This window comes from Micropruina sonneratiae (genome assembly GCF_025972045.1).
Classification (GTDB): domain Bacteria; phylum Actinomycetota; class Actinomycetes; order Propionibacteriales; family Propionibacteriaceae; genus Micropruina; species Micropruina sonneratiae.
Genome location: NZ_JAPDHX010000001.1, coordinates 141,920 through 255,046 on the forward strand (window position 1 = coordinate 141,920; position 113,127 = coordinate 255,046).

Genomic DNA, 113,127 nt, shown 5'->3' on the forward strand with positions numbered 1-113,127 from the left:
GGAACCGGAACTGCCGGGCCAGCTCGCACAGGGCCAGCGGATAGATCACCCCGCTCGTGGTGCCGCCCTTCATCGTCACGTCGAGGCTGCGGCGGCAGTACTCACGCTGGGCAGCGGTGAACGCCTCGCCGGAGCCTGAGCCGGCGTCGATGGTCGTGGCGGGCGGTGCGTGCAGGTCGGGCTCGACGGCGAGGGCGTCGGCCAGCCGGTAGGCGTCTGGATCGAGCAGCGGTGGTTGCTGCTGCGGTTCCTGCCACAGCCAGCCGTCCGGTTCGTGAAGCTCGTACCCAGTGTAGTCGGAGAGTTCGTCGGGGCGGTCGTGGTGCCCCTCGTGCAGCACCCGGTTCAGGGTGGTGACGGCGGCGTCGTTGCGGGGTACGGGCATGGCTCCTCCAGCTTCCGGCCGGGACGGACGAACTGAGGAGTCGCCGTCCGGCTGAGGAAATACTGCGCCCGAACCGGTGTGCGACAGTAGAGCAATGGTCACGATCATGGAGATTCCACCGCTGAGCGACGTGGACGACGCCAACGGCTGGGCGGTGCTGGCCGAGAACGCGCTGTGGAACGACGAACTGGTGTCGATGCTGGGCTACGACGACCTGAACGACAGTGACACCGCCGCGCTGCGGTTGGCGGTGCCGTCCTCGCGGACGGTGCGGCGGCGCTGGGTTGCTCTGCTCGACCCCGACGACCGCGGCATCGTCGTCGGCGCGGCGAACGCAACCCTGCCCGTCCGGGACAACGCCGACCTGGCAGGTGTCGAGGTGATCGTGGCGCCCGAGCATCGCCGGCGGGGGATCGGCTCGGCGTTGCTGGAGCGTGCGGAGCAGTGGGCGGGGGCCGAGGGCCGGCACACCCTGCAGTCGTGGGCGACGGTGCCCGGAATGGTCGCCGAGGACGCCCCGTCCGCACTGCGGCCGACGCTGGGCAGCGGGGCGGTCGACCTGGCGGCGGCGTCCACCCTGTTCATGCAGGCGCGGGGGTACAGCCTCGAGCAGGTCGAGGTGCATTCGATGCTGCGGCTGCCCGTCCCGCCCGAGGTGATCGACCCGCTCGAGGCGGACGCCGCGGCGCACGCCGGCGGGTACCGGCTGGTCAGCTGGCAGGGCGAGTGCCCCGCGGAGTACGTCGACGACTACGCCACACTGCGGATCGCGATGGTGGACGCCCCCCTCGCCGGCCTGACCTTCGAGGCCGAGACGTGGGACGCCGACTCGATCCGCGAGGTAGAGCAGCGGGTGCGGCAGGGGGGCTATCTCACCCTCACCACCGCCGCCCAGCACGAGGCGTCCGGCGCGCTGGTGGGGTTCACCCAGTTGCAACGGCTGGCCGAGCGCGACGGGTCGGCCATTCAGGAGGACACGGTGGTGATCGCCGGTCACCGCGGCCACCGCCTGGGCATGCTGCTGAAGACCGCGAACCTGCGCCTGCTGGCCAGCACCTGGCCCGCGGTGCGTCGCATCCACACCTGGAACGCCGACGAGAACGACTACATGCGTTCCATCAACATCGCCCTGGGCTTCCGGCCCGAGTCGTCCGAAGGGGCCTGGCAGAAGCGCCGCTGAGCGCTGAACCGTCCCCCCGGTCCACCTCAGTCTTCGTGTCCGCCGGCTCCCCAGTGCAGGACGTCGTTGGCCGACCGCAGGTGGGCCTCCACCGTGTCCGCGGCGCCGGGCTGGTCGCCGACGGCGATCGCCGAGTAGATGGCCCGGTGCTGGCCGCGCAGCGTGGCGGCCAACTCGGGCCAGTCGCCGTGCTCGCGGAACGAGGCCAGCACCATCGACCGCATCGAATGCCGGATGGCGGTGGTCATCTCGGTGATCAGCGTGTTGTGCGCCGCCTCTGCCATTGCCACGTGGAAGTCGGTGTCGAGTTCGTTGAACACGGCCAGGTCGCCGGTCTCGGCGTCCATCTCGTCGAGCAGTCGAGACATGGTCGCCAGGTCGCTCGCGGACGCCTGGCGCGCGGCCAACCGGGCGCTGCGCCGTTCGAGCATGATCCGGGTCTCGAGCACGTCGTCGATCGGGAAGTTCGCCAGCGCCATGTGCAGCCGCAGGAACTGGGTCAGCGCCTTGCTCGGCATCGAGGTGAGGAAGGTGCCCGAATCGGGCCCGACGCCCGCCCCGGAGCGAACCACCCCCTGCGCCTCCATCGCCCGCATCGCCTCGCGGACGGCGGCCCGGCTCACGCCCAGGGCCGCGGCCAGGTCGCGTTCGGCGGGCAACTGATCGCCCACCGACAAGACCCCGGACGTGATCTGTTCCTCGATCCGCTTGATCACCAGTTCGTAGGCGCGAGTTCGGGGAATAGGCTGCCACTTCACGGCGGCGGGGCCACGCTTGGGGGGTACCACGCGGCCAGTGTGGCATCCGTGCTTGACAGTTGGCCACCAACCGTCTTACTTTTCTTTGGTCTGACCTTTACAAGGGAGTAGCAATGGTCGCGACTTCACTCACCCAGGCCCTGCGCCAGGCGGTCGGCGACGATCCCGTCACCGACCGGCCGATCGACGTCGCCCGGTTCTCCCACGACGCGTCCCACTACCTGCTGCGGCCGCAGGCCGTCGTGCTGGCCAGGGACGCCGCCGACGTCTCCCGGGCCGTCGCCGTCGCCCGTGCCCACCACGTCGGGGTGACCTTCCGTTCCGGTGGCACCTCGCTGTCCGGCCAGGGCGTCTGTGACGGCGTCCTGATCGACACCCGCCGCGGCTTCCGCGACGTCGAGGTGCTCGACGGCGGCGCCCGGGTGCGCTGTCAGCCCGGCGCCACGGTGCGGGCGGTGAACGCCCGGCTGGCCGCCTACGGCCGCATCCTCGGCCCCGACCCCGCCTCGGAGATCGCCTGCACGATCGGCGGCGTGGTCGCCGACAACTCCTCCGGCATGGCCTGCGGCACCACCACCAACACCTACCGCACCCTGGCCGGCCTCGAACTCGTACTGCTCAGCGGCACCGTCATCGATACCGCCGCCCCGGACGCCGACGCGCACCTGAAGGCGGTCGAGCCCGAGCTGTGGGAGGGGCTGGCCCGGCTGCGCGACCGGGTCCGCGGCAACCCCGAATCGGTGCGCACCATCGAGCACCAGTTCTCGATGAAGAACACCATGGGCTACGGCATCAACAGCTACCTCGACTTCGAAGAGCCGGTGCAGATCCTCGCCCACCTGATGGTCGGCTCCGAGGGCACCCTCGGGTTCATCGCCTCGGCCACCTTCCACACTGTGCCGCTGTTGCCGAAGGCGGCCACCGCGCTGCTGATCTTCGACTCGATCGGACGAGCCACCGACGCGCTGCCCGCCCTGGTCGGGGCGGGTGCGCGCACCGCCGAACTGATGGACGCCGCCTCGCTCAAGGTGGCCAAGGCGCTGCCCAACCCGCTGGACGCCCTGGTCACCCTCGACATCGACGCCCACACCGCACTGCTGGTCGAGGCGCAGGGCGCGGACGCCGACGAACTCGCCGCCCGGGTCGCCGACCTGGACGCCGTGGTCGGCCGCCTCGGCGGCCTGACCGACCTGGGTCACCCGGCCGCCTTCTCCGCCGACCCGCTCGCCCGGGCCCGGGCCTGGCAGGTCCGCAAGGGCCTGTACACGGCGGTGGCCGGCGCCCGGCGTCCCGGCACGACGGCGCTGCTGGAGGACATCGTGGTGCCGATGCCGGCGCTCACCGGCACGGTGGCCCACCTGGCGCAGCTGTGCACCAGCCACGGTTACCGCGACTCGGTGATCTTCGGCCACGCCAAGGACGGCAACCTGCACTTCATGATCGACCCCGACCTGCGCGACCCCGCACAGGTCGAGGCGCTGGCGGTGTTCACCGAGGAGTTGGTCGACCTGGTGCTCGGCGTCGACGGTTCACTCAAGGCCGAGCACGGCACCGGACGCGCCATGGCGCCGTTCGTCGAGCGGCAGTACGGCCCCGAGTTGTACGACGTGATGGTGGCCACCAAGCGGCTGCTCGATCCGGACGGCGTGCTCAACCCGGGGGTGATCATCGGCACCGACCCCAAGGCCCACCTAGTCGATCTGAAGAAGCCCGAACTGGTCGACGGCCAGGTCGACCGCTGCGTCGAGTGCGGCTACTGCGAGCCCAGCTGCCCCAGCAAGGACGTCACCACCACCCCTCGCCAGCGGATCGCCCTGCTGCGCGACGAGAAGGCCGGCTTCGCCGGTATCGAGGCCGACTACTCCTACGAGGCGGTGCAGACCTGCGCGGCCGACTCGCTGTGCCTGCTGGCCTGCCCGGTCAGCATCGACACGGGTGTGTTCATGAAGGACCACCGGCGGGAGGCCCAGCCGGCGCTGGCGCAGAAGATCGGCGTCGGCCTGGCCGACCATTGGAAGCCGACCCTGGCCACCCTGCGGGCCGGGCTCACGGTCACCGACAAGGTGCCCGGGGGCGTGCTGGCCGCGGTGACCGACACCGTCCGAAAGGTGCTGCCGACCGACCTGGTGCCCCGGGTCGGAGACGACCTGCCCGGCCCCGGCCGGGCCCGGTCGAAGCTGTCCCCGGCCGGCCCTGCCGAGCCCGAGGTGGTGTTCTTCGCCTCCTGCATGGGTGAGCTGTTCGAGCCCGCCGACGGGCCGGACGCCCCGGGCCCGGCCCACGCCTTCCTGGCCCTGTGCGAGCGGGCCGGGGTCGGTGTGACGTTGCCCAAGGACCTGCCCAGCCTGTGCTGCGGCACGGTGTGGCGCTCCAAGGGCCTGGTCGACGGCGCCGCCGCGATGGCGGTGCGCACCGCCACGTCGCTGCTCGAGGCGTCCGACGAGGGCAGGCTGCCGGTGGTCTGCGAGGCCAGCTCGTGCACCCACGGCCTGCACACCCTGGCCCACGACCTCGAAGTCGGCGGCGAGGACGCCTTGGCCCAGCGGGTGAAGGCGCTGACCGTGATCGACTCCACCCGATTCGTGGACGAGCGGGTGCTGCCCGCGCTGACCGTGGCCGACAAGCTCGGCCGGGTCGTGCTGCACCCGACCTGCTCCGACCGCCACGCCGGCGACGTGGCGCACCTCACCAACGTGGCCGCGGCCTGTGCCGACGAGGTGGTCGTGCCGTTCGACGCCGGCTGTTGCGCCTTCGCCGGCGACCGCGGCCTGCTGCACCCCGAACTTACGGCGTCCGCGACCGCCCGCGAGGCCGCCGAGGTCGGCTCGGGTACCTTCGACGACCACCTGTCCTCCAACCGGACCTGCGAACTGGGCATGTCCCGGGCCACAGGCCATCGCTACCGCCACGCGATCGAGCTCTTGGAGGAGCTCACGCGCCCTGTTTCCCGCTAGTACCTCAACGACCTTCTCGGAGACCTCATGACCTACACACCGCAGATCTCGCCGCTCGGGCCGCTGTGGCTCTCGGCGATCGTGGCGCTGTTACCCCTGCTCACGATCTTCATCACGCTGGGCTGGCTGCGCTGGAAGGCGCACTGGGCCGGCCTGACCGCGGTCGCCGTCGCGATCCTGGTCGCCATCTTCGCCTGGCAGATGCCGCCGGTACTGGCGCTGCTGTCGGCGACCCAGGGTGGCGTCTTCGGCCTGTTCCCGATCATGTGGATCGTGTTCACGGCCATCCTGCTCTATCAGATCACCGTCGTCAGTGGTCGCTTCGAGGACCTGCGTGCGGTGTTCGCCCTGGTGAGCGACGATCCCCGGATCCAGGCCATGCTGATCGCCTTCTGCTTCGGCGGCCTGCTCGAGGCGCTGGCCGGTTTCGGCGCCCCGGTGGCAATCACCGGTGTGATGCTGATGGCGATCGGCTTCTCGGCGCTGCGCGCCGCGGTGGTCGTCCTGGTCGCCAACACCGCCCCGGTCGCCTTCGGCGCCATCGCGATCCCGATCATCACCGCCGGCAACCTGACCAAGATCCCCTACCAGCAGATCGGCGCCTACGTCGGACACCAGACCCCGCTGCTGGCCTTCCTGGTGCCGCTGATCCTGGTCTTCCTGGCCGACGGCAAGCGCGGCTTCAGGCAGTTGTGGCCGGTGGCGCTGGTCACCGGTGTCGCCTTCGCCATCGCCCAGTGGGTGTCGGCGACCTGGCTGTCGGTCGAGCTGACCGACATCATCGCCTCGCTGGTCGGCCTGGCTGCCGCGGTGGTCTTCATGCGGTTCTGGAAGCCCGAGGGCGGCGCGGACGCCCTCGCTTCGCTGCACGCCGACCGGGACGCCGAGCTGGCGTCCATGAGCGAGAAGGAGCGGGCGGCGCTGCCGAAGCTGCACGACGAGCAGATCGACCCCAAGAGCCTGACCGGTGGCCGCATCTTCATGGCACTGTTCCCCTACCTGCTGGTGATCGCGGTGTTCTCCGTGACCAAGCTGATCCCGTCGGTGAGTGCCTGGCTGGCGTCCACCGACATCAAGATCCACTGGCCGGGCCTGGACGGGAACATCCTGAAGGCGGACGGCACCGCCAGCGCGTCCACGATCTACAACTTCCAGTGGCTGTCGTCGCCGGGCACCTCGCTGCTCATCTCCATGGTGATCGTGGCGATCGTCTACCGGGTGGCCGCGGGGGACGTGTTCAAGGAGATCTGGGCCACGTTGGTCAAGCTGCGGTTCTCCATCCTCACCGTGGCCTCGGTGCTGGCGCTGGCGTACGTGATGAACCTGTCGGGCCAGACCATCACCATCGGCACCTGGATCGCCGGCACGGGTGCAGCGTTCGCCTTCTTCTCGCCCGTCCTGGGCTGGATCGGCACCGCGGTGACCGGCTCGGACACCTCCGCCAACGCGCTGTTCTCCACCCTTCAGCAGACCGCCGCCAACCACGCCGGCATCGACCCGACCCTGCTGGTCGCGGCCAACACCTCCGGTGGCGTGGTCGGCAAGATGATCAGCCCGCAGAACCTGACCATCGCGGCCACCGCGGTCGGCCTGCTCGGACGCGAGTCCGACATCCTGCGCAAGGTGCTGTGGTGGAGCATCGGCATGCTGGTCGCGCTGTGCCTGCTGGTCGGCCTGCAGTCCACTCCGGTGCTGTCCTGGATGCTGCCGGTGTTCTGACCCGATCACAACGGCCGGGCGCCCCCCAACCTGCCCGGCCCGTCCCACTGATCGGCGGGTGCCCCCCACCCGTCCCGGTCCCCAGTGAAGAAGAGCGCCCCGGTCCCACCGGGGCGCTCGTCACTTCCGGGGGTTGGTGACGGGGTCGCGCCCGACATACCGCGTCGATAGTGCGCTCCTGTGGTTGTCCGGTCGGGCAGGATGGGCACATGGTGACCTCAGTCCTCCCCGACGGTGCCCGGCGGGTCCAGGCCCGGCTGGCCGAGCTGGGCCATCCGCACGAGCCGGTCATGCTCGCCGACAGTGCCCGCACCGCCCAGGACGCCGCCGACGCGCTGGGCGTCGAACTGGGCCAGATCGTGAAGAGCATCATCTTCCGGCGACGGGTGGACGACGCGGCCGTCCTGGTCATGACGTCGGGCGACCGGCGCGTCGACGAGGAAAAGGTCGCCATGAAGGTCGGTGAACTGTCCCGCGCCGACGCCGCCTTCGTGAAGAAGTCGACGGGCTTCTCGATCGGCGGCGTTTCGCCGGTCGCGCACGCCAACCCGAGCGTGGAACTGATCGACACCGAACTGTTCCGTTTCGACGTGATCTGGGCCGCCGCCGGCCACCCCCACGCTGTGTTCAAGTTGACCCCCGACGACCTGATCCGCCTCACCGGGGCCCCGGTCGCCGACGTCACCGCCTGAACCGTCACCCCGGGCGGACCGTCATCCCGGGCCCGACCCGGATCCCCGCGCCGTGCTCAGGCCTCCATCCACAGGCAGAACGGGTGCCCGGCCGGGTCGAGGCAGACCCGGACGTCGGCCTGGGGCTGGAAGGGTGCCATCCGGGCGCCGCACTGCAGGGCGTGCCGCAGGCCGGACTGCAGGTCGTCCACCTGGATCTCCAGGTGCACCTGCATCTGCTGCTCGCCGGGCTTGGCCGGCCAGGCCGGCCGGGCGTGCTTCTTCTCCAGCTGGCAGGCGATGCCGACCCCGCCGTCGGGGTTGCGGACGCCCACCCAGGTGGGGTCGTCGGTGGGACCGAGTTGCCAGCCGAGCAGCCGCGCGTAGAACCGCGCCAGCGACGCCGGGTCGGGCGCATCCAGGGTCACGGTGCTCAATCGGATGCCCTGCATGCGCCCAGCCTCCCACCCCACGCCCGGCGGGTCGAGCCGCTCAGGCCCTGATCAGCAGCTCGCCGTGCAGCAGCGTGAACCAGCCGTCCTCAGCGGCCGCCCAGGTGCGCCAGGCGTCCGCGATCTTCTCCAGCTCGGATGCCTCGGCGAGCCCCGCGGCCAGCAACTGTTCGGCCACCGCCGAATGCAGGATGCGCTCGGCCAGCCCACCCCCCAGGCGGCCCGGGACTCCTCGTCGGCGTAGCACCACACCGAGGCGGTGGCCGTCACCCGCGTGGGGTCGGCGCCGGCCGCCAACGCCCAGCCCAACAGCCGTCGTCCGGCCTCCGGCTCGCCACCGTTGCGCCTGGCCAGGTCACGGTACAGGGCCAGCCAGCGATCGATCCCGTCGGCCTCGGGGAACCAGGTGAAGGCCGCATAGTCGGCGTCCCGGACCGCCACGACGCCGCCGGGCCGGCAGACCCGCAGCATCTCGCCCAGGGCTGCGACCGGATCGGCCAGGTGCTGCAGCACCTGATGCGCGTGCACCACGTCGAAGCTGTCGTCGGGCACGTCCAGGGCGTGGATGTCGCCGGCCAGGTACTCCACCCCGTCCACCCCGGACGCCTCCACGCCGGCCCGGGTGTGGACCAGCACCTCCTCGGACGTCTCCAGGGCCACAACCCGACCGGGGGCCACCAGCCGCGCCAGGTCGGCCGTGATGCTGCCCGGGCCGGCTCCGACGTCCAGCACCGACAACCCCGGCCGCAGCGCCGGCAGCAGGTACGCGGCCGAGTTGGCGGCGGTGCGGGTGCGGTGCGAACGCAGCACGCTCTCGGCGTGGCCATGGGTGTAGCTGGGGGGCATGCCCGCACGCTATCCAGCCGGTCGGCGTCGGTGGCTCGAAGCGGGCCGCGGTGGATGCTCGATGCCGCGCGTGGACGGGGGAGAGGCTGATCCGCATCGTCCTGCCACTACCAAGCTATAGCCCACCCGGGGGCTTGCCGCAAGGCCCCCCACCGGCCCCACAATCGTGCGCTATGCCCTCTGTGAACCACGCCTTCGACCTTCCGCCACGGCTGTCCGGCAAGGCCGATGCCCGGCTGATCGGAGCCGACGAACAGCACTTCGCCGCCATCGCGGCCACCCTGGCCGAGCAGGTCCGCAGGCTGAGCGACGACCTGGCCGAGTTGCGGCTCGCTCCGGCCGGCAGGGGTCGCGGGGCACTCGACCGCGACCTCGAGATCCACCGGCTCAGTGCCCGGCTGCGGCTGCTGCGTCGCTACGGGCTGGATGCCTGCCTGGGCCGGCTCAGCTTCGCCGACGGTTCCGCCGAGGCGTACGTGGGGCGCCTCGGGCTGACCGACGCGGCCGGAGGGCACCTGCTGGTGGATTGGCGCACGCCGGCCGCCGAGCCGTTCTTCGCCGCCACCCAGGCCCACCCGCAGGGGGTGACCGTGCGGCGCCGCTACCGGTGGTCGGCCGGCCGGGTCACCGACTACCACGACGAGGTGCTCGACCCCGGCGAGCTGCGGACGCCGGTCGCACCCGACGACGACTCGGCCCTGCTCGCCGACCTCGCCGCCAGCCGTTCCCCCCGGATGCGCGACGTGCTCTCCACCATCGCCGCCGATCAGGACGCCGTGATCCGCGCCGGCTCGCGTGGTGCGCTGGTGGTCGACGGGGGACCGGGCACGGGCAAGACGGTGGTCGCCCTGCACCGCGCCGCCTACCTGACCTACGCCGACCCCCGGCTGGGTGCCGGCCGGGGCGGCGTGCTGGTGGTCGGTCCGCACGAGCGGTACCTCGCCTACGTCAGCGACGTCCTGCCCAGCCTGGGTGAGGAGGGCGTCCGCACCTGCACGATGCGTGAACTGGTGCCCGAGGGTGCCGAGGCGGTCGACGAGGCCGACCCGGAGGTGGCCCGGCTCAAGGCGTCCGGCCGGCTGGTCGAGGCGGTCGAGCCTGCCGTGGCGCTGTACGAGGAGCCGCCGACGCAGACGTTCCTGGTCGAGACCTACTGGGCCGACCTGCCGGTGGCGGCGGCGGACTGGACGGAGGCGTTCGCCGCGGTGGACGCCGGGACGCCGCACAACGAGGCCCGCGACCAGGTCTGGGAGGCGTTGCTGGAGATCCTGCTCGACCGGCGCCCCGACGATGTCGAGCCGGACACCCTGCGCCGCGCACTGGAGACGCACGCGGAGCTGCACCGGGCGTTCAGCCGGGCCTGGCCGATCCTGGAACCCACCGACCTGGTCGCCGACCTGTGGGCGGTGCCGGCCTACCTGCGGCGCTGCGCCCCCTGGCTGGACGCCGATCAGCGCCGCGCGCTGAAACGACCCGAGGGATCGCCGTGGACCACGGCCGACCTGCCGTTGCTGGACACGATGCGGAGCCGGTTGGGCGACCCGGGGGCGTCGGCGAGGAATCGTCGCCGGCGCGCGCAGGAGGCCGCCGACCGTGCCTACATGGACGACGTGGTGCAGCGCATCCTGGAGGCCGACGACGACCCGGAGTCCGGCCTGAAACTGCTCAACCGCGGCAGCATCCGCGACACGCTGGTGCACGACGACGCCTTCGAGGATCTGGCCGCCGACCCGCTGGCCGGGCCGTTCGGGCACGTCATCGTCGACGAGGCCCAGGAGCTCACCGATGCCGAATGGCAGCTGCTGCTGCGACGCTGCCCGTCGCGCAGCTTCACCGTCGTCGGCGACCGGGCGCAGGCCCGGCGCGGGTTCACCGAGTCGTGGGCGGACCGGCTGACCCGGGTGGGCTTCACCGACGTGCGGGTGGCGAGGCTCAGCATCAACTACCGCACGCCGGTGCAGGTGATGGCCGCCGCCGAGCCGGTGCTGCACGCCATCCTGCCCGACGCCGAGTTGCCGACGTCGATCCGCAGCGACGGGCGGGAGGTGCTGCGCATCTCCCGCGCCGAGCTGCCGGCGCTGCTCACCCGCTGGCTGGCCACCGAGGACGGCATCGGCTGCCTGATCGGCGTCCCGGCGCCCAACGAGGTGGCGCCCTCGGAGCGGCTGGCGGTGCTCACCCCGACCACCGCCAAGGGCCTCGAGTTCGACCTGGTCGTGCTGCTCGAGCCGGACGGCTGGGGTGGCCGGCTCGAAGCGGCCGTCGACACCTACGTGGCGATGACCCGGGCCACCCAGCAGCTGGTGATCGTGCAGGGGTAGGGCGCGCTGCCGCTAGCGTGCCTGGCATGACCGCCGACCTGCTGATCACCGACGTCCGGCCCTGGGGCGGCCCCGCCTGCGATCTCGTCGTCACCGACGGCGTGATCGCCTCGACGCGGCCGGCCACGACGCACGCCGCCTCCGGGCCGCCGGCCGTCGATCCGTCCGCAACGGTGGTCGAGGGCCGCGGCCGGTTGGCGCTGCCCAGCTTCGCCGACGTGCACGTGCACCTCGATTCCACCCGGCTCGGGCTGCCGTTCCGGCCGCACACGGGGGCGCCGGGGGTGTGGGCGATGATGCTGAACGACCGTCGGAACTGGCGCGACGCCGAGGCGTCCATCACCGAGCGCACCACCTCGACGCTGGCGATGATGATCGCGCGCGGCACCACCGCCGTCCGCAGCTATGCGCAGGTCGACGTCAACTGCCGGCTCGAGCGGTTGGACGCCGTGCTGGCCGCCCGTGAGGCGCACGCCGGTCGCGCCGAGGTGCAGGTCATCGCCTTCCCGCAGGCCGGGCTGCTGCGCGAGGCCGGCTCGACCGAGGTGCTGGCCGATGCGCTCGCCTCGGGCGCCGACGTGGTGGGCGGCATCGACCCGTGCGCGCTGGATCGCGACCCGGTGCGGCACCTCGACCTCGTCTTCGGCCTGGCCGATCGCTTCCAGGTGCCGATCGACATTCACCTGCACGAGCCCGACCAGCTGGCGAAGTTCTCCACCGAATTGATCCTGGAGCGCATCCGGGCCCTGGACCTGCGCGGCCGGGTGACGATCTCGCACGGCTACGGGCTGGCCAAGCTGCCCGAGCCGGAGCTGCGGTCGCTGCTCGAGCAGTTCCGCGAGTGGGACGTCGCGATGGCGACGGTCGCCCCGCCGAGCGCGTTGCCGACGCTGCTGCTGGCCGAGTACGGCGTCCGGCTCGGCCTGGGCGAGGACGGCCAGCGCGACTACTGGTCGCCCTACGGCAACGCCGACATGCTGGATCGCACCTGGCAGCTGGCGTTCACCAACGGCTTCCGGCAGGACCGGCTGATCGAACACTGCGTCGCGATCGCCACCCGCGGCGGACGGGCCGTGCTCGGAACCGACGCCCCGCTCGCCTCGCTCGACGACCGGCCGGGCGTGGCTGTGGGGGACCGGGCCGACCTGCTGCTGGTGCCGGGCGACACCGTCACCGCCGCCGTGATGGACCGCAGCCCCGACCGGACCGTGCTGCACCGCGGCGTCGTGGTCGCCGACGGCCTGCAACTTCTCTGAGTGGACCGTGGGAACGGTCCGCTACAGCTCGTCGGTCGGCTCGTAGTTCTCCGGGTCGGGCGGACAGCCCGGCTCGATCGCCGTCATCGTCAGGTGCCGCCGCCACAGCAGGTACCCGATCAGGGTGAGCAGCAGCGAGGTGGCCGCAAGCGACGGCAGCGAGAACGCCACCGCCGGTGCCAGTGCGCCGGCAATGGCGGCGTTGGCCACCAGCGACACGAAACTCTGCACCGAGGACGCGGCCCCGCGGTTGGCCGGGAACAGGTCGAGCATCGCCAGGGTCAACACCGGGAACGCCAGCGCCACGCCGAAGGTGACCACCGGCAGCAGCGCCACGGCCCAGGGCAGTCGTTGGGCCGACGGCAGCAGCATCAGCGCCAGATTGACGGTGCCGCCGGCCAGGCTGATCAGGTAGCCGGCGGTGGCCATCCGGCGTCCGGTGACCCGGCCGGCGAGGCGTCCGGACACCCACGAGCCGAGCACCATGCCCGAGATCAACGGCACGAACAGCACCCAGAAGTCCTGCTCTCCCATGCCCAGCAGGGTGACCACCACCATCGGCGCCGCCGAGATGTAGACGAACATGCCGCCGAAGTTGACCATGCCGGCCAGCGCCAGCCGGCGTCCGTCCCGGTTGGTCCACACCGCCCACAGCGACGCGAACAGGGGGCCGACCCGCAGCGGCGTGCGGGCCTGCGCCGGATGCGTCTCGGGCAGGAACAGCCACACCAGCCCGACCAGCACCACCCCCAGCCCGGTCAGGAACCAGAAGATGCCGCGCCAGTCGCCGTGCGCCAGCAGCCACCCGCCGACGATCGGGGCGAGCGCCGGGGCCAGGCCGAAGATCATCGCGATCTGCGACATCACCCGCTGCGCCACGTCGCCGCTGAAGATGTCGCGCACCATCGCCCGGCTGATGATCTGGCCGGCGCCGGCGCTCAGGCCCTGGACGGCCCGGCCGACCAGCAACCAGCCGACGCTGGGTGCCACCGCGCAGGCCAGCGACGCCAGCACGAACAGGGCGCCGCCGGCCAGGATCACCGGCTTGCGGCCCACGGCGTCCGACAACGGACCGTGGAAGAGGCTCATCACCGCGAACGACAGCAGGTAGACGCTGATCAGCTGCTGCAGCACCAGCGGCGAGGTCTGAAGGTCGGCAGCCATCTGGGTGAAGGCGGGAAAGATGGTGTCGATCGAGAACGGGCCCACCATGCCCAGCCCGGCGAGAATGGTCAGCAGCAGCGGCTGCGGGGGCAGGGTCTGGTGGGTGGCCTTCAACACCGGGACATTGTGTCAGCCCCGGCCCGGGCTACCCGCTCCACCTCACGCCCGTGCGCAGCTGCAGCGGCTCGCGCTGGCCACCGACGTGAATGACGTCGCGGCCGTCCACCGTGAACTGGGACGCGTGGGCGTGCAGGGCCGGCAGTAGCTCGTCGTAGTGGTCGGCCAGGTCGAACCACTGCACGTTCGCCGACGTGGGCGCGCTGCCGTCGCGATGGATCGACACCACCTCGGCGAACGCCACCGAGGCCACCGCGGCGGCGGCCCGCGCGACGTGGTGCGCATGCACGTGGTCGGGGTGGCCGTAGCCGCCGTCGGCTTCGTAGCTGATCACCAGGTCGGCGTCCCAGGCGGCCAGGAAGGCGGCCAGGTCGTCGGCGGCGTCGGCAACGGCGGCGCTGGTGAACGCGTCCGGTCCGGCGTCCGAACCAGGTCCGGCGACCGTCTCGGTGACCCAGCGCATGCCCGAATCGAGGTAGCGCCGCGGGGGCAGTCCCGGCGCCCGGGCCGGTGCCAGGCCGAGGAAGAACGGTCCGTCCGCGCCGAGCACGGCCAGGGCGGCGGCCAGCTCGCCCTCGCGGTGGGCGTCCAGTTCACGGCTGCCGGCCAGGTGGGACAGCGGCCCGGGGACCACCTCGCCGCGCTCGCCCCGGGTGGCGGTGACGACCGCGACGGCCACCCCCGAGCGGGTCAGATGCTGGATGAGCGCCCCGGTCGCCAGGGTTTCGTCGTCGGGGTGGGCGTGGAAGAACACCACCCGGGAGCGTCCCTCGAACACGTCGGTCACCACAGCAGCCTCCGGTAGTTCAGGTCGAGCAGCAGGGCGGTCACGTCCCACGAGAACCGCCGCGCGTGGATCTGGGCGACAGTCCCCATCCGCTGCAGCAGGGCGGGCCGGCCCAGCAGCCGGGTGATGGCGGTGCCCCAGTCCTGCGGCTGCCGGGAATCCATCAACTGCCCGGTCTCGCCGTGCACCACGGCCTCGCGCAGCCCGCCCGCCGCCGACGCGATGACCGGGGTGCCGCACGACTCGGCTTCGAGCGCGATCAGCCCGAAGGTCTCCGAATGCGACGGCACCAGCACGATGGATGCGCCGCGCATCAGCTCGGCGAGCTGCTCGCGCGGCTGCGGACCGATGAAGCGCACCTTGTCCTGCAACCCGTGCGTAGCCACCAGGGCGTGCAGGTCGGCCTCGTAGGCGGCGAAGTCGGCGGACACGTCGCCGGCGATCAGCAGGTCGGGACGCAGCGCGGCGGGCACCTCGGCCAGCGCCCCGATCGCCAGGTCGGGGCCCTTCAGCGGCTGCAGCCGGGCCGCGTACAACAGGTACCCGCCCGAGGCGGTCGGGTCGGACGCCCCGGCGTGGAACACCGTACGGTCGACCCCGGGTGGCACGATCACCACCCGGTCCGCCTCGGCGCCGCAGCGCTCCACCACGGTCCGCGCCTCGGCGGCGCTGATCGCGATCACCAGGTCGGACGCCGTGGCGACCAGTGCCTCGCCCGGCACCCGGGCCGGCGACTCGGGCGGTTCGCCCTCGGACAGCGCCGAGCCGGGCAGGGCCGCCACCGAATGGAAACTCTGCACGTGCGGGACGCCCCACGCGCGCGCCACCGGCAACGCCGCCACCCCCGACATCCAGTGGTGCGAATGCAGCACGTCGTAACGCTCGAGACGGGCGAGCCCTTCGGAGAACTCGTCGATGTGGGCGTCGATCAGCGACTTGGCGAGTTTGGTGGCGGGGCCGGCGGGCAGGTGCCGCAGCCGCACGGCGTCCGACAGGTCGACGACGTCGGGCTGGTCGGGGTCGCTGCGCCGGGTGATCAGGTCGACCCGGTGCCCGAGTTCGGCCAGCGCGAACGCCTGGTGGTACTCGACCACGTTCATGCCGCCGGCGTCGCCCGAGCCGGGCAGGTCGGCCGGTGAAGTGTGCATCGAGACGAAGCCGATGCGTAGCGGGCCTGGCACCCCCTCACCCTAGTGGCCGGACCGTCACCAGCCGAGTGCCGTCAGGTCGGCGTCCAGGGCGGGCAGGGCGCGGTCGCCGAAGTGCCGCACGTGCAGCAGCCGGTGATGCAGGCCGAGCACCAGCGCCCGGCGCTCGAAGTCGACCGGCAGCGGCAGGTCGGCGGTGTAGCCGGTCCAGAACTCCGCCGGCAACGGGTAGCGGCTCGGGCCCAGCATGTAGGCGAGGTCGAGTTCCCGGTCGGCGAAGCTGACCTCGGGGTCGACCACCCAGCGCCCGTCGACGATGTTGCCCGTCCACAGGTCGCCGTGGGTCAGCACCGGGATCGCCTCATCCGGGAGTTCGGCGGGCAGCGGCCCGTCGCAGGCGCGTTCCAGCCGGTGCCGGAAGTCGTCCGGCAGCCGCGGGTCGCTCAGATGCACCCGCACTCGGTGTTCGGTGAAGAACTCCGGCCATCGCGCACTGAACGGGTTGTGCTGCGGAAACCGGCCGGAGTAGTTGTCGCGGTGCCACCCGAACGCCTCGCCGGTCACCCGGTGCAGGCGGGCGATCGCGGCGCCCAGGGCGGGCCAGTCCGGCTCGCCGTGGACGTGCTCCAGCACCAGGACCCGGCTGCTCACCGCCAGCACGGACGGGGTGGGGACGCCCGCCGCGGCCAGCGCGGCCAACCCGTCGACCTCGCCGGCGACCGGGTACGGGCAGCGCTTCACCACCACGACCCGCCCGTCGGTCAGCACCGCCCGGCTGGTGCGGCCGACCAGGCCGCCGCCGATGGGTTGCTCGGTCACCGGCGCGGGCAGGTCGGCCGGCCAGTCGGTGTCGTCGTCGCGCTGGGGTGCGTCCACGGCCCAAGCATGGCCCCGGATGGCCCGTGGGGAGGCCTGGACGTCGCCGGTCGGGGTTCACGGTCGGTATCAGCACCGCCGGCCCCTTCTCCTGCTGGGCATGGCTCTCATCACCGATGTCACCGACGGTCTGGCCCTCTGCGTTCTCGGCGACGGCAGCGTTGCGCACCTCGACCGGCGCGGCCCGCGCACCTGGACGCTCGTCCACACCGCGGCCGACGGCACCACGCTCGCCGTTCTCGACCAGCGCCGCCGGATGGCCGACCTGCTGCCGCACCCGGCCGAGCCCGCTCTGCTCATCGCCACCCCGAGCCGCGGCATCGAGCGCGTGGAGGTCGGTGCGGGCGTGCTTGCGATCCAACCGCTGGCCGCGCTGCCGTCGGCCCTCACCCTGGGTGCCGCGAACGACGGCACGGCCATCGCCGCCACCGGCGGAGCGGGCCGTAGCCGCTATCTGCTCGACCCCACCACGGGCGCGCTCACCTCCGCCGGGAAGGCTCCGGCGGCGCTGCGCGACCTCTCCGCCCACCCCGACGATCCGGGCGCATTGCTGGCGTTGGCCGGTTCGGCCGCGCGCGTGCGGCTGTACACGCTGCGCCCTGGGGCGCCCCCCGAGCCCGGGCCGCTGCTGCCCCGGGCCACTCGGATCGCCGCGGTCGGCGCGGGTGAGCCGGGGCTGCTGGTCGGTTACGACGACGGCCGGACCGAACTGACCACGGCGACGGCCGGTGCCGCCGCTGTCGTGCTGGACGCCGGGGCCGGGCCGGTCTGGGGGCTCGCCGTCCACGGAGGCGTCGCCCACATCGGCACCGGGCCCGAGGTGCGCACGGTGCCGCTGGCCGCCCCGCCCGAATCCCCGGGTGTCGACCTGGCGCTCGACCCAACGCACTACCTCGGCTCGTGGACGCGGGTGCGGCTCACCTGCCACGGCGGCGTCGACGCCGACCAGCTGACCTTCCTGGTCGACCCACCCGAGGGCGGCCTGGTGTCGGCCTCCCGCGACGCCAGCTACGACCCCGCCTCCCCCGACGTGCTGCTTGCGCTCGGCGGCCTGGTCGGCGACTACAAGCTGGTGGCCCTGGACGCCGCCACCGGCGACGTGCTCGGCGCCACCGGCTTCGCCGTGGTCGACGTCCACCCGGGACCGGACGGGCCGCCGGTCGCCCTGATCGGTCCGGCCGACGGTGCCGCTCCCGACGCCGCCTGGGGCGGCGGCGACCCGTACGTGCCGCAGAACACCGACGTCCGGCCCCGGCGCGGTGATTGGCGGGTCGCCGTCGTCGTGGTCGAGACGGCCGACCAGCCCACCCTGTCGGCGGCGGACGCGACCGCCCTGGAGACCGAGCTGCGAGACGAGATCTTCAGCGGCGTGAACCGCGGCGGGGTGGTCGAGTCGACCCGGCTGTACTACCGGGAGGTGTCAGACAACCAGTTGAACCTGGTCGAGACGGGCATCGTGGTGCCCGTCCGGCTACCGAACAACTGGGACAGCTACGTCACCCCCGAAGCAACCGGCCGCACCCAGGGTGACGGGCTGTCGAACTTCTCCGTGGCGGCAGTTGCCCAACTGGTGGCGCAGAACGTGGCCCGGGCGGCAATGGGGCAGGCTCCGGTGCTCGACCTGGAAGCCGTCGACTCGCTCGTGCTGGTGCTGCGGTCCATTCCCGCCGACCCGACCACCTCGTATCCCGGGCGTCACCAGTGGCCCTACGCCACCCGGCCCGGCGGGTACCAGCAGGACTTCATCGTCGGCTACAACTACCTGCCGGCCCCGCTGGGGTCGATCGGCATCCCGCGACTGCGCCGCCTGCAGGCACTCACCATGCCCACCACCTGGACGACGATCTCTAGCGGCCGGACGATAGCGGAGACCGTCGGCCACGAACTGGGGCACAACTTCGGCCTGCACGACGCCTACTGGAAGAGCACCCACGAGGCGCAGTACCAGACTCGGGAGCTGGGCGGCTGGGACCTGATGGGCACCGAGAACGGCGCGCCCCAACCGTCCGCGGTCGAACGGATGATGCTGGGCTGGGTGCCCGCGGCACAGGTCCTCACGCTGTCGGTCGGGGTGGCCGGCTACGTCGACGAGGAGGTCACCCTGCACCCGGCCAGCGCCGGCGTCCCGGTGCCGCCCAGACGCCGACAGGCCGTCGAGCTGCGGATCGCCGACGGTCGCAACTACTACTTCGAATACCGCCGCGACCGGACCGCCGCGCTCAGCGACCAGACCATCCCCGAGGATTTCGTGGTGGTCGGCACCGACTACATCTCGGGCGACACCCCGCCGACGCAGCGGCGTCCGCTGGTGCTGCTGCGCGACGATCCGGACGCCGACGGCGCGACCTTCGGCCTGGGTGACGACTACCGGGAATCGGACACCACCGACCCGTCGTACCCCAACGACTTCGCGATGACGGTGCTCGAGACGGCGGCCGACTTCGCCCGGGTGCGGCTGCGGTACGCCGATGCCAAGCCCGACCCGTCGATCCTGCCCTGGTCGCAGAGCTCGAACTGGAAGAGCCCCGACCTGCGGGTGGAGAACCACCGCAACCGGCAGAACGCCGACCCGCAGCTGCGCGACGTGCCCTGGGAGGATCACGACAACTGGATCGTGGCCAAGGTGCGAAACACCGGACGCGACGTCGCCCGGGACGTCGAGGTGTCGTTCGCAGTGAAGGACTTCACGCTGGGCGCCGGTGCGGAGAAGCCGCTGGGGTCGGTGGTCATCCCGCTGCTCAACGCGGGTCAGGAGGTCGAGGTCACCTCACCCGACGTGTGGAAGCCGCCGCCGCTGTCGTCGCTGCAGCCGTGGCTGACGATCCGTCCGCACTACTGCGTGCTGGCCCGGATCACCGCCCAGCCGGACGAGATCACCCGCGACAACAACGAGGCGCAGTCCAACCACACCCGGCTGATCTCGGCGTCCGCCTCGCCCTCGACCCGGGAGACCGGCGTCGTGCGGGTCACCAACCCGCACCCCGTCCCGGCCCGCTGCCGAGTGGTCGTGCAGCAGAGCGACCCGCTGTCCCGCAGCTACCTGGAGCACGCCTGGGTGCTGCTCGAGGCGGGCGGGGAACGCGAGGTGCGGTTCTGGACCGAGTCGATGATCGGCGACACCAGCCTGGACGCACTCACCCGGGAGCGCCGCAGCGCCGCGTGGGAGCTGCCCAACAGCCTGCGGCTGACCGGGGTGGCCGACACCGGCGAGGGGTGTCACGGCGACACCACCGGTGGTGCCCATGTGACGGTGGCGGCCGGGCGCCGGACCCGATTCGTCGATCTCGAGATCGGCAGGGGTTACGCGCGCGGCCGCATCGAGGTCGAGGAGGACGGCAGCGGGGTGTGGGGCCGGGTGGTGATCAGCCTGCGCGACGACCCTCGCGGGGACGACGTGGGGGTGTTCACCGGCGAGGTGCGCGACGGCGACTTCGGTGTCGAGTTCGGCGACCGTGAACGGTGGCCGCGCATCGACGAAGCGCGGGTGGGGCAGGGCGAGTTCGCCGGCGGCTACTCGGTGGCGCCCTGCCTGAGCGACTGGGTCGAGGTGCGCTGAGGCCGGGTCGGTCGGCGTCGCTAGCCGGGCGAGGAGTAGCCGACGATCGTGGTCTCCAGCTCGAATCCGAGCCGTCGGTACAGGGCGGTGGCCGCATCGCGTTGAGGCGTGGCCTGCACGGTCAGGTTCACGTTGCGTTGCGGCGCCGCCGCCATGATCGCCCGGCACACGGTGACCAGCAGGCCCAGTCCGCAGCCGGCGCCCCGGCCCTCGGGGGCAATTGCGAGGTAGTCGAGATAGCCCGCCCCGTCGGCCTGCACCCGACCGGAGGCGTAGCCCAGGAAGCGGTCGTCCTGCGCGGCCACCAGCGTGAGCAGGTCACCGCCCGGCCGGCTCTCGTGGACCAATTGCGTGGCGGTCGCGTAGGTGTCGGGGAACTCCGCAGCGTGCAGAGGCTCGATCGCGGCCAGGTCACCGGGCAGCGGCGTCCGCACCCGCGGGTCGTCGGCCGGCCAGGACGCGGCGGCGTCGGCCCCGACGACGAAGACGTGGTTCGGCACCGAGGCCGTCCAACCGAGTTGCGCGGCCAGGGCGGCCATACCCGTGTTGGCGACGTCGCCGGAGAACTCGTGCCGGGTGACGCCTGGCGGGCAGGCGCCGACCGCCGCCTCGAGCAGCGGACGCGCCAGGGCGTCCCAGCGCCCCGGAGCGACCCAGGGCCCGAGGATCCAGCTGCGCCCCAGCTCGGTGTCGCTGTCGGTCACGGTCGCACCCGCGATGAGGCCGCAGGCGTCGGTGACGATCAGCGCGGAGGCAGGCCACGCGTCGCCGAGTTCCTCCAGTTCGGCGAGCAGGCCGTCGCGTTCGGCGCCGATGTAGCAGGTGGCGTTGGCCGGCTCGGCCTGGCGCTGGGTGATGAAGTCGACCAGGGCGTCCAGTTCGTGCTCGCGCAGCGGCCGGGGCGTGACCATGTGCTCAGTCTGGCAGGCCCATCAGGTTGCCGCCGATCTCCCAGGCGACGGCCCGCGCAACTTCGACCGCCAGCGGTTCGTCGTACCTGATGACGCTCAGCTCGGTGCGCCACAGCCGCCCCCGCGGCAGTGTCGTCGCCGGCTGCGCGGCCCCGTCGTCCCCGTCCAGCTTCACCGAGGGCGTCGCCCGCAGGAGTGGCTGGTCGCAATGCAGCACCTCCAGCGCCCCGCCCGCGTCGGTGACCCGCCATGGCCTCCCCTGATGCACTGCCGAGATGCGCGCGGCGAGCGCGTCGGCAGTGAGCGCGCGCTCGCTCACGATCGTCAGATCGCGTGTCATATTAAGTTCCCCCGTTGCTCCAGGTCCGTCACTCGTGGCCCTGCCCGGCACAGTGTGCCAAGCCATGGGGTCGGCCGGGAAGTTCCCATGTGGGGGACACGGCCGTGCGCCCGGCTGCCACAATGGCGCGATGGCCGAATCCGACATCGCCTGCGCCATCATCGAGGGCCGCCTGGCGGCCGAGGTGGTGCTGCGGACCGACGAGGTGATCGGCTTCCTCGATCACCGTCCGGTGTTCAAGGGTCACGTCCTGGTCTGCCCGACGCGGCACGTCGACACCCTGCTCGACCTGCCCGACGAACTCGTCCTGCCGCTGATCGGAGCCTGCCGCCGGATCGCCGCCGCGATGGGCCCCGCGCTGGGCGCCCAGGGCACCTTCGTCGCCATCAACAACGTGGTCAGCCAGTCGGTGCCGCACCTGCACGTCCATGTCGTGCCGCGCTCGAAGGGGGACGGGCTACGCGGGTTCTTCTGGCCCCGCACGAAATACGCCGACGACGAGGCGGCGACGTACGCCACCCTGCTGCGTGAGGCGCTGGCGGCAGCCGGCTGAGCGGCCTGAAATGGGGACTGTCCCCATTTCAGGTCAGGCGTGCACCGCGTCCGTCACCTCGGGGGCGGCGGCGCGGGCCTGGGCAGCGGACGCGTCGTCCGGCTGCTCGGCGGCGGCCCGCTCGGCCTCGACCCGGTCGCCGTAGGCGTCGAGTTCGGCCTGCCGGCGGGCGTCGTCCCAGCCCAGCCGCTCGGCCGCCAGGGCGGCGATCTCGGGCAGCGCGGCAAGCCCCGAATCGGCGATCTCGTAGGTGAGCCTGGTCCGGTTGACCAGCAGGTCCTCCAGGTGCAGCGCGCCCTCGTGACTGCAGCCGTAGGCGATCTCGACCCGCAGATAGTCGGGGGCGTACTCCAGCGGCCGGGCCAGGTCGGCCTGCTCGCGGCACAGCGCCATCAGGGTGTGCAGCTCGCTGCCGTAGCGGTCGAGCAGGTGCAGCACCCGGGCCTCGTCCCAGCCGAACTCGGCACCCAGCGCGGCCGCCCGCGGCACCAACGCCCGGTAGCCGGACCCCCCCAGCAGCGGGGTGCTCGCGGTCCGCGACGGGGACGTCCGCGCAGCCTCGCCCAAGGCGAAGTCGACGGCGTCCTGCGCCATCACCCGGTAGGTGGTCAGCTTGCCGCCGGCGATGGTGACCAGTCCCGGCGCCGCCTCGGTGACGGTGTGCTCGCGCGACACCTTGGTGGACGCCGTCCCGTCGCCCTTGGTGGCCGGCTGCAGCAGCGGGCGCAGGCCCGCCCAGGTGCCGATCACGTCGTCGCGGGTCAACGGACGTGACAGCACCACGTTGGCGTGCTCGAGCACGTAGTCGATGTCGGACGCCGAGGCGACCGGGTGGGTGAAGTCCTGGTGGTAGGGCGTGTCGGTGGTGCCGATCACCCAGTAGCGCTGCCACGGAATGATGAACAGCACCGACTTCTCGGTCTGCAGGATGAACCCGACCTCGCCGTCGAGGCGGTCCTTCGGCACCACGATGTGGATGCCCTTGGACGCCAGCACCTTCAGCCCGCCCTCGGCCTCGGCGAGATCCTGGGTGGTCTCGGTCCACACCCCCGCGGCCGCGATCACGTGCCGGGCCCGGACGGTGAACTGCTCACCGCTCTCCAGGTCGGTGACCAGCGCCCCGCTGACCCGCCCGCCCGTCTTCACGAAGTCGGTCACCTTCGTGCGGCTGGCGGCCAACGCGCCGTTCTGGACGGCGGTGCGCACCAGGGTCAGGGTGAGCCGCGAGTCGTCCACCCGGCCGTCCCAGTACTGGATCGCACCCACCATCACGTCGGGCCGGACGTCGGGGAACAGTCGCCGCACGCCGGCCAGGGTGTGGTGCCGGTGGAACGGCGACGTCGCCTTCGCGCCGAGCCGCGCCAGCAGGTCGTACAGCGTGATGCCGGCGGCGACGTAGGGGCGCTCGACGAACCGCTTGGTCAGCGGGTACAGGAACGACACCGGCTTGACCAGGTGCGGGGCGATCGTGTCGAGCAGCAACTCGCGCTCGTGCAACGCCTCGTTAACCAGCTTGAAGTCGAGTGCCTGCAGGTAGCGCAACCCGCCGTGCACCAGCTTGCTCGAGCGTGAGGAGGTGCCGCTGGCCCAGTCCTGGGCCTCGACGATGCCGGTGCGCAGGCCTCGGGTGACGGCGTCCAGGGCTATGCCGGCTCCGGTCACGCCGCCGCCGACGACGAGCACGTCGAGTTCGTCGGCCGCCAGCCACCGCAGGGCGTCGGCGCGGCTGGCGGGGTTCATGGCGGTGACGGACATCGGCCCTCCTGGGATCGCGTGCGGGGATGGAACACCCCGACTTCCGATCAAACTAGAGGCCACAGATTTACGCAACCGGACCGTTCACATATTCGTGGCGTGGAAGTCGCCGGTCTGGTGTGCGACCGCACAGGTTCACCCGTAGACTCCGACAATCTCCCGCACCGAAGGGGGAGAGACATGAGCCGGGCCACAAGCCGCGGGTCGAGGAGGATGCATGCTGCAGTTGGGCGCGACCAGCCTGGCGATCGTCGCCACCATCGCCGCCATAGCGTTGGTGAGCCTGTTGTACGCGGTCTGGCTGCGACGCAAGGTGCTCGCCGAGGACGAGGGCACCAGCCGCATGCAGGAGATCGCCCAGGCGGTGCAAGAGGGTGCCTCGGCCTATCTCAACCGCCAGTTCCGCACCCTCGGTGTGTTCGCGGTGATCGCTTTCGGGTTGCTCTTCCTGCTGCCCGGAGACCTGTCGGTGAAGATCGGCAGGTCTCTTTTCTTCCTGCTCGGTGCGGGCTTCTCTGCCGCGATCGGTTACCTCGGCATGTGGCTGGCGGTGCGCGCCAACGTGAGGGTCGCGGCAGCCGCGATGCAGCCCGACGGACGCCGGCACGGCGCCAAGATCGCCTTCAACACCGGCGGCGTGGTCGGCATGTCGGTGGTCGGCCTGGGCCTGCTGGGGGCTGCCGCGGTGGTGCTGATCTACCGCGACCAGGCCCCCTCGGTGCTCGAGGGCTTCGGTTTCGGCGCAGCGATGCTGGCCATGTTCATGCGGGTCGGCGGCGGCATCTTCACCAAGGCCGCCGACGTCGGCGCCGACCTGGTCGGCAAGGTCGAGCAATCGATCCCCGAGGATGACCCCCGCAACGCTGCCACGATCGCCGACAACGTCGGTGACAACGTCGGCGACTGCGCCGGCATGGCCGCCGACCTGTTCGAGTCCTACGCCGTCACCCTGGTCGCGGCGCTCATCCTGGGCCGGGCCGCCTTCGGCGAGCAGGGCCTGGTGTTCCCGCTGCTGGTGCCGGCGATCGGCGCCCTGACCGCGGTGCTGGGCATCGCCACGACGAAGATCCGCGGTGAGGAGTCCGGGCTGAGCGCCATCTACCGCGGCTTCTACACCTCGGCCGTCGCCGGCGCCCTGCTGGCCGCCCTGGCCGCGTTCATCTACCTGCCGTCCACCTTCGCCGCCCTGCCCGCGGTTCCGGACGCCGTCCGCGACCTGCCGGGCGACCCGCGGCTGATGGCCGCGGCGTCCGTCGCCATCGGGATCGTGTTGGCCGGCGTCATCCTGTGGCTGACCGGCTACTTCACCGGCACCGATTCCAAACCGACCATCCACGTCGCCCGTACCTCGCTGACGGGCCCGGCCACGGTGGTGCTGTCCGGCATCGGCGTCGGCTTCGAGTCGGCCGTCTACACCGCCGGCATCATCGCCGCCGCGATCTGCGGAGTGTTCCTGATCTCGGGCGGCTCGATGATCCTGTCGCTGTTCATGATCGCCCTGGCCGGCTGCGGGCTGCTCACCACCGTCGGCGTCATCGTCGCCATGGACACCTTCGGTCCGGTCAGCGACAACGCGCAGGGCATCGCGGTGATGAGCCACGACGTCGACGAAGAGGGGGAGGCGATCCTCACCGCCCTGGACGCCGACGGAAACACCACCAAGGCGATCACCAAGGGCATCGCGATCGCCACCGCAGTACTGGCCGCGACGGCGTTGTTCGGTTCCTACACCGACGCCGTGAACCACTCGCTGGGCTCGCTCACCGAGCTGGCCGGTGGCGCCATCGTCCAATCGATGCTCACCTACGAGATCGTGTCGCCGATCACGCTGGTCGGGGTCATCCTCGGGGCGGCGACGGTGTTCCTGTTCTCCGGCCTGGCCATCGACGCCGTCACCCGGGCCGCCGGGGCGATCGTGTTCGAGGTGCGGCGGCAGTTCGCCGAGATCCCCGGCATCATGACCCACGAGGCGCGCCCCGAGTACGGCAGGGTCGTCGACATCTGCACCCGCGACTCGCTGCGCGAGCTGGCGACGCCCGGCCTGCTGGCGGCGTCCGCCCCGATCGCGGTCGGGTTCGGTCTGGGTGTCGGACCGCTGGCCGGGTTCCTCGGCGGGGCGATCACCGCCGGGGTGCTGATGGCGGTGTTCCTGGCCAACTCCGGCGGTGCCTGGGACAACGCCAAGAAGATCGTGGAGGACGGACGCTTCGGCGGCAAGAGCTCGCCCGCGCATGAGGCGACCGTGATCGGCGACACCGTCGGCGACCCGTTCAAGGACACCGCCGGTCCGGCGATCAACCCGCTGATCAAGGTGATGAACCTGGTGGCGGTGCTGATCGCCCCCGCCGTGGTGGCCCTGTCGGTCGGCGAGGGCGCCAACCCGGTGCTGCGGATCGCCATCGGCACCGTGGCCGGCCTGATCGCCATGGGCGGCGTCGTCTGGTCGCGGGTGAGGGCCGCTAAGGTCGACGTCGAGGGCCGCCTCGAGCACGAGATGCACCTGGTCGACGACCAGCCGGACGCCGCCGAGGTCAGCAGCGCAGACCGCTGATCGACGACCGCAGGTCACAAAGCGGTAAAGGCGTCGCCGCGACGGGTACGAAAACGCCGGGTGGGTGTTTCCTAGTGGTGAACATCAACCACGGGGGGGACCATGTTCAGCAACGAACCCGCAGCGATCACCGCCGCGATCCGCAACGGCAGCCTTCAACAGGTGCAGGCCGAACCGCGCCAGCAGCCCACCGGGCGTGCACTCGAGGTGGGCCGCAGCCAACCGGTCGGGGCCCTCATCCGCCGCTGACCTGAAATGGGGACGGTTCCATTTCAGGCCATTCTCATCGGAAGTCCCTGGACGACGCCGAGCTCGGCTCTCTCAGCCCGGCCGGCCTGAAAAGGAACCGTCCCCATTTCAGGCCGATCTCAGCGCGTGCGGCGCTGCCGCCAGGTGGCGAGCTCGGTCTCGACGTCGACGAGCCGGACGACGACCGTCGGCCCGAGCGCGGGCCGCAGGTAGTGCTCGCGAATCCGGCTGTTGAGGTCCTCGACGATGGCGCGCGCGGTGCTCTCGTCGCGGACGTCGTCGAGCGTCTGCTGGATGCGCTCGGCCTCGCGCCGCAGCATCAGCGGCCCAGGCAGCACGGGCTCCAGGTTCTCCCGCTTCAGCTTCGCCTTGATCCACCAATCCTCATCGGGATCCAGTTGCAGCGGCTGCCCGGCGCCCGGCAGGTTGTCGAACTCCCCGCGCTCGATCGCCTCGCGGATTTGCCGGTCGATCCAGGACTCGTACTGCACGGCGTCCAGCGTAGGCGTCGACCACCTCCCACGCCGTCGGCGGGATTGCGCGCTCGCCCGGCCCAAGGTCACAGGCGGGTCTCAATCGGCGCTCCGCATTGTCGCTGTAACAATGCTGCGCCAGTATGCCGAGCAGTTGTTCGCTCAATCGAGGAGAGATCGTGTTTTCGAGTCACAAGCGCGTTCGCGCCGCCCTGGCGGGTGTCGCGGCGCTCGGCCTGACCGGCCTGGCCGCCTGCGCCAACTACAGCACCCCGACCACCGCGGCCCCCGAGGGCTCCGCGTCCGGCGGAGCGGTGTCGCTGATCGAGCCGGGCAAGCTGCTGGTCTGCACCCACCTGTCCTACAAGCCGTTCCAGTTCAAGGACGACTCGGGCACGGTTGTCGGCTTCGACGTCGACATGATGGACCTGGTGGCCAAGAAGCTGGGGGTCACCCAGGAGATCGTCGACATCGACTTCTCCCAGATCACCTCGGGTGCGGTCTTCGCGGCCAAGAAGTGTGACGTCGGGGCCGCGGCCGTGACGATCACCGACGAGCGCAAGCAGGCCGTCGACTTCTCCGACGCGTACTTCAAGGCCACCCAGGCGCTACTGGTGAAGTCCGACGCAACGATCACCGACCTGGCTGGGCTCAAGGGCAAGGTGCTCGGCGTCCAGACCGACACCACCGGCCAGATCTACGCCGAGAAGAACAAGGACGCCAACGGCTACACCATCAAGGTGTTCGACGACATGCCCTCGCAGCTCGCCGCCGTGCAGGCCGGCACCGTCGACGGCGCGGTCAACGACAACGGCGTCGTCTTCGACTACGCCAAGGAGAATCCCACCACCAAGGTGGTCACCGAGTTCGACACCGGTGAGCAGTACGGCTTCCTGACCCAAAAGGGCAACACCGCCATGGTGGACACGATGAACGAGGTGATCACCGCGGCGAAGTCCGACGGCAGCTACAACGACATCTACAAGAAGTGGCTCGGCTCGGAGCCCCAGGCCTGATCCGTGAGCGGCTGCCCGCGTCCGACCTGGACGCGGGCAGCCCCGTCAGTAGTCCCCACCACCGCCAGGAGGCCACGTGACCACCACCACCGCGGATGCGCCCGCCCGCAAGCGGCTGTCGCCGAGGAAGCGCGCCCAGCGCGCCCGGATCATCCAGTACGCCGGCCTGGGACTGATCGTGCTGCTCGGCGTCCTGTTCGTCGACGGGCGTCAGATGGTCAACGTGTTCTTCCGGCCGGACGTGATCGCCAAGACGATCGCCCCCGAGCTCGGTCGGGCACTCCTGAACACCGTCATCTACACGATCGGCGCGTTCATCTTCGGCCTGATCCTGGGCACGGTGCTCGCCCTGATGCGGTTGTCGTCGGTGGCCGTCAACCGCTGGCTGGCCAGCATCTACATCGAGTTCTTCCGCGGTGTTCCGGCGATCATCGTGTTCATGGCGTTCAGCCTGCTGCCGCTGGCGATCCCGGGCCTGCGGCTACCGCTCGATCCCTACGGCGCGGTGTGGATGGCGTTGGGGCTGGTGGCGGCCGCCTACATGGCCGAGACCATCCGGGCCGGCATCCAGGCCGTGCCCAAGGGGCAGTTGGAGGCGGCCAGGTCGCTGGGCATGCCGGCCGGCATGGCCACCCAGAAGATCGTGTTGCCGCAGGCGTTCCGGATCGTCACACCGCCGCTGACCAACGAGTTGATCCTGCTCACCAAGGACTCCTCGCTGGTCTACGTGCTGGGCCTGACCAGCGAGGCGTACGAGCTGACCAAGTACGGCCGTGAGCTCGCCACCACCTATGCGAACCTGACGCCGCTGGTTATCGCCGGCCTGTCGTATCTGATCATCACGCTGCCGCTGACCTTCCTGGTTCGGCGGCTGGAAGCCCAAGCTACGAAGGCACGGTGACATGACCACGACAACGATTCCGACTGGTCTGCGCGACGACGAGATCCAGATCTACGACCTGCACAAGAGCTTCGGCGACGTCGAGGTGCTGAAGGGCATCTCGACGATCATCCACCGCGGCGAGGTGGTGTGCGTGATCGGTCCGTCCGGCTCGGGCAAGTCGACCCTGCTGCGCTGCGTGAACCTGCTCGAACAGCCGACCAAGGGCCGGATCTTCATCCTCAACGAGGAGATCACCGACCCGGACGCCTTCTTCGACGACCTGCGCACCAAGATGGGCATGGTCTTCCAGCAGTTCAACCTCTTCCCGCACCTGACCGTGCTGGACAACTGCACGATCGCGCCGATCAACGTGCTCAAGAAGAAGAAGACCGACGTCGAGAAGTTCGCACTGGAGAACCTCGCGAAGGTCGGCTTGGAAGACCGCGGTCACTCCTACCCCGCCCAGCTGTCCGGCGGCCAGCAGCAGCGGGTGGCGATCGCACGGGCGCTCACCATGGACCCCGAGCTGATGCTGTTCGACGAGCCCACCTCGGCGCTCGACCCCGAACTGGTCGGCGACGTGCTGTCGGTCATGCGCGACCTGGCCAACTCGGGCATGACCATGATGGTGGTCACCCACGAGATGGCGTTCGCCCGCGAGGTCGCCGACCGCGTGATTTTCATGGACGGCGGCGTGATCGTCGAGGAGGGCCCGCCCGACGAGGTGATCGGCAACCCGCGGCACGAGCGGACCAAGACCTTCCTGCGCCGGGTGCTCGACCCGACCCACGCCGACCCGGGCGAAGAGGACGCCGCCTACGCCAAGCGACACGAGGTCGACGGTGTCCGTGACTCCGAGGGCTCGTCGCAGGACCTGCACCCGCCGACGCACTGACGCCCCGGCGTCCGGTCCACATTGCGTTCCGACGCCGAGTCGGCCCCTGCCGAGCCCGCCGCCGGGCCTGTGCCTGCCCGCGGCGTCCCGGCGATAGGGTGCTGGGCGGAAGCCGTCCACAGCGAGGAGACCCATGGCTGAGCCGTCTGCGCGCAAGCGGGTGCTCTTCCTGTTCTCCGACACCGGGGGCGGGCATCGCTCGGCGACCCTGGCGCTGATCGAGGCGCTCGGCCTGGAGTTCCCCGACACCTTCGACTGCAAGATGGTGGACGTCTTCCGCGACTACCTGCCGGCGCCGCTGCGCTACGCCCCAGAGATGTACCCGCCGATGACGAAGTTCCCCGAGACGTGGGCGATCTCGTACCGGACGACGGACGGCAAGCGCCGCTCGCGCGCGGTGATACGGGTGCTGTTCCCCTACGTGGCGCGGTCGATCCGCCGGCTGTACCGGGAGAACCAGGCCGACATCATCGTCTCGGTCCACCCGCTGGTGAACACTGCGATGCTGCGCACGATGAAGTCGAACCCGACACCGTTCATGACGGTGGTCACCGACATGGTCACCACCCACGCCTTCTGGTTCGACCGGCGCGCCGACCTGGTCGTGGTGCCCACCGAGGAGGCCCGCGAGGTGGCCGAGGAGTACGGCATCCCCGAGGGGAACGTCCGGGTGGTGGGGCTGCCGACCGCCGAACGGTTCCGCGTCCCGCCCGCCGACCCGATGGAGTTCCGCGACGAGCAGGGCTGGCGTCGCGACCTGCCGGTGATCCTGGTGGTCGGCGGCGGTGACGGCATGGGTCCGATGGAGGCCGTGGTCAAGGCGATCAACGAAGCCGGGCTCAAGGCCACCCTGGTCGCCATCTGCGGCCGCAACGAGGCCCTGCAGCAGCGCCTGCGTGATCTCGACTGGACCATGCCGCACCACATCTACGGCTTCACCACGCAGATGCCCGACTTCATGGCGGCGTCCGACATGCTGGTCACCAAGGCCGGCCCGGGCACGATCAGCGAGGGCTTCATCGCCGGCCTGCCGCTGGTCATCTACGCCCGGCTGCCCGGCCAGGAGGACGGCAACGTCGCCTACGTGGTCAAGAAGAAGGCGGGCGTGTGGGCGCCACGTCCGCACCAGGTGGTGGACGCCGTCCGCCGCTGGGTCGAGGACCCGGCAGCGCTGGCCAAGGCCGCCGAGGCGAGCCGCCGGGTCGCCAAGCCGGACGCCGCCCGCCAAATCGCCCGGATCATCGCGGACCGCGTCGGGGTGTACAGCCCGGCGCGGTGACGGCTCGTCCCTCATCCCGGGGGATGCCGGGGATCCCTTTCGGCGCGTCGGGCAGAGATCCCGGGGCACGCAGGAATGACAAGGCACCGGGCCCGTCGGGTCACTCGTCGAAGGCGTTCACCATGAACTGCGCGGCCCGGACGAGGTAGTCTCGCATCGCCTCGTCGGCCTCGGCGTCCAGGTGCAGGCCGTCGAGGGCGGCCAGCATGTGACGCAGCCAGCGGTCGCGCTGGTCGGGGGTCACGGCGAACGGCAGGTGGCGCATCCGCAGCCGGGGGTGGCCGCGCTGCTCGCCGTAGGTCTTGGGCCCGCCCCAGTACTGTTCGAGGAACATCCGCAGCCGGTCGGCGGCCGGGCCGAGATCATCCTCCGGGTAGAGCGCGCGCAGCGGCGGGTCGGTCGCCACCCCGGCATAGAAGGCGTCCACCAACGCGACGAAGGTCTCGTGCCCGCCCACCCGGTCGTACATGCTCTGCGCCGTCTCCACCCGACCAGCCTAGAACCTGAGAAACACGCCCATGAACCTGTGAGCGACACACCAGGCTTTGGGATTATTGGTCGCATTGACTACTCTGGAAGAGGTGTCCGAAAGAACTTCCCCGGCACCATCCGGCAGAGTGCAGACGAGTGAACCAGTGACTGAGACCAAGACAGACAAGACCGAGACCGCAGCGACGACGGCCGACGAGAAATCGAAGCTGTTCAACCCGATCCAGCTGGCCGGTGGCGCCCTGGCGGCGGTGACCAGTGCCGCCGTCGGCTCGAACCTGGGCGTGGCCGGCACCCTGGGCGGCGCCGCGGTGGCCAGTGTGGTCGCCGGTGTCGCCGGCGCCCTCTACACCCGGGGGCTGGAGAACACCCGCGACGGCGTGAAGAAGATCGTGCTGCGCGACCCGGACGGCAATACCGAGGTGATCACCGTCACCGACGAGGGCGACACCCAGGAGTCGTCCCTACAGCAGACCGCCATCGCGTCCGACAGTGACCGTCCCGCCACGACGAGCGGCCCCGCCACGCCGGTCCGGGGTGCCGCGGCCAAGCGGCCCGCCGGCTGGAAGCGCCCGGTGGCCATCGCCGGCGGCGTCCTGGTCACCGCCGCCACCACCTTCGTCATCGCGATGGGCCTGATCACCGGCTGGGAGGTCAGCACGGGCCAGACCCTGGACGGGCAGAGCGGCACCACGATCGGGCAGCGCCGGTCCTCGGCGACGCCGAGCGCGACCCCCAGCGCGACCCCCAGCGCGAGCGCCAGCGCCACCCCGACCGAGAGCACCAGCACCGAGCCCTCGGCGACGCCCACCGCGTCCGAGACGCCCACGGCGACGCCGACCGAGTCCGCGACGACCGAGCCCAGCGCCGAGCCGTCCGAGACCGAGGTGGCCCAGGAGGCTGCGACGGAGGCCGCGCCCGTAGGGGAGTGACAAACTGTCGGAGCCGTCGGCGATGCTGACGCCATGACGCAGCCAGTGCTGGTCAGCCTGCCCACCCATGGGCCGTTCTCGCTTCGCGAGTCGGCCCTGTTCGGGTTCGGGCATCGTGACGAACAGTCCTTCGACGGGGTGCTCCGGCTCGCCTTCCGCGTCGACGGCGACTACGAAACCGCCGCCGGGGTGGCCGTGCGCCAGCACGGCGACACCCTCGAGCTCACCATCGAGTCGGACGCCGACCCCGCCGTCATCGCCGCCCAGGTGGGCCGGATCATCTCCTGCACGCCGGCCGCGGAGAACTTCGCCGCCCTGGGCGCCCGCGACAGTGTGATCGGTGCCCTGCAGGCGGCCGCACCCGGGCTGCGGCCGGTGCTGTTCCATTCGCCCTACGAGGCGGCGGTATGGGCGATCATCAGCGCCCGCCGCGCCCGCGGCCAGGGCATCAGGCTGCGCGAGCGGCTGAACCGCGAACAGGGCCGCGTCCTCGACGTTGCAGGGGCCGAGGTGAGCTGCCTGCCCGGCCCCCGGCGGCTGCTCGAACTGGACGCCCTGCCCGGGCTGCCCGCCGACCGGCTGCCCAGGCTGCACGCAGTGGCGCGGCGGGCGATCGAGGGGGGCCTCGGAGTCGACCACCTCACCGCCCTCGGCCAGCAGGCCGCCGAGGCCGAGTTGCAGACGCTGCCCGGCATCGGGCCCTTCTACAGCCAGCTGATCAGCGTGCGGGCCACCGGCCTCGACGACGCCCTGCCGACCGCCGAACCGACCAGCCGAGCCCTGATCGCCGACCTGTACGGCGTCGACGCGGGCGCCGACGAGGCGCTGCGCACGCTGGCCGAGGGCTGGCGGCCGGTGCGTGCCTGGGCGATGGTGCTCATCCGCGCGGCCGCCCAGCGTCTGCCCTCCGGGGGGCTGACACACTTGGCCGGGTGACCATCCACGACACGCACCCCTTCGCGACGGGCCAGCCGCGGCGTCCGCTGCGCCGGTTCCGCGGCCGGCTCCCGGCGCCGGTGACCATCTGGGCGGCGCACAACGAGCCACGCCCGGCCGGCCTGACGGTCTCGTCGGTGGTCGTTGCCGACGGCGAACCGGGCGAGGTGATCGGCCTTATCGACCCCGCCTCGGAACTGTTCGAGGCGGTCATCGGGCAGCACCGGTGGGCGGTCAGCCTGCTGGCGCACGACGACCGTCAACTGGCGGACGCGATGGCCGGCCTGGCCCCCGCCCCCGGCGGTCCGTTCCGGCTGGCGCAGTGGCGCGACACCGACTGGGGTCCCGTGCTCGCCACGTCGCCGGGGTGGTTGGGTGCACGGCTCGCCGCCGAACCGGTCGAGACGGGGTGGTCGATGCTCGTCCGGGGGGTGGTCGAGGCGATCGAGATCGACGAAGGAGTCGCACCCGTCGCCTATGTGCGCGGAAATTACCGACAATTGTGAATATCCGTCCGACGAGCGGCAATGCGGCGAATTCGCGATGATGAGAACGCGAACATCGGGGTTTAGTGCACTCGATGGGTTTGCCGAAAGGACGCGGCTCAACGTAAATTTGACGACATCGGGCCAACGGGGGGAACCGGAAGGAGACTGATGGATCCCATCGGCATGCTCGTCGCCGCACTGGGTGCCGTCGCCGCGTTGAGCGTGGTCTTCGCCCTTCAGGCAGCACTGCGCCGCCGTCGGCTCCTGAAGCGACGCGAGCCCGCCCAGTGGGTCGCGTTCGAACTCGGCGCTTCCCAGGGTCGTGGCCCGATCGCCGGCCCGGACGCCGTCGACAGCGGCTCGGCGGTCGAGTTGGACGGCATCTTCCGAGGCGACCCCGATGCCGCGAAGGAGACGCCCTACGCGGGCAGCCCGGACCGGCGTCCGCCGCGCTGACGCGCAGGGCTTTTCGTCACTGCGGCCGCAGCGTCGGGCCGACCGTATTGACCGGCCCCTCCGAGACGGGGCCGAAGGCGTCCGGCACCCACAACAGGTAGAGCGCCACCACCGTCATCAACGCCACCAGCCCCACCGGTGGCCCGGCCACCGCGAGCAGCAGCGGCAACAACCCGTCGCGGCGCACCGGCGACAGGGCGAGGAAGCCCGAACCGGCCACGAACACCAGAGCCCCCAGCACCGCCACGAAGCCCGGCACCCCGTTGCCGATCAGCGGCGGCAGGGGCATCGCCGACCAGGCGCCCCAAGCCAGCAGCAGCACCGCCCCGGCCACCATCGCGCGCACCACCCAACGATCGGCTGGACGCCCCACCTCGCCGCTGCTGCCGGGCATGAACCCGGCCGCGGCCTGCAATCTGGTCGGCTCGACCGCGCGTTCGGCCGGGTTCGCGGCCACGCCGCGCGGCCGCGTCCGGGCCAGCCGGGTCGCGAACAGTCCGGCCATCACCAACAGCGCGAGGCCCACGACGAACAGGATCCAGCCGGCCACCGGGAACGGCTGGCCGCCCGCATTCTGCGCGACCCACGCGCCGGCCAGCCAGCCGCCGACGGTGGCGGCGACCAACGTCCCGAAGCCGAACCGGTGATGGCCGAAGTAGCGGGCCACCGACACCCCGCCCCAGAGCACCAGGCTGCGGAACCGGCCGGCCCGGTACTGGCCGGCCCCGGGGTCGCCCAGCGCGGCATAAAAAACCTCGTCGGCGGCGCATTGCCGGGCGAAGCGTTCGGGTCGCGCGGCAGTACTGGCCCGGTCGGTCAGGTGGTCGTGCACCAGCACGGCCAGGGTGTGCCGGCCGTAGCTGGCCACCAGTCCCCACAGCACTCCGGGCACGCTGCCCAGGTCGGTGCTGCCGGCCGGAACCCTCACCCAGCGGTGCTCGGCGTCCGGCGGGGTCGGGTCGGTGGGCAGCAGCGCGTCCAGCTTCGGCGGCAGCGGCTGGTGCGGGGCGTAGGCGAATGGCGTCGTCAGGGTGAACAGCCTGGGCGTGTCCACCCGCAACGTCACGCCGGTGGTGTCCGGGCCCGAACCGGGCGGCAGCGCGTAGGGCATGGGCCGACTATCGACCGCCACGGCGTCCACGGCAAGTGGTTGGATGGTTGGTGGGTCGAGCACGAGGAGGACGGGTGCGCGCGCTGGCCAAGACGACGGCTGCCGAGGGGCTGGAACTGATCGACCGGCCCGAACCTGAGTGCGGCGCCTGGGAGGTGAAGATCCGGGTGTTGCGGGCGGGGCTGTGCGGCACCGACCTGCACCTGCAGCAGTGGGACGAGTGGGCGGCATCCCAGGTGAGGGTGCCGCAGACCATCGGGCACGAGTTCTACGGCGAGATCGTCGAGGTGGGCCACGAGGTCAAGGAGCTGCAACCCGGCGACACCTGCTCGGCCGAGGGACACATCGTGTGCGGCTACTGCCGCAACTGCCGGGCCGGACGCCGGCATCAGTGCATCCGCACCGTCGGGCTGGGCGTCAACACCGACGGCGCCTTCGCCGACTATGTGGTGGTGCCGGTCGAGAACGTCTGGAAGCACGCCGACTGGGTGGACCCCGACCTGGGAGCGATCTTCGACCCGCTCGGCAACGCCACCCACACCGCTCTGCAGTGGCCGCTGGTCGGCGAGGACGTGCTGATCACCGGCGCCGGGCCGATCGGGGTGATGGCCTCGGCGATCGCCCGGCACGCCGGCGCCCGGCACGTCGTCACCACCGACGTGTCCGACGTCCGGCTCGAACTGGCCAAGGCGGCCGGCGCCGACCTGACCGTCAACGTCGCCACCACCCGGCTCGCCGACGCGCAACGCGACCTGGGCATGCGCGAGGGGTTCGACGTGGCGCTGGAGATGTCCGGCTCGCCGCAGGCGGTCGCCGAACTGATCGACAACATGAACCACGGCGGCAAGGTCGCCATGTTGGGGCTGCCGCAGAGCCCCTACCCGATCGACTGGGGCAAGGTGATCACCCACATGCTCACCATCAGGGGCATCTACGGCCGCGAGATGTTCGAAACCTGGTACCTGATGACGTCGATGCTCTCCACCTCGCCCGCGCTGGTCGAGGCGGTGCGCTCGGTGATCACCCACCGCTTCGCGGCCGAGGACTGGGAGCAGGCCTTCGCCGTGGCCCGTTCGGGCCGCTGCGGAAAGGTGATCCTGGACTGGAGCTGAACACCGGGCTGCCGCGCCGCGTCCTGCCGCGTCCAGAATGGCCTGAAATGGGGACTGTCCCCATTTCAGGCCATTCTCACAGGGCGCGGCGGGCCGCACGGCCGGTGGCTTCCCGCGCGGCCGCGGCAACGAGTAGCGTCGCAGGCGTGTACGCAGCGATGAAGGACGAACTGACCGCCACCCTGGACGAGATCCGTGCCGCCGGCCTGTTCAAGAACGAACGCGAACTGAGCACTCCGCAAGCGGCCGAGATCGAGACCGGCGCCGGCCCGGCGCTGAACTTCTGTGCCAACAACTACCTCGGCCTGGCCGACCACCCCGACGTCGTCGCCGCCGCCAAGGACGGCCTCGACCGGTGGGGTTTCGGGATGGCGTCGGTGCGGTTCATCTGCGGCACCCAGACCCAGCACCGCGAGCTCGAACAGGTGCTGGCCCAATTTCTGGGCACCGAGGACGCGATCCTGTACTCATCGTGCTTCGACGCCAACGGGGGAGTGTTCGAGACCCTGTTCGGCGCGGAGGACGCGATCATCTCCGACGAGCTGAACCACGCCTCGATCATCGACGGCGTCCGGCTGAGCAAGGCGCAGCGGTACCGGTACCGCAACGCCGACCTGGACGACCTGGCGGCCCAGCTGGCGGCGGCGTCCGGGGCCCGGCGAAGGGTGATCGTCACCGACGGCGTGTTCTCGATGGACGGCAGCTACGCACCGCTGGCCGGCATCTGCGACCTGGCCGACGAACACGGCGCACTGGTCTTCGTCGACGACTCGCACGCGGTCGGATTCGTCGGCGAGTCCGGTGCCGGGACGCCGGAGTTGTTCGGCGTCCGCGACCGGGTGGACATCGTCTCGGGCACCCTCGGCAAGGCGCTGGGCGGGGCGTCCGGCGGCTACATCGCCGCCCACGCCGAGATCGTGGCGCTGTTGCGGCAGCGCTCGCGCCCCTACCTGTTCAGCAACTCGGTGGCCCCCAGCGTGGTCGCCGGTTCACTCAAGGCGCTCGAATTGGTGGCCAACCAGTCCGAGGCGCGGCAGCGGCTCGCCGGCAACGCCGAACTGTTCCGCGAGCTGATGGCCGAGAACGGCTTCGAACTGCTGCCCGGAAGCCATCCGATCGTGCCGGTGATGTTCCCCGGGGACAACGGCGCCCGGCTGGCCGGCCAGATCGCCGACCACATGCTCGCGAGCGGGGTGTACGTGATCGCCTTCAGCTTCCCGGTGGTGCCCCGCGGCAGGGCACGGATCAGGGTGCAACTCTCGGCGGCGCACAGTGCCGACGACGTGCGGACCTGCGTGGCCGCCTTCGTCAGCGCGAGACAAGCCGTCGGGTGAGCAGCGTCCCGCCGGCGGTCGCGATCGGGAACACCAGCAGCGCCACCAGCGGGACCGACAGCAACAGGAAGGCGGGGACGCCGAAGCCGAGCGCCCGCCACGGGTCCCGGCGCAGCAGTGCGTGTCGCTGCCCCAGGGTGCGGATGCCGCGGCGACCGGCGGGGGAGCCGATCATCTCCAGGGCGATCATCCAGCCGCCGAAGATGGCGGACCCGACGGCGGCCAGGAAACTGCCGACGCCTGGGATCAACCCGACCAGCAGGAACACCGCACCGACCGGCACGGTGATGGCCGCCACCTTGGCGAGGTGCTTGAGCGTCGACCACAGCGAACGCAGCAACGTCTCCTCGGACGCCGCGGCGTAGCTGCCCGCGTAGGCGTCGACCTCCTCGGAGATGCGGTCGTACAGCGGCGCGCCCAGCGCCAGCGTCGTGGCCGTGAACATCAGCACCAGCAGCAGACCGCTGACCGCCACCATCAGCAGCGCGACGAACCCCCGCAGCGCTTCGGCGCCGTCCCAGCCCTCGGCGAACGGGGTGGCCCAGATCGCGAATCGGGGAGACAGCCAGCTGGCGGTGACGAACAGCACCAGGAACAGCACCGAGGTGATCAGGGGCGGAATCAGGCCGAGGCCGAACAGCCGGGCGCGGCGCAGCACCAGGCCGGCGCCCTTGATCAGCGTCCCGATACCGGACGCCAGTCCGGACACCGGGTTGCTGCGGGCGCGCACACGCGACTGATCAGCCACGGCCTCTCCTCCCCTTGGGCCGAATGCTGCGTGACACTGTAGGCACGTTCTGGTCGCCTGACCAATCAACTGTGTCGTTTCACAGCGCATTCACAAGGTCGGACAGGGTCTCCGAGCAGCCGGCGTCGAGCCTCAGCAGGGCCAGGTCGTCGCCACGGGTGGCGCCGCGGTTGACGATGGCCACCGGTGTGCCGGCCTTGGCGGCGTGCCGCACGAAGCGCAGGCCGGACATCACCGTGAGTGACGAACCGGCCACCAGCAGTGCCTCGGCCGCATCGACCTGCGCATAGGCGTCGGCGACCCGGCCCCGGGGTACGGATTCGCCGAAGAACACCACGTCCGGTTTCAGCACCCCGCCGCAGCGCTCGCACGGCAGCACCACGAAGTCGTCCCAGTTCTCCACCACGGCGTCCCCGTCGGGCCGCAGCCGGGCGTCGTCCAGTTCGGCCCGGCCCGCCGCAACCTCGCCCTCCAGGCCGGGGTTGGCGGCCTCGAGCCGACGCTGCAGGTCGGTGCGTGAGGACACCTCGGCGCAGCCCAGGCAGATCACCCGGTCGATCCTGCCGTGCAGTTCGAGCACGTCGCGGCTGCCGCCGGCGCCGTGCAGGCCGTCCACGTTCTGGGTGATCACCGTGCTCAGCCCGCGGCCGGCCAGCGCGGCCAGGGCGCGGTGGCCGGGGTTGGGCAGCGCCCTGCCGAAGCTGCGGAAGCCGAGCAGCGAGCGTGCCCAGTAGCGGCGCCGCACCTGCTCGGACCGGACGAAATCGTCGTACTGGATGGGGCTGGTCGGCCGGGCGCCGGCACCGCGGTAGTCGGGGATGCCCGAGTCGGTGCTCATCCCGGCCCCGGTGAGGGCCACGAAGCGGCGGCCGCGCAGCAGGTCGGCCAGGCGCTCGATGCTCACCCCAGCATTATCGCCCGCGACCCAACCGCTGCGAGCAGCAGCAGGGTCAGCGCCGCCAGCCCGGCCCACTGCCACCCGGCCCGGTGCTCGCCCCGCGGCGCGGCCAGCAGGACGCCGGCCGCGGCCAGGCCGGCCAGCAGGCCGCCCAGGTGTCCCTGCCAGGAGATCTCGGCCGTGTTGGCCACGGTGATCACGATGTTCAGCACCAGCAGGCCGCCGATCAGCTGGTAGTTGCCGCCGAAGCGTCGGGCCAGCAGCAGCAGCGAGCCGAGCAGGGCGAAGATCGCACCGGACGCCCCCAGTGCGGACGAAGCCGGGTCGGCCAGCCACATCACCGCCGCCGAGCCGCCCAGCGCGCCGATCAGGTAGACCGCCAGGAACCGGGCCCGGCCCAGCACCCGCTCGACCGGAGGGCCGAGGAAGAACAGGCTGAGCAGGTTGCTGCCCAGATGCAGCGGGTCGGTGTGGGCGAAGGCGCTGGTCAGCACCTGCCACCAGGCGCCGGCACCGACCCCGGCCACCCACCCGGTGGCCTGTGACAGCTGGGCGCAGGTCACGGCGTCCGGCACGTCGGGGTAGTACTGGCCCGGCCCGGCCAGGCACGTGCCCAGCGGTGAGATCGCGAGCACGTCGGCCCACGGGCTGTCGTCGCCGCCGGTGAGCAGCAGGAACACGAACACGGCGACGTTGAGCCCGATCAGCACCATTGAGGTGACCAGCGGGTTGGCCGAGCGGCGTCCGCCCAGGGGCCCGAGGCCGGTGCGGGTGACCCGGTGACCCTCCCGGACGCACTCGGGGCACTGGACGCCGACCGGCGCCGGCACCATGCACGCGGGGCAGATCGGACGCCGGCACCGCTGGCAGGCGATGTTGGTGGCGCGCTCGCGGTGCCGGTAGCAGGACTGGACGCCGGGCTGCATGGCCCCACCGTAGCGGCGCCGCCCTCACCAGTAGGCTGGCCGGGTGCCAGTGCCCGACTTCATCATCGCCCTGCGGGCCCGGATCGGCCACGAGATGCTGTGGTTGTCGGGCGCGACCGCCGTCATCCTGCGCGACGACCCGGCCGGCCGGCAGGTGCTGCTGATCAAGCGCAGCGACGACGGCGACTGGTCGCCGGTCAGCGGCATCGTCGACCCGGGCGAGGACCCGCACGTCACGGCCGTCCGGGAGGCGCAGGAGGAGGCGTGTGTCGAGATCGAGGTGGAGCGCCTGGCCTGGATGAGCGTCACCGAGCCGGTCACCTACCCCAACGGCGACATCACCCAGTACATCGACCACACGTTCCGCTGCCGGTGGCTCTCCGGCGTCCCGGTGCCGGGTGACGGAGAGGCGACCGAGGCCGGGTTCTTTCCGCTGGACGCGCTGCCCGACATGCCGGCGCACTATCGGGAACGCATCGACGTGGCGCTTCAGGATCGGCCGGACACGGTCCTGGGCCGGAGCTGGCTGAGCGGAGCCGACCCGGAGGCGTCCTGATGCGGTTCGATCCGCAGACGCTCCTGGAACGGTTACTGGTCCGGGCGCAGGACGCCCCCACGGACCCCAACGCCTACCGTGCCTTTGCCGCCGAACTGATGTCGACGACGCTGGGCGTGGTGGCCAGGCCGGCGCCGCACGGTTTCCAGCCGGAACTGGTCGCGGCCGGTGGGCCGACCGGTTCGTCCACCCCCGGCGTATGCGTGTTCAGCCATCCGCTGCGCTTCGATACCTTCACCAACGACGTGATGCTGCCCGGACCCGATTGGCAGGTGCGGCCCGAGCCGGCCCGCGCGCTGTTCGAGTGGGCGGTGCACAACGACCTCACGGTGCGGCTGAATCCTGGCAGCAGTTACGGAAAGGAATTTCCGCCGGCGGAATTGTTTGCTTTCCTGCGCGGCCAATGGGTGTGAACCCCTGCAATGGGGTAAATCCATGTCATGAGCGTTCTTCCCACCCCCGCCACCCAGACGCTGCTTCGAGTCGTGACCCTCGGCATCGCCACCACGATGGCAGCCGTGTTGCTGCTGGCCAGCCTGTTCATCCACTAGACCCGACATCGGTCAACGACGCGCGATCTCCCATCGGAAGCCCACCACGGTGCGCTCCGCGGCCGGCAGGTAGCGGTGCACGGTCTTGTCGGCGTCCAGTTCGACCGGTTCGGAGACCGCCGGTTCGGCGTCCAGGGCCGGCCACTCGCTCCACCACACCCGCGTCGGCAGCCGCAGGTGGTGGAACTGCACCCGCAGGTCGAGGTTCTCGATCAGTCCGGCGGTGCCGCGGCGGAACTCCTGCGGCGGCGGCGTCCGGTACCAGAACGTCGTCTCGTACTCCATGGACGCCGTCTCGCCGGCCCGTAACGGGCGGGTGAGTATGATGTCCACCGCGAACAGCCCGTCGTCGAGGGCGTAGGGCTCGCCGCAGCGTCCGCCGTGCACGACCCGGACGCCGGCGGCGTCGGTGTCGAAGATGTACGGATAGCGATCCAGCGGCTCGTTGGCCCGGATCACGTGCACGGTGCGGTGCGACTCGGGCAGGCCGTCCGGCCCCACCCGGTGCCGCTCGCGCAACGACACGGTCCGGTGCCGGCGGGGCGGCAGCACACCGGGTGCGGCGATGCCGCGGCCGACCACCGCGTCCCCGGCGCCGCTGGAGCTCGCCAGCCTCAGCAGTGCCGCGGTGTCGGCGGCGCTCATCTCGAAGGCTTCGATGAACCACCGCAGCGTGCCGAGGCTCAGCGAGCGGCCGCCCAGTGCCCGATGCACCCGGTCCTTCAGCTTGCGCGGCAGTTCTTCGTCCTCGACCGGCTGCAGGCCGTTGGCCCACAGGTACTCGGCGATCACCTGGCACACGCCGCTCTGGTGCAGGACGTGCGCCTGCCGGCGTCCGATCCGAGCCTGCCACAGGGGGGCGTAATTGTCGTCGAGCAGTAACTCGCGAAGTTTTCGCGAGGTTTCCTCGATCGCTCGTCTATCCAAAGGGGGCCTACTTCTGGGGGTGGTGCTCTCGCTGATGCTAGTCATGCGAAGTTCGGCGGCAAAAGTGGCACCGGCGGCCTAGGTTTGATCCATGCGTGTACTTGTCGCCGACAGTTTCGAAGCCTCCGGACTGGACGCCCTCGCCGCGGCCGGCTGCGAGGTGACCCACAGCCCGCAAGCCAAGGACGACGAACTGGTCCGCCAGGTGGCCGCCACCGGTGCCGACGTGCTGATCGTGCGCTCCACGAAGGTGCCCGAGGCAGTGCTCGCGGCGGGCCCGCTGAAGCTGGTGGTGCGGGCCGGGGCCGGCTACAACACCATCGACGTTGGCGCGGCCTCACGGCGCGGCATCTACGTCGCGAACTGTCCCGGCAAGAACTCCGTCGCCGTCGCCGAACTCGCCTTCGGCCTGATCGCCGCCCTCGATCGGCGGATCGCGGACAACGTCGCCGATCTGCGCGCCGGACGCTGGAACAAGGCCGAGTACGGCAAGGCCCGGGGTCTGGCCGGTCGAACGCTCGGCCTGATCGGACTCGGCGGCATCGGCTCGGCGATGGTGCCGCGGGCGCAGGCGTTCGGGTTGGACGTGCTGGCCTGGAGCCGCAGCCTGACCGAGGCGAGGGCCGCCGAGCTCGGCGTGCGACGGGCCGGTTCCCTGCTCGAGGTGGCGGCCGGCGCCGACATCGTCAGCGTGCACCTGGCGCTGACCGACGACACCCGCGGGCTGCTCGGCCGGGAGTTCTTCGCCGCGATGCGTGACGGCGCGTACTTCGTCAACACCTCGCGCGGCGAGGTTGTCGACGAGGCCGCCCTGGCCGCCGCGGTCGAACTGAAGGGCCTGCGCGCCGGGCTGGACGTGTTCGCCAGTGAGCCCGCCGGTGGTTCCGGGGAGTTCCATCCGGCGATCGTCGACCTGCCGGGGGTGTACGGCACCCATCACATCGGGGCGTCCACCGAGCAGGCGCAGCTGGCGATCGCCGACGAGGCGGTGCGCATCGTCCGGGTCTTCGCCGAGACGGGCACGGTGCCGAACGTGGTCAACCTCGCCGCGGCCACGCCGGCGGAGGCGTCCGTGATCGTGCGGCACCTGGACCGGCCCGGCGTCCTGGCGGCGGTGCTGGACGCCATCGGCGGCGCCGGGTTGAACGTCCAGGAGATGGAGAACGTGGTGTTCGCCGGGGGTGAGGCGGCGGTGGCCCGGATCAACGTCGAGGGCGCCCTGTCGGACGACGTGCTGGCGGCCATCAAGGGTCACGAGCAGGTGCTGGACGTCCAGGTGGTCGCGCTCACCTGACCCCCCTCCCCCCGGCGAGCGGTGACGGGGCGGCGCCGGGGACCGGGGGGCGTCCCACCCGGCGGGGGGTTGCCGCCTGCGGCCGCCCGCCGGACAATCGGGGGACCCTGCCAAAGGAGGCACCATGACCACGCAGCCGCCCATCCCGCCCGCAGAAGGCTTCCTGGACCAACCGGACTCGCCGGAGTCGGCGCCCAGTGCCGACAGCGCTCAGGAGGGCATGAACGTCCAGGGCACGCAGGTCATCGACGCCACCAAGGTCGACCCGGACCGGATCGGCGAGACCGAGGCCGCGCCCGAACAGTGACGGCGAGCGCTAGCCGCCGACGCGCTCGATGAACTCCACCGACTCGCCGAAGATCAGCTCGGCGTCGTTGTCGAGGGTGGCGACGTGGTAGCTGTCCTCGAGCATCACGTGGGTGACGTCGCCGGAACCGGCGCGGTCGAGGAACAACTGCCACGACATGGCGGGCACGACGTGGTCCTCGCGTGAGGTGAACAGCAGCACCGGCAGCCGCAACTGCGGCAGGTCCTCGACGACGATCCGCCACAGCCGGGTCTGGCTGTACATCGACTTCAACGGGTTGCGGTCGTAGGCCAGTTCGACGACGCCCGGCTTCTTGATGTCGCCGGCGATGCCGCCCAACGACGGGATCAGGTGCTGCAGCAGCGGCAGCACCCGCAGCGCCGGGTTGGTGTGGGCGAACACCGGGTTGACCAGGATCAGCCCGGCCAGCCCCGGATGGTCCTGGGCCAGCTTGGTGGCCAGCAGCCCGCCCATCGACAGCCCGCCGGCGAACACCCGCTCGCAGCGCCGGCTGAGTTCGTCGTGGGCGGCTGCGACCTCGCCGTACCAGTCCTGCCAGCCGGTCGCGTTCAGGTCGCGCCAGTCGGTGCCCATGCCCGGCAGTAGGGGCACCCGCACCGTGTAGCCCGCGGCTGCCAGGTGTTCGGCCCAGCCCCGCATCGACTGCGGCGTGCTGGGGTAGCCGTGGCACAACAGCACCCCGGTCGATGAACCGTCGACACTGATCGGCTCCGCACCCGGCATCATCGTCATGGCGCCATCATGGCGCAAGTCTGCGGCCCCCGAGGTCCGCGAGCTGGCAGGCTGGGCGGCATGCAGCAGCCCGCCCGCACGGCGGTGGCCGACGTGCACGACGGGGTCGCACCGCGATGACCCTTCGTCGCCGGATGCTGGTCGCGCTGTTCGTGCTGGCGCTGACCTTCGGGGTGTTCGGCGCCGGCGTGGTGGCGGTGCAGCGCAGTTACCTGATCGGCCGGCTGGACGCCCAGTTGGCCGGCTACGCGGCGTCGCCCCTGCTGGTGGTCAACCTGCCCGGGATGGAGAGCGACCGGGTGGCGCTGTCGGACGTCTACGTCGGACGGCTGGCCTCCGACGGCGGGCTGCGGACCGTCTTCGCACCCACCGGCGACCCGCAGCTGTTGCCCGACGTGCGTGCCGGGGAGGAACTGACGGTGGCGGTCGGACGTGGCACGACCGCCGGGCTGGCTCGCGGCGTCCGGGTGGTGACGGCGCGGCTGTCGGCCGACGAACAGGTCGTGTTCGCGTTGCCCACCACCGCTGTCGACGAGGCCCTGCTGCACCTCACGGCCACGTTGACCGCCGGCTGGCTCGCGGTGTTGCTGGTGGTGGCTCTCCTGGTCGGCTGGTTCTACCGGCAGGCGCTGCGCCCGTACGCATCGCTGGTAGACACCGCGCGGGCGGTCAACCGGGGCGAGCTCCGGCGGCCGGACCCGGCGCCCCTGGGCAGCGAGGCGGCCGACCTCACACAAGCCTTCAGCACGCTGCTGGACGAGCGCGACGCCGCCACGGCCCGGGCCGGACGGTTCGCCCGCGACGCAGCCCGGGAGCTGCGCGAACCGCTGGCCGAGCTGGCCCGCGAGTCTGGACGCTACGCCGGACCCGGCAACGCCAGCGACGCCTACGGGCTGGTCGAGTCGCAGGGCGTCGGTGCGGCACTCCGCCGGATCGACGGCGGCCTGCGACGGGTCAGCGGCACCCTCGACGACCTGTTCGTGCTCAACCGGCTGGACGCCCGCGGCGGCCGGCCCGGCGGCGAGGTCGATCTGGGCGAGCTGGTGCGCGACCGCGGTGCGGCCCTGGCGCATGCGCAACCCGGGCGTCCGCTCACCGTCGAGGCGCCCGAGGGGCTGGTGGTCACCGGGGACGCCGCCCTGCTCGAGCGGGCCGTGGCGGCGCTGGTCGACAATGTCGCGGCACACACCGGACCGGACGTCGCGGTGCGGCTGAGCGCGCGGGCGGTGGGCAAGCGGGTCAGTGTCGAGGTGCATGACGAGGGGCCGGGCATCGCGCCCGAGGATCAGCAGACGGTGTTCGAGCAGCTGCACCATGGTGCGGCGTCCGACGCGGGGGGAGTCGATGACGCCGACGAGGTCGGGGGCGGCTCAGGGATGGGACTGGCGGTGGTCGCCGCGGTCGTCACCACGCACGGCGGCCAGTACGGCCTCAGTTCGGCGCCGCAGCGGGGCAGCCTGTTCTGGTTCGAGCTGCCCCGCTGAGCGCGGCCGGCGTCAGGAGACGAACTGGGCGTCCAGGGTGATCGGGATGCCGGTCAGCGCGGCGGAGACCGGGCAGCCGGTCTTGGCCTCGGCGGCGAACTTCTGGAACTCGTCCTCGGTGAGGCCGGGCACCTTGGCGACGACGGTCAGGTCGCTGCCGGTGATGCCCTGTCCGGGCTGGAAGCCCACCACGGCGGTGGTGTCGATCGACTCGGCGGGGGTGCCGTTGCCGGCCAGGGCGTGCGACAGCGCCATCGAGTAGCAGGACGCGTGCGCCGCCGCGATCAGCTCCTCGGGGTTGGTGGCCCCGGCCGAAGCCTCGGCACGCTTGGCCCACTTCAACTCGAACGTGCCCACCCCGGAGGTGGCCAGCTCGACCTGGCCGGCACCCTCCATCAGGCTGCCTTCCCAGTGCGCCTGTGCGGTGCTCTTGGTTGCCATCTACTGCTCCTTCGGTTGCTCCGGGGTGGCGCCTCGCCGCCCTCGGCTCCCCACGTTAGCGGGGCAGTCAGACCGTGCCGAGACCCCCGCGGACCGTTTTGTCACGCTCCGGACGGCCTGGCCTGAAATGGAACCGTCCCCATGTCAGGCCAGCCCGGTTGTGGATCGTCAAGGGCCGGCGCCTTTATCCGGCGTTTACAGCTCGCGAAGAGGCTGAAGGCACTCCAGCGGGCACTGAGGACGCGCCGGGGGCGCGTATCGGTGAGCCGGTGCCGACGCGGAGTAGGTGAGGGCGGGGAGGTGTCCCGGGGGGCTCCCCGCCCCTACCGGAACGGAGACGCTGATGGGTCGCGAGCGACTAGGGTGCAGACAGGTTCCACTCACCCTCTGGAGGCCCGATGGCGGCGGTCGACTTCCGCGTCCTCGGGTCGGTCGGGGTGGCCGTGGCCGACGAGCCGCAACGGCTTCGTCCGATGGAGACCACGGTGCTGGCCGTCCTGTTGGCCGACCACAACCGACCGGTCAGCGTGGACGTGCTGATCGACCGGGTCTGGCGAGGCGAACCGCCCCGCACCGCGCAGGCCGCGTTGCGCGTCCATGTCGACCGGTTGCGCGCCGCCATGCGGCGCCGCGACGTGTCCAGGCTGGTCTCGGTGCCCGGCGGCTACCGGCTGGTGGTCGAGGACGATGAACTCGACGCCCTGCGTTTCGAGGAGGCCTTGCGCCGTGGCCGCGAGCTGGCCCCGACCGACCCGGCCGGGGCGTCGGCGTTGCTGCGCACCGCCCTCCACGAGTGGGGCGGGGTGCCGTTCGGCGACATCGACGGCATCGAGACGATCGACATGAGCCGCAGCTACCTGGAGAGCCGTCGCGCCGAGCTGCTGGTGCAGTTGGCCGAGGTCGAACTGGCGGCGGGCCGGCACGGCGCCGTCGTCGCCGACCTGCGCCGCTGGTGCGCGGAGTTCCCCGAGTCCGAGGCGCTGGCCTCGTCGCTGGTGCTGGCGTTGTACCGCGGCGGCGACCAGGTGGCGGCACTCGACGAGTGCCGCGCCTTCATCGAACGGTTCTCCGACGAGTTCGGGCTGGACGCCGGACGCGCCTTCCGCCGTCTCGAGGCCGACCTGCTCAACCAGGATCCCCGGCTGGACGCGCCCGACCCCGTTGAGGTGGCGACGGCGCCCGCCCCGACCGGTCGCTCCGAGCTGATCGAGGCGATCACCCGCGTGCTGTCGGGTACCCGCCCACCCGCCCTGGTGGCCCTCGCGGGGCGTCCGGGCAGCGGCGTGAGCACCGTGCTGGCACATCTGGCCGCGACCCTGCCGGGCGCGCACACCCTGGGTGACGGCGCCGGGGCCGTCGCCGAGTTGGCACAGCGGCTGGGCGTGGCGGCGACCGGCCAGACCGCCGCCGACGCGGCGGCCGCCCTGGCCCCGGCGCTGGGCGGACCCGGCGCGCTGCTGATCGTGGACGACATCGACACGCTGGCTCCCGACGGCATCGCCTTCCTGCGCGCCCTGGTCAGGTTCGGCGGCGTGGGTCCGATCGTCACCGGGGGACGCCGGGCCGGGCTCGCCGGGCATCCCCTGCTGGCCGACGGCCGGTTGCCCCCCGCCGACTGCGTGACGTTCGACGTCCCACCGCTCACCGATGCCCCTGCCCGGGCGGTGGTGGCGGGGCTGCTGTCGGCCCGGCTGCCCGATCGTGAGGCGCTCATCGACCGGGTGGTCGCCTCGGCGGGCGGCGATGCGTTCCTGCTCACCGCGCTGTCGCGGGAGGTGGACGCCAACGCCGGCTGGGTGGACGCGCCGGCCAGCCTGACCGCCTTCGTCCAGCGCACCCTGGCCGCGCTGCCGGCCGAATGCGCGGCGCTGCTCGCGCTGGCCGCCGTCGACCCGGTCGACCACGTCGACCTGCCCGCTCTCGCCGCCGCCCTCGAGCTGGACGCCGAGCAGGCCGCCGGCGCCGCCGAGCAGGCCCTGGCGGCCGGGCTGCTGGTCGAGGCCGAGCGGGGCCTGGCGTTCCGGCACGGCGGCTTCCGCCGGGCGCTCGCCGAATCCGGCCCGCCGGCCGGCCCGCACCGCCGGCTGGTGGACGCCCTCGCAGCAGCGGCGCCACCCGACCCCGCCCGGGTCGCGCACCACGTCCGGATGGTGGAGGGGGCGAGCCCGCGGGCGGCGGAGTGGACGGCGCGCGAGGCGTCCGCCCTGCACGACGAGGGCACTCCGCTGGCGGCGGCGGAACGGTACGGCCTCGCCGTCGAGCTCGGCCGCGCCGCCGGCGTCCCGGCCGCCCGGTGGCTGGCCTGGGAGCTGCGTCAGGTGACCGCACTCAGCCTGGGCGGGCGGATCGAGCAGGCGATGGTCCGTGCCGACTCGGTCGCGGTGGCGGCCAGGCGGGCCGGTGAGCCGGAACTGTTCGCCGAGGCGGCCATCGCCACGGCCAGCCCGTGGGTGCCACTCGGCGCGGACGCCCGCCGCTCGCAGCTGCTGATCGGCGAGGCCCTGGACCGCACGCCGGCCGGCTCGGGCGCGTTGCGGATCAGGTTGGTGGAGGCCTACCTGAGGGCCGGCAAGGCCGGCGACCCGACCCTGCTGGGCAGGGTGGGGCAGGTCGAGCCCGAGCTGCTGGCCGAGGCGGACGGCCCCGATCCCGCCACGGCCCTGGATGCGCTGAGGGCCTTGCACTCGCTGACCTGGCCGCGGCACGAGCCGGCGCAACGCCGGCTCGAGCTGGGGCAGCGGATGATGGTGGCCGCCACCAGGGTCGGGAACGTCGAGGCAGGCCTGGACGCCACGAGCCTGGTCGTCGGGGCGCACATCGAGGCGGCGGACCGGTTGGGGGCCACCGCCGCCGCCCAGTACTACGGCCAGCAGGCCGAGGCCGCCGGCTCGGCGCTGCACCAGTGGTTCGCCGCGCTGCGGTCGGAGCTGCTGGCCGGCCTGGCCCAGCGACCCGCGGTCGCCCGCCGGCACGCTGAGCGGGCCGAGGCGCTGCAGGCCGGGGTCGACCCCGAAACGGTCCGGGTCGCGGTCCACGAACGGATGCTCAGCGACGCCGTTCGGGATGGCACGGTGGCCGCACTGGCCGCTGCCCTGGACGGACTGGAGGACGACATGTCCGGCACCGACCCGCTGTACCAGCTCGCCGCGACGGTGATCGGTGCGGCCGTCGACCGGCCGGCCGAACTGGACTACCTGGCCCACCTCGTCGGCATCGTGCGCGGCACCTTCCGCGGGGTCGCCGGGGCGGGACTGGCCGTGCTGGCGCTGGCCGGGCGCGACCCGGGCGCCCGCTTCGGCGACGAGCTGGCCCAGGAACTGGTGGTGCACTCGCGCGGGTGGGTGCCGATCGGCGCCTCGGCCGGGATCGGCCCCACCGACGCCCACCTGTCGCGCCTGTACCGGCTGCGCGGCGACGTGGCCGCGGCCTCCCGGCACGCGGCCCTGGCGACCTCGGTCGCCCACAGGTTCGCACCCGCCTGGGTGCGATTCACCAGAGAGGAGAACTAGATGCCGAAGACCGGCTTTCCCGAGGACTACCCCGATGACCCGGTGACCCAGTTCGTGTTGCAGTGGAACCTGTGGTCGACCTCGCAGCAACGGCGCTCGCTGTACCGCAAGGCGTGGAAGGGTGCGGCCAAACGGACGCCGCTGGCGTTCATCACAGCGGTCGCGGAGGCGCAGGGCGTGCCCGTGCCCGAGCACATCGTGCACTACCTGCTGAAGAACCCGCAGACCTGGTCACCGTTGATGAAGGGATTCGCGAAGGTGCGCAAGCGCAACTGGCGGCTGGGCGCGGTGATCGACCAGACCAATTTCGACTTCAAGCCCAGCGTGACGGTGATGACGTCGTGCCGGCGCCGCATCGTGATGCTCTACGTGGTCGGCGACCCGGCCGCTTGAGGCGGGCGTCAGCCGCCCGACTTGCGCCGGAACTCCCGCCTGCCGCCCTGGGCGTGGGTGTTCCTGGCGGAGCCACGATCGGCGTCGGTGTGGTCGGTGCCGGCCTGCTGGCCCTGCTTCTTGCGCTCCAGTGCGGCCCGGAAGGCGGCCTTGGTGTCGGCGTTCGGATCGGGATCCGGCATGCGGGTACCTCCTGCTGGGCTGTTGGTGCTGACAATCTAGCTGGCGGCCCATCGCCACGGCGGCGGTTCGGGGGGGCGGACGCCGGGCGTCCAGGTGCTGACGGTGGCGCCGTGCCGGGTCAGGGCGTCCAGGAACTCCGCCAGCGACACCGCCCGTTCCGCGCCGTCGCCGACGAGCGCCACCGTTTCGGCGAAGGGACTGACGGCCCCGGCCGCCCCGCCCACCGCCGAGGCGTCGAAACGGCTTTCGTCGACGGCGAGCTGGTCGATGTCGGCCTCGTCGAACCGCGCGCCGGCGGCGTCCGCCCGGATCAGCGAGGCGACCACCAGGTGGGCGCGGGTGAAGTCCGCACCGGTCAGATCGGCGCCGTAGAAGTCGGCGTCGGCGCAGTCGGCCCGCCGGAGCACCGCATGCGGGAGCCGGGCTCGGGTCAGGTCGGCCTTGCGCAGGTCGGCACCGGCCAGCCTGGCGCCCTCCAGGCGCGCTCCGGCCGCGAACGTCCTGACCAGGTCGGCGCCGGTCAGGTCGGCATCGGTGAGCACCGCCTCGGGCAGCTCGGCCCCGTACAGCACCGCGCCGGCCAGCCGGGCACCGCTCAGGTCGGCCCCGGCGAGGTCGGCGCCCTCGAGGTTCGCCCCGCTCAGGTCGGCCCCCGGCAGCCTGAGCCCGCGCAGGTCGGCGCCGGGCAGCGCCAGCTGCGCGCCCCGCTCGTGGTCGGCCAGCCATTCGGCGTGCGCCGCGAGGCGCGCCGTCCAGTCGGTCATCGCGTCCTCCTGCTCCGGCTCGGTTCGGTCACGGCCACCACAGCACCCTTCTGCCCCAGCCGGCCCGTTCGACCGCGTCGGTGAGCTTCGCGACCTGATCGGCGTTGAGGTGCCGGCTGTCCATCATGACGTCGATCCCGCCGTCGAGCTTGCGGCGCATGTTGGCCATGGCCGTGTCCAGGTCGAAATTGTTGCTCCGGAACGCCTTCACGTCCCAGCTGCGGCGCGCCCCGTCGACGAACTCCTCGCCCGGATGCGTCGACCGCTGCAGCCCCCGCACGGCGCCACTCTTCTCCAGTCCGAGGCCGACCTCGGCCTCCTCCCAGGAGCCCTTGGTGACGCGTCCGCCGTGGGCGGCGTCCTTCGCCAGTTCGCGCAGCCTCGGCAGTTCGGCCTCGGTGAACCGGCCCGATCGGACACTTGCCGCCTCCCAGTCGCTCTGGGTGCCCCTGGAGGTGCCCGAGCCGCGTCCGGAGCCGCCGGAGGAGCCGCTCGACGAGTCGCCGCCCTGGCTCGCCATCTGCAGCAGACCCTGGGCGATCAGGCTGGTGCCGACGCGACGCCGCGGGTCAGCAGCCACTGGAGGCAGACGGTGACCGGCGCACAGACCAGGAAGCCGACCCCGACGGCCTGCAGCAGGGTGCCGATCCGCAGCGTCCGCGAACCCGACCCGAGGATGGTCAGCGCTGAGCGACCGAGACGACGGCCGCGAACACCATCAGAACGATCACTCGCACCTCCCGGACTCGCCGGTCACGGTACGCGAGGGAGGGTTCGGGCCTCAGTCGTCCGGCTCGAGGCGGGCGGTGAGCGTGTCCCGCAGTTCCTCGGCGGCCGCGGTCAGCGAATGGCCGAGCCCGGGCGCCAGGTCGGCGACGTCGGCCTGGCGTCCGCCGCCGGCCAGCAGCAACGGTGGGGTCTGCAGGGCGTCCGTCCGGCTCAGGCGGCCCAGCGCGCTCAGCGCGGCCCGCGCGCCGGCGACATCGTCCTGCGTGGGAACGGCGATCACCACGGCCGCCGGCGGATGCGCCGGGACGGCGCCGACCCAGGCGTCCTCGGGCAGATCCGGGCCGAGATAGACCACCTGCAGGCCTGCCAGCCGGGCCAGCACGTTGAACGCCGCGAGGCCGACCTCGTGGTGGCAGCCGCTGGGCAGACCGGTCAGCACCAGCGGGCCGTCGGCCGGGTTGGGGGTGTTCTCGAAGGCGACGTGCAGCCGGCGCAGCACCGTGGAGGCCACGGCGTGCTCCTGCCAGACCGTCACCCGGCCCTGCGCCCAGGCATTGCCCAACTCGGTCAGCATCGGCATCAGCCAGCCCTCGATGACCTCGGGCAACGGTTGCGCCCGGAAGCGGGCGGCGACCAGGGCCTGCCGGCGGACGGGGGACAGCCCGGCGCCCACGGCGGCCACGAACTCCTGCGGGCTGGGCAGGTCGGCGGCGTGCCCGGCGCCGTCCAGCGCGACCGCTGCGGCGTTGCGCGGTGCCCAGCCGGCTTGCACCAGTTGTCGCATGAACCGGAAGCGCGCCACCGCGGCCTCGTCGTACAACCGGTAGCCCGAGGCCGATCGGGTGGCCGCCGGAAGTTCGTAGCGGCGCTCCCAGGCCCGCAGGGTCGCGGTGGGCACGCCGCTCAACTGCGCCACCTGCTTGATCGTGTACACCGCACAAACCCTTCTGGGATCTTCTGCGCATGGTACCGAAGGGCTAACCTTATACAAAGCTTGTACAGTCTGGTTTTCACACGCCGCAGTCGGCCGAGGAGGGATCGTCCGTGCTGGACCGCCTGTCGTTTGTCGAGGACGCCGTCGTGCTGCTCAGCGACCAGGGACGCCCGATCGGCACCGCCCCCCGGCTGGCGGTGCACACCACCCACACCCCCCTGCACCTGGCCTTCTCGTGCTACCTGTTCGACGCCGACGGACGCCTGCTGCTGACCCGGCGCTCGTTGGCCAAGAGGACCTGGCCGGGGGTGTGGACGAACTCGTGCTGTGGCCATCCACTGCCCGGTGAGGACGCCCCGTCCGCCGTCCGGCGTCGCGTCGCCGAAGAGCTCGGCGTCGACATCGAGGAGTTGTCGCTGGTGCTGCCCGACTTCCGCTACCGGGCGGTCGACGCCGGCGGCGTGGTCGAGAACGAGCTGTGCCCGGTCTGGGTCGGCCGGGTGAACGGCGCCCGGCTGCAGCCGGACGCCGACGAGGTCGCCGAGCACGCCTGGGTCGACTGGCCGGACTTCGTCGCCGCCGCCCGCGCGACGCCGCAGGCGTTCAGCCCCTGGTCGGTGCTGCAGGCGGCCGAGCTGGCCGAACGGCTCGACGACGCCGGACGCCCGGCCGAGGCCTGGGCCGACGATGGGGCCGGCGTCCCTCTCGAGAGCGAAACGGTGGCCGCGGTCCAGGCGTCCGTCGCCGACGAGCTGGACGGGCTGACCGATGCGTGGCAGTCCTGGGTGCCCGACGTCGAGGTGTTGCCGGTCGACCTGCCGCAGTGGCTCGCCGGCCTGTCGACGCTGGGCGGCAAGCGGTTCCGGCCCCGGCTGGGGCACTGGGGCTATGTGTCGGTGGGCGGACGCCGCGGCGTGCGGCACGACACCCTGGTCACCGCCGCTGCGGCCCTTGAACTGCTGCACCTGTTCGCCCTGGTGCACGACGACGTGATGGACGAGTCCGGCTCTCGGCGGGGTGCCCCGGCCGCGCACGTCCAGGCGGCGACCTGGCACCGCGAGCAGGGCGCGGCGGGGCGACCGGAGGTGTTCGGCCGCAACCTGGCCATCCTGCTCGGAGATCTGGCGCACGCCCGGGCCGACCGACTCGCGGACACGCTGCCCGCCGCCCTGCGCTCGACCTGGCACGAACTCTGCCTGGAACTGATCGCCGGTCAGCGCGCCGACCTCACCGGTGCGGCCGCAGGCCGCCGCGACCGGGAGCATGCCGAGCGGATCGCCCAACTCAAGTCCGGCTCGTACTCGGTCACCCGCCCCCTGCAGTTGGGCGCGCTGGCCGGCGGGGCGTCCGCCGGCCAGCGAGCCGTGCTGGACCGGTACGGACGGCACGTGGGCAGGGCGTTCGCCCTGCGCGACGACCTGCTGGGGCTGTGGGGCGACCCTTCGGTCACCGGCAAGCCCGCCGGCGACGACCTGGCCGACGGCAAGGCGACGGTGATCCTCGCGCTGGCGGGCGAGACCCTGACCGGCGCGGACGTCGCCCTGCTGGCCGAGCCGGTGATGGACGTGCCCGCCGTGCTCGCCGCATTCGAGCGAGCCGGGATCCCGCAACGCGTCGAGGAGTTGATCGCCACCGAGGTGCGGGCCGCCCGGGACGTCCTGACCGACGCCCCGCTCACCCGGGCCGGCGTGGCGGGTCTGCACGAGATGGCCGCCGCGATCGCCTGGCGCCGGGCATGAGCCACGTGGTGGTGGTCGGGGCCGGGCTGTCCGGCCTGGCGGCGGCCTGTCACCTGCTGGGCCGCGGCCACCGGGTGACCGTGCTCGAGGCGTCCGACCGGCCGGGTGGACGGGCCGGCGCGCTGCAGGCCGACGGTTTCACCTTCGACACCGGCCCGGTGGTGCTCACCATGCGCGGGCTGCTGGCGCGCGTCTTCGCCGCCGCCGGCACCCGGCTGGAGGACCACCTGCGACTGATCCGGATCGACCCCGCCTACCGGGCGGTGTTCGACGACGGCTCGGTGCTGCACGTGCGGCACGGACACGAGGCGATGCGGGACGAGATCGCGACCCACTGCGGGGGCAGGGACGCCGCCGCCTTCGACGGCTTCGTGACCTGGCTGAAGGCGCTGCACGACGTCGAGGTGCCGCACTTCATCGACCGCAACTTCGACTCTCCGCTACAACTGGCGGCCAACCCGATGGCGGCGCTGAAACTGGCGGCGCTGGGCGGGTTCGGACGCCTCGGGCGGGCCATCGAGCGACGCTTCGACGATCCTCGGCTGCACCGGCTTTTCTCGTTCCAGGCGATGTACGCCGGGCTGGCGCCCTCGCAGGCCCTGGCGCTCTACGCGGTGATCACCTACATGGATTCGATCGAGGGCGTCTGGTTCCCGGTCGGCGGCATGCGGGCGATCGGGCCGGCGCTGGCGCAGGCGGTGACGGCGGCCGGCGGCGAGGTGTGCTGCTCGACCCCGGTGCAGCGGGTGCTGAGACGCGACGACGGGGCGGTCACCGGCGTCCGGCTGTCCGACGGTTCGACGATCACGGCGGACGCCGTCGTGCTCACCCCCGACCTGCCGTACGCCTACGACACGCTGCTCGACCTCGAACCACCGGGGGTGCTGGGTGCGAAGTGGCCCGGACGGCGTCCGCGCTGGTCGCCCTCGTGCGTGGTGTGGCACGCCGGGGTCGAGGGGACGCCCGAGCCCGACGCCGCGCACCACACCATCCACTTCGGGCGGGACTGGGACGGGGCCTTCGACGACCTGCTGAAGCGCGGTGTGTTGATGCGCGACCCGAGCCGGTTCGTGTGCCGGCCCAGTGTGGACGACCCGGACGCCGCCCCCGAGGGCCGCCAGACTCTCTACGTGCTCGAGCCCACCCCCAACCTGGCCGACGGTGACCTGGACTGGACCGCGTCCGGGCGGTCCGCGATGCGCGAGCGGCTGCACGGCTTCGTCGCCGGGGCCGGCTATCCGGCCGACGTGGTGACCGAGGCGCTGGTGACGCCGCTGGACTGGCAGCAGCAGGGCATGGCGGCCGGGACGCCGTTCGCTCTCGCCCACACCTTCGGCCAGACCGGCCCGTTCCGGCCGGCCAACGTCCGCGCCGATGCCCCGGGGCTGGTGTTTGCCGGGTCGGGGACGACCCCCGGCGTGGGCATCCCGATGGTGCTGATCTCGGGCCGGCTCGCCGCCGACCGGGTCGACGAGATGCTGCGATGACCCCGGGTGGTGGGCCGCCCGCCGACACGAAGGCCCTGGTGGCGAGGGGGTTGCGGCGAAGCCGGGCGATCACCCGCCGGCACGGCACCACCTACTGGTGGGGGACGCTGCTGCTGTCCCGCACGCAGGCGCACGACGTGGCCGCCGTGTACGCGATCTGCCGCCTCGCCGACGACCTCGTCGACGAACAAGCCGACCCGGTGCGCGCCGAGGCCGACCTGGAGCAGTTCCGGGACCGCTTCTACGCGGCCTGGGACGGCGCCGGCTCCACCCAGAACGAGTCCGACGCCGAGATCCTGGCCGCCGGCGCCGAGGTGGTCCGGCGGCGGGGGATCTCCCGGGAGTGCTTCGACCGCTTCTTCGACGCGATGGCGCTCGACCTGACCCGGACGTCGTGGGCGTCCTGGCCGGACCTGCGTGACGGCTACATGGAGGGCTCCGCGGCCGTCATCGGCGAAATGATGCTGCCGGTCCTGGAACCGCTGACCCCGGCGGCGATGGAACCGGCCCGCCAGCTCGGGCTCGCCTTCCAGCTCACCAACTTCATCCGCGACGTAGGCGAGGATCTCGACCGCGGCCGGGTGTACCTGCCGGCCGACGAACTGGCGGCGTCCGGGGCGGACCCGTGGCTGCGCCGGGTCACCCCGCAGTGGCGCGACTTCCTGGCCGGCCAGATCGCCCGCAACCGCGAGCTCTACGCGGCGGCCCGGCCCGGCATCTCGATGCTGCCCACCCGCTCGTCCCGGTGCGTCGCCGCAGCGCACGCCCTGTACGCGCAGATCCTCGACCGGATCGAGGCGTCCGGGTATGACGTGTTCAGTGGCCGCGTCCGGGTGCCGGGGTGGACGAAGGCGCGCACCGTCGCGGCGCTGCTGACCGCGGCACGATAATCTCGGCGCGTGCTGCTTTCCGATCGCGACATCCGCGCCCAGATCGACGCGGGGCGGGTGCAGTTCGACCCGTGGGATCCTGCGATGCTGCAGCCCAGCAGCGTCGACGTCCGGCTGGACCGGTTCTTCCGGCTGTTCGACAACCACAAGTACCCGGTGATCGACCCGGCGCAGGACCAGCCGGAGCTCACCCGGCTGGTCGAGGTCGACCCGGCGGAGGGTTTCGTCCTGCACCCGGGCGAGTTCGTGCTCGGCAGCACCTGGGAGACCGTCACCCTGCCCGACGACCTGGCCGCTCGGGTCGAGGGCAAGTCGAGCCTGGGACGCCTCGGGCTGCTCACCCACGCCACCGCCGGCTTCGTCGACCCCGGCTTCAGCGGGCACGTGACACTGGAGCTGTCCAACGTGGCGACGTTGCCGATCATGCTCTGGCCGGGCATGAAGATCGGCCAGCTGGCGTTCTTCCAGCTCACCTCGCCGTCGGAGAATCCGTACGGCTCGGCCGTCTACGGCTCGCACTACCAGGGCCAGCGCGGACCGACCGCCTCGCGCAGCTTCCAGAACTTCAGCCGCGCCGACGTCTGAGGGCCCACTGCACCACCGTTTCAGGGTGTGCCACCCGGGAGCCCGAACCCCCGGCGGACTTGTCGTGGCACCGGAGCAGCGGATCCGCTCAGCCGGGGTCCTGCGGAATCGAGGGGGCGGACGCTGAACGCCCTGTTCGACGATCTGGAGCGGCTGCCACGGGTCGAGATCGTGCAGTTGGCGGGGCGGTTCGGTGGCGACCTCAACAACTCCCAGGGCGAGTTGACCCGGCGCACGGTGGCGCTGGCCGGCGGGGCGGCGCGCGCCATTCCGGCGCCGTTCTTCATCGACGACGCACGCGCCGCGAACGCGTTGCGCCGGCGGCCCGAGGTGGCATCGGTGGTGGCCGAGTTCGACCGGATCGGCACCGCGGTGGTCGGCATCGGGGCCGTCCACCCCAGGCCGGTCTCCATCGCCTACTCGGACATGCCGGCCAGGTTCACCGAGCGAGTGCTGCAGTCCGGCGCGGTGGGCGAGGGGCAGGGCACCTGTTCGCCGATGACGGGCACAGCGTCGACGCCGTCCTGTGGCGGCACACCCTGACGGTCACCCCCGAGCAGTTGCGCCGGGTCGACCGGGTGGTCGCCGCCGCCGCACACCCGCTCAAGGCACGGGCGGTGCGCTCGGTGATCTGTTCGGGCATCCTCACCGACGTGGTGGTCGGCATCGAGTTGGCCCACGCCCTGCTGGCCATGCCCCGGGTGGCCCGCGACGAGATGTACGCCGCGCGCGCCTGAGCGGGCATCCACCGCACGGGCGGGGTCGGGATCAACCGACCAGCCCGCGCATCGGCGCCGACCAGACCTCCTCGCCGGCCACCCCCCACTGCGCGAGCAGGGCGTTCGCAGCGAGGACGCCGGTGGTGGCGGCCCGCTCCATCAGCGCGACCGGCAGGTCGCAGCGCACCCAGTCGCCGGCCAGCACCAGGTTCGGCCACCGGGTCTGGACGCCGGGGCGGTCGGCGTAGGGGGAGGGGTCGACCAGCGGGCAGTCGTCGGCGACCAGTAGGTGACGATCGACGATGCCGGCGACGCGGGTCTCGGGCCACGCCCGGTGCAGCTCGGCCAGCAGGCGCGCATCGACGTCGTCGGTGGTGGTGAGCGCGTAGCCGTGCAGTTCCACCACCGATCCGCCGGTCGCCGCCGCCCACCCTGTCGCGCCGGCCTCGAACCGGTCCAGCACCGAGATGTTGTCCAGCGGGCCGAAGCCACTTGTACCCACGAAGGCCGGCCGCTCGTCGGCCACGGGACGGTCCAACCACAGCCGCAGCACGGCGAATGGTGGCGCGTTGCGCGTGGCGGCGACGCGGGGGTCGACCTTGCCGATCAGCTCGCGGGCCGTGCGCGGGTCGGCGGCGAGCACGACGCCGTCGGCCACCAACTCCTCGCCGCCGGCCACGACCCGGCCGGCGGCGGCGTCCACCTCGTCAACCCGGACGCCGGTGCGCACCGCGACACCGAGCGACGCCAGGTAGCGCCCCAGCGGGGCCCACAACGCGGTGTCGTAGTCGTCGTCGGGCACGTCGAACAGCAGTCCCTCGGCCGAGCCGAGGAAGTAGCTGTGGAACATGGCGACCAGTTCGCCGGCGGCGAAGTCGGTCGGATCCGCGAAGAAGCTGCGGGCGAACACCTCCAGGGCCAGGTCGCGGGCGGCCGGTGGGAACCGCAGTCGGTCGAGGAAGGCCGCGGCCGATTCCCCGTCGTAGCGGCTGTAGCCACCGGGGAAGCGGACCCGCACCAGCTCGAGCGCGGCCCGGACATCGACCCGGGTCAGGTCGCGCAACCGGAAGGTGGGACTGGTCAGGACGAACCCGATGATGCTCCACGGCGGCGTCCGGGGCAGCGAGCTGAACGAGTCGGTCAGCCCGTCGGGCCTGGTCAGCGGGTAGTCGTCGATCGCGACGAGCCGGTCGAGGGTGGGGTCGGTGCGGCGCAGCAGGGCGCGCAGGTTGTAGTACTGCCGGAAGAAGGCGTGGAAGCCGCGGCTCATCGTCCGGCCATCGCCCAAGGGCCACGCCCGGACCCGCCCGCCCAGTTGCTGCTGGGCCTCCAGCAGGGTGACCCGGACGCCGCGCTCGGCCAGCACGGTGGCCGCGGCCAGCCCAGCGATGCCGCCGCCGACGACCACGACGTGCCGGTCCTCGCGGGCCTTGACCGCGCCGCCGTGGGCGGGGTGCCGGACGGCGCGGCGATCGCGCCCCGGCAGCCGGCGGGCGCGCCTCACGACTGCGTCCGAGGGTCAGGGGTCCCGGCAGCCTCGCCCGGCGGGGTCTGGCCGGAGAGGGGCTTGCGGGCCCGGATCACGTGCAGGATGCCGCGCTGCCAGCCGGACACGGTGCGCGACTCGACCCCGGTGAAGCCGGCCGCCACCAGCCGGTCGCAGAACCCGGGCACGGTGTCGAAGTCGAGCACGCTGCGCTCAAGGTATTCATACAGCCCGCGGTTGCCGCCGGTCAGGGTGGCCAGCGGCAGGATGACGCACCGGCACACGCCGCGCCAGGTCCAGGCCGCCCGGCGGGAACCGGCCACCGAGTACTCCAGCACAACCAGCGCGCCGCCCGGCTCGAGCGCGGCGAACGCGTCGGCCAGGGCGGCGTCCCGCTGCGACTCCGGAACGTTGCGGAACAGGTAGGCGGCCAGCACCCCGCCGACCAGGGCGGTCAGTGTCGGGGCCAGCGAACCGGCCAGCCCATGCCGGAACTCCACCCCTGCCGGCCACCGCTTGGCCCTGGCCTGGGCGAGCATGCCCGCCGAGGCGTCCATCCCGAGCACCTCGACGTCGCCGAACGCCCGCAGCAGGGCCGCCGTCGAGGCTCCCGAGCCGCAGCCGAGGTCGACCAGGGAGGCACCGGGGCGTACCCCCTGCCGCAGTGCGCGGGCCGCGGCGTCCAGATGGTCGTGGTAGCCGGGATTGAGGCCGACCAGCAGGTCGTAGCGCCCCGCCCCGGCGTCGAACGCGGCCGTGACCGCCTCACTCATGCCTTCTCCTCGCTGGTGGGCCGGGGGCGGGTGAGCCGGTGCCAGGTCAGCAGGGTGAGCGTCACCATGGCGAACCCGAAGCCGAAGTCCTCGATCGGGATGTCGAACGGGAACCGGACGCCGAGGAACTCATCGGGGGAGTAGATCACGATCGGGTCGGACAGTTTGGTCAGCCAGCCGTCCACCCAGATCTGGAAGAAGAACACCAGCGCCATCGCGAGCCAGTACTGCGCGGTGCGGAAGATGCCGGTGCGCAGCCACCAGACCTCCACGGCGATCACGCCCAGTACCGCGACGACGGTGAGCAGCGTGTACTCAGGCATCGGCGTCCTTCGAGCCGGCGCCGCGCAACCGGCGCAGCACGGTGCCCACCGCCTCGTAGGTGAGCAGCCCGCAGATGCCGATGGTGACGAAGAACACCAACTCCTCCACCGGCATCACCCCCAGGTGCACTCCGGTGACGAAGGCTGGGTTGTAGGTCCAGTGATCGCGGACGATGCCCACCACGTCCCACACCGAGAACACCACCAGCATCGGCAGCAGGGCCAGCAGCATCAGCCTCCAGCGGGCGTAGACCCGGGCGCCGAGCAGCAGCTCCAACGGCAGCGTGATCACCAGGCACCCCGCCATCAACAGCAGGTACTGGTAGTGGTTCATGCGCCTCCGTCCAAGGTTTGTCCAACCTTAGCGGTCGGCCGGCGGCCCGCCGTGCTCAGTCCAGCACGCTGCGCACCGACGTCGACGGCAGGTCGGTGAACGCCGCACTCACCCCCGAGCAGGTCACCGCCCCGCCGACCGTGTTCAAGCCGAGCGCGAGCGGCTGCGACTCGTCGCAGGCCCGGCGCCACCCCTTCTCGGCCAGCTGCACGGCATAGGGCAGGGTCGCGTTGGTGAGCGCCCAGGTCGAGGTGTTCGGCACCGCACCGGGCATGTTGGCCACGCAGTAGAAGACCGACTGATGCACGGTGAAAGTGGGATCGGCGTGAGTGGTCGGCCGGGAATCCTCGAAGCAGCCGCCCTGGTCGATCGCCACGTCGACCAGCACCGAACCCGGCTTCATCTGAGCCACCATGTCATGGGTGACCAGCTTGGGCGCCCTGGCCCCGGGGATCAGCACGGTACTGATGACCAGATCGGCGGCCAGCACCTGCTCGCGCACGCTCAGCGCCGTCGAGACGATGCCCTGGATGCGGTTGTCGTAGCGCCAGAACGTCATCCGCAGCTTCTCCAGGTCGGTGTCCAGGATCGTGACGTTGGCGCCCATGCCGAGCGCGATGTTGGCGGCATTCTGCCCGGCCACACCGCCGCCCAGCACCACCACCCGGGCGTTCGGCACGCCGCCGACCGCACCCATCAGCACCCCGCGGCCACCCGCGGCCTTCATCATCGAGTGCGCCCCCACCTGCGGCGCGAGACAGCCGGCCACCTCGGACATCGGGTAGAGCAGCGGCAGCATTCCGCTGGGCAGCTGCACGGTCTCGTAGGCGAGCGACGTGGTGCCGGCGGCGAGCAGCGCCTCGGTCAGAGCCCGGTCGGCGGCCAAGTGCAGATAGGTGAACAGCAGCAGGTCGTCGCGCAGGTAGCCGTACTCGGGTTCGACCGGTTCCTTCACCTTCATCACCATCTCGCCCGCCGACCAGGTGGTGGCGGCGTCCGGCAGGATCGTCGCGCCCTGCGCGGCGTACTCCTCATCGGTGATGGACGACCCCAGGCCGGCCCCGGCCTGGACGAACACCTGGTGTCCGCGGCGGGTCAGCTCGTTGACCCCGACCGGGGTGATGGCGACGCGGTACTCGTGGTTCTTCACCTCGGTGGGCACTGAGATCCTCATGGCTCTCCTTCGACGCGCGCGCCGGCCGCGACCTGGGTGTACCGCTGACCGGCAGAACTGGGTGGTGGGCAGCAGTGTAAGGCCGCGCGTCCCCCACGTTTAGGCTGGCGGGGGACGAGCTGGCGGCCCGGACGCCGGCCCGCCAGTTCCCGGCCGGACTCGAGCCGGGAGACGTGGCCGGCATGGTGCGCCAGATCGGTCGATCCAGTCCCAGAGCGCCGGCTCGGTCTTCGTCGGGGCGGCGGCCCGGATGCCCGGTCCTCACCCGTGACCAACTCACGGACGCCTACCGCGGCGCCGCGATCGTCCGGGGCAGCACGCTGCGCGGCACCGTCCACACCAGCACCGCGGCCGCCCACCCACTCCTCGAGGCGATTACCCGACTGGGGCAGCGGGCCCTGTGGTCCGCACCCTGAAGCCGTCCGAGGCGACCCTCGAACAGGTCTGGGAGGCCCTGGAGTCCCATGCTTGGGAACACTGGCGGACCGCGGCCGAGCCGGCCGGGTTCTTGCTGGACTGGCTGGCCGAGCACGATCCGGCGGCGGCGCCGAGGCTCGCCGGCCAGCAGGGACGCCATGTCGCCTTCGGCCACGGCGGCCTGCTACGGCGTCCGGTCAACGGCTACTGGGCCGGACAGGGGACCGCCGAGTACCGCACCGCGGCCGCCCTGCTCGGTGACCGGGCGGCCCGCAGCCGGGCCGTGGGCAACCCCGACGAGGCCATCGACGAAGCCTTCCGGCGGCAGATCGCGGCAGCCGGGCCGCTCAGTCGCCACGACCTGGCCTGGTGGTCGGGGCTGGGGCTGACCCGGGTGGACGCCTGTCTGGCCCGGCTCGACCTTCGCGGCGATCGGACCCGACGGCCGCAGCTACCACGACCTGCCGGACGCCCACCGCCGGCGGTCCTGGCCGGCGTCCGGCTGTTGCCCGAGTACGACGCACTGCTGTGCGCCTTCGACCCCTCAGCCCGCGCGCGGTTCGTCAGCCCCGAGCACTACGAGGTGCTGTGGGCGCAGGCCAACGGAGCCCTGCGGCCACCGGTGTTGCTGAACGGCCGGCTGAGCGGGCATTGGCGACTCGCCGGCAGCGGTACCCGCCGCGCCCTGCACCTGACCATGTTCCGGGGCTCGCGGATCGACCGCGGCGACTCCACGCTGGGAGGTGCCGTGGCAGCCCTCGACGCCGCGCTGGACGTGCGGATCGGCACCGTCGCGTTCGGCTGAGCTTGCGTCGCACGGCTGAAAGCGCTTGCAGCCACGCCGCACGAAAAGCTCACCGCCACCGGGATCACGTTTATGCTCCCGGCAAGCCGACGCCGAGCCGGTGTCGGCGCCACCAGGAGTCAGGAGTCACCGTGGCCTCCCCCAACGAGCCCTCCCCGCCCACCGACCCCGAGCGGCGGTTGCCGCCGCACCACAATCCACTGCCCGAACTGAGCGGACAGGACGCCGGCGTCATCAGCCAGGCCGACTTCGAGCGCGTCCAGGCGTCCGACGAGTTCGTCGAACTGCGCCGCCGGTTCCGCAGCTTCGCCTTCCCGATGACCGTGGCGTTCATCGTCTGGTACTTCCTGTACGTGCTGCTGTCCACCTACGCGGTGGGCTTTATGTCGATCCCGTTGATCGGCTACATCAACGTCGGCATGGCGATGGGCCTGGCCCAGTTCGTCACCACCTTCCTGCTGACCTGGCTGTACGTCCGGCACGCCAACCGCCAACTGGACCCCCTCGCCGAGCAGCTGCGCAATGACCTGGAAGGCGGTGCCTGACATGCAGATGGGCAATCCCCTGCTGAACATGGGCATCTTCGCCCTCTTCGTGCTGATCACCCTGGTCATCGTCGTCCGGGTCGCTTCGCGGGCCAACCGGACCGCGACCGACTTCTACGCCGGCGGCCGGGCCTTCAGCGGACGCCAGAACGGCATCGCGATCGCCGGCGACTACCTGTCGGCGGCGTCCTTCCTCGGCATCGCCGGGGCGGTCGCGGTGTACGGCTACGACGGCCTGCTCTACTCGATCGGCTTCCTGGTGGCGTGGCTGGTCGCGCTGCTGCTGGTGGCCGAGCCGCTGCGCAACACCGGCAAGTACACGATGGCCGACGTGCTGAGCTTCCGGATGAAGCAGCGCCCGGTGCGCACGGCCGCCGCCACCTCGACGATGGCGGTGTCGTTCTTCTACCTGCTCGCCCAGATGGCGGGCGCCGGTGGACTGGTGGCGCTGCTGATGGGCATCACCGACCACACCCAGCAGGGCCTCGTGATCGCGCTGGTGGGCGTGCTGATGATCGTCTATGTGCTGGTGGGCGGCATGAAGGGAACCACCTGGGTGCAGATCATCAAGGCGGTGCTGCTGATCCTGGGCGCCGGCGTGATCTGCATCATGGTGATGTTCCACTTCGGCTTCAACCTGTCCGCGCTACTGGGCGAGGCGGTTGCCGCCAGCCCCGACGGCGTCCGGGTGATCGAGCCGATGCTGCAGTACGGCAAGGACCCGCTCAGCTTCGTGTCGCTGTCGATCGCGCTGATCTTCGGCGCCGCCGGCCTGCCGCACGTGCTGATGCGGTTCTACACGGTGCCGACCGCCAAGGAGGCCCGGCGCTCGGTGTCGTGGGCGATCGGGCTGATCGGGGCCTTCTACCTGTTCACGCTGATCCTCGGCTACGGCGCGGCGATCTTCGTGGGCAAGGAGGCCATCCTGGCTGCCCCGGGCGGCGTCAACGCGGCCGCCCCGGCGCTCGCCTTCAAGCTGGGCGGCGAGATCCTGCTCGGCGTGATCGCGGGCGTCGCCTTCGCCACCATCCTGGCGGTGGTCGCCGGCCTGACGATCACCGCGGCGGCGTCGTTCGCGCACGACATCTACAACTCGGTGCTCAAGGACGGCACGGCCACCCCGGAGAACGAGGTGAAGGTGGCGCGGATCACCGCGGTCGTGATCGGCGTCATCTCGATCGTCGGCGGCGTGGCGGCCAACGGCCAGAACATCGCCTTCCTGGTGTCGCTGGCGTTCGCCGTGGCGGCCAGCGCCAACCTGCCGTCGATCCTGTACTCGCTGTACTGGAAGCGGTTCAACACCCGCGGGTCGGTGTGGTCGATCTACGGCGGCCTGATCTCGGCGGTCGGCCTGATCGCGTTCTCGCCTGTGGTGTCGGGGCTGAAGTCGTCGATGTTCCCGATGGTCAACTTCGCCTGGTTCCCGCTGACCAATCCGGCGCTGATCTCGGTGCCGCTCGGCTTCTTCCTCGGCTGGCTCGGCACGGTCACCAGCAAGGAGTTCGACGCCGCCAAGCAGTCCGAGATGGAGGTCCGGTCGATGACGGGCGCGGGCGCCGAGAAGGCCGTCGCGCACTAGCGGACCATCGGAGACGACCCCGCACAAGCGCCGTGCGCGATGCCCGGCGGCCAGGCCCCACCCCCCGAAAGGGCCTGGCTCGCCGGTGCATCGCGCACCATCGTTCCCCCCGTGAGTCGCACCGCCGGCTCGTCCCCCCGAACTGCCGGGATCAGCGACTTCAACCACTAGGTGACCGCACCCACCATCCTGATACAGGGCACTGACGGTTCCTTTTCACCGGTCGTGGCCGCCCTGATCGAGCGTGGTGGTGGGACCCTGGGCCACCTCTCGTGGGGGTCGGGCGTTCTCAGCAGCGCCCACTACTTTCGGGAACCCCGTCTGCTCTCGTGTTGCAACACGAAAGTAGCCACCGTTCCTGCGAGTAGTGGGCGTTGCTGAGAACGGCCCCTCCCCGGGAGCAGCCCTCAGGCGCGCAGCCAGGCCGTGGTGTCCGGCGGCAGCATCACGCCGGCCAGCGGGCCGGACGCCAGCAGCACCTCGCCCTCGGGCAGCGCCACGGCGTCCGGGCCGAAGTTCGTCCACGACCGGACGCCGGGCTCGCCCGCCCTTCCCGGCCGGGTGAACGCCAGGACGCCGTCGGGGGCGTCCAGCCAGGCGAAGTCACCGTCACCGAAGGCGGCCAGCTCGCGACGCAGCCCCAGCGCCGCCCGGTACAGCTCCAGGGTCGAACCCTCGACGCCGTCCTGGGCGTCGGCGGCCAACGGTGCCCAGTCGTCCGGCTGCGGCAGCCACGGGGCCGCGCCACCGGCGGGGGAGAAGCCGTAGGAGGTGCCGGACGCCGTCCACGGCAGCGGCACGCGGCAGCCGTCGCGGCCCTTGTCGGTGCCGTTGGACTGCACCCATACCGGATCCTGCAGCGCCTCGACGGGAATGTGCTCGGCCTCGGGAAGGCCCAATTCCTCGCCCTGGTAGACGTAGGCCCCGCCCGGCAGCGCAAGCATCAGCAGGGCTGCCGCCCGCGCCCGGCGAAGCCCCAGCTCGAAGTCGGCCGGCCGGCCCTCGAAGTGGACCAGGTTGCGGGCCATCTTCACCAGGCCCTGCTGCTCACGGGCATAGCGGGAGACGGGACGGGCCACGTCGTGGTTGCCCAGCACCCAGGTCGGCGGGGCGCCGACGGATGCGTGCGAGTCGATGGTCCGGTCGATCACCGCCCGGAGGTCGCCGGGCAGCCATGGCGCGGTCAGGAAGTCGAAGTTGAACGCGGTGTGCAGTTCGTCGGGCCGCAGGTACGCCACCAGCCGATGTGCCCGGCCGACCCAGATCTCGCCGCAGAACGCCCGGGACGGGCTGTACTCGTCGGCCACCGTGCGCCACTCGCGGAAGATGTCGTGCACCCTCGGCTGGTCCCAGTGCGGGTGGTCGTGCTCGGCGTCGTCCTCGAGCGGGAACTCCAGGCCGTTGAGGTCGGGCAGCGCCCAGTCCTTCTCCAGCCCGTGCGCGACGTCGATCCGGAAGCCGTCGATCCCCCGGTCGAACCAGAACCGCAGGCTGGTCTCGAACTCGGCCCTGATCGCCGGACTGCGCCAGTTCACGTCCGGCTGCTCGGGGGTGAACAGGTGCAGATACCACTGGCCGTCGGCGACGCGCGTCCAGGCCGGACCGCCGAACGTGCTCTGCCAGTCGTTCGGCGGCAGTTCGCCGCCGGCGCCGCGGCCGTCGCGGAAGATGAACAGGTCGCGCTCCGGCGAGCCCGGACCCGCGGCGAGGGCCCGCTGGAACAGCACGTGCTGGTCGGAGGTGTGGTTCGGGACGATGTCAATGATCACCTTGATGCCGGCTTCGTGGGCCTCGGCGATCAGGGCGTCGGCCTCGGCCAGGGTGCCGAAGACAGGCTCGATGTCGCGGTAGTCGCTGACGTCGTAGCCGGCGTCCTTCATCGGTGAGGGGTACCACGGGCTGATCCAGATGGCGTCGACGCCCAGCGCCGCCAGGTGGGGAAGCTTCGACCGGATGCCGGCGACATCGCCCACCCCGTCACCGTCGGCGTCGGCGAAGCTGCGCGGATACACCTGATACACCACCGCGTGCCGCCACCAGTCGTCGTCTGCGTTCCGACCCTGCATTTTCCAACCCCTTTACCGGTATAGTCTGTACCGGTAAAGTATCGTCGCGGTAGCAGCAGCGCAAGTCCCGCGGAGAGCTCGATCACAGGAGGGGGTGCCGGTGCCTAAGGTGACCCTGCAGTCCATCGCCGCCCGGCTGGGCGTCAGCCGGATGACGGTCTCGAACGCCTTCTCGCGCCCCGACCAGCTGTCGGCGCAACTGCGCGAGCGCATCCTGGCCGAGGCGGCGCAACTGGGCTACACGGGCCCCGACCCGGCCGCCCGCTCGCTGGCCCGCGGGACGTCGGGAGCGATCGGCGTGCTCTGGACGGAACCGTTGCGCCTCGCCCTCTCGGACGCCGTCACCGCCGGTTTCCTGGGCGCCCTTGCCGACGAGCTGAGCGGCGACGGACTGGCCCTGACCCTGCTGCCACCCACCGTGCCCGCCCACGACATCGCCATGGACGGCGCAATCGCCTACTCATCCCCCCTGGACTCGCCCAGCATGCGCTGGCTGCGCCGGCGCAGGGTGCCGGTCGTCGGAGTCGACATGGCTTGGCCGGACGGCCCGTCGGTGACCATCCACGACCGCGAGGGGGCCAGGGACGCCGCCGCCCACCTGCTGGGGCTCGGCCATCGCCGCATCGCCGTCCTCACCCAGGCCGGCGGGGGCGATGCGGGACCGGGAGAACGCGTCGCCGGCTGGCTGGAGGGGCTCGGCGGGATCAAGCCGGTGGTGAGCCTCGTCCACGTCTATGCCGACAACCGGGCCGTGATCGTCGACCTGCTCCGCCGGGTCAGGCCCACGGCCGTGCTGTGCCTGACCGACCTGGTCGCGGCCCAGGTGCTGGCCGTCGCCGCCGAACTGGAACTCAGCGTGCCCGGCGAGTTGTCGGTGATCGGCTTCGACGACCATCCGATCGCGGCCGGGCTCGGCCTGACCACGGTCGCGCAGGACGTGGACGCCAAGGGCCGGGCCGCCGCCCAGCTCATGCGCGACCTGCTGGCGAGGGAGGCCGGCTCGGAGGCCGAGCCGCCGGCCGGGGTCCGGCTCGGCGTCGAGCTGGTGCTGCGCGGCAGCACCGGCCCCGCCCCCTCGACCACGGGGGCTGTCCGGGGCCGCTACTAGCATGCGGCCATGCCCACACCGCAGCCCGGACGTCGCAGCCGTTGGCTGATCGTCGTCATCGTGACGGTGGTCGTGGCCGTCGGGGGCGGCTTCCTCGCCTGGCGCGCGGTGACAGACCCGCTACCCGCCGCCACCGCCGCGGCGCAGCGGGCGGCCGACGCGTTGGCCGCCCGGTCGATCGGTGACGGCTCGTTCGGTTCCAGCGTGGGCCCTGCCGAGCTCGACGACCTGGCTGCGACACTGCGCGGCATGGGCACGCTGCGGCCCACCGTCACCGTCGAGTCGGTGCAACTGCGCGACGACGGACGCGAGGGCACCGCACGGCTGCGCGCCGAATGGGTCATCCACGCCGGCAAACCGGTCTGGATCCAGGACGCCTACCTGCGGCTGGTGCGCGGCGCGGACGGCTGGACGGGGGTGTGGGACCGTGACCTGATCGCGTCCGGACTGGCGGTGGACGACCGGCTGCGCGCCGTGCGGCTGGCACCGACCCGCGGCGAGATCCTGGGCGCCGGCGACGAGCGGCTGGTGTGGAACGCCGACGCAAAGCGGATCGGGCTGGACAAGACCCTGATCGCGGCCGACGCGCAGCCCAGGGCCGCCTCCCGGCTCGCGAAGGCGGTCGGCATCGACGTCGACGCCTACGTGGCCAAGGTCGCGGCGTACGGTCCCAAGGCCTACGTCGAGGCGACGGTGATCCGCGCCGTCGGCAGCGCCGAGTGGCCCACGTTGACCGCGGCGCGGGCCGTCGAGGGTGTCAGGGTGTTCGACACCGTCCGCCCACTGGCGCTGTCACCGACCTTCGCCCGGCAACTGCTGGGCAGCGTCGGCGAGGCGACCGCCGACCTGATCGACCACTCCGACGGCACCATCCGGGCCGGCGACCTGGTCGGGCTGGGCGGCCTGCAGCGGGTGCACAATGCCGAGCTGATGGGGGTCACCGGGTTCGTCGTGCAGTCCTACCCGAAGGACCACCCCGAGGATCCGACCGAGCTGTTCCGGGTGGACTCGGTGCCCGGCAGTTCGCTGCGGCTGACCCTCGACGCCGGCCTGCAACAACGAGCCGAAGCCCTGGTGAATCGGTCCTCCGGCAGGTCGGCGGCGGTGCTGCTGCGACCCTCCGACGGGGCGATCCTGGCACTCGCCAGCCGTCCCGGCGCGACCACGGCCACCACTCAGCGGGTCTATCCCGACGACTTCGCGCCGGTGAGCGCCGTGGCCGGCGACGGCGACACGGCGGGTGCGCTGCGGCTGCTGGGCGTGACCGAGCCGTTCGGGCTGGGCGTGGACACCTTCGGCGCCGACCTCGAGGGCGGCACGCTGCGGCTGTCGCCGTTGTCCATGGCCGTGGCGACGGCCTCGGTGGCCCGGGGCAGCACCGTCGTGCCGGCACTGCTGGCCGACGAGACGTCGACCCAGGCCGCCGAGTCGATCACCCCGGCGCAGGCCGAACGGGCCCGCCGGGCCATGGTCGAGCGGGCCGGATCCACGGTCCTGGCCGGCCTCCGCAAGGCCACCGGCGCGAGGCTGCCGGCCGACGGCGATGGCAAGTTCTGGACCGTGGCGGTCCGCGGCGACCTGGTCGTGGTCGGCTACGACTCCGACAAGGGGTCGGTGGCCCTTACCGCTGCGCTGCTGCGCGCGGCCGGCTGAGGGTGGCGGGCTCCTAGACTGGCGACATGCGCCGCCTCGGATGCCTCGCCGCCCTCGTCCTGCTGAGTGCCTGCTCGATGACGGGGCCCGGCCAGACAGCTGCTCCGGGAGGCACCCCCAGTCCGGGCGGCTCGCGGTTCTCGACCGCTCCGCCACTGCCCAGCGCCGGCACGCCGTCCGGGACGCCCGTGCCGTTGCCGCAGGCGCGGCTCGAGGCGATCCGCAGCGACCTGACCGGACGCGGGGTGGCGATCGCCGATCTCGTCGTGACCAGCACCGAAGCGGTCACCTTCAACGACTCCTCGCTGGGCTGTCCCAAGCCCGGCGTCCAGTACACCCAGGCCCTCGTTCCGGGCATGCGGGTGGTGGTCCAGGCCGGCGGCCGCGACTACGACTACCGGTTCGGCCGCGGTGATACGCCGACCCTGTGCGAACAGCCGGGGCCGGGCGCCACCTCGACCACCCGCTGACCGTCCCGACCACGGCACGAAAAGCCGACGCCCCCGGGAGAACCCGGGGGCGTCGGCGTCGTGCTCAGGACCGTTACGGCGTCGGCAGCGTCAGCGCCTCATCCATTCCGGCCTTGTTGTCGAGGACGACGACCATGGTGCCCAGCGGCTGCTGGTCGGCCACTGCGTCGGCGTCCACACTCACCTCGACGGTGCGGCTGCCGTTGACCGGCACGGTGGCGAATCCGCCGTTGCTGATCGAGGGCTGCCACGGGTTGTAGCTCGCCAGTCCCGGCATCTCGTCCGCTGCCGCGGAGTTCAGGATGCTGTAGCTCGCCACCCCGTAGTCGAACGTTCCCGAGTCCTCGCTGATGCCGAGGTCACTGGCGTACACCGGCAACAGGATGGTGCTGCTGTCGGTGGGGGCCTGGGCGTAGAAGCCGGCCGCGTAGGTGGCGCGGTTGGCGATGTCGTACAGGAACACCTCGGTGATCCCGTTCGGGTCGTCGGCCCGGATGATGCCGGAGTCGTAGCTGAACACGATCCAGTCCGGGTTGCCGTCGCGGTCGCTGTCGATCAGGACGTCGAACTCCTGGGTGGCAGCAGTCGACCAGCGGCTCCAGTTGTTCACCGCGAAGACCAGCAACTGGTCGTCGCCGTCGGCGAAGGACTGCACGCCCGCCGCCCGAAGGTCGAACCCGCGACCCATGGTCGAGGACACGTCCTTCTCGTCACGCAGGCCCCAGGTGTAGAAGTCGGCCGCCGCGGGCAGCGCACCGTTGGGGTTGGTCAGCTTGACGTTGACGGTGGTCGGCGCCGCCGGCTCGGTCGGCTCCGGCGTGGGCTCGGCCGTGGTCTCGCTCGGGCTCGGGCTCGGCGAGGTGGTGATCTCGGTCGGGCTCGGGCTCGGTGAGGTGGTGGTCTCGCTCGGGCTCGGGCTCGGCGAGGTGGTGGTCTCGCTCGGGCTCGGGCTGGGCGAACCGCTCGAGCTCGGGTTCGGCTTGGGCTTGCCCCTGCCGTCGACCTTGGTCTGGACCGACTTGCCGCCGGTGATCTTCACCGTCTTCTTGCCGGTCGTCTTGGCGGTGGTGTCCACCACCGACTGGCTCGCCTCGACCATGGCCTGGGCGCGCGGCACCAGCAGGTACGGCACCCGCAGGGTGCCCTTGCCGTTGGAGCCGATCTTGATGTTGCCCGACACCTCACGCAGGTTGAACAGGTCGTCGGAACTGAGCGAGGTGCCGACGTCGGAGCCCTTCACGGTGAGCTTGACAGTGACCTTCTTGCTGCTCTTCGCCGGCACCGTCAGCAGCTTCTTGCTGAACGTGACCTTGGCCTTGCTCGACTGGGAGGTCGCTTGGTTGGCCAGCGTGAAGATGACCCGTTTGGAACCCTTGTTCACCAGCGTGATGGTCTTGGTGTAGCTCTTGGTGCCGCGGATGTTCTTGAACCCGAAGCTCAAGGTGGCCTCGGAGACCTTTCCGGCCGCGGTCTTGTGCTGGTCGCCGATCGCGTAGATCGAGGTGTTCACGACCTGCTTGGTGTCGACCAGTCCGCCGCCCAGGGTGAGCCGGTAACCGCTCACCTTGGCCGGATCGGCGGTGCTGACCAGAGCCGCGCTGATCGCGTTGGAGCTCCAGCCCTTGTGCGCCTGCCTGGCCAGCGCCGCGACGCCGGCGACGTGCGGGGCCGCCATCGACGTGCCGGAGATGGTCGCCGGACCGTTGCCGGTGCCGACGCCGGTGGACACGATGCTGACGCCGGGCGCCGAGATCGACGGCTTCAGGCCGCTGTCGTTGTTGCGCGGGCCGCCAGAGCTGAACGAGGCGTACGCCTTGAAGTCCGGATTCTGCAGGTCCTTGGCGCTCAGCGTGAGGTCCGTGCCCGCGGCCGCCACCAGGGCGGCCCCGTCCGAGCTGCGGACGCCCAGGAACGGAATGGTGACCGTGTAGGCCTCACCGGTGTCGGGGTTGCTGGTGATCTCACCCTCGACCGGCGGGTAGCTGTCCACGTTGTTGACCATGATGACCGCGTCCGCGCCGGCCTGCTGGCCGAAGATCGCCTTGGCGACCCGGGCGCAGGTGCCGCGGTTCACGATCGCGATCTGCAGCGGGGCGCTGGGGTCGGAACTGATCCCGGCGGCGGTGAACGAGGCGGTGTCGCAGCCCAGCGAGTTGGTGTTGACGATCGTGTACGGGCCTTCCGGCAGGTTGGCGCCGTTGGCGTTTACGGCGTCCATCGTGGTGCCACCGAAGCTCAGCGAGGCACCCGGGAAGGTCGCCGTGGAGTCGACCGCGGCCACGCTGACGACACCCTTGCCGGTGCCGGGCGAGCCGGTCATGTACGGGTTCGGGCCGGAGTTGCCGGCCGAGGCCACAACCACCACGCCGGCGGCCTGGGCGTTCGTCGCCGCCACCGCGGAGGGGTCGGTCGCGTCGCCGTAGGTGGAGCCGAGGGACATGTTGATGACGTCCATGTCGTGCGCCACGGCCCAGTCGATGGCCTCGGTGGTGACGTCGGTGGAGCCCTCGCAACCGAACACCTTCAGCGCGTACAGGTCGACCTTGGGCGCGACGCCCGGGCCGATCAGGAAGTCGTTGTCGGGGGTCTTGCTGTTGTAGGGGCCCTTGTAGGTGGTGCCCTCGTCGGTCACACCGTTGCCGCCGGTGGTGCCGGCCACGTGGCTGCCGTGCCCGTTACAGTCGAGCGGGTTGGCGTCCGGCTTCGGCAACGAACCCTCGACGCTCGCGTCGTAGTCGTCGCCGACGAAGTCGTAGCCGCCCTTGACCCGGGGGGCGTTGGGTCCGAAGTACTTCGGGTTGGGGGTGTCGCTCGCCTTGGCCTTGTCGAACGCCTGCACCGTGCCCGGGCCGGCGAAGTTGGCGTGGGTGTAGTCGATGCCGGTGTCGATGATCGCGACCTTGACGCCCTCACCGCGGTACTTGCTGCTCTGCCACACCTGCGGGACGCCGAGGAACGGCACGCTGGTGGCGTTGTTGATCGTCTGTTGCTGGATCGCCCGCACCGCCTTCACACCCGGCAGCTGGGACACCGCGCGCACCTGCTTGCGCGGCAGTTGGACCCGCATGCCGTTGTAGGCGGACTGCATCTGCGAGAAGACCTTGCCGCCGCGTCCGGTAATCTCCTTCTTGACCCGATCCTGGGACTTCTTCAGTCCGCTGCGGATCTGGGTGACGCGGCTCGCGGAGAGCTTCTCACCGGTCTGGCCCTCGACGACGGCGACGGGGTCGCCGGTCAGTTCGACCATGACGGTGACCTTCGCGTCGGAGTCGAGGTAGGACGGGGTGAACTTCGTGTCGAGCTTCGACGACGAGGGTGCCTCGTCGAAGCGGTCGACGCCGGTATCGGCGTAGGCGACTGTCGGGACTGCCAGGGCAAATGCGCCCGTGGCTATCAGGAGTTTCCGGCGTAGCAAGATCTGCAGCCTTTCTGCACATGGGGCGACGGGAGGAGAGATGGCCCTCCCGCGGAGGAATCTACGTAGGCCTCCGGAGGGGAGTCAACGGATCGCACAGGTGTAGTTCCCGCCTGCCACGGCGTCCGGGCGGCTGCGACACAAACCGTTACTCAGCTGTGACCTGCGGCGGGTCCGCGGCGGGCGGCTCGATGGCCAGCTCCATGCCGGCGACGGCATGGCTGAGGCCCCGGTGGTCGCGTGACCAGATCGCCCACCCGACGGTGAGTGCTCCGAAGACGACACTGAGTGCGCCGAAGTAGGGCACGGGCAGGCTGAGCACCACGTAGCCCCCGACGCCGGCCAGCAGCTTCAGCACGCGGCTGCGCGTCTCGGCGCCGGGCCGGGCGCGCGGTTCGAGGCCGACCATCGTCTCGCCGATGGTGCGGCCACGCGCCAACACCGACCAGCCCTCGACGAGCAGCGGGACACCGGTGGACAGCACGATGTCGACCCACTGCGGCAGTTGCTCGGTCGGCCACTGCAGCAGGTACAGGGCGACCACCCGCCACGCGATCGTCAGGACGCCGCCGACGGTGCCGATCACCAGCAGGTCGGCGAGCAGGCCGATCAGCCGGCGCCCCAGCGTGACCCTGGTCGTTCGAGGGGGCGGACGTCGTCGGCTGCTGAGCCGTTGCAGCGGAATGGCGAGCACCGAGCCGAGCAGTGCGCCGGTGGTGTTCACCAGCATGTCGTCGACGTCGAACACCCGGTACGCGCAGTGATAGAGCCCCCACACGCCGGTGAGCTGGGTGAATTCGATCAGCGCGGAACCGCCGAGGCCGACCAGGGCCGCCACGACGATCCCACGGCCCAGCAGCAGTCGCAGGAACACCCCAAGAGGGACGAAGAGCACGACGTTCAGCGCGACCTGCAGGAACGCCCGATTGTGCAGCAGGTTCCGACCGCCGGCGGCGATGTCGGCGAGGAACGCGAGGGGGTGCAGGTTGTGACCGACGCAGCGGAAGCCGTCGTTCTCGGGAATCGGCACCAGCGTGTACGACCACATCGCCACCGCGTAGACGGCGACCGCCAGCAGCATCGCCATGTCGGCCGGCCGGAACCTTCCGGCCCGGCGGTAACGTGCGGCGGCGACCGGGACGAAGGCCACGATGGCGAGCAGACCGCCCAGCACCAGGGCGGTCAAGGTGCTGGGTCCGAACGGGCTCAGCATGGGGTCGTTCCTCCTGGGCATCCGGGGTGGCGGGACAGTCTAGGCGCCGGGTGCGGGCGACGTCGCGCCGGGCCCGGTGCGGGCCGCCTCGGCAGGACGTGGTGCAATTGACCCGTCCGTAGATCCGATGGGAGCCCATGAACCAGCCCAGTGACACCTTCGCCCAACGCACCCGACGTCTGGCCTCCGAGGTCCAGCGGCTGCGCGACTGGGCCGGCGGGGACCCCTCCCGGCTCGGTCCGGTGGCTGATGCCCTTATCGAAGTGACCGCGCACCGGTTGGCCGGGCACGCCTGGGCCGAGGCCGCCGCGGGGGCCCAGGAAGCGGTCTCGCTGTCGGCCAAACTGCTGGCCCAGCACGGCCCGGTCGGTCCGTACACCGCACCGGCCGACGCCGTGCGTTCGATCACGGCCCTGGTGCACCTGGCGTTGATCCAGTCGGCGGCGGGGCTGCATGCGCAGGCCGAGCAGGTGCTGGCGGCGGCCTTCGGCCTGCGGACCCAACTGAGCCGGATCGACCTCGACTCGCAGCTTGAACCGCGAACGGTGGCCTGGGCACTGCTCGCCTGGTCGCGCGCCGCCCTGGCCGACGGCCGGGTGGCCGACGCCAACGCACGCATCGACGCGGCGGTCGCGCTGGCCGCCACCGACGAGGAGTTTCTGGCCGTCGACGTCGACCGCGCCGCGGCTGAAGCCCGTTGGGCGGCGGGCTGGCCGGAGCCGTCGGTGGAGTTCGCGCTGCGCGCGGTCGAACGCTACGACCAGCGGGCCTCGGCCGTCCTGCAGCGCCCCTCCTCGACGCCCGAGGGCGTTCTGGAGCGGCTCTCCGAGCCCCTGTTCGGCTTGTACAGCGAAACGGCCGACCGGGCGCTCGCGATCGGCGCGCCGGGGCTCGGGCTCGAGCTCCGCCGCCGGCTGGTCGACCGGCTCGGAGCCCTCGCGGTCCGGACGTCGGTTGCGCAACTGCAGTTGGTGTCGGCGCTGGGCGACCTCGCGGACGACCTCCGTGGCCAGCAGCGGACGGCCGAGGCGAAGGACGTGGCCGAATTGGCGTCCTCGATCGCCGGCGACACCGAAGCCGAGCAGCTGGCTCGCCGGCAGCGCGCCCGGCTGGGCAGCCCGACCTCGTGGAGTTCCCTGCCCGCGCCCGACGCCTTCGGCGTCGAGACGGGGGCGAATCAGCCGACCGGGCGGCTCGCTGCCCTGCGCGGGCCGGCGGACGCCGCCGAACAACGCCGCCGCAGCGAAACCGAGGCGGAGCTGGCGCGTCGCAGTGAAGCCGCGAGAGCGGACGAACTGGCGCGGGCCGAGCGAGAGCGCGCCGATCGCGCGGAGGCAGAGCGCCTCGCTCTCGAACGGGAGAGCGCGGAGCGGGCGGCCGCAGCGGCCGCAGCGGAGGCGGAGCGGATCGAGAACAGGCGCAAGCGTGAGGAGCGGATCGCCGAGCACGAGCGCCTCGAGCAGGCGCGGAGGGCCGAACAGGAGGCCGCGCTGCGGGCACGGGTCAGCGACGAGACCCCGCAGGAGCGCGTCGAACGCGAGGAGCTCGAGCGGCTGGCTGCGGAACTGGCCGAGCTCGAGGCCGAGGAGGCGGCCCGGGCCGAACGGGAGGCCGCCGAGTTGGCCGCGCTGGAAGCCCAACTGGCCGCCGAGGAAGCCGAACGCGAGCAGGCCCGCGCGGAGCGGGCCGAGCGGGAGCGGATCGAGGCGGAGGAGCTCGAGCAGGAGCGGTTGGCGGTCGAGCAGGCGGAGTTGGAGCGTCAGGCCCTGGCTGCGCAGCGTGCCGAAGCGGAACGGCTACGGCTGGTCGAACTGGCCGAGGCGCAGGCCCGCGAACGGGCTGAGCGTGAGGAGGCCGAGCGATTGGCCCGCGAGCAGGCCGAGCGTGCGGAGGCCGAGGCGCAGGCCCGCGAACGGGCTGAGCGTGAGGAGGCCGAGCGGTTGGCCCGCGAACGGGCTGAGCGTGAGGAGGCCGAGCAGCCGGCCACGGAACAGGCCGACCGCGGGGGCGTCGAGCAGGATCTCGAGCGTGCCCGCGCCCAGCTGGACGAGGCGTCCACCGCCGGCAAACGTCGCGACGTCCGCGCCGCGAGCGAGGAACTGGTCGATATGCTGCGCGACCGCTACGCGGCCGATCCGGAGCAGTACCTCACCGAGTTCCTGGATGCCCTGGATCAACTGGCGACCGCGCGCTGGCAGGCCGGCGACTGGTGGGGTTCGCGCGGACCGGCCAAAGAGGCCAAGACCCTGCGCAAGGCACACGGCCGGTAGCCGCGAGCCGATTGTCGGAATCCGCCAAACCTGCTCCCGCTCGACTGTGGGATCACCCCAACCACGCCGGGCGGCCCGGGCCGAATCTGCCCCGGTCCGCTCGGGTCGCCTCGCCAACCAGGCACAGACGTGGAAGATTTCTGAGCCAGGACTGTGAGCGGTCCGGGGCGATGCCTGCCCCTGGCCGCGCCAAGGAAGCGAGGAGGCGCCGGGTGTTCACGCGCATCGCGATCGTCAACCGTGGCGAGGCCGCTATGCGGCTGATCCACGCCGTCCGGGATCTCAACGCCGAACGGCCGGAGGCCGCGCCGATCACGGTGATTGCCCTCTACACCGACGCCGAGCGCACCGCCATGTTCGCCCGGGAGGCCGACGAGGCCTATCCGCTGGGGCCGGCCGCCGACCGTCCCTACCTGAACCACGAGCTGCTGATCGACGTCCTGACCCGCGCCCGGGCCGACGCGGTCTGGGTCGGCTGGGGCTTCGTCGCCGAGGACTCCGCCTTCGCCGACCTGGTCGAGAACCACGGCATCACGTTCATCGGGCCCTCCGGTGACGCGATGCGGAAACTGGGCGACAAGATCGGCTCCAAGCTGATCGCCGAAGAGGTCGGCGTCCCCGTCGCACCCTGGTCGCGGGGCGGCGTCGACACCCTCGACGACGCCTTGGCGGCCGCCGACCGGATCGGCTACCCGCTGATGCTGAAGGCCACCGCGGGCGGCGGCGGACGCGGCATCCGCAAGGTGACCGACGCCGACGAACTGGCCGACGCCTACCAGCGCACCCGCGACGAGGCGGAGCGCGCCTTCGGCTCGGGCGTGGTGTTCCTGGAGAAGCTCGTCACCGGCGCCCGGCACGTCGAGGTGCAGGTGATCGCCGACGGCCGGGGGACGGCCTGGGCGCTCGGCGTCCGGGACTGCTCGGTGCAGCGCCGTAACCAGAAGGTGATCGAAGAGTCCGCGTCACCGCTGCTGGACAGCGACCAGACCGATGAACTCAAGGCGTCCGCCGAGCGGCTCGCGCTCGCCGTCGACTACGCCGGCGCGGGCACGGTCGAGTTCCTGTACCACCCCGGCGACCGGGCGTTCGCCTTCCTCGAGGTGAACACCCGGCTGCAGGTCGAGCATCCGATCACCGAGGTCACCAACGACTTCGATCTGGTGAAGGCGCAGCTGCACGTGGCCGCCGGCGGACGTCTCACCGATCGCCCGACCGAGTTCGGCCACGCCGTCGAGGCCCGCCTCAACGCCGAGGACCCCGACCGCGACTTCGCGCCCTCCCCGGGCCGGATCACCCGGCTCGACCTGCCGGCCGGACCCGGCATCCGGGTCGACACCGGCGTCGCCGAGGGGGACAGCATCCCCGCCGACTTCGATTCGATGATCGCCAAGATCATCGCCTTCGGCCGCGACCGCGCCGAGGCGCTGGGCCGGTTGCGCCGCGCGATGGCCGAGACCACGGTGGTGATCGACGGCGGTGCCACCAACAAGAGCTTCATCCTCGACCTGCTCGACCGGCCCGAGGTGATCGGCGCCGACGGGGTCGACTGGGCCGACACCGGTTGGATCGACCGGGTCCGGGCAGAGGGCGGACTGGTGGCCGACCGGCATTCCGGCATCGCCCTGGTCGCCGCCGCCATCCAGGCCTACCAGGACACCGAAGAGTTGGAGATCGCCCGGCTGCTGGAGACCGCGCACGGCGGACGTCCGCAGGCGCAGCACTCCGTGGGCCGGCCCGTCGACCTGAAGCTGCGCGGCGTCACCTACCAGGTGACTGCGTTCCGGATCGGCCCGGCCCGCTACCGGGTGACGGTCGCGCAAGGAGAAGAATCGAGCACGGTCGAAGCGGAACTGGAGCGGCTGGACGACTTCCACAGCCGGCTCAGGGTCGGGCGGCACCGCTACCGGCTGGTCACCGCCACCCACGGACCCGTTCACCTCATCGAGGTGGACGGCGTCACCCACCGGGTGAGCCGCGACGAGGGCGGCGTGCTGCGTTCCCCGGCCCCGGCCCTGGTGGTGGCCACCCCGGTCGCCGTCGGCGATCAGGTCGCGGCGGGCGCGCCGGTGGTGGTGTTGGAGTCCATGAAGATGGAGACCGTCCTGGTCGCCCCCTTCGCCTGCCGGGTGAAGGAGTTGCTGGTCTCCACCGGCAGCCAGGTCGAGACGATGGCGCCGCTGCTGCGACTCGAGCCGGTCGCCGATGGGGCGGTGGCCGCCGACGAGCCGACGGCCACCGGTCCGGGGATCGAGCTGCCCGACGATCGGGCCGCGGAGTCCCTGCCGCAGCGTGCGCACCGGCTGCTGGCCGACCTCTCCGCCCTGGTGATGGGCTTCGACGCCGACCCGGCCTACCGTGCCCTCGCCGAATACCTGGCGACCCGCGAGGAGTTGCGTGCCGCGGGCGTCGACGTGATGGCCGGCGAGGTCGGGCTGATCGGCCTGTTCGCCGACGTTGCCGAACTCAGCCGGAACCGACCGGCGGGCGAGGACGCCAGCACCGAGTTGCGGGTGCACAGCGACCGGGAACACTTCCACCGTTACCTGCAGAGCCTGGACGTCGACCGGGCCGGGCTGTCTCGGCAGTTCACCGACCGGTTGTCGAGGGTGCTGGCCCACTACTGGGTGGACGACCTGGCCCGGACGCCGGAGCTCGAGGCGGCGGTGTTCCGCATCTTCCTCGCCCAGTTGCGGTTCGCGTCCGACTCGAAGGTGATCACCTCGCTGCTGGAGCGCTGGATCGCCGAGCCCGCCCCCGACGCCGAGGTGGCGACGAACGCCCGCGCCCAGCTGGAGCGACTGGTCCGGGCCACCCAGCGGCGTTTCCCCAGCATCGGCGACCTGGCCCGCAGCATCCGCTTCCGCTGGTTCGACCAGCCCCAGGTCGACGCCGAACGCGACCAGGTGCTGATCGGCATCGGCGACGAGGTGGCCGCACTGGCCGCCGACCCGGACGCCCCTGACCGCGAACGGCGGATCGCCGCGCTGGCCGCGGTGCCCGAGCAGACCGTCGGCTTCCTGGCCGCCCGGCTCGCCACCGGCGTCCCGGCGCAGGAGCCGATGCTCGAGGTGCTGATCCGCAAGCACTACGCCGACTACGACCTGACCGGGCTGCGCGGTTGGAGCGTCGACGGCCGGGCCGCCGCTGCCGGCGACTACCGGCTGGAGAGCCGGCCGACGCGGGTCGTCTCCACCCTGGGCACCGTCGAGGAGTTGGCCGGCGACGGACCGGTCTGTGCCGTGGTCACCGAACTGCTCGGTGCGCGCAGCGCCGGCGAGGAGGCTGTCGTCGAGCTGTACATCTCCTGGCCCGACGCACCCGACCTGGACGCCGCGGGAGCCCGGCTGGAGGAGCTGTTCGCCGATTGGTCGCTGGGCGAGCACGTCCGACGGATCGTGGTCGCGGTGTGCGATCCGCCGGCCGAACCGTCGTACCTGAGCTTCCGCTGGACCACCGCGGGCGAGATCGCCGAGGACCGCCGCATCCGCGGCGTCCACCCGATGGTTGCCCGCCGCCTCGACCTGTGGCGGTTGCGCGAGTTCGACGTGACCAGGCTGCCGGCGCCCTCCGACGTGCTGCTGTTCGACTGCGTCGCCAAGTCGAATCCGGCCGACCGCCGCCTGGTCGCGATGGCGCAGGTCCGCCAGTTGGCGCCGGTGCGGGACGAGCGCGGCCGACTGGTCGGCCTGCCGCATGCCGAGCGGGCCGTCGAGAACTGCCTCGAGGCGATCCGCCGCACCCGCGCCGCGCGCGGCAGCGAGGGCAACAAGCTCGACATGAACCACGTCTGGGTGCACGTGTGGCCGGTGATCGAACTCGATCACAAGGACATCGTCGCGTTGCAGGCGAAGATCACCCCCCTCGGCGAGGGCGCCGGCATCGAGGAGGTGCTGGCCCAGGGCCGCTTCGACCGCCCGGGCACCGGCATTGTCCCGCTGGCGGTGCGGTTCCACTACCGGCCGGGGACGGGCGTCACGGCGTCCATCGAACCCCCGCCGGCCGAGCCGCTGAAGCCGCTGGACGACTACGCTGGCCGGGTGCTGCGGGCACGCCGGCGGGGGCTGGTCTACCCCTACGAGCTCAGCGACGTGCTGGCCGGTCCCGGCGGGACCCTCACCGAACTCGACCTGGACGCCGACAGCCGGCTGGTGCCGGTGCAGCGCGACCGTGGTCTGAACACCGCGGGCATCATCTGCGCCCTGGTCACCACGCCGACCCCGCTGTATCCGGAGGGGATGACCAGGATCGCGCTGTCCGGCGACCCGACCCGTGGGCTCGGTGCGGTGGCCGAACCCGAGTGCCGGCGCATCATCGCCGCGCTCGACCTGGCCGAGCGGATGAAGATCCCGGTGGAGTGGTTCACGCTGTCGTCCGGGGCCCGGATCTCGATGGATTCGGGCACCGAGAACATGGACTGGGTGGGCGCGGCACTGCGCCGGATCATCGAGTTCACCCAGGCCGGGGGCGAGATCAACGTCGTGGTGGCCGGCATCAACGTGGGCGCCCAGCCGTACTGGAACGCCGAGGCGACGATGCTCATGCACACCAAGGGCATCCTGGTGATGACGCCGGACTCGGCGATGGTGCTGACCGGCAAGCAGTCGCTGGACTTCTCCGGCGGTGTGTCGGCGGAGGACAACTTCGGCATCGGCGGCTACGACCGGGTGATGGGCCCCAACGGCCAGGCCCAGTACTGGGCGCCCGACCTGCCCGGCGCGTTCCGCATCCTGATGAGCCACTACGCGCACACCTATGTGGTGCCGGGCGAGGCCGGGCCGCGCCGTGCGCCGACCAGCGACCCGTCCGACCGGGACGTCTCCAGCTACCCGCACGGCGGCGAGTTCGCCACCGTGGGGGAGATCTTCACCACGAACCCCGACCGCAAGAAGCCGTTCGACATCCGCACCGTGATGGCGGCCGTCAGCGATGCGGACCATCCCCGGCTGGAGCGGTGGGCCGGCATGGCGGACGCCGACACCGCCGTGGTGATGGACGTCCGGCTCGGCGGCCACTCGGTATGCCTGCTGGGCATCGAGTCCAAGCCGGTGCCGCGGGCCGGGTTCCCGCCCACCGACGGCCCCGACACCTACACCGCCGGCACGTTGTTCCCTCGCTCGAGCAAGAAGGTGGCCCGGGCCATCAACGCCGCGTCGGGCAACCGGCCGCTGGTCGTGCTGGCCAATCTCTCCGGCTTCGACGGCTCACCGGAGTCGATGCGCAACCTGCAGCTGGAGTACGGCGCCGAGATCGGCCGGGCGGTGGTCAACTTCGACGGCCCGATCGTGTTCGTGGTCATCTCCCGGTACCACGGCGGTGCCTTCGTGGTGTTCTCCAAGACGCTGAACGAGAACATGACGGTGCTGGCGGTGGAGGGTTCGTTCGCGTCGGTGCTCGGCGGCGCGCCGGCGGCGGCGGTGGTGTTCGCCGGCGATGTCGCCAAGCGGGCCGCAGCCGACTCGCGGGTCGCCGAGTTGGAGGAGCGGCTGCGCTCGGCCGAACCGGGGGAGCGGGCTCGCCTGCAGGTCAAGCTCGGCGAGATCCGATCCGCGGTCAGGGCCGAGAAGATCACCGAGGTGGCGGCCGAGTTCGACTCGGTGCACAGCATCCACCGCGCCGTCGCGGTCGGTTCGGTGGACCGGGTGATCGACCCGACGGCCATCCGGCCCGAGATCATCGCCACCATCGACGCCTGGCAGGCCAAGCACTCCCGGGCCGGCACCTAGGCGAGTCGGGGGCGCTACGATCCGGAGCATGGCGACCCTTGTGCTCACCGTGATAGGCGACGACCGGGCCGGACTGGTCAACGCGCTGGCCGAAGCCATCACCGCTCATGGCGGCAACTGGGAACGCAGCCAGTTGGCCGAGCTGGCGGGCAAGTTCGCCGGCATCGTGCTGGTGACGGTGCCGGACGAACGTGCGGACGAGCTCGCGGCGGCGGTCCGGCCGCTGGCCGGACTGCTCGAGGTTTCGGTGCACTCCGCGGCGCCGGACGCCGACCGGCCCCAGCCCCGCGACCACGTCCAGGTCGATCTGGTCGGCAACGACCGTCCCGGCATCGTGCGCGACGTGTCCGGGGTGCTCAGCAGGCACGGGATCAGCATCGAGCGGATGATCACCGAGAACCGCGAGGCTCCGATGGCCGGTGGGCGGCTGTTCGAAGCCCACCTGACCGCGCCGCTGAGTCCCGGCGCCGACCTGGACGCCGTGCAGGCCGACCTGGAACGGCTGGCGACCGAGATCGTCGTCGACATCACCGTGGCGGCAGGGTGAGCGGCCCGATGAGCAGTGAGGTGATCCGTCTCGAAGGGCCGGAACTGGCGCTCGAGGTGTTGCCGTTGGGAGCCACCCTGCACCGGTTCGAGGTGCCCGAGGCTGGCGGCGGATGGCGCAACCTGGTGCTCTCCCGACCCGACGTCACCGCCTTCGATTCGGGCTATCGCGGCGCCTCGGTCGGCCGCTACGCCAACCGCCTCGGCGACGCACGGTTCGACCTGGACGGCGTCCGATACGACCTGGTGGCCAACGAGGGTGCCAATCAACTGCACGGCGGGCCCGGTGGGTTCTCCACGCTGGTGTGGACGGTCGACGAGGTCACCGCCGAGTCGGTCACGCTGAGCCTGGTCAGTCCCGACGGCGACCAGGGCTTCCCCGGCCGGCTCGCCGTGACGGCACGGTTCGCGCTGATTCCCGGCGGCGCCCGGGTCGACTACCGGGCAACCACCGACGCCCCGACCGTGGTCAACCTGACGACGCACCCGTACTTCCGGTTGGGCGGTGACGACATCGAGGGCCACACCCTGACCGTGCACGCGAGCAGCTACACCGCCGTCCGCCCTGACCTGATCCCGACCGGGGAGGTCGTCGGCGTCGCCGGCACCGCCCTCGACCTGCGCCGGGGACGCCTGCTGGCCGACGCCCTGGCCGACGTGGTGACCGAGGGGATCGACGCGGGTGGCGGCATCGATCACAACTTCGTGGTCGACGGCGAGGGGCTGCGCGACCACGTCAGGCTGGCCGGTCCCGACGGCCACGTGCTCACGGTGCGCAGCGACGCACCGGCCGTCCAGGTCTATTCGGGTGAGGCGTTCGGCCGGGCAGGGGTGGCCGTGGAGCCGCAGAACTATCCCGATGCACCCAACCACGCCGGTTTCCCTTCGGCCGTGCTACGCCCCGGGCAGGCGTACCACACCGCCACCGAATGGCTGGTCGCACTGGGCGGGTGACCACCCCGGCTCGGCCGCACCACTACCCTGCTGGTCATGCTCGTCCTGCTGTCGCCCGCGAAATCCCTCGACTTCGAGTCGCCGCCGGCCACCCGCAAGCACTCCGAGCCGCGGCTGCTGGACCGGTCGGAGCAACTCATCGAGGTGATGCGGCGCAAGTCGCCGGCCGAACTGGCCGGGCTGATGCATATCTCCGACGAGCTCGCCGCCCTGAACGCTCAGCGCTACGCCGACTTCAGCACCCCGTTCACCCCGCGCAACGCACGGGCCGCGGTGCTCGCCTTCGCCGGGGACGTGTACCAGGGACTGGCGGCGCGGCAGTGGGACGCCCGCGACCACACCGAGGCGCAGAAGACGGTGCGCATCCTGTCCGGGCTGTACGGGGTGTTGCGTCCGCTCGACCTGATCCAGCCGTACCGACTCGAGATGGGGCTCCCCGTGGCGACCGACCGCGGCAACAGCCTGTACGCGTTCTGGGGGTCGACCATCACCGACCTGCTGCGGGCCGACCTGGCCGAGTCGCCCGGGGCGGACGTCGTGATCAACCTCGCCTCCGAGGAGTACGCCCGGTCGGTCCGCTTCGACGAGTTGGGTAGCCCGGTCGTCTCGCCGCGTTTCGAGGACACCAACGCCCGCGGCACCCGCGGCGTCATCTCGTTCTTCGCCAAGCGGGCCAGGGGCACGATGGCGGCCTGGCTCGTCCAGGGGCGGATCCGCAGCGCCGCCGCCCTGAAGCGGTTCGACGCCGGCGGCTACCGTTTCGACCCGGACGCCTCGAGCCACGGCCAGCCCGTCTTCGTGCGGCACTACGCGGACCGGCTGACCGCCGGCTGACGGACTCAGGCGTGCACGACCGCCTCGACGTTGTTGCCGTCCGGGTCGCGCACGAACGCCCCGTAGTAGCCGGGGTGGTACTCGGGCCATTCCCGCGGGGCGTGCAGCTGCTCGGCCCCGAGCGAGACGGCCGCGTCGAAGAAGGCCTGCACCTGCGCGCGGTCGGCGGCGCTGAAGGCGATGTGGCATTCCCTGTTCGACGGCGCCGCAGCCGTCGCCCCGATCCAGAAATCCGGGTGGCCCTCGGTGCCGTAGCCGATGGCCTGGCCGAAGTCCATCTGCCGGGTCAGGCCCAGCACGCCCAACACGGTGTCGTAGAAGCGAGCCGAGGCGCCCATGTCTGACACCTGAATGCCGAAATGATCCATCATGGGCACCACTGTGCCGGGCGGCCCCGACAAAAGCCGGGCACTCCGCCCACCGCCCACGCGGCGCGCTTCGTCCTAACCGACGGCTCTGTTGCCGACGGTGCCGGCTTCGGCGACAAGCCGATGGTGGGCGGATTCTCGATCGTCGAGGTCGACACCCCGCAGGAGGGCCTGGACTGGGCTGCCAGGATCGCGGCCGCGGGTCGCTGCGCTTAGGAGGTCCGCGAGATCATGTACGACCCCGAGTCCTGAGACTCCCGCGGCTGCCGCCCACGGCCGGCTCACAGCCGGTCGATCACCTCGTCCAGCATCCGTTCGGTCAGCTTGCCGGTGAAGGTGTTCTGCTGGCTGACGTGGTAGCTGCCGACCAGCCGGACCGTCCGGTCCCCGGCCACCAGCAGTGCTTCGGCGCCGTGGCCGAAGCGTGGCTTGGGCCGCGGCACCGTCCAGCCCAGCCGTCGCGCGGCGGCCAGGGCGGCGTCCCAGCCGATCGAACCCAGCGCCAGCATCGACCGCAGCCTCGGTAGGGCCAGCTGCAGCTCGCGGTCCAGCCAGGGCGCGCAGGTGCCCCGCTCGAGCGGTGTCGGCTTGTTGTCCGGCGGTGCGCAGCGCACCGCCGCCACGATCCGGACGCCGGCGAGCCGGAGCCCGTCACCGGCGTGCACCGAGGTGGGTTGCGAGGCGTAGCCGGCGCGGTGCAGCGCCGCGTACAGCCAGTCGCCGGAGCGGTCCCCGGTGAACATCCGGCCGGTCCGGTTCGCGCCGTGCGCGGCCGGCGCCAGCCCGACGATCAGCACCGCGGCGTCCGGATCGCCGAACGAGGGCACCGCACGCCCCCAGTACGGCTGGGCGGCGAACGCGGCCCGCTTGCCTCGCGCCACCCCTTCGCGCCACGCCACCAGCCGAGGGCACGCCCGGCAGACCGACACCAGCGCGTCCAGTTCGCCCACCCCGGACGCCCCGGCGGCCAGCGCGCGCACCTGGGCGGCCACCTCGGCCACCGGGGTGGCAGCGGTCGCCGGATCGCCGGGCCAACCCGTCCCCGGCGCGACCGGCGACGAGAAAACCGCTTCCGACAAGGGATGACGAAGCGTTGCGTCGTCGTCGGCGCTAGCCATCGGTTCTCCTTCCGCGCGGGCAGGCGCACCACTAGGGTGGCGGACATGCACGGCACCATCCTGCACGCAGCCGGCGACGTCCGCTTCGAGGAGCGGCCCGATCCCGAGCTCCGCACCCCCACCGACGCGATCGTTCGGGTCACCGCGACCTGTGTCTGCGGTTCCGACCTGTGGCCCTACCGCGGCATCAGTCCGGTCACCAAGCCGCGGCCGATCGGTCACGAGTACGTCGGCGTCGTCGAGGCGATCGGCCAGCAGGTGACCGGCCTCGAGGTCGGCCAGTTCGTCGTCGGGCCGTTCTTTGCCTGCGACAACACCTGCCCGCACTGCCGGGCCGGTTTCCAGTCGGTCTGCGAACAACTCGACTGGTACGACGGGTGCCAGTCCGAGTTGCTGCGGGTGCCGCTCGCCGACGGCACGCTGGTCGCCGCGCCGGAACAGCCCGACGACGACCTGATCCCGAGCCTGCTCACTCTCTCGGACGTGATGGGCACCGGCTGGCACGCCGCCACGATGGCCGGTGTCCAGCCCGGCATGACCGTGGCCGTGGTCGGCGACGGTGCCGTCGGCCTGTGCGGCGTGCTGGCCTGCGCGCAACTTGGTGCCGCACGGGTGATCGCGATGAGCCGGCACGAGTCCCGGCAGCGGGTCGCCACAGCCTTCGGCGCCACCGACATCGTCGAGGAGCGCGGGGTCGAGGGGGTTACCCGGATCAACGAACTCACCGACGGCGTCGGCGCCGACGCGGTGCTCGAGTGCGTCGGCACCGGCGACGCCATGCTGCAGGCGCTGAGCTGTGCCCGGCCGGGGGCGATGGTCGGCTATGTCGGGGTGCCGCACGGCGTCGAGTTGCCGGTGCGGCAGATGTTCGAGCGCAACGTGGGGGTGCGCGGCGGGATGGCGCCGGTGCGCAACTACCTGCCGCAGCTGATGCAGCGGGTGCTGGCCCGCGAGATCGAGCCCGGCCTGGTGTTCGACCTGGAGCTGCCGCTGGCCGAGGTCGCCCAGGCCTACGCCGCGATGGACGATCGCCGCGCCATCAAGGCGCTGCTGCGGCCCTGACTCCGACGCCCGGGCCTACGTCGACTGGGGTAGCCGCTTGGTGCCCCGGCGCACGCTGCGCGGAGCGGAGGGCGGCGGCACCACCGGCCCGATGTCGCCGTCGGGTGCGGTGTCGAGATCGACCACGACCGGCGCGTGGTCGCTCGGACCGGTGCCCTTGCGGGCCTGCCGGTCGATCCAGGCGGCGGCCACCCTGGACGCCGTCGCCGCATCGGTGAGCACCAGGTCGATCCGCATCCCCAGGTCCTGGTGGAACATCCCGGCCCGGTAGTCCCAGTAGCTGAACACCCGTCGGCCGGGCCAGCGGTCGCGCACGACGTCGTGCAGGCCGAGGTCGAGCAGCGCCTGCAGCGCGGCCCGCTCCGGGGCAGTCACGTGGGTGTGTCCCAGGTAGGCGGCCGGGTCGAACACGTCGGCGTCGGTGGGCGCGATGTTGACGTCGCCGCACAGCGCCACCCGCTGCGGTCCGGCCGCCACTGCGTCCCGCAGTGCCCGCAGCCAGGCGAGCTTGTAGACGTAGTGATCGGAGTCGGGCACCCGGCCGTTCGGTACGTACAGGCTGTGCACCCGCACCCCTGCGCAGTCGGCGCTGATCGCCCGGGCCTCGGCGTCGGGGAAGCCGGGCATCGCCGGGAAACCACGCTCGACGTCGGCCAGACCGACCCGGGAGAGCAGGGCCACGCCGTTCCATTGGCCCTGGCCGTTGCTCGCGAACTCGTAGCCGCGTTGCGCCAGCGGTTCGCCGAGCAGGTCGGCGAAGGCGGCGTCGGTCAGCTTGGTCTCCTGCAGGCAGACCACGTCGGGACGCCGCTCGTCCAGCCAGGGCAGCAGCCGTGGCAGTCGCTGCTTCACCGAGTTGACGTTCCAGGTCGCCAGGCGCATGACCCCAAACTAGTACCGCGCCCCGCCAGCCCGACCCGGTGCGGCGCCGGTCGGCGTGCTGTGTAAGAATCGGGGATCGCGAAACCTACCCCCGAGCGGAGTGTTGATGCAGGACTGCGAGGCCTGCGGCGAGCGGTTGCCCGCCGACGCCGTCCGCTGTCCGGGCTGTGGCGCCGCGGTCGCGCCGGCTCCGGAGGCGTCCGTGGGAGTGCCGACCCGGTTCGGATCCGATCAGGCGCAGCCGGACACCTGGCCGACGCAGCCCGAGTTCGACCCCCCCGAGCACGAGCCGATGCAGCCGTCCGCCCGGGAGGCAGAGCCGGACAGTCCCGACTTCGATCCGGACGAGTCCAGCCATTTCCAGGTCGGCTATGCGAGCCGCCGCACCATCAAGAACAACGTGGCGCTGGTCGCGATCGCCGTGGCCCTGGTCGCCGCGGTGTCGTCGCTGGCCTGGTTGATCGGTCAGACCGTCGGGTCGCGCAGCAACGGCGGGACACAGCCGACGGTGTCGGCGTCCCCGACGGTGTTGAGCACCACCCCGCCCCGCGGGTCGGTGGTGTGCACCACCGAGGTCACCCGCAGCGACAACACCACCTGCGTCGTCGCCACCAGGGTGCTCTCGGCGGTGCGCCGGCTCGGCACCGACCTGCCGAGCACGTTCCGGGTCACCATCGAGAGCCCCCAGACCAACAAGAACGTCACCTTCGTGTGCCGGATCAAGTCCTGGATCGTCTGTTCGGCCAAGGACGACGTCGTCGTCAACGTGATGCGCCAGGCCTGAGCGCCGGGCGGATCAGCCTGGGTCGGACGCGATCCGGGCCGAGGTGAGCGTCGCTGCACGGAGCTTCGACCACAAGGTGTGCACCGTCAGCGTGGTGAGCGTGGCGGGCGGGTAGCGGAACGCGATCGTCGACTTCGCGGCGGCGTCCGAGGAGTTGTCGGCCAGCAGGTGCGCCAGGGCGGGAATCCCCGGCGCGTGGCCCACCACCAGCACCCTGGAGAAACCGTCGGGCACGGTGAGCAGCTGCTGCAGGATGCTGTTCGCACCGGCGTTGTAGATCTCGTCGCGGGACCAGACCGGTACCCGCAGCCCGAGCGCCTCGGCGGTCTGCAGGGTGCGGGTCGCCGAGGACGCCAGGATCAGCTCGACCCCGGCGTCGCGCAACGCCGCACCGACTCCGCGGGCCTGCGCCACCCCTCGCGCGCTCAACGGGCGGGCGTGGTCGCCGTCGGGCCCGGGCGACTGCCACTGCGCCTCGGCATGCCGGAGCAGGTGCAGGGTTCTCACGTCACTCCGTGCGGGTGAATTCGTTCTCGTAGTCGGTACCGGACGCACGCCTCCAGCTCTCGAAGATCTCCTTCTCGGCCTCGGTGCGACCCACCCAGACCGCGCCCTCGACCGACTTGCCGGGCTCGAGGTCCTTGTAGACGGCGAAGAAGTGCTCGATCTCGAGCAGCGTCAGCTGCGGCAGGTCCTTCAACTCGGTCAGGTAGTCCTGGCGCTGGTCGGCGACCGGAATGCACAGCACCTTGTCGTCGCCGCCCATCTCGTCGGTCATCCGGAACATGCCGATCGCCCGGCACTCGATGAGTGCCCCCGGGAAGGTGGCCTCCGGCACCAGCACCATCGCGTCCAGCGGGTCGCCGTCCTGCCCCAGCGTGCCCTCGATGAAGCCGTAGTCGTTGGGGTACTGGGTCGAGGTGAACAGCGTCCGGTCGAGCCTGATCCGGCCCGTGTGGTGGTCCATCTCGTACTTGTTCTTCGTACCCTTGGGGATCTCGATCGTCACGTCGAAGTGCAGGCTAGGCTGAATCTTCGGGCGGGTGTAGTCGGCCACTGATGTTCCCCTTCCGGTGGGCTGACATGATGGCGTGGATGTCGGATTCGAGACTATCGCCAACCGAGCCGCAGGCACCATGCCGCGGCTAGGCGGGACGGTTGCGCGGCTGGGCCGCACGGCGGTGCTGATCGTGCTGGCCGTGATCGTGCTGGGGGCTGCGGTGCTGCTCGCCGTGCCGCAGTGGCGCGACGCGGTGCTGCCCAGCTCGACGGTGACCCTCAGCGCCGGACCGCCGGCCGGCTGGCGTCAGCCGAGCACCGCGGCCCCGGCGCAACTGCCGCTCGAGGCCGCCGAACCGGCGCCCGCGCCGGCGGCGTCCGAACTGAAGAAGGCCATCGCCGACCTGCCGGCCGGGACGGCCGGCCGCACCGGGGTCGTCGTGGTCGACCCGCAGACCGGACGGACGCTGGTGAGCTCCGGCGACCGTCCGATGATCCCGGCCTCGACGATGAAGCTGCTCACCAGCGTCGCGGTGCTGGACACCCTCGGCGCGGACCGCACCTTCGCCACCAGCGCGCTGCTCGCCGGCCGCTCGACCGTCGTGCTGCGCGGGGGTGGCGACCCGCTGCTCACCGACGCCAGGACGACCGGCAGGGCCTCACTGGCCGACCTGGCCGCGAAAACCGCGGCCGCGCTGAAGCGAGCCGGAACCGACACGGTCACCCTCGGTTACGACGCGACGCTGTTCACCGGGGCGTCCTGGCACCCGCGCTGGACCGAGAACTACCAATGGTCGGTGGGCCGGATCAGCGCGCTCAGCGTCGACGGAGGCACCGACACCAACGGGAAGGCCCGCAGGGATCCCGCCGCCGCGGCGGCGAAGCGGTTCGCCGCCCGGCTCGAGAAGGCGGGCATCGGCGTCACCTCGACGCGCTCGATGCGCACCCCGTCGGACGCCGACGAGCTGGCCTTTGTCTCCTCGCCGCCGGTGCAGCAGCTCATCGAACACACCCTGCGGTACAGCGACAACACGGCGATCGAGACCCTCGCCCGGCACACCGGCGTCGCCGCCCACGACGGTGCGGACTTCGCCGGCGCCGAGCAGGCGGTCCGGACGGCCCTGAAACGGCTCGGGCTGTGGCGCTCCGGCATGCGCAACGACGACAGCAGCGGGCTCAGCCGGGAGAACCGGGTCAGCCCGGGCGTGTTGGCGAAGGCGATGCGGCTGGTGCTGACGCAGGACGGGTTGCGCAGCCTGATCGTGGGGTTGCCGGTGGGCGGCGTCACCGGCACGCTCTACGACCGCTTCGACGACGCCCGCGAGCGGGCCGGACGCGGCGTCGTGCGGGCCAAGACGGGCAGCCTGCGCGACGTCAGCACGCTGGCCGGCTACCTGATCACCGCCGACGGCTCACCGTTGGCCTTCGCGGTGATGGCCAACGAGGTGACCCGGCCGCTGGCCACCCGCGACTGGATCGACACCACGGTCGCGGCCTGGTCGACCTGCGGCTGCTGAGGGCGCACAGGCGGCCAGTAGGCTGCCCCCCATGAGCGCGGTTCCCGGGGTCGACTGGCGGGTCGTGACGGCGACCGCCCGGCTGCTCACCCCGGCCGGCCCCGATCTGCCCCGCAACGAGGCGGCCGCCGCGGTCGCCGACCTGCGAGCCTGCGCGGCGCGGGCGACCGAGGCGGTCGCGGCGGCGAGCGCACTGCCCGGGCCGGTCGACGCGGCCGTGCTGGTGGTCGATCGCGAGGGCTGGGTGCAGGCGGCCTCGTCGATGGCCGAGGCGATGCTGGGGGGCGTCGGACAGGCGCCCCTGGTCACCTTGGGCGAAAGGGTCGGCGGCCGGCTGGCCGGCGCCCAACTGGGCGCCGCCTTCGCGTTCGTGGGCACCCGCATCCTCGGCCAGTTCGACCCCTACTCGCCGCAGCGGCGGCTGCTGCTGGTCGCGCCCAACATCGTGGCCGTCGAGCGGGCCATGGGAGTCGAACCGCACGGCTTCCGGCAGTGGGTGTGCCTGCACGAGGAGACGCACCGCTTCCAGTTCGGCGCCGCGCCGTGGCTGGCCGGGCACCTGCTGGGCCTGATGGCCGTCGTCTTCGACGACTCCGGCGCCGACGCGCGGCGGGGGCTGTCGCTGCTCAGCCCCGGCCAGGCGTCCGGGGTGGACGAGATCACCGCCGTGATGTCGCTGCTCGAGGGCCACGCCGACGTGATGATGGACGCCGCGGGCGCCGGCCTCGTGCCACAGGTCACCCGGCTGCGGGCCGCGGTCGAGGCGCGCCGGGACGCCCCCGGCTGGTTCCAGTTCCTGTCGAGGGTGCTGGGACTGCGGGCCAAGCGCGAGCAGTACCTGCACGGAGCCACTTTCTGCCGCGCGGTGATCGCCGCGGCCGGTGTCGAGGCGCTGAACGTGGCGTTCACCGCACCCGAGGCGCTGCCGACCCCGGCCGAGCTGCACGACCCGCAACGCTGGCTGAACCGCGTGCCGGCCCGGGTCGGCTGATGGCCCGGCGGGCGCTCGGACCCGCCACCCTGGCGGTGGTGGCCGCGGTCGCCGACGCGCACGACGGCGAGGACGTTGTCGTCGCCTGCTCCGGTGGGGCCGATTCGCTGGCCCTGGCGTTCGCCGCCCGGGTGGTCGCCGCTCGGCGCGGCGTCGGCGTCCGGGCCGTGGTGGTCGACCACGGCCTGCAGGCCGGCTCCGCCGAACACGCCGCGGCGGTGGTGGACGGGCTGGGCCGGCTCGAGCTGGCGGCCGAGGGGGTCACCGTCGAGGTGCGCGACGACGGCAGCGGTCCCGAGGCGGCCGCGCGGGCGGCCCGCTACGCCGCGCTCACCGCCAGCCTGCGACCCGGCGAGGCGTGCCACCTCGGCCACACCCGCGACGACCAGGCGGAGACGGTGCTGCTCGGACTGGCGCGGGGCTCCGGCGTCCGTTCGCTGGCCGGCATGCCCGGCCGCCGGGACCGGTTCGTCCGCCCTCTCCTGGGCCTGCCGCGCAGCGTGACCAGGGACAGCTGCGCCGAGCTCGGCCTGCGACCCTGGCAGGACCCGCACAACGCCGAGCTGCGGTTCACCCGGGCACGGGTGCGGCACACGGTGCTGCCCGTCATCGAGGCCGAGCTCGGCCCGGGCATCGCCGCCGCGCTCGCCCGGACCGCCGATCTGGCCCGCGAGGACGCCGACGCCCTGGACGCCGTCGCGGCGCAGGTGCCCACTCCCGACGAACTGCCGTGCGACGCCGTCGCCGACCTGCCGGCAGGGGTGCGGTTGCGGGTGCTGCGGCGGTGGCTGCGGGCCCGTGGGGCGGGCGAGCTGTCCCGGGGGCACACCCTGGCGGTCGACGCGTTGATCACGGGGTGGCACGGCCAGCGCTGGGTGGAGGTGCCGGGGCTGCGGGTGCTGCGCCGCGACGGGCGGCTGCTGGCGTTCGCCGATTCGGCCCGGTGAACGACCCCGTCCGGTGCGCGGTAGGGTGCGCGTGTGGATGCCAGCGACATCAGCGACGACCTCACCGACGTGCTCTACACCGCCGACCAGATCCAGGCCCGGCTCACCGAGCTGGCCGCCGAGATCGAGGCCGACTATGCGGGCCGTGACCTGCTGCTGGTCGGCGTCCTCAACGGCGCGATCATGGTGATGGCCGACCTGTCCCGGGCGCTGACCAGGCACTGCGAGATGGACTGGATGGCGATCTCGTCCTACGGCTCGGGCACCCAGTCCTCCGGGGTGGTGCGCATCCTGAAGGATCTCAACACCGAGCTGGAGGGGCGCCACGTGCTGGTGGTCGAGGACATCGTCGACACCGGCCTGACCCTCGCCTACCTGATCCAGAACCTGAAGTCGCGGCACCCGGCCAGCCTCGAGGTGGCCGCCATGTTCCGTAAGCCGGAGGCACTGAACAGCCCGGTCGAGGTGCGCTACGTGGGCTACGACCTGCCCAACGAGTTCGTCGTCGGCTACGGACTCGACTACGCCGGCCGCTACCGCAACCTGCGTGACGTCGGCACCCTGTCGCCGCACGTCTACTCCTGACCGGCCACGTCCGCCCGTCTATCCTTGGGGCTCGGCGGCGTCAGCCGTCCTGACAAAGGTGGGTAATGAAGGCTCAACGACTGTTCCGCGGACCGATCCTGTGGATCATCCTGGCGTTCCTCGGGATCGCGTTGCTGATCGACTACATCGGCAATGCCAACGGCTACACCGAGAAGCCCACCTCCGAGGTGGTGGCGCTGATCAACAGCGACACCCCGCTCAAGGAGGTCGTGCTGGTCGAGGGCGAGCAGGAGATCCGGGTCGAGCAGTCCGACGGAACCAAAGTCCGGGCCAACTGGATCGGCACGCAGAGCCAGGAGATCATCGAACGGCTGAACGCCCGGGTCGCCGGCGGGTCGCTGGAGAACTGGCGCGGCGAGGTCCCGCAGCAGGGCATCTGGAGCATGCTGCTGTTCACCGTGGTGCCGTTCGTGGTGATCGGCCTCATCTTCTTCTTCCTGCTCAGCCAGATGCAGGGCGGCGGCAACCGGGTGATGGGCTTCGGCAAGTCGAAGGCGAAGCTGGCCACCAAGGACACGCCGCGCACCACCTTCACCGACGTCGCAGGCTGTGAGGAGGCGATCGAGGAGCTGCAGGAGATCCGCGAGTTCCTCTCCGAACCGGCCAAGTTCCAGGCCGTCGGCGCCAAGATCCCCAAGGGCGTCCTGCTGTACGGCCCGCCCGGCACCGGCAAGACGCTGCTGGCCCGCGCGGTGGCCGGCGAGGCGGGCGTCCCGTTCTTCTCCATCTCCGGCTCCGACTTCGTCGAGATGTTCGTGGGCGTCGGCGCCAGCCGGGTCCGCGACCTGTTCGAGCAGGCCAAGGAGGCAGCCCCGGCGATCGTCTTCATCGACGAGATCGACGCCGTCGGACGCCACCGCGGCGCCGGCATGGGCGGCGGCCACGACGAGCGCGAGCAGACCCTGAACCAGCTGCTGGTCGAGATGGACGGCTTCGACGTGCGCGGCGGCGTGGTGCTGATCGCGGCCACCAACCGGCCCGACGTGCTCGACCCCGCGTTGCTGCGGCCGGGCCGCTTCGACCGGCAGATCCCGGTGGAGGCGCCCGACATGCAGGGCCGGCTGCAGATCCTGCGGGTGCACGCGGCCAACAAGCCGATGGCGCCGGACGCCAACCTCGAGTCGGTCGCCAAGCGGACGCCGGGCTTCACCGGCGCCGACCTGGCCAACGTGCTCAACGAGGCGGCGCTGCTGTGCGCCCGGCAGAACCAGCGCTACATCACCAAGGAGCATCTCGACGAGGCGATCGACCGGGTGATCGCCGGCCCGCAGAAGCGCAGCCGGATCATGAACGAGCGCGAACTGCTGATCACCGCCTACCACGAGGGCGGACACGCGCTCGTCGCGGCGGCCATGCCCGGCACCGACCCGGTGCAGAAGGTGACGATCCTCCCCCGCGGCCGGGCCCTCGGCTACACGATGGTGATGCCCGATTCCGACAAGTACTCCAAGACCCGCGGCGAACTGCTCGACCAGCTCGCGTACATGATGGGTGGCCGGGCAGCCGAGGAACTGGTCTTCCACGACCCGACCACGGGCGCCGCCAACGACATCGAGAAGGCCACCAACGTGGCCCGGGCGATGGTCACCCAGTACGGCATGACCGAGCGGCTGGGCGCGGTGAAGCTCGGCAGCGACTCCGACGAGCCGTTCCTGGGGATGCAGGCGGGCATGGGTTCGGGGCACCGCGACTACTCCGACGCGATCGCAGCGGCCATCGACGAGGAGGTCGCGAACCTGATCAACACCGCCCATCAGGAGGCGTTCGACTGCCTGCGCACCAACCGCGAGGTGCTCGACGAGCTGGTCCGCCAGTTGTTCGAGAAGGAGACCCTCGACAAGGAGCAGGTGGCAAAGGTGTTCGAGCCCCTGGTGCGGCACCCGAAGCGGCCGGCCTGGACGGGCTCGGAGACCCGGGAACCCTCCGACGTGCCCCCGGTCGACCCGCCGCCGCCGGCGCCCCGGCCCGAGCCGACCTACGGGCCTCCGCTGCTGGGGCCGAACGGCAAGATCCAGGTGCCGGTACCCTCCGGCGGACCGGGCTCCGGCCCGATGCCGCCGCACGACATCGGCCCCTCGGGCCCGCAGCAGCCGCCGCCGTGGCAACCGCCCTACGGCCAGCAGCCACCGTCGGGCCAGCCGCCCACGCAGCAGCCGCCGAACCCGGGCTGGGGTTCACAGCAGGGGAGCTGACGTGGCCGTCGACCAGTCCCGGGTCGCCGCCGCGGTGCGCGAACTGCTCGCCGCGATCGGTGAGGACCCCGACCGCGAGGGCCTGCTCGACACACCGGCCAGGGTCGCCCGCGCCTACGCCGAGATGTTCGAGGGCCTGGACGCCGACGCCGCCGACGTGCTCGGCACCACCTTCGACATCGCCCACGACGAACTGGTGCTGGTCAAGGACATCGAGGTGTGGAGCACCTGCGAACACCACCTGGTGCCGTTCACCGGCGTCGCGCACGTCGGCTACATCCCCGCGGTCGACGGCCGGATCACCGGCCTGAGCAAGCTGGCCCGACTGGTCGACGTGTTCGCTAAGCGCCCGCAGGTGCAGGAGCGGCTGACCACGCAGATCGCGGACGCCCTGGTCGAGCACCTGCGTCCGCGCGGGGTGATCGTCGTGGTCGAGTGCGAGCACCTGTGCATGACCATGCGTGGCGTCCGCAAGCCCGGGTCGCGCACCGTCACCTCTGCCGTGCGGGGCGCCCTGCGCGACCCCGCTACCCGGGCCGAGGCGATGAGTCTGATCCTGGGCTGACCCGCATGGCCTGAAATGGGGACGGTTCCTTTACAGGCCACGCTGAGGCGCCCGGCCGGCGACGTAGCTGCCCTTGTGACGTGTGGCGTCCGGCACAGGCAGGTACGTGCTTTAGCAGGCAGCTTCCCGGGACGCCGGGCGCGGCGTTCGGCGTTCGCCCCGAGTTGTCCACAGATTTTGCCGTCGGGATCGCCCGGTCGGCCGCCCGCGCCCGTCGGAGGCACACACTGAGTCGATGCGCACCCCGAAGCCCTGCGTACTGCCGAAGCGTCCAACCACCCGCGCCGACCTGCTCGCCTCGGGAATGACCCAGCAGATGATCCGGACGGCCCTGGGCGCCGGGCGGCTGCACCGCGTCAGACGAGGCGTGTTCATCGATGCCGCCCTCTGGCCGCCGGAGCCGCGCGAGCAGCACCTCCTGCGGGCGGTGGCCGAGCGCGAGCTGTTCCCCGAGGGCGTGCTCAGTCACCAGTCGGCGGCAGCGGCGTGGCAGTTGCCCCACCCGGGATTCACCGCGTGGCACGATCTGCCGGTCAGCATCACCCTGCCTCGGGGTTCCCGCTCGCGCACCGGTGCGGTCATTCACCATGTGGGGACGCTTCCCCCCTCCCAGGTCACCGTCGACGCCGAGGGGCGACGGCTGACGTCGCTTGCGCGCACCGCGGTCGACGTGGCGGCCGGACGTGCCCTGCCCGAGGCGCTGGTGGTGTTCGATGCGGCCGCTCGGCTGCTCTGCGCCGCGATGGTGGTCGGCCCGCGCCGCTCCGACTATGCCAACCACCGATTGATCGCCGCAGCTCGCGAGGCCTTCGAGCAGGCCGCGCTCACCCGGCCACCGGCCGGGCTGCGGCCGGTGATCGCGCTGGCCGACCCGTGCCGTGAATCCGCACCCGAATCGCTGTCCGCGGGCCACTTCCATCTGGCGGGGCTGCCGCGGCCGGAGTGTCAGGCCAGATTGAACACCGCCGTCGGCACCCTCTACCCGGACTTCTACTGGTCCGAGCAGCAGCTGATCGGCGAATGCGACGGTGCCGTCAAGTACACCGACCCCTCCGGATATGTGCGCGAGAAGGAGCGTGAGCAGGTGCTGCGTGACCTCGGCTACCGGATGGTGCGCTGGCAGGCCAAGGAGATCATGCTGGCCCCGGCGGCGGTCATCGAACGGGTGAGCCGCGCGTTCGGCTGACTCGCGAACCACCTTGTGGTTGATACCAGACGCAGGGTGTCGGGCTCGTCAGGGGCGGACCAGGTTATGGTTGATACCGATACCCGCCGGGGGTATCCATAGCAACCACAACCTGGTTCGCGGACGTCAGGCGTCGCACGGGGCGTCGCAAATCAACAACAGCCTGGTCCGCGGGCGAACCGCTACGCTGCGGCCGTGATCCTGTTGCCGGACGCTGGGCGCACCCTGGTGATGGGCATCCTCAACGTCACCCCCGACTCGTTCTCCGACGGCGGCGACTTCCTCGCCGCCGAGGCGGCGATCGCCCACGGACGGCGGTTGTTGGCCGACGGCGCCGACCTGGTCGACGTGGGCGGCGAATCCACCCGGCCGGGCGCCGAACGGGTGCCGGTCGAGGAGGAGCTGCGGCGGGTGCTCCCGGTGATCCGGGCATTGGCCGGCGACGGCGCGATGGTCAGTATCGACACGATGCGTGCCGAGGTGGCGGCCACTGCCGTCGGGGCCGGCGCCACGATCGTCAACGACGTCTCCGGCGGACTGGCCGACCCCGCCATGCTCGACACCGTCGCCGCCCTGGGCGCCTGCTACGTAGCCATGCACTGGCGGGGGCAGTCCGACGTGATGCACCGGCTGACGGACTACCACGACGTGGTCGCCGATGTCGCCGCCGAGCTGGCCGGACGCCGCGACGCCGCGCTTGCCGCCGGCATCGACCCCGGGCGGCTGATCCTCGACCCGGGCATCGGCTTCGCCAAGACCGCCGACCAGAACTGGACCCTGCTGGCAGGCCTGGACGGCATCGCCGCCCTCGGCCAGCCGGTGCTGGTGGGCGTGTCGCGCAAGCGGTTCCTCGGTACCCTGTTGGACGACCGCCCGCCCCGGCAGCGCGACGACGCTTCGGTCGCCCTGACCACCCTGCTGGCCCAGCGCGGCGTGTGGGCGGTGCGCACCCACACCGTCCGTGCGCACGCCGACGCGGTGGCCGTCGTCACCCGGCTGCGGCGGGGGGAGGCGTCCGCACCGGTGGAGTAGGTTGGGCGGTCGGAGGTGAGTGCATGGCAGCGGCGGAACCGGACCTGATCCGGCTGACCGGACTGCGGTTCAGCGCGATCCACGGGGTGTACGACTTCGAACGCGAGGAGCCGCAGTCGTTCGTGGTCGATCTGACCTGTGAGCTGGCGCCGCGGCCCGACGCCGACGACCTGGCCACCACCGTCGACTACGCCGCGCTGAGCCGGTCCGTCGAGGCGGTCGTCCTCGGCGACCCGGTGAACCTGATCGAAACGCTCGCACAGCGGATCGCCACGGCCTGCCTCGCCGAACCCCTGCTCGAGCGAGTCACGGTCACCGTGCACAAACCGCAGGCGGCGATGCCCGTCGCGCTCGACGACGTCGCCGTCACGATCAGCAGGAGCGGGACCCGATGACCGCCGAGCCGTACCCGAACCCGTACGTCGACTTCGACGTCGACACCCTGTCCGGCATGGTGCCGATCAGGCCGGTGGTGTTCTCGATCGGGTCGAACCTGGGCGATCGGCTCGGCCACCTGCAGGGTGCGGTGGACGCCCTACGGGTCACCCCTCAGCTGAACCTCGTCGACGTGTCCTCGGTGTACGAGACCGCCCCGGTCGGTCCCGTCGTCGATCAGCCGGACTTCCTCAACCTGATCGTTCGCGCGGACAGCACGCTGGCGTCGCTGGTGCTGCTGGAGCGCGCCCATGCGATCGAGCAGCACTTCCGCCGAACCCGCGAGGTGCCCGGCGGGCCGCGCACCCTCGACGTCGACCTGATCGTGCTGGGCGAACGGATCAAGAACACGCCGCTGCTCACCCTGCCGCACCCGCGCGCCCACGAGCGGGCCTTCGTGCTGCGGCCCTGGCTCGAGATCGACCCGACGGCGGTCGTTCCCGAACGCGGGCCGGTCAGCGACCTGCTCGCCCGGCTCGACACCTCCGGGGTGCGCCGCCGCGCCGACCTCGTCATCGACCGGTGAGTCCCGGTCCCAGCGTCGAACCGACCCGGACCTCCGCATTGGTGATCGCCGGGGTGGTCGGCGCCGGCCTGGCCTGGGTGGGACTGTCGGTGGCCGAGAGCTTCGGCTGGCCGATCCCGCCGGTGCCGTGGCTGACAGCCGTCGTGATCGGCGTCCTGGCGCTGAGTGCGTGGCTGGCCGCCCGCTGGATGCGACGCACCGTCCGGGAGGGGCGCCAGAGCGTCGAGCCGGCCCGGGCGGTGGCACTCCTGCTCGCCGGCAAGGCCGCCTTGATCGGCGGCGCGGCGCTGGCCGGCGGGTACCTGGCGGTGGCGCTGCGCAACCTGCCGCACGTGGACGTCGTACTGCCCCGCGAGCGCGCGCTGGCCTCTGTGCTGGCGGCGGTGCTCAGCGTGCTGCTGATGCTTGCCGGACGCTCGCTGGAGCGTGCCTGTCAGGTCCCGCGTCCGCCCGAGGGCCAATCCGGCGACGCGCCCGGCGGCGACGGACCGGTGACGCCGGGGGCCGGTTAGGCTGCGGGCGTGAAGCCTGCGCCGGGACGAGTCCGCCGCCCCACCCGGGGCCGCGTCGTCTCCTGGACGGTGCTGGTGCTGGTCGGCTGCGTGGCCACCCTGGCGGTGCTGCTGGGTGACCAGCTGAGCCGGTGGCTCGGCCTGGCGGCGCTGCTCGCCGGAACGTTGCTGGCCTGCCTGCTGGCCTGGCGGGAGAACCGGACGTCCGACCGGTTGCGCGAGGCGCGCTCGATCGACGAGGCGGCCCGGTTCTACGAGCGACTGCACGCGGAGCGCCGCCGGCACGCCGCCGTCCTCACGGTGCTGACCCGCCGGACGGCCACCCTGCGCCGGCGTGCCGCCGCGGCCGAGCGGACGGCCAGCCTGCTGCAACAGGAACTGTCCACGCTGCGCGGCAATTACGAGGCGCTGCGCGTCGAACTGGAAATGCAGGCGAGCCTGTCCGCCGAGGCCGACATCGTCGAACTCGTCCGGCGTGGTGAGTCGATTGATCCGTGGGTGACCGCCAGGCAACTGTGGCTGCTCGACGATTCTGCACCCTCCTTGCGGCGTCCAGCCTGAATAAATGTGCATTTGCGGATCCGAAGAGACAACTTTCACAAATCATTTGGCTGCCTGTAAGGTTGCCGCAACGACTGTCGGGGGACCGGTCGGAATGCAAATACAGGTACGACCCGCAAGGGAGGAACACTCAATGGCTCAACGAATCGTCTATCGACTCGAAGACGATCTGGACAGCACCGAGGCCGCCGAGACGATTGTCTTCGGTCTCGATTCGGTCAGCTACGAGATCGATCTGTCCGAACCGAATGCCGCTCAATTCCGCGACGTGCTCGCCCCCTACGTCGCGGCCGCCCGTCGGGTGGGTGGACGCCGAAGGGCAGGTTCGACCGGGACCGGCCGCAAGCGCGGCACGGGCAGCCCGGCGACCGAGATCAGGGCCTGGGCCACCGAGAACGGCTACCAGGTTTCGTCGCGGGGACGCGTCCCCGCCGAGGTGCGCGAGGCGTACGAGCGCGCCCACGCCTGACCGCGTGAAATGTAACGGCCCCGGGGAACTTTCCGGGGCCGTTCGCCGTGGGCGAAGCCGGAACAGATCCCCCGGCGGGTCGGTTGCATAGACTGAGGGTGCCCGGGCTGGATCGGCCGATCCCGCCGGAGCGCCACCCGGCCCGACGGCCGGAGTGAGGAGTGCGGAATGTTCGACCGGTTCACCGACCGAGCGCGTCGGGTGATCGTCCTGGCCCAGGACGAGGCCCGGATGCTGAACCACAATTACATCGGCACCGAGCACATTCTGCTCGGCCTGATCCACGAAGGCGAAGGCGTGGCCGCCAAGGCGCTGGAGGCGCTCGGCATCTCGCTCGAGGCCGTCCGTGAGCAGGTCGAGGAGATCATCGGTCAGGGCCAGCAGGCGCCGACGGGGCACATCCCCTTCACGCCGCGGGCCAAGAAGGTGCTCGAGTTGTCGATGCGCGAAGCGTTGCAGATCAACCACCCCTACATCGGCACCGAGCACATCCTGCTCGGCCTGATCCGCGAGGGTGAGGGTGTCGCCGCGCAGGTGCTGATCAAGCTGGGTGCCGACCTCAACCGGGTTCGCAACCAGGTGCTGCAGTTGCTCAGCGGTTTCCAGGGCAAGGAGGCTGCCACGGCCGGGGCGCCCGAGTCCGGGCCGCAGCAGCAGGGCAGCTCGATCCTCGACCAGTTCGGTCGCAACCTGACCCAGGCCGCTCGCGAGAACAAGCTCGACCCGGTGATCGGGCGCGAGAAGGAGATCGAGCGGGTGATGACGGTGCTGTCGCGGCGCACCAAGAACAACCCGGTGCTGATCGGCGAGCCGGGTGTCGGCAAGACCGCCGTGGTCGAGGGTCTTTCCCAGGCGATCGTCCGCGGCGACGTCCCCGAAACGCTGCGCGACAAGCAGATCTACACCCTCGACCTGGGTGCCCTGGTGGCCGGTTCGCGCTACCGCGGTGACTTCGAAGAGCGCCTGAAGAAGGTGCTCAAGGAGATCAAGACCCGCGGCGACGTGGTGCTGTTCATCGACGAGATCCACACCCTGGTCGGTGCCGGTGCGGCCGAGGGCGCCATCGATGCGGCGTCCATCCTGAAGCCCATGCTGGCTCGGGGCGAGCTGCAGACCATCGGCGCCACCACGCTGGACGAGTATCGCAAGCACATCGAGAAGGACGCCGCGCTCGAGCGCCGCTTCCAGCCCATCCAGGTGGCCGAGCCCAGCATCGCGCTGACCATCGACATCCTGCGCGGGCTGCGCGACCGCTACGAGGCGCACCACCGGATCACCATCACCGACACGGCGCTGACCGCAGCGGCCCAGTTGGCCGACCGCTACATCTCCGACCGCTTCCTGCCCGACAAGGCGATCGACCTGATCGACGAGGCGGGCGCCCGGCTGCGCATCCGCCGCATGACCGCGCCGCCGGACCTGCGCGAGTTCGACGAGCGGATCGCCAAGGTGCGGCTCGAGAAAGAGGCCGCGATCGATGCGCAGGACTTCGAGCGCGCCGCGCGGCTGCGCGACGACGAGCGCAAGCTGCTGATCGCCCGCTCCGAGAAGGAGGAGGCGTGGAAGGTGGGCGACTCCGACGTGCCGGCCGAGGTCGGCGAGGAGGAGATCGCCGAGGTGCTCAGCTCGGCCACCGGCATTCCGGTGTTCAAGCTCACCGAGGAGGAGTCGTCGCGGCTGCTCAAGATGGAGGAGGAGATCGGCAAGCGCTACATCGGCCAGCATGATGCGGTCAAGGCGCTGTCGCGTTCCATCAGGCGGACGCGCGCCGGCCTGAAGGATCCGAAGCGGCCCTCCGGTTCGTTCATCTTCGCCGGCCCGTCCGGTGTGGGTAAGACCGAGCTGACCAAGGCGCTCACGGAATTCCTGTTCGGTGACGAGGACGCCTTGATCACCCTCGACATGAGCGAATACTCCGAGAAGCACACCGCGTCGCGGATGTTCGGTTCACCGCCCGGGTATGTGGGCTACGAGGAGGGCGGCCAGCTCACCGAGAAGGTGCGCCGCAAGCCGTTCAGCGTCGTCCTTTTCGACGAGATCGAGAAGGCGCACCCGGACATCTTCAACTCGCTGCTGCAGATTCTGGACGAGGGCCGGTTGACCGACGCCCAGGGTCGCGTGGTCGACTTCAAGAACACCGTGATCGTGATGACCACGAACCTCGGTACCCGCGATATCTCGAAGTCGGTGAATCTCGGATTCAGCCAGTCCGGCGACGATGTCAGCAGCTACGAGAAGATGAAGGCGAAGGTCTCCGACGAGCTCAAGCAGCACTTCCGTCCGGAATTCCTGAACCGTGTCGACGAGATCGTGGTGTTCCATCAGTTGTCGCAGTCGGACATCGAGCGGATCGTCGACCTGATGGTCGGCGAGATCGAGACCCGGCTCAGGGACAAGGACATGGGCATGGAGCTGACCCAGGCCGCCAAGGCGCTGATCGCCAAGCGTGGCTTCGACCCGGTGCTGGGAGCCCGTCCGTTGCGGCGCGCCATCCAGCGCGACATTGAGGACATCCTGGCCGAGAAGATCCTGTTCGCCGACATCCACCCCGGCGAGATCGTGGTGGTCGACGTGGCGCCCGAGGGCTCCGAGCTGGCGTTCTCGTTCACCGGTGTGCCCAAGGCCGAGATGCCGGACGTCCCGGCCGAGTTGGGTCAGGCCAACTGACGCTGATCACGACGAACGCCCCGGGGAGGACTCCCCGGGGCGTTTCGTCGTTGCCGGCCCGCCCGGTCAGGCGACGACCAGCGCCAGCGCGACGAGGATCAGGGCCACGAAGGCGATTGCTATCAGGGTGCCGACGATGCCGAGCACGTAGCCCGCGGTCAGCGATCCGCTGGTGCGCCAGCGTCCGGGCTGTTCGCGCATCTCGCGCCGGCCCTTCGCGCCCAGGTACCACGCCACCGGGCTGATCAGCGGAAACATCACGAACAGCGCCATGATGCCGACGATGCCTACCACCAGTGCCGCCGTCGCGTTGGGGTGCTCCGGCTGCTCGGCCGACAGTCCGTAGGGCAGCCGCTGGCCGAAGCTGTACGCCTGGGCGGGGGAGGGGTACTGCGGCTGGGCCGGCTGCAGCGCCGAACCGAACTGCTGGGGCTGTGACCAGCCGGTCGGCTCCGCGCTGTCACCCACGGCCGGATTGGAGTAGGTGCTTGTGGGATTGGCGTGGCCGACCGTCGGATTGGAGTAGTTGGACGCCGGCTGGTCGAGCGTGGGCGGGTAGTCCTCGGGTGGCGACGGGCGCTGCTGGGGGGCGGGCGTGCCGAAGCCGTCCCCGCTGGCCCAGGGTGAGTACTGCTCGTTGCTCATCGTTCCTCCTCGTCGCCAAGGATACGGGGCGGCAGTGGCGCCGACTCAGAGCCGGTAGCCGGTGGGGGTCTGGAGCACCAGGCCGTCGGCGACCAGCGATGCCAGCGCCGCGCGGGCCTGGGCCGGGTCGGGCCAGCCGTCGATCAGCTCCGCGACGGAGGCCGACCGGTCGCGCCGCTGCTCCCGCAGCACGGCCAGCACCCGGCCACGGGCGGCCCGGTCGGTGCCCGCGTAGAGCTGACGCCGCCGGGGCGGTCCGGCCGGGCGTCCGGCCGCCAGCCACCGGCAGTCCCCGGCCACCGGGCACTCGGCGCAGCGCGGCGCGCTCGCGCGGCACAGCTGGGCGCCGAGTTCCATCGCGGCGACCGACCAGCGCGGGGCGTCCGGTCCCTCGGGCAACCACGCCTGCGCCAGCCGGCGCTCGGCCGAGCTCGGCGCTCCCTGCGGGGCGTCGCTGCCGGTCGCCAGCCTGGCCAGCACCCGGCGCACGTTGACGTCGAGGACGACGGTGCGGGCACCGTAGGCGAACGCGGCCACCGCCGCGGCGGTGTAGTCACCCACGCCGGGCAGCGCCCGCAACTGTTCGGGGTCGGAGGGCACCCGGCCCGCGTGACGCTCGACGATGACGGACGCGGCGGCGTGCAGCCGCTGGGCCCGCCGTGGGTAGCCCAGCCGTCCCCAGGCACGGACGGCCTCACCCACGTCGTCGGCGGCCAGGGCGGCCGGTGTCGGCCACCGCTGCAGCCAGTCCCGCCACGGTGCCAGCACTCTCGCCACCGGGGTCTGCTGCAGCATGAACTCGCTCACCAGCACGCCCCACGGGTCGGCGTCCGGACGCCGCCAGGGCAGATCGCGGGCGTGCCGGTCGTACCAGGCGAGGATCGCATCGACCTGGCGGGTGGAGTCCATCCGGCCACTGTAGGCGGCTGCGGCGTGGTGCACCGACGGGTGCGGGTGCCGCTGCCTACCCTTGGGCCATGAGCGATGTGCTGACCGGGAAAGGTCCCCAGCCACCCCAGGTGTACTGGATCCGGCGGCTCCTGGTCCTGCTCGTCGCGGTGGTGGTTGTCGGCTTGCTGGTGTGGGCCTTCCTGCCCAAGGGCCAGCCGGTGACGGCGACCCCCGAGGCGTCGGGCACCCCGACCGCGACCGAGACGGTCGCCTCCGAAACACCCAGCCCGTTCTCCTCCACGAGCACGTCCTCCTCGACGGAGCCCTCGCCCAGCGCCAGTGCCACCCCGACCGCGTCCGCGGGCACCGCGACCTGCGAGGCGATCGGTGTCCAGCTGGAACTCAGCGGTTTCAAGAGCGTGAAGTCCGGCGCCACCCAGACCTTCAGCGTCACAGTCGAGAACAACACCGCGCTGCCGTGCGTGATGGCGATCAACGCCGACACCTTCGTGCTGCGGGTCAACTCGGGCAAGGATCCGATCTGGAGCACAGCGCACTGCGAGAAGTGGCTGCCCGAGGTGAAGAAGCAGACGCTCGAGGCCGGCAAGGCGGTCGAGTTCAAGGTCACCTGGAAGACGTTCCGCTCGGCCGAGGGCTGCAAGCAGGCCAAGAGCGTGCTGGGCGCCGGTACCTACGTCGCCACCGCCACCTACCTGAAGGATTCGACCCGGCAGATGGCGTTCCAGTTGACCAAGGCGTCGTAGGACGGATCAGCCGAGCCGCTCGGCGTAGGCCGATTCGGTGAGCCGGACGAGGCCCTCGCGCACGGTGCGAGCGATGCCGTAGTCGACGCCCTCGACCGCCAGCAGGTCGGCGGTGCTCGCCCCGAACAAGCCCTGCAGGTTGCCGAAGTGGCCCACCAGCGAGTCGGCGACCGAGCTGGGCAGCCGGCCGATCAGTGCCAGCTGGCGGTGCCCGCGGGGTGCCAGCTTCCTGCTCACCTGGGTGCCCAGGCCGCAGGCCTGCGCGATCAGCTCGGCGTGGGCGAGGTCGTCGGTGTCCAGGGTGGAGAGTCGAGCGAACCGCAGGCCGGCCTCGTCGGTGCTGTAGTCGCGCTCGAGCTGGACGGCGAGCTCGTCCAGACCCGAGATCAGCTCCTGCAACTGCAACCGCACCAGCCGGCCGTCGCTGCCCAACTCGACGGTGTAGCCGTTCAGCTCCTTGCGCAGCCGGTGCATCATCTCCAGCCGCTGAGCGATCAGGGTGATGTCGGCCACGGTCACCGAATCCTGCACCTCGGCCGCCGACAGCCTGGCGACGGCAGCCGACAGGCGTTCGGCGTAGCGGGCCAGGGTGGCCAGCGCCTGGTTGGCACGGGGCAGCAACTGTTCGGGACGCTGCACCACCCAGCGTCGGTTGTCGATGAACAGCGAGATGGTCGACATCGACGCCGAGACCGTCGTGGTCGGGACGCCGGTCTGTCGGGCCACCCGGTCGGCCGTCCGGTGCCGGGTGCCGGTCTCGGCGGTCTCCACCGCCGCGTCCGGCATCAGTTGCACCGCGGCGTACAGAATGCGGTCGAGGTCGTTGTCGAGCACGATCGCGCCGTCCATCTTGGCCAGTTCGCGCAGCGCGGTGGGACTGAACGGGACGTCGATGGCGAAGCCGCCGGTGATCAGCGCCTGCAGCCTTGCGTTGCTGCCCAGCGTGACCAGTGCGCCGGTGCGGCCCAGCACGATGCGGTCCAGGCCGTCGCGCACGGCCGTGCCGGGTGCGATCAGGGCAAGCGCCCGGTTGAGGCGGTTCGACGGGACGCTCACGGGGGACCTCTTGCGACATGGGGGCGGCGGCGGGATCTGCCACAGACTACCCCGGTGGTCAGCCGGCGGGGTCGGGGCCGGCAAGCCGCAGCCTGGGTGGCCCGGTGTACTCCTTCTTGCGGGTCGGGCGCAGGCCCAGCAAGTCGACGGCCGCATCGGCCGAGGCCACCTCGACCACCTTCATGCCGTCGGGGCGGGCGGTGACGCCCGGCGGCACGATGGCCAGGGTGAACCCCAGCCTGCGCGCCTCGGCGAGCCGGCGCTCGAGGCCGGCCACCGGCCGCAATTCGCCGGACAGGCCGACCTCGCCCAGGGCGATCACCGGCCGGTGGTAGGTGCGCTCGACGGCCGCGGACGCGACCGCGAGCGCCACGGCCAGGTCGGCGGCCGGGTCGGCCAGTTTGGCGCCGCCCACCGTCGAGACGTAGGCCTCCTTGTTGTGCAGGCGGACGCCGGCCTTGCGCTGCAACACGGCCAGGATCACCGACACCCGGCCCGACTCCAGACCGTGGGTGACCCGGCGCGGCACCTGGGCGGCGGAGGGAGCGACCAGGGCCTGCACCTCGCTGAGCAGCGGACGCCGCCCCTGCAGGGTGACGGTCAGCGCCGTGCCCGGCACCGGTTCGGCGCGGGCGGAGGCGAACAGCCGGCTCGGGTCGACGACCTCGCGGATGCCGCTCTCGGTCATCTCGAAACAGCCCACCTCGTCGGCCGGGCCGAAGCGGTTCTTGGTGGCCCGGACCAGTCGCAGCCCGCTGTGCCTGTCGCCCTCGAACGACAGCACCACGTCGACCAGGTGCTCCAGCAGCCGGGGCCCGGCGACCGTGCCCTCCTTGGTGACGTGGCCGACCAGCAGCACCGGCAGCCGGCGGGCCTTGGCGACCCGGACCAGCGCGTTGGTGACCTCGCGCACCTGGGCCACCCCGCCACTGACCCCGTCGCTGCCGCCGACCGTCACCGCCTGCACCGAGTCGAGCACCAGCAGCCGCGGCTCGACCTGCTCGATCTGGGCGAGGATCGCGCCCAGATCGGTCTCGGCGGCCAGGTACAGCTCGTCGGCCAGGGCGCCGATGCGGCCCGCACGCAGCCGCACCTGGGCGGCCGACTCTTCAGCCGAGACGTACAGGGTGCGGCCCGAACCGGACGCCCAGCGGCCGGCCACGTCGAGCAGCAGGGTTGACTTGCCGACACCCGGTTCACCGGCGAGCAGCACCACGGCGCCCGCGACCAGGCCCTCGCCGAGCACCCGGTCGAGTTCGGCGACCCCCGTCGGGGTGGACGCCGCCTCGGCCACCGGCACCTGGCCGATCGGCCGCGCGGGATGCGTCGGTGCCTCGCGTGCCCCGCCGGGGCGGCTCGCCACAGGGGTGTGCGGAGCCATCGAGCCCCAGCTCTGGCATTGGGTGCAGCGCCCGACCCAGCGGGCGCTCGTCCAGCCGCACTCGGAGCACCGGTGGGCGACAGCGGTCTTGGCCATGCTCCGCAGGCTAGGGGGCGGCCCCGACAGTTCCGGACGCCCCGCGCCGGGGGCGTCCGCCCGGGTCAGATCCGGACCAGGCCGTTGGGCGTGTTGAAGGTGGCCGCGACCAGGCCGGGCTGGCCGTTGGGGGCCGTGAAGCGAATGTTGATGCCGTCGAAGGCGCCGTCGACCTCTGCGCCGATCCAGGCCTCGACCCGCTCCTCGTTGCCCGAGATCTCGAGCTCGGCCAGTTGCAGGTCGCCGTGCAGCGCCTTGGGCAGCACCGACTCGTCGCTGGTCCACCTGATGAAATACGGCAGTTGCGGGTCGGCGATCAGTCCCTTGACCCCGATCTGCTGCCATTCCAGCAGCCGGCCGTCGGGGAAGTGCCGCGAGCCGATCACGGCCTCGCGACCCAGCCGGATCTCGTAGGGGGCGAGGTCGGGCACCGACACGACCCAGCCCAGCCAGCCGCCGCCCATCTCGGAGCGTGCCCGGACGGCCTGACCGAACGGGGCCTTCTCGGCGGCGGGGTGCTCGAGCACCTCGACCACTTCGAGATAACGGTCGTCGGCCAGCGGCAGAATGTTGTTGCGGGTGCCGAAGCGGGGGTGGAAGCCGCCGTCGCGGAACTTGGCGCCGAGCAGGTCACCCAGTCTCTCGACCTCAGCCTTGAGACCGTCCGGACCAGCCGCGAACGTCAAGTGATCGACATGCATACCGACATTCTGACCGGCGGGGCCCGCCGATGCGAAATCGGGCCCTGCGGGAGGCCCGGCCCTGCCGTCGCGCGTCACGAAACGGTTACGGCGAGGAAATATGACGTGTCAGATGATGACCGTCAGCCTTGCCCGGCCGGCTGGCGCTCGCCCCTATGATTGCCGGTGTGAGTGACTCCGGGAGCGACGTCAAGGTCGCCCTGTCGACGTCCTCGGTCTACCCCGAGAGCACCGCCGCCGGCTTCGAGATCGCCAGCCTGCTCGGCTACGACGGCGTCGAGTTGATGGTCGGCATCGATCCGCTCGCGGCCGACGTGGACGCCGTGGAGCGCCTGCGTGACTATCACCAGATGCCGGTGGTGTCGGTGCACGCGCCCTGCCTGCTGATCACCCAGCGGGTCTGGGGGACCGATCCCTGGGTCAAGCTCGAGCGGGCCACCGAGGCGGCCAACCAACTGGACGCCGACCTGGTCGTGGTGCATCCGCCGTTCCGGTGGCAACGCAGCTACGCAACCAGGTTCGTCGAGGGCGTGCGCGAGCTGGCCGACCGCAGTGGGGTGCGGATCGCGGTGGAGAACATGTTCCCGTGGCGGGCGCCGGGTGGCGGCGACTTCAAGGCCTACCGGCCGAGTTGGGACCCGACCGACCTCGACTACGACCACCTCACGCTCGACCTGTCCCACGCCGCCACCGCCCGGCAGGATTCGCTCGAGTTGGTCCGCCGGTGGGACGACCGGCTGGCTCACGTCCACCTCACCGACGGCAACGGCTCGGCCAAGGACGAGCACCTGCTGCCCGGTCAGGGCAACCAGCGGGCCGATGAGGTGCTGGAGGAGTTGTCCCGACGCGGCTACGCGGGCCACGTCGTCCTGGAGGTGAACACCAACGACGCTGACCGGGGCGGCCGCGAGGAGGCGCTGGACACAGCGCTGGCGTTCGCGCGGCGACACCTGAACCAGGTGAAGGGGGCCGCGTGAGCGAACCGGTGCCCGTCGCCGAGCCGGCCCCGCCGGCCCCGCCGGCGTGCCGGCCGCGGTGGGGTTGGGAGGTCCTGCTGGTCCTCGGGGTGTCCCTCGGCCAGTCCGCGGTGTACTCGATCCTGTCGATCGCCGAGAAGCTCAGCCGGCCCGAGCCGCTCGGCCAGCAGACCACCACCATCAACTCCTCGGTGACCCCGGACCGACCGTGGCTCGACCTGTCCTACCAGCTGGCCGGCGTCGTCTTCCCGCTGGTGCCGGCCCTGCTGGCGCTGTACCTGCTGCGGCTGACCGGCGACCGGGACCGGATCGGCTTCGACCTGCGCCGGCCGTGGCAGGACCTCGGCTGGGGCTTCGCGATCGCGGCCGGCATCGGCATTCCCGGACTGGGGCTCTACTTCGCCGCCCGGGCGTTCGGGCTCAACACCAACGTGCAGCCGGCGAACCTGGCGGAGAACTGGTGGACGATCCCGGTACTGGTCGGACTGGCGGTGATGAACGGGGTGCTCGAAGAGGTGGTGATCGTCGGCTACTGGTTCACCCGGATGGCCCAGTGCGGCTGGACGACGGCGGCCGTGCTGATCGGCTCGGCGGTGATCCGTGGTTCGTACCACCTCTACCAGGGGTTCGGCGGCTTCGTCGGCAACCTGGTGATGGGCCTGGTTTTCGGCTGGCTCTACCTGCGCTACAAACGGGTCGGCCCACTGGTGGCGGCGCACATCATCCTCGACCTGTTCGC

103 protein-coding genes and 3 pseudogenes (2 of these 106 only partly in view) are annotated in these 113,127 nt (G+C 71.7%); 64 read left to right on the plus strand and 42 right to left on the minus strand.

The window, feature by feature from the left end:
- Positions 1–385: the 5' end (the start) of a patatin-like phospholipase family protein gene (locus tag OIE40_RS00680; protein WP_264698835.1), read on the minus strand. The gene continues 2,225 nt to the left of window position 1, outside the view; only the first 385 of its 2,610 coding nucleotides appear in the window; it begins with the start codon at positions 383–385; its stop codon lies beyond the left edge, outside the window.
- A gap of 94 nt (positions 386–479) precedes the next feature.
- Between OIE40_RS00680 and OIE40_RS00685 the strand changes: the two genes are divergently transcribed.
- Positions 480–1,565 (plus strand): GNAT family N-acetyltransferase, encoded by a 1,086-nt coding sequence (locus OIE40_RS00685; protein ID WP_264698837.1) that lies wholly within the window; start codon positions 480–482, stop codon positions 1,563–1,565.
- 26 nt (positions 1,566–1,591) lie between these two features.
- Here the strand turns inward: OIE40_RS00685 and OIE40_RS00690 are convergent, their stop codons facing one another.
- Positions 1,592–2,353, minus strand: a complete 762-nt coding sequence (locus tag OIE40_RS00690) for a FadR/GntR family transcriptional regulator (protein WP_264698839.1) — start codon at positions 2,351–2,353, stop codon at positions 1,592–1,594.
- Between the two features lie 83 nt (positions 2,354–2,436).
- Here OIE40_RS00690 and OIE40_RS00695 point away from each other — a divergent pair, with 83 nt between their 5' ends.
- From OIE40_RS00695 to OIE40_RS00705, 3 genes are all read left to right on the plus strand, one after another.
- Entirely contained in the window at positions 2,437–5,277 is a 2,841-nt protein-coding gene (locus tag OIE40_RS00695) for an FAD-binding and (Fe-S)-binding domain-containing protein (RefSeq protein ID WP_264698841.1), read from the plus strand.
- A gap of 27 nt (positions 5,278–5,304) precedes the next feature.
- The gene (locus tag OIE40_RS00700; RefSeq protein ID WP_264698843.1) at positions 5,305–6,996 is read left to right on the plus strand and encodes an L-lactate permease; all 1,692 of its coding nucleotides are present in this window, start codon (positions 5,305–5,307) and stop codon (positions 6,994–6,996) included.
- A 209-nt stretch (positions 6,997–7,205) separates the two neighbouring features.
- Positions 7,206–7,688: a YbaK/EbsC family protein gene (locus OIE40_RS00705; protein ID WP_264698845.1), complete on the plus strand. Its 483-nt coding sequence runs from the start codon at positions 7,206–7,208 to the stop codon at positions 7,686–7,688.
- A gap of 56 nt (positions 7,689–7,744) precedes the next feature.
- On the opposite strand, the gene OIE40_RS00710 is transcribed toward OIE40_RS00705, so the two are convergent.
- The gene (locus OIE40_RS00710; RefSeq protein WP_264698846.1) at positions 7,745–8,119 is read right to left on the minus strand and encodes a VOC family protein; all 375 of its coding nucleotides are present in this window, start codon (positions 8,117–8,119) and stop codon (positions 7,745–7,747) included.
- A gap of 51 nt (positions 8,120–8,170) precedes the next feature.
- Entirely contained in the window at positions 8,171–8,965 is a 795-nt protein-coding gene (locus OIE40_RS00715) for a class I SAM-dependent methyltransferase (protein ID WP_264698848.1), read from the minus strand.
- A 173-nt stretch (positions 8,966–9,138) separates the two neighbouring features.
- On the opposite strand from OIE40_RS00715, the gene helR reads away from it, so the two are divergent.
- Together helR and OIE40_RS00725 are read left to right on the plus strand one after the other, a co-directional pair.
- Positions 9,139–11,286 carry an RNA polymerase recycling motor ATPase HelR gene (gene helR, locus OIE40_RS00720; RefSeq protein WP_264698850.1) on the plus strand — a complete coding sequence of 716 codons (2,148 nt, stop codon included), beginning with the start codon at positions 9,139–9,141 and terminating at the stop codon, positions 11,284–11,286.
- Between the two features lie 26 nt (positions 11,287–11,312).
- Complete coding sequence (locus tag OIE40_RS00725; RefSeq protein ID WP_264698852.1) at positions 11,313–12,542, plus strand: amidohydrolase family protein; 1,230 nt, start codon at positions 11,313–11,315, stop codon at positions 12,540–12,542.
- Positions 12,543–12,563: 21 nt separating this feature from the next.
- Here the strand turns inward: OIE40_RS00725 and OIE40_RS00730 are convergent, their stop codons facing one another.
- The 4 genes from OIE40_RS00730 to OIE40_RS00745 are packed head-to-tail and all read right to left on the minus strand — an operon-like array spanning position 12,564 to position 16,634.
- Positions 12,564–13,823, minus strand: coding sequence for a multidrug effflux MFS transporter (locus OIE40_RS00730; RefSeq protein ID WP_264698854.1), 1,260 nt, complete (start codon positions 13,821–13,823; stop codon positions 12,564–12,566).
- Positions 13,824–13,851: 28 nt separating this feature from the next.
- Positions 13,852–14,610 carry a PIG-L family deacetylase gene (locus OIE40_RS00735; protein ID WP_264698856.1) on the minus strand — a complete coding sequence of 253 codons (759 nt, stop codon included), beginning with the start codon at positions 14,608–14,610 and terminating at the stop codon, positions 13,852–13,854.
- On the minus strand, positions 14,607–15,791 hold the full coding sequence (locus tag OIE40_RS00740) for a glycosyltransferase (RefSeq protein ID WP_264698858.1): 1,185 nt from the start codon (positions 15,789–15,791) through the stop codon (positions 14,607–14,609). The genes OIE40_RS00735 and OIE40_RS00740 overlap by 4 nt, the downstream gene beginning before the upstream one ends.
- Positions 15,792–15,815: 24 nt before the next feature.
- Positions 15,816–16,634 carry a fructosamine kinase family protein gene (locus OIE40_RS00745; protein WP_264698860.1) on the minus strand — a complete coding sequence of 273 codons (819 nt, stop codon included), beginning with the start codon at positions 16,632–16,634 and terminating at the stop codon, positions 15,816–15,818.
- Positions 16,635–16,734: 100 nt separating this feature from the next.
- On the opposite strand from OIE40_RS00745, the gene OIE40_RS00750 reads away from it, so the two are divergent.
- Positions 16,735–20,190 (plus strand): metallopeptidase domain-containing protein, encoded by a 3,456-nt coding sequence (locus OIE40_RS00750; RefSeq protein WP_264698862.1) that lies wholly within the window; start codon positions 16,735–16,737, stop codon positions 20,188–20,190.
- Positions 20,191–20,210: 20 nt separating this feature from the next.
- Here the strand turns inward: OIE40_RS00750 and OIE40_RS00755 are convergent, their stop codons facing one another.
- Together OIE40_RS00755 and OIE40_RS00760 are read right to left on the minus strand one after the other, a co-directional pair.
- Complete coding sequence (locus tag OIE40_RS00755; RefSeq protein WP_264698864.1) at positions 20,211–21,101, minus strand: GNAT family N-acetyltransferase; 891 nt, start codon at positions 21,099–21,101, stop codon at positions 20,211–20,213.
- A 4-nt stretch (positions 21,102–21,105) separates the two neighbouring features.
- Entirely contained in the window at positions 21,106–21,441 is a 336-nt protein-coding gene (locus tag OIE40_RS00760) for a hypothetical protein (RefSeq protein ID WP_264698865.1), read from the minus strand.
- Positions 21,442–21,571: 130 nt separating this feature from the next.
- Between OIE40_RS00760 and OIE40_RS00765 the strand changes: the two genes are divergently transcribed.
- Entirely contained in the window at positions 21,572–21,994 is a 423-nt protein-coding gene (locus OIE40_RS00765; RefSeq protein WP_264698867.1) for an HIT family protein, read from the plus strand.
- A gap of 33 nt (positions 21,995–22,027) precedes the next feature.
- Here OIE40_RS00765 and OIE40_RS00770 read toward each other — a convergent pair whose 3' ends face one another.
- The gene (locus OIE40_RS00770; RefSeq protein WP_264698869.1) at positions 22,028–23,749 is read right to left on the minus strand and encodes a glycerol-3-phosphate dehydrogenase/oxidase; all 1,722 of its coding nucleotides are present in this window, start codon (positions 23,747–23,749) and stop codon (positions 22,028–22,030) included.
- A gap of 217 nt (positions 23,750–23,966) precedes the next feature.
- Between OIE40_RS00770 and OIE40_RS00775 the strand changes: the two genes are divergently transcribed.
- Together OIE40_RS00775 and OIE40_RS00780 are read left to right on the plus strand one after the other, a co-directional pair.
- Positions 23,967–26,300 carry a sodium-translocating pyrophosphatase gene (locus OIE40_RS00775; RefSeq protein ID WP_264698871.1) on the plus strand — a complete coding sequence of 778 codons (2,334 nt, stop codon included), beginning with the start codon at positions 23,967–23,969 and terminating at the stop codon, positions 26,298–26,300.
- A 102-nt stretch (positions 26,301–26,402) separates the two neighbouring features.
- Positions 26,403–26,549, plus strand: a complete 147-nt coding sequence (locus tag OIE40_RS00780) for a hypothetical protein (protein WP_264698872.1) — start codon at positions 26,403–26,405, stop codon at positions 26,547–26,549.
- A gap of 119 nt (positions 26,550–26,668) precedes the next feature.
- On the opposite strand, the gene OIE40_RS00785 is transcribed toward OIE40_RS00780, so the two are convergent.
- Entirely contained in the window at positions 26,669–27,040 is a 372-nt protein-coding gene (locus tag OIE40_RS00785) for a DnaJ family domain-containing protein (protein ID WP_264698873.1), read from the minus strand.
- 161 nt (positions 27,041–27,201) lie between these two features.
- Here OIE40_RS00785 and OIE40_RS00790 point away from each other — a divergent pair, with 161 nt between their 5' ends.
- The 4 genes from OIE40_RS00790 to OIE40_RS00805 all read left to right on the plus strand — a co-directional run bounded on the left by OIE40_RS00790 (position 27,202) and on the right by OIE40_RS00805 (position 31,095).
- Positions 27,202–28,038, plus strand: coding sequence for a transporter substrate-binding domain-containing protein (locus OIE40_RS00790; protein ID WP_264698875.1), 837 nt, complete (start codon positions 27,202–27,204; stop codon positions 28,036–28,038).
- Between the two features lie 76 nt (positions 28,039–28,114).
- The gene (locus tag OIE40_RS00795; protein ID WP_264698877.1) at positions 28,115–28,939 is read left to right on the plus strand and encodes an amino acid ABC transporter permease; all 825 of its coding nucleotides are present in this window, start codon (positions 28,115–28,117) and stop codon (positions 28,937–28,939) included.
- A 1-nt stretch (position 28,940) separates the two neighbouring features.
- Positions 28,941–29,816 carry an amino acid ABC transporter ATP-binding protein gene (locus OIE40_RS00800; RefSeq protein WP_264698879.1) on the plus strand — a complete coding sequence of 292 codons (876 nt, stop codon included), beginning with the start codon at positions 28,941–28,943 and terminating at the stop codon, positions 29,814–29,816.
- 133 nt (positions 29,817–29,949) lie between these two features.
- Positions 29,950–31,095 (plus strand): MGDG synthase family glycosyltransferase, encoded by a 1,146-nt coding sequence (locus tag OIE40_RS00805; RefSeq protein WP_264698881.1) that lies wholly within the window; start codon positions 29,950–29,952, stop codon positions 31,093–31,095.
- Positions 31,096–31,195: 100 nt separating this feature from the next.
- Here OIE40_RS00805 and OIE40_RS00810 read toward each other — a convergent pair whose 3' ends face one another.
- Positions 31,196–31,582, minus strand: coding sequence for a globin (locus OIE40_RS00810; RefSeq protein WP_319805183.1), 387 nt, complete (start codon positions 31,580–31,582; stop codon positions 31,196–31,198).
- 148 nt (positions 31,583–31,730) lie between these two features.
- Here OIE40_RS00810 and OIE40_RS00815 point away from each other — a divergent pair, with 148 nt between their 5' ends.
- The 4 genes from OIE40_RS00815 to OIE40_RS00830 all read left to right on the plus strand — a co-directional run bounded on the left by OIE40_RS00815 (position 31,731) and on the right by OIE40_RS00830 (position 34,396).
- Positions 31,731–32,516: a hypothetical protein gene (locus OIE40_RS00815; RefSeq protein WP_264698883.1), complete on the plus strand. Its 786-nt coding sequence runs from the start codon at positions 31,731–31,733 to the stop codon at positions 32,514–32,516.
- Between the two features lie 33 nt (positions 32,517–32,549).
- Positions 32,550–33,452, plus strand: a complete 903-nt coding sequence (locus tag OIE40_RS00820; RefSeq protein WP_264698885.1) for a DNA-3-methyladenine glycosylase family protein — start codon at positions 32,550–32,552, stop codon at positions 33,450–33,452.
- A complete protein-coding gene (locus tag OIE40_RS00825; RefSeq protein WP_264698887.1) occupies positions 33,449–33,958 on the plus strand; it encodes a flavin reductase family protein in 510 nt (169 codons plus the stop codon). Before OIE40_RS00820 ends, OIE40_RS00825 begins: the two co-directional genes overlap by 4 nt.
- Before the next feature lie 150 nt (positions 33,959–34,108).
- A complete protein-coding gene (locus OIE40_RS00830) occupies positions 34,109–34,396 on the plus strand; it encodes a hypothetical protein (RefSeq protein WP_264698888.1) in 288 nt (95 codons plus the stop codon).
- A gap of 16 nt (positions 34,397–34,412) precedes the next feature.
- Here OIE40_RS00830 and OIE40_RS00835 read toward each other — a convergent pair whose 3' ends face one another.
- Positions 34,413–35,507 carry a DUF1353 domain-containing protein gene (locus OIE40_RS00835; RefSeq protein WP_264698890.1) on the minus strand — a complete coding sequence of 365 codons (1,095 nt, stop codon included), beginning with the start codon at positions 35,505–35,507 and terminating at the stop codon, positions 34,413–34,415.
- Positions 35,508–35,581: 74 nt separating this feature from the next.
- Here OIE40_RS00835 and tdh point away from each other — a divergent pair, with 74 nt between their 5' ends.
- Together tdh and OIE40_RS00845 are read left to right on the plus strand one after the other, a co-directional pair.
- On the plus strand, positions 35,582–36,619 hold the full coding sequence (gene tdh, locus OIE40_RS00840) for an L-threonine 3-dehydrogenase (protein WP_264698892.1): 1,038 nt from the start codon (positions 35,582–35,584) through the stop codon (positions 36,617–36,619).
- A 158-nt stretch (positions 36,620–36,777) separates the two neighbouring features.
- Positions 36,778–37,953: a glycine C-acetyltransferase gene (locus OIE40_RS00845; protein WP_264700637.1), complete on the plus strand. Its 1,176-nt coding sequence runs from the start codon at positions 36,778–36,780 to the stop codon at positions 37,951–37,953.
- On the opposite strand, the gene OIE40_RS00850 is transcribed toward OIE40_RS00845, so the two are convergent.
- From OIE40_RS00850 to OIE40_RS00860, 3 genes are all read right to left on the minus strand, one after another.
- Positions 37,928–38,701 (minus strand): EI24 domain-containing protein, encoded by a 774-nt coding sequence (locus OIE40_RS00850; protein ID WP_264698893.1) that lies wholly within the window; start codon positions 38,699–38,701, stop codon positions 37,928–37,930. The two genes, OIE40_RS00845 and OIE40_RS00850, sit on opposite strands and share 26 nt — an antisense overlap.
- Before the next feature lie 79 nt (positions 38,702–38,780).
- Positions 38,781–39,605 (minus strand): NAD-dependent protein deacetylase, encoded by an 825-nt coding sequence (locus tag OIE40_RS00855; RefSeq protein ID WP_264698895.1) that lies wholly within the window; start codon positions 39,603–39,605, stop codon positions 38,781–38,783.
- Positions 39,602–40,525, minus strand: a complete 924-nt coding sequence (locus OIE40_RS00860; RefSeq protein WP_264698897.1) for a rhomboid family intramembrane serine protease — start codon at positions 40,523–40,525, stop codon at positions 39,602–39,604. Before OIE40_RS00860 ends, OIE40_RS00855 begins: the two co-directional genes overlap by 4 nt.
- A 43-nt stretch (positions 40,526–40,568) precedes the next feature.
- Here OIE40_RS00860 and OIE40_RS00865 point away from each other — a divergent pair, with 43 nt between their 5' ends.
- Positions 40,569–41,081, plus strand: a complete 513-nt coding sequence (locus tag OIE40_RS00865; protein WP_264698899.1) for an NUDIX hydrolase — start codon at positions 40,569–40,571, stop codon at positions 41,079–41,081.
- Positions 41,081–41,494 (plus strand): SseB family protein, encoded by a 414-nt coding sequence (locus OIE40_RS00870; RefSeq protein ID WP_264698901.1) that lies wholly within the window; start codon positions 41,081–41,083, stop codon positions 41,492–41,494. Before OIE40_RS00865 ends, OIE40_RS00870 begins: the two co-directional genes overlap by 1 nt.
- 150 nt (positions 41,495–41,644) lie before the next feature.
- Here OIE40_RS00870 and OIE40_RS00875 read toward each other — a convergent pair whose 3' ends face one another.
- Positions 41,645–42,604 (minus strand): hypothetical protein, encoded by a 960-nt coding sequence (locus OIE40_RS00875; protein ID WP_264698903.1) that lies wholly within the window; start codon positions 42,602–42,604, stop codon positions 41,645–41,647.
- A 46-nt stretch (positions 42,605–42,650) separates the two neighbouring features.
- Here OIE40_RS00875 and OIE40_RS00880 point away from each other — a divergent pair, with 46 nt between their 5' ends.
- Both OIE40_RS00880 and OIE40_RS00885 read left to right on the plus strand, forming a co-directional pair.
- Complete coding sequence (locus tag OIE40_RS00880) at positions 42,651–43,853, plus strand: phosphoglycerate dehydrogenase (protein ID WP_264698905.1); 1,203 nt, start codon at positions 42,651–42,653, stop codon at positions 43,851–43,853.
- 124 nt (positions 43,854–43,977) lie between these two features.
- Positions 43,978–44,160: a hypothetical protein gene (locus tag OIE40_RS00885; protein WP_264698907.1), complete on the plus strand. Its 183-nt coding sequence runs from the start codon at positions 43,978–43,980 to the stop codon at positions 44,158–44,160.
- Positions 44,161–44,169: 9 nt separating this feature from the next.
- On the opposite strand, the gene OIE40_RS00890 is transcribed toward OIE40_RS00885, so the two are convergent.
- Entirely contained in the window at positions 44,170–44,913 is a 744-nt protein-coding gene (locus OIE40_RS00890; RefSeq protein WP_264698908.1) for an alpha/beta hydrolase, read from the minus strand.
- Positions 44,914–45,029: 116 nt separating this feature from the next.
- Between OIE40_RS00890 and OIE40_RS00895 the strand changes: the two genes are divergently transcribed.
- Positions 45,030–46,397 carry a sensor histidine kinase gene (locus tag OIE40_RS00895; protein WP_264698911.1) on the plus strand — a complete coding sequence of 456 codons (1,368 nt, stop codon included), beginning with the start codon at positions 45,030–45,032 and terminating at the stop codon, positions 46,395–46,397.
- A gap of 12 nt (positions 46,398–46,409) precedes the next feature.
- Here OIE40_RS00895 and OIE40_RS00900 read toward each other — a convergent pair whose 3' ends face one another.
- Positions 46,410–46,838: an OsmC family peroxiredoxin gene (locus OIE40_RS00900; RefSeq protein WP_264698913.1), complete on the minus strand. Its 429-nt coding sequence runs from the start codon at positions 46,836–46,838 to the stop codon at positions 46,410–46,412.
- A gap of 398 nt (positions 46,839–47,236) precedes the next feature.
- Here OIE40_RS00900 and OIE40_RS00905 point away from each other — a divergent pair, with 398 nt between their 5' ends.
- Both OIE40_RS00905 and OIE40_RS00910 read left to right on the plus strand, forming a co-directional pair.
- Positions 47,237–50,347 (plus strand): BTAD domain-containing putative transcriptional regulator, encoded by a 3,111-nt coding sequence (locus tag OIE40_RS00905; RefSeq protein WP_264698915.1) that lies wholly within the window; start codon positions 47,237–47,239, stop codon positions 50,345–50,347.
- On the plus strand, positions 50,348–50,740 hold the full coding sequence (locus OIE40_RS00910) for a hypothetical protein (RefSeq protein ID WP_264698917.1): 393 nt from the start codon (positions 50,348–50,350) through the stop codon (positions 50,738–50,740).
- An 8-nt stretch (positions 50,741–50,748) separates the two neighbouring features.
- Here OIE40_RS00910 and OIE40_RS00915 read toward each other — a convergent pair whose 3' ends face one another.
- The 4 genes from OIE40_RS00915 to OIE40_RS00930 all read right to left on the minus strand — a co-directional run bounded on the left by OIE40_RS00915 (position 50,749) and on the right by OIE40_RS00930 (position 53,350).
- A complete protein-coding gene (locus tag OIE40_RS00915) occupies positions 50,749–50,922 on the minus strand; it encodes a DUF5302 domain-containing protein (RefSeq protein ID WP_264698919.1) in 174 nt (57 codons plus the stop codon).
- 36 nt (positions 50,923–50,958) lie between these two features.
- Positions 50,959–51,687 (minus strand): pentapeptide repeat-containing protein, encoded by a 729-nt coding sequence (locus OIE40_RS00920; RefSeq protein ID WP_264698920.1) that lies wholly within the window; start codon positions 51,685–51,687, stop codon positions 50,959–50,961.
- 28 nt (positions 51,688–51,715) lie between these two features.
- Positions 51,716–52,267 (minus strand): hypothetical protein, encoded by a 552-nt coding sequence (locus OIE40_RS00925; protein ID WP_264698922.1) that lies wholly within the window; start codon positions 52,265–52,267, stop codon positions 51,716–51,718.
- Between the two features lie 201 nt (positions 52,268–52,468).
- Positions 52,469–53,350 (minus strand): MerR family transcriptional regulator, encoded by an 882-nt coding sequence (locus tag OIE40_RS00930; protein ID WP_264698924.1) that lies wholly within the window; start codon positions 53,348–53,350, stop codon positions 52,469–52,471.
- Between the two features lie 110 nt (positions 53,351–53,460).
- Between OIE40_RS00930 and idi the strand changes: the two are divergent.
- The 6 genes and pseudogenes from idi to OIE40_RS00960 form a co-directional block, all read left to right on the plus strand.
- A pseudogene (gene idi, locus OIE40_RS00935) lies at positions 53,461–54,000 on the plus strand (isopentenyl-diphosphate Delta-isomerase); the annotation flags it as partial.
- A gap of 201 nt (positions 54,001–54,201) precedes the next feature.
- Positions 54,202–55,089, plus strand: a pseudogene (locus OIE40_RS00940) (polyprenyl synthetase family protein); the annotation flags it as partial.
- Entirely contained in the window at positions 55,086–56,576 is a 1,491-nt protein-coding gene (locus OIE40_RS00945; protein ID WP_264698925.1) for a phytoene desaturase family protein, read from the plus strand. The pseudogene OIE40_RS00940 and the gene OIE40_RS00945, both read left to right, overlap by 4 nt.
- Complete coding sequence (locus OIE40_RS00950) at positions 56,573–57,466, plus strand: phytoene/squalene synthase family protein (protein WP_264698927.1); 894 nt, start codon at positions 56,573–56,575, stop codon at positions 57,464–57,466. Before OIE40_RS00945 ends, OIE40_RS00950 begins: the two co-directional genes overlap by 4 nt.
- A gap of 9 nt (positions 57,467–57,475) precedes the next feature.
- Complete coding sequence (dcd, locus tag OIE40_RS00955) at positions 57,476–58,051, plus strand: dCTP deaminase (RefSeq protein ID WP_264698929.1); 576 nt, start codon at positions 57,476–57,478, stop codon at positions 58,049–58,051.
- A 27-nt stretch (positions 58,052–58,078) separates the two neighbouring features.
- Positions 58,079–58,788 (plus strand): annotated as a pseudogene (locus OIE40_RS00960) (sugar-binding domain-containing protein).
- 31 nt (positions 58,789–58,819) lie between these two features.
- On the opposite strand, the gene OIE40_RS00965 reads toward OIE40_RS00960, so the two are convergent.
- The 5 genes from OIE40_RS00965 to ald are packed head-to-tail and all read right to left on the minus strand — an operon-like array spanning position 58,820 to position 62,860.
- The gene (locus tag OIE40_RS00965; protein WP_319805184.1) at positions 58,820–60,274 is read right to left on the minus strand and encodes an FAD-dependent oxidoreductase; all 1,455 of its coding nucleotides are present in this window, start codon (positions 60,272–60,274) and stop codon (positions 58,820–58,822) included.
- The gene (locus OIE40_RS00970; protein ID WP_264698931.1) at positions 60,271–61,029 is read right to left on the minus strand and encodes a methyltransferase domain-containing protein; all 759 of its coding nucleotides are present in this window, start codon (positions 61,027–61,029) and stop codon (positions 60,271–60,273) included. The genes OIE40_RS00965 and OIE40_RS00970 overlap by 4 nt, the downstream gene beginning before the upstream one ends.
- Positions 61,026–61,352 (minus strand): lycopene cyclase domain-containing protein, encoded by a 327-nt coding sequence (locus OIE40_RS00975; RefSeq protein WP_264698933.1) that lies wholly within the window; start codon positions 61,350–61,352, stop codon positions 61,026–61,028. The genes OIE40_RS00970 and OIE40_RS00975 overlap by 4 nt, the downstream gene beginning before the upstream one ends.
- On the minus strand, positions 61,345–61,686 hold the full coding sequence (locus OIE40_RS00980) for a lycopene cyclase domain-containing protein (protein WP_264698935.1): 342 nt from the start codon (positions 61,684–61,686) through the stop codon (positions 61,345–61,347). The genes OIE40_RS00975 and OIE40_RS00980 overlap by 8 nt, the downstream gene beginning before the upstream one ends.
- Before the next feature lie 55 nt (positions 61,687–61,741).
- On the minus strand, positions 61,742–62,860 hold the full coding sequence (ald, locus tag OIE40_RS00985; protein ID WP_264698937.1) for an alanine dehydrogenase: 1,119 nt from the start codon (positions 62,858–62,860) through the stop codon (positions 61,742–61,744).
- Positions 62,861–63,260: 400 nt separating this feature from the next.
- On the opposite strand from ald, the gene OIE40_RS00990 reads away from it, so the two are divergent.
- The 3 genes from OIE40_RS00990 (at position 63,261) to OIE40_RS01000 (ending at position 66,206) form a co-directional block, all read left to right on the plus strand.
- Entirely contained in the window at positions 63,261–64,082 is an 822-nt protein-coding gene (locus tag OIE40_RS00990) for a winged helix DNA-binding domain-containing protein (RefSeq protein WP_264698939.1), read from the plus strand.
- A 179-nt stretch (positions 64,083–64,261) separates the two neighbouring features.
- Positions 64,262–64,627, plus strand: coding sequence for a DUF485 domain-containing protein (locus OIE40_RS00995; RefSeq protein ID WP_413774455.1), 366 nt, complete (start codon positions 64,262–64,264; stop codon positions 64,625–64,627).
- Positions 64,605–66,206 carry a solute symporter family protein gene (locus tag OIE40_RS01000; protein ID WP_264698942.1) on the plus strand — a complete coding sequence of 534 codons (1,602 nt, stop codon included), beginning with the start codon at positions 64,605–64,607 and terminating at the stop codon, positions 66,204–66,206. Before OIE40_RS00995 ends, OIE40_RS01000 begins: the two co-directional genes overlap by 23 nt.
- Before the next feature lie 407 nt (positions 66,207–66,613).
- Here the strand turns inward: OIE40_RS01000 and OIE40_RS01005 are convergent, their stop codons facing one another.
- On the minus strand, positions 66,614–68,272 hold the full coding sequence (locus tag OIE40_RS01005) for a glycoside hydrolase family 13 protein (RefSeq protein ID WP_264698944.1): 1,659 nt from the start codon (positions 68,270–68,272) through the stop codon (positions 66,614–66,616).
- Positions 68,273–68,372: 100 nt separating this feature from the next.
- Between OIE40_RS01005 and OIE40_RS01010 the strand changes: the two genes are divergently transcribed.
- From OIE40_RS01010 to OIE40_RS01020, 3 genes are read left to right on the plus strand one after another with little or no spacing between them, the layout of a single operon-like run.
- A complete protein-coding gene (locus tag OIE40_RS01010) occupies positions 68,373–69,380 on the plus strand; it encodes a LacI family DNA-binding transcriptional regulator (RefSeq protein WP_264698946.1) in 1,008 nt (335 codons plus the stop codon).
- A 9-nt stretch (positions 69,381–69,389) separates the two neighbouring features.
- Positions 69,390–71,033 (plus strand): penicillin-binding protein 2, encoded by a 1,644-nt coding sequence (locus tag OIE40_RS01015; protein ID WP_264698948.1) that lies wholly within the window; start codon positions 69,390–69,392, stop codon positions 71,031–71,033.
- A gap of 26 nt (positions 71,034–71,059) precedes the next feature.
- Entirely contained in the window at positions 71,060–71,503 is a 444-nt protein-coding gene (locus tag OIE40_RS01020; RefSeq protein WP_264698949.1) for a hypothetical protein, read from the plus strand.
- A gap of 73 nt (positions 71,504–71,576) precedes the next feature.
- Here the strand turns inward: OIE40_RS01020 and OIE40_RS01025 are convergent, their stop codons facing one another.
- Positions 71,577–74,918 (minus strand): S8 family peptidase, encoded by a 3,342-nt coding sequence (locus tag OIE40_RS01025; protein ID WP_264698951.1) that lies wholly within the window; start codon positions 74,916–74,918, stop codon positions 71,577–71,579.
- A 148-nt stretch (positions 74,919–75,066) separates the two neighbouring features.
- Complete coding sequence (locus tag OIE40_RS01030) at positions 75,067–76,131, minus strand: VanZ family protein (RefSeq protein WP_264698953.1); 1,065 nt, start codon at positions 76,129–76,131, stop codon at positions 75,067–75,069.
- A gap of 137 nt (positions 76,132–76,268) precedes the next feature.
- Here OIE40_RS01030 and OIE40_RS01035 point away from each other — a divergent pair, with 137 nt between their 5' ends.
- From OIE40_RS01035 to yaaA, 5 genes are all read left to right on the plus strand, one after another.
- Positions 76,269–78,401: a hypothetical protein gene (locus OIE40_RS01035; protein WP_264698955.1), complete on the plus strand. Its 2,133-nt coding sequence runs from the start codon at positions 76,269–76,271 to the stop codon at positions 78,399–78,401.
- A 212-nt stretch (positions 78,402–78,613) separates the two neighbouring features.
- Positions 78,614–84,124 carry an ATP-binding protein gene (locus OIE40_RS01040; RefSeq protein ID WP_264698957.1) on the plus strand — a complete coding sequence of 1,837 codons (5,511 nt, stop codon included), beginning with the start codon at positions 78,614–78,616 and terminating at the stop codon, positions 84,122–84,124.
- Between the two features lie 28 nt (positions 84,125–84,152).
- Positions 84,153–84,671, plus strand: coding sequence for a glycine cleavage system transcriptional repressor (locus OIE40_RS01045; protein ID WP_264698959.1), 519 nt, complete (start codon positions 84,153–84,155; stop codon positions 84,669–84,671).
- An 8-nt stretch (positions 84,672–84,679) separates the two neighbouring features.
- The gene (locus OIE40_RS01050; RefSeq protein ID WP_264698960.1) at positions 84,680–85,624 is read left to right on the plus strand and encodes an aldose epimerase family protein; all 945 of its coding nucleotides are present in this window, start codon (positions 84,680–84,682) and stop codon (positions 85,622–85,624) included.
- Between the two features lie 36 nt (positions 85,625–85,660).
- Positions 85,661–86,458: a peroxide stress protein YaaA gene (yaaA, locus tag OIE40_RS01055; protein WP_264698963.1), complete on the plus strand. Its 798-nt coding sequence runs from the start codon at positions 85,661–85,663 to the stop codon at positions 86,456–86,458.
- A gap of 5 nt (positions 86,459–86,463) precedes the next feature.
- Here yaaA and OIE40_RS01060 read toward each other — a convergent pair whose 3' ends face one another.
- The gene (locus OIE40_RS01060) at positions 86,464–86,829 is read right to left on the minus strand and encodes a VOC family protein (protein WP_264698965.1); all 366 of its coding nucleotides are present in this window, start codon (positions 86,827–86,829) and stop codon (positions 86,464–86,466) included.
- Here OIE40_RS01060 and OIE40_RS01065 point away from each other — a divergent pair.
- Positions 86,818–87,042 carry a YciI family protein gene (locus OIE40_RS01065; protein WP_264698967.1) on the plus strand — a complete coding sequence of 75 codons (225 nt, stop codon included), beginning with the start codon at positions 86,818–86,820 and terminating at the stop codon, positions 87,040–87,042. The genes OIE40_RS01060 and OIE40_RS01065 overlap by 12 nt on opposite strands.
- A 65-nt stretch (positions 87,043–87,107) precedes the next feature.
- Here the strand turns inward: OIE40_RS01065 and OIE40_RS01070 are convergent, their stop codons facing one another.
- A complete protein-coding gene (locus tag OIE40_RS01070; RefSeq protein WP_264698969.1) occupies positions 87,108–87,944 on the minus strand; it encodes a uracil-DNA glycosylase in 837 nt (278 codons plus the stop codon).
- Between the two features lie 45 nt (positions 87,945–87,989).
- Here OIE40_RS01070 and OIE40_RS01075 point away from each other — a divergent pair, with 45 nt between their 5' ends.
- Positions 87,990–89,006: a zinc-dependent alcohol dehydrogenase family protein gene (locus OIE40_RS01075; protein WP_264698971.1), complete on the plus strand. Its 1,017-nt coding sequence runs from the start codon at positions 87,990–87,992 to the stop codon at positions 89,004–89,006.
- 15 nt (positions 89,007–89,021) lie between these two features.
- On the opposite strand, the gene OIE40_RS01080 is transcribed toward OIE40_RS01075, so the two are convergent.
- Positions 89,022–89,888, minus strand: coding sequence for an exodeoxyribonuclease III (locus tag OIE40_RS01080; RefSeq protein WP_264698973.1), 867 nt, complete (start codon positions 89,886–89,888; stop codon positions 89,022–89,024).
- A gap of 106 nt (positions 89,889–89,994) precedes the next feature.
- Here OIE40_RS01080 and OIE40_RS01085 point away from each other — a divergent pair, with 106 nt between their 5' ends.
- Entirely contained in the window at positions 89,995–90,672 is a 678-nt protein-coding gene (locus OIE40_RS01085) for a hypothetical protein (protein WP_264698974.1), read from the plus strand.
- 12 nt (positions 90,673–90,684) lie between these two features.
- On the opposite strand, the gene OIE40_RS01090 is transcribed toward OIE40_RS01085, so the two are convergent.
- On the minus strand, positions 90,685–91,179 hold the full coding sequence (locus OIE40_RS01090; RefSeq protein WP_264698976.1) for a SixA phosphatase family protein: 495 nt from the start codon (positions 91,177–91,179) through the stop codon (positions 90,685–90,687).
- Between the two features lies 1 nt (position 91,180).
- Positions 91,181–91,729, minus strand: a complete 549-nt coding sequence (locus OIE40_RS01095) for an inorganic diphosphatase (RefSeq protein ID WP_319805185.1) — start codon at positions 91,727–91,729, stop codon at positions 91,181–91,183.
- A gap of 34 nt (positions 91,730–91,763) precedes the next feature.
- Between OIE40_RS01095 and dacB the strand changes: the two genes are divergently transcribed.
- The 14 genes from dacB to OIE40_RS01165 all read left to right on the plus strand — a co-directional run bounded on the left by dacB (position 91,764) and on the right by OIE40_RS01165 (position 105,877).
- On the plus strand, positions 91,764–93,188 hold the full coding sequence (dacB, locus tag OIE40_RS01100) for a D-alanyl-D-alanine carboxypeptidase/D-alanyl-D-alanine endopeptidase (protein ID WP_264698977.1): 1,425 nt from the start codon (positions 91,764–91,766) through the stop codon (positions 93,186–93,188).
- A 31-nt stretch (positions 93,189–93,219) separates the two neighbouring features.
- Entirely contained in the window at positions 93,220–94,179 is a 960-nt protein-coding gene (locus OIE40_RS01105) for a zinc-dependent metalloprotease (RefSeq protein ID WP_264698979.1), read from the plus strand.
- Positions 94,179–95,126, plus strand: coding sequence for a tRNA lysidine(34) synthetase TilS (tilS, locus tag OIE40_RS01110; protein WP_264698981.1), 948 nt, complete (start codon positions 94,179–94,181; stop codon positions 95,124–95,126). Before OIE40_RS01105 ends, tilS begins: the two co-directional genes overlap by 1 nt.
- 33 nt (positions 95,127–95,159) lie before the next feature.
- Positions 95,160–95,711 (plus strand): hypoxanthine phosphoribosyltransferase, encoded by a 552-nt coding sequence (hpt, locus tag OIE40_RS01115; protein WP_264698983.1) that lies wholly within the window; start codon positions 95,160–95,162, stop codon positions 95,709–95,711.
- 65 nt (positions 95,712–95,776) lie between these two features.
- Entirely contained in the window at positions 95,777–97,924 is a 2,148-nt protein-coding gene (gene ftsH / locus OIE40_RS01120) for an ATP-dependent zinc metalloprotease FtsH (protein WP_264698985.1), read from the plus strand.
- A 1-nt stretch (position 97,925) separates the two neighbouring features.
- Entirely contained in the window at positions 97,926–98,489 is a 564-nt protein-coding gene (gene folE, locus OIE40_RS01125; protein WP_264698987.1) for a GTP cyclohydrolase I FolE, read from the plus strand.
- A gap of 235 nt (positions 98,490–98,724) precedes the next feature.
- Positions 98,725–99,675 carry a type IV toxin-antitoxin system AbiEi family antitoxin domain-containing protein gene (locus OIE40_RS01130; RefSeq protein WP_264698990.1) on the plus strand — a complete coding sequence of 317 codons (951 nt, stop codon included), beginning with the start codon at positions 98,725–98,727 and terminating at the stop codon, positions 99,673–99,675.
- A 231-nt stretch (positions 99,676–99,906) separates the two neighbouring features.
- Entirely contained in the window at positions 99,907–100,707 is an 801-nt protein-coding gene (gene folP, locus OIE40_RS01135) for a dihydropteroate synthase (RefSeq protein WP_264700643.1), read from the plus strand.
- 23 nt (positions 100,708–100,730) lie between these two features.
- Positions 100,731–101,102 (plus strand): dihydroneopterin aldolase, encoded by a 372-nt coding sequence (gene folB / locus OIE40_RS01140; protein ID WP_264698992.1) that lies wholly within the window; start codon positions 100,731–100,733, stop codon positions 101,100–101,102.
- A complete protein-coding gene (gene folK, locus OIE40_RS01145) occupies positions 101,099–101,668 on the plus strand; it encodes a 2-amino-4-hydroxy-6-hydroxymethyldihydropteridine diphosphokinase (protein ID WP_264698994.1) in 570 nt (189 codons plus the stop codon). Before folB ends, folK begins: the two co-directional genes overlap by 4 nt.
- Positions 101,665–102,180, plus strand: a complete 516-nt coding sequence (locus OIE40_RS01150) for a DUF3180 domain-containing protein (protein ID WP_264698996.1) — start codon at positions 101,665–101,667, stop codon at positions 102,178–102,180. The genes folK and OIE40_RS01150 overlap by 4 nt, the downstream gene beginning before the upstream one ends.
- Before the next feature lie 9 nt (positions 102,181–102,189).
- A complete protein-coding gene (locus OIE40_RS01155) occupies positions 102,190–102,741 on the plus strand; it encodes a hypothetical protein (protein WP_264698998.1) in 552 nt (183 codons plus the stop codon).
- A 133-nt stretch (positions 102,742–102,874) separates the two neighbouring features.
- Positions 102,875–103,210 carry a histone-like nucleoid-structuring protein Lsr2 gene (locus OIE40_RS01160; RefSeq protein WP_264699000.1) on the plus strand — a complete coding sequence of 112 codons (336 nt, stop codon included), beginning with the start codon at positions 102,875–102,877 and terminating at the stop codon, positions 103,208–103,210.
- Positions 103,211–103,378: 168 nt separating this feature from the next.
- Positions 103,379–105,877 (plus strand): ATP-dependent Clp protease ATP-binding subunit, encoded by a 2,499-nt coding sequence (locus OIE40_RS01165; RefSeq protein WP_264699001.1) that lies wholly within the window; start codon positions 103,379–103,381, stop codon positions 105,875–105,877.
- Between the two features lie 66 nt (positions 105,878–105,943).
- Here OIE40_RS01165 and OIE40_RS01170 read toward each other — a convergent pair whose 3' ends face one another.
- Together OIE40_RS01170 and OIE40_RS01175 are read right to left on the minus strand one after the other, a co-directional pair.
- The gene (locus OIE40_RS01170; RefSeq protein ID WP_264699003.1) at positions 105,944–106,522 is read right to left on the minus strand and encodes a hypothetical protein; all 579 of its coding nucleotides are present in this window, start codon (positions 106,520–106,522) and stop codon (positions 105,944–105,946) included.
- Positions 106,523–106,567: 45 nt separating this feature from the next.
- Positions 106,568–107,431, minus strand: a complete 864-nt coding sequence (locus OIE40_RS01175; RefSeq protein ID WP_264699005.1) for an A/G-specific adenine glycosylase — start codon at positions 107,429–107,431, stop codon at positions 106,568–106,570.
- A 68-nt stretch (positions 107,432–107,499) separates the two neighbouring features.
- Here OIE40_RS01175 and OIE40_RS01180 point away from each other — a divergent pair, with 68 nt between their 5' ends.
- On the plus strand, positions 107,500–108,177 hold the full coding sequence (locus OIE40_RS01180; RefSeq protein ID WP_264699007.1) for a hypothetical protein: 678 nt from the start codon (positions 107,500–107,502) through the stop codon (positions 108,175–108,177).
- Between the two features lie 6 nt (positions 108,178–108,183).
- Here the strand turns inward: OIE40_RS01180 and disA are convergent, their stop codons facing one another.
- From disA to OIE40_RS01195, 3 genes are all read right to left on the minus strand, one after another.
- The gene (disA, locus tag OIE40_RS01185) at positions 108,184–109,233 is read right to left on the minus strand and encodes a DNA integrity scanning diadenylate cyclase DisA (protein ID WP_264699009.1); all 1,050 of its coding nucleotides are present in this window, start codon (positions 109,231–109,233) and stop codon (positions 108,184–108,186) included.
- Positions 109,234–109,291: 58 nt separating this feature from the next.
- On the minus strand, positions 109,292–110,710 hold the full coding sequence (gene radA, locus OIE40_RS01190; protein ID WP_264699011.1) for a DNA repair protein RadA: 1,419 nt from the start codon (positions 110,708–110,710) through the stop codon (positions 109,292–109,294).
- Between the two features lie 65 nt (positions 110,711–110,775).
- The gene (locus tag OIE40_RS01195; RefSeq protein ID WP_264699013.1) at positions 110,776–111,411 is read right to left on the minus strand and encodes a VOC family protein; all 636 of its coding nucleotides are present in this window, start codon (positions 111,409–111,411) and stop codon (positions 110,776–110,778) included.
- A gap of 167 nt (positions 111,412–111,578) precedes the next feature.
- Between OIE40_RS01195 and OIE40_RS01200 the strand changes: the two genes are divergently transcribed.
- On the plus strand, positions 111,579–112,388 hold the full coding sequence (locus tag OIE40_RS01200; RefSeq protein ID WP_264699015.1) for a sugar phosphate isomerase/epimerase family protein: 810 nt from the start codon (positions 111,579–111,581) through the stop codon (positions 112,386–112,388).
- A gap of 8 nt (positions 112,389–112,396) precedes the next feature.
- A protein-coding gene (locus OIE40_RS01205) for a CPBP family intramembrane glutamic endopeptidase (RefSeq protein ID WP_264700645.1) crosses the window boundary here: on the plus strand, positions 112,397–113,127 show its 5' portion. It continues 46 nt past the right edge of the window; only the first 731 of its 777 coding nucleotides appear in the window; it begins with the start codon at positions 112,397–112,399; its stop codon lies beyond the right edge, outside the window.

What these genes read in the sequence shown, in the direction of transcription:
- OIE40_RS00685 (WP_264698837.1), top strand. Translation starts at nt 480, where the DNA reads ATGGTCACGATCATGGAGATTCCACCGCTGAGCGACGTGGACGACGCC.
- OIE40_RS00695 (WP_264698841.1), top strand. Translation starts at nt 2,437, where the DNA reads ATGGTCGCGACTTCACTCACCCAGGCCCTGCGCCAGGCGGTCGGCGAC.
- OIE40_RS00700 (WP_264698843.1), top strand. Translation starts at nt 5,305, where the DNA reads ATGACCTACACACCGCAGATCTCGCCGCTCGGGCCGCTGTGGCTCTCG.
- OIE40_RS00705 (WP_264698845.1), top strand. Translation starts at nt 7,206, where the DNA reads ATGGTGACCTCAGTCCTCCCCGACGGTGCCCGGCGGGTCCAGGCCCGG.
- OIE40_RS00710 (WP_264698846.1), bottom strand. Translation starts at nt 8,119, where the DNA reads ATGCAGGGCATCCGATTGAGCACCGTGACCCTGGATGCGCCCGACCCG.
- OIE40_RS00715 (WP_264698848.1), bottom strand. Translation starts at nt 8,965, where the DNA reads ATGCCCCCCAGCTACACCCATGGCCACGCCGAGAGCGTGCTGCGTTCG.
- helR (WP_264698850.1), top strand. Translation starts at nt 9,139, where the DNA reads ATGCCCTCTGTGAACCACGCCTTCGACCTTCCGCCACGGCTGTCCGGC.
- OIE40_RS00725 (WP_264698852.1), top strand. Translation starts at nt 11,313, where the DNA reads ATGACCGCCGACCTGCTGATCACCGACGTCCGGCCCTGGGGCGGCCCC.
- OIE40_RS00750 (WP_264698862.1), top strand. Translation starts at nt 16,735, where the DNA reads ATGGCTCTCATCACCGATGTCACCGACGGTCTGGCCCTCTGCGTTCTC.
- OIE40_RS00755 (WP_264698864.1), bottom strand. Translation starts at nt 21,101, where the DNA reads ATGGTCACGCCCCGGCCGCTGCGCGAGCACGAACTGGACGCCCTGGTC.
- OIE40_RS00760 (WP_264698865.1), bottom strand. Translation starts at nt 21,441, where the DNA reads ATGACACGCGATCTGACGATCGTGAGCGAGCGCGCGCTCACTGCCGAC.
- OIE40_RS00765 (WP_264698867.1), top strand. Translation starts at nt 21,572, where the DNA reads ATGGCCGAATCCGACATCGCCTGCGCCATCATCGAGGGCCGCCTGGCG.
- OIE40_RS00770 (WP_264698869.1), bottom strand. Translation starts at nt 23,749, where the DNA reads ATGTCCGTCACCGCCATGAACCCCGCCAGCCGCGCCGACGCCCTGCGG.
- OIE40_RS00775 (WP_264698871.1), top strand. Translation starts at nt 23,967, where the DNA reads ATGCTGCAGTTGGGCGCGACCAGCCTGGCGATCGTCGCCACCATCGCC.
- OIE40_RS00780 (WP_264698872.1), top strand. Translation starts at nt 26,403, where the DNA reads ATGTTCAGCAACGAACCCGCAGCGATCACCGCCGCGATCCGCAACGGC.
- OIE40_RS00800 (WP_264698879.1), top strand. Translation starts at nt 28,941, where the DNA reads ATGACCACGACAACGATTCCGACTGGTCTGCGCGACGACGAGATCCAG.
- OIE40_RS00805 (WP_264698881.1), top strand. Translation starts at nt 29,950, where the DNA reads ATGGCTGAGCCGTCTGCGCGCAAGCGGGTGCTCTTCCTGTTCTCCGAC.
- OIE40_RS00820 (WP_264698885.1), top strand. Translation starts at nt 32,550, where the DNA reads ATGACGCAGCCAGTGCTGGTCAGCCTGCCCACCCATGGGCCGTTCTCG.
- OIE40_RS00830 (WP_264698888.1), top strand. Translation starts at nt 34,109, where the DNA reads ATGGATCCCATCGGCATGCTCGTCGCCGCACTGGGTGCCGTCGCCGCG.
- OIE40_RS00835 (WP_264698890.1), bottom strand. Translation starts at nt 35,507, where the DNA reads ATGCCCTACGCGCTGCCGCCCGGTTCGGGCCCGGACACCACCGGCGTG.
- OIE40_RS00845 (WP_264700637.1), top strand. Translation starts at nt 36,778, where the DNA reads ATGAAGGACGAACTGACCGCCACCCTGGACGAGATCCGTGCCGCCGGC.
- OIE40_RS00860 (WP_264698897.1), bottom strand. Translation starts at nt 40,525, where the DNA reads ATGCAGCCCGGCGTCCAGTCCTGCTACCGGCACCGCGAGCGCGCCACC.
- OIE40_RS00870 (WP_264698901.1), top strand. Translation starts at nt 41,081, where the DNA reads ATGCGGTTCGATCCGCAGACGCTCCTGGAACGGTTACTGGTCCGGGCG.
- OIE40_RS00875 (WP_264698903.1), bottom strand. Translation starts at nt 42,604, where the DNA reads ATGACTAGCATCAGCGAGAGCACCACCCCCAGAAGTAGGCCCCCTTTG.
- OIE40_RS00880 (WP_264698905.1), top strand. Translation starts at nt 42,651, where the DNA reads ATGCGTGTACTTGTCGCCGACAGTTTCGAAGCCTCCGGACTGGACGCC.
- OIE40_RS00885 (WP_264698907.1), top strand. Translation starts at nt 43,978, where the DNA reads ATGACCACGCAGCCGCCCATCCCGCCCGCAGAAGGCTTCCTGGACCAA.
- OIE40_RS00890 (WP_264698908.1), bottom strand. Translation starts at nt 44,913, where the DNA reads ATGACGATGATGCCGGGTGCGGAGCCGATCAGTGTCGACGGTTCATCG.
- OIE40_RS00895 (WP_264698911.1), top strand. Translation starts at nt 45,030, where the DNA reads ATGACCCTTCGTCGCCGGATGCTGGTCGCGCTGTTCGTGCTGGCGCTG.
- OIE40_RS00900 (WP_264698913.1), bottom strand. Translation starts at nt 46,838, where the DNA reads ATGGCAACCAAGAGCACCGCACAGGCGCACTGGGAAGGCAGCCTGATG.
- OIE40_RS00905 (WP_264698915.1), top strand. Translation starts at nt 47,237, where the DNA reads ATGGCGGCGGTCGACTTCCGCGTCCTCGGGTCGGTCGGGGTGGCCGTG.
- OIE40_RS00910 (WP_264698917.1), top strand. Translation starts at nt 50,348, where the DNA reads ATGCCGAAGACCGGCTTTCCCGAGGACTACCCCGATGACCCGGTGACC.
- OIE40_RS00915 (WP_264698919.1), bottom strand. Translation starts at nt 50,922, where the DNA reads ATGCCGGATCCCGATCCGAACGCCGACACCAAGGCCGCCTTCCGGGCC.
- OIE40_RS00920 (WP_264698920.1), bottom strand. Translation starts at nt 51,687, where the DNA reads ATGACCGACTGGACGGCGCGCCTCGCGGCGCACGCCGAATGGCTGGCC.
- OIE40_RS00945 (WP_264698925.1), top strand. Translation starts at nt 55,086, where the DNA reads ATGAGCCACGTGGTGGTGGTCGGGGCCGGGCTGTCCGGCCTGGCGGCG.
- OIE40_RS00950 (WP_264698927.1), top strand. Translation starts at nt 56,573, where the DNA reads ATGACCCCGGGTGGTGGGCCGCCCGCCGACACGAAGGCCCTGGTGGCG.
- OIE40_RS00970 (WP_264698931.1), bottom strand. Translation starts at nt 61,029, where the DNA reads ATGAGTGAGGCGGTCACGGCCGCGTTCGACGCCGGGGCGGGGCGCTAC.
- OIE40_RS00975 (WP_264698933.1), bottom strand. Translation starts at nt 61,352, where the DNA reads ATGCCTGAGTACACGCTGCTCACCGTCGTCGCGGTACTGGGCGTGATC.
- OIE40_RS00980 (WP_264698935.1), bottom strand. Translation starts at nt 61,686, where the DNA reads ATGAACCACTACCAGTACCTGCTGTTGATGGCGGGGTGCCTGGTGATC.
- ald (WP_264698937.1), bottom strand. Translation starts at nt 62,860, where the DNA reads ATGAGGATCTCAGTGCCCACCGAGGTGAAGAACCACGAGTACCGCGTC.
- OIE40_RS01000 (WP_264698942.1), top strand. Translation starts at nt 64,605, where the DNA reads ATGACCTGGAAGGCGGTGCCTGACATGCAGATGGGCAATCCCCTGCTG.
- OIE40_RS01005 (WP_264698944.1), bottom strand. Translation starts at nt 68,272, where the DNA reads ATGCAGGGTCGGAACGCAGACGACGACTGGTGGCGGCACGCGGTGGTG.
- OIE40_RS01015 (WP_264698948.1), top strand. Translation starts at nt 69,390, where the DNA reads ATGCCCACACCGCAGCCCGGACGTCGCAGCCGTTGGCTGATCGTCGTC.
- OIE40_RS01020 (WP_264698949.1), top strand. Translation starts at nt 71,060, where the DNA reads ATGCGCCGCCTCGGATGCCTCGCCGCCCTCGTCCTGCTGAGTGCCTGC.
- OIE40_RS01030 (WP_264698953.1), bottom strand. Translation starts at nt 76,131, where the DNA reads ATGCTGAGCCCGTTCGGACCCAGCACCTTGACCGCCCTGGTGCTGGGC.
- OIE40_RS01035 (WP_264698955.1), top strand. Translation starts at nt 76,269, where the DNA reads ATGAACCAGCCCAGTGACACCTTCGCCCAACGCACCCGACGTCTGGCC.
- OIE40_RS01045 (WP_264698959.1), top strand. Translation starts at nt 84,153, where the DNA reads ATGGCGACCCTTGTGCTCACCGTGATAGGCGACGACCGGGCCGGACTG.
- OIE40_RS01050 (WP_264698960.1), top strand. Translation starts at nt 84,680, where the DNA reads ATGAGCAGTGAGGTGATCCGTCTCGAAGGGCCGGAACTGGCGCTCGAG.
- yaaA (WP_264698963.1), top strand. Translation starts at nt 85,661, where the DNA reads ATGCTCGTCCTGCTGTCGCCCGCGAAATCCCTCGACTTCGAGTCGCCG.
- OIE40_RS01065 (WP_264698967.1), top strand. Translation starts at nt 86,818, where the DNA reads ATGATCCATCATGGGCACCACTGTGCCGGGCGGCCCCGACAAAAGCCG.
- OIE40_RS01060 (WP_264698965.1), bottom strand. Translation starts at nt 86,829, where the DNA reads ATGATGGATCATTTCGGCATTCAGGTGTCAGACATGGGCGCCTCGGCT.
- OIE40_RS01070 (WP_264698969.1), bottom strand. Translation starts at nt 87,944, where the DNA reads ATGGCTAGCGCCGACGACGACGCAACGCTTCGTCATCCCTTGTCGGAA.
- OIE40_RS01075 (WP_264698971.1), top strand. Translation starts at nt 87,990, where the DNA reads ATGCACGGCACCATCCTGCACGCAGCCGGCGACGTCCGCTTCGAGGAG.
- OIE40_RS01080 (WP_264698973.1), bottom strand. Translation starts at nt 89,888, where the DNA reads ATGCGCCTGGCGACCTGGAACGTCAACTCGGTGAAGCAGCGACTGCCA.
- OIE40_RS01085 (WP_264698974.1), top strand. Translation starts at nt 89,995, where the DNA reads ATGCAGGACTGCGAGGCCTGCGGCGAGCGGTTGCCCGCCGACGCCGTC.
- OIE40_RS01105 (WP_264698979.1), top strand. Translation starts at nt 93,220, where the DNA reads ATGAGCGCGGTTCCCGGGGTCGACTGGCGGGTCGTGACGGCGACCGCC.
- tilS (WP_264698981.1), top strand. Translation starts at nt 94,179, where the DNA reads ATGGCCCGGCGGGCGCTCGGACCCGCCACCCTGGCGGTGGTGGCCGCG.
- ftsH (WP_264698985.1), top strand. Translation starts at nt 95,777, where the DNA reads ATGAAGGCTCAACGACTGTTCCGCGGACCGATCCTGTGGATCATCCTG.
- OIE40_RS01130 (WP_264698990.1), top strand. Translation starts at nt 98,725, where the DNA reads ATGCGCACCCCGAAGCCCTGCGTACTGCCGAAGCGTCCAACCACCCGC.
- folP (WP_264700643.1), top strand. Translation starts at nt 99,907, where the DNA reads ATGGGCATCCTCAACGTCACCCCCGACTCGTTCTCCGACGGCGGCGAC.
- folB (WP_264698992.1), top strand. Translation starts at nt 100,731, where the DNA reads ATGGCAGCGGCGGAACCGGACCTGATCCGGCTGACCGGACTGCGGTTC.
- folK (WP_264698994.1), top strand. Translation starts at nt 101,099, where the DNA reads ATGACCGCCGAGCCGTACCCGAACCCGTACGTCGACTTCGACGTCGAC.
- OIE40_RS01160 (WP_264699000.1), top strand. Translation starts at nt 102,875, where the DNA reads ATGGCTCAACGAATCGTCTATCGACTCGAAGACGATCTGGACAGCACC.
- OIE40_RS01165 (WP_264699001.1), top strand. Translation starts at nt 103,379, where the DNA reads ATGTTCGACCGGTTCACCGACCGAGCGCGTCGGGTGATCGTCCTGGCC.
- OIE40_RS01170 (WP_264699003.1), bottom strand. Translation starts at nt 106,522, where the DNA reads ATGAGCAACGAGCAGTACTCACCCTGGGCCAGCGGGGACGGCTTCGGC.
- OIE40_RS01175 (WP_264699005.1), bottom strand. Translation starts at nt 107,431, where the DNA reads ATGGACTCCACCCGCCAGGTCGATGCGATCCTCGCCTGGTACGACCGG.
- OIE40_RS01180 (WP_264699007.1), top strand. Translation starts at nt 107,500, where the DNA reads ATGAGCGATGTGCTGACCGGGAAAGGTCCCCAGCCACCCCAGGTGTAC.
- radA (WP_264699011.1), bottom strand. Translation starts at nt 110,710, where the DNA reads ATGGCCAAGACCGCTGTCGCCCACCGGTGCTCCGAGTGCGGCTGGACG.
- OIE40_RS01195 (WP_264699013.1), bottom strand. Translation starts at nt 111,411, where the DNA reads ATGCATGTCGATCACTTGACGTTCGCGGCTGGTCCGGACGGTCTCAAG.